Here is an 86757-nt window from a genome sequence, read left to right as displayed (position 1 = left end):
GAGCGCTGCGAGCAGGTCCGGGCCACCCTGCGGGCGTCCACCGAATCGAACTCCGCTGCGCTCCGTCCTGTGAAAAGAATTCTTGTTTTCCTTAACGTCATTGCCGGGCATCACCGGGCCGTGGACGTAGGTTCTGGGTGCCTGGGGACGCCGGGTATGGCTATCTTTTTTTCGCTGTTCGGATGGCCGGAAGGGAATGGCCGCCCGGCGTTCTCGACGACTCGACCGCTCATTGAGAGATGCGACGCGATCGCTGATTAAGGACACGACGGGGATGTCGTCCACCAGGTACTCCATATGTGACCGACGATCGAGGGGGAACGCTGTGCAAGACGTGTGGGTGGGTATCGATGCGGGCAAGACGCATCACCATGCCGTGGCGATCGATCATGAGGGACGAACACTGTTGTCACGGCGCGTGGTGAACGGGCAACCCGAATTGACCGACCTCATCGACGATGTCGTGACGCTGGCCGCCGGTGGGCCCATCACCTGGGCTGTGGACTTGAACAGCGGAGGCGCGGCACTTCTGATTGCGTTGCTCCGCGTGGGAGGTCAATCTCTGCTCTATATTCCGGGCCGGATCGTTCATCACGCTGCTGCGGGATACCGAGGTGACGGCAAGACCGATGCCAAGGACGCGGCGATCATCGCGGACCAGGCCCGGATGCGCCGAGACCTGCTCCCGATGCGGGCCGACGACGAAATCAGTGTCGAGCTGGCCCTTCTGACCTCACACAGAACTGATCTGATGCGCGATCGCACGCGCACGATCAACCGACTCAGAGCTCTTCTCAGCACTTACTTCCCTGCCCTCGAACGTGCTCTCGATCTGAGCAACGTAAAGGGCGCACTGATACTGCTGACGGGGTTCCAGACACCGGAGGGCATCCGTTCGCTCGGGGCCCCAGCATTGGAAGCGTGGCTACGAAACCGCAAGGCATACAACGCCACTGAACTTGCCAGGCGTGCCACCGAGGCCGCACTGTCACAAGTGGTGCGGGTGGCGGGCCAGTGTGTCACCGCAGCGGTTGTCGAAACGCTCGCTCACTCCGTGCTGGACCTCAACCGTCGGCTGGCCGAACTGGACAAACAGATCGAGGAGACGTTTCGGCGTCATCGCAGCGCCACCGTCATCGAATCGATGCCCGGGATGGGTCCGCTACTCGGCGCAGAATTCCTCGCAGCCACCGGCGGCGATGTGACAGCGTTCGGCACTGCAGACCGCCTCGCGGCGGTCGCCGGACTCGCGCCCGCGCCACGGGACTCGGGACGGGTCAGCGGCAACCTGCGCCGGCCACGCCGATACGACCGAAGGCTGCTGCGGGTGGCGTACCTGTCGGCGCAACTGAGTGTCCGATCCTGTCCGGCGTCGAAAGTCTTCTACGACCGCAAACGAGCCGAAGGCAAACGCCACACGCAGGCGGTGCTGGCTCTCGCGCGCAGGCGCTCGAACGTACTGTGGGCCATGCTCAGAGACGGAACGACGTACGACGACCGGTCAGGAGCGCCCCCGCACGCTGAAGCGGCCTGACCGCACTCCCGGCATGCTGAACGCCGCGAGGCCAGCAGCGGATCCGGCGATCACACCGAGAACGAGAAAGGCGTGGGCGTAGCTTCCGGTCCACTCGGCCAACACCGCGCCGCCCCACGGGCCGAACGCCATCGTGATCACGATGGGGGCGTTCATGATTCCGCCGAGGTGCCCGTAATGAACCGGACCCCAGCGGTCGGTGATCGCGGTTGCCTGCACGAGGGTGAAGATGCCCCGCGCCAATCCGGCCCCGACGGCGAGGAAGACGAGGGCGAGTGTGCTGGTGGCGAGCCCGAGCAGTGCGGTGGTCAGGGCGGTAGCGGCGATGACAGAGGCGGTGCGCCCCCGTGTGCCGGTGAGGCGTTGCAGCGGCAGGTAACCGAGCCGACCGAGAACCTGACCGGCGCCGCCGAGGCCGAGGGTCGTAGCGGCGAGGGTGGCGTCGACGCCGCGCTCGAGGAGCAGCGGGACGAGGTTGAACACCGCGGCGAACGATGCGAACGCCGCCACGGCCAGTGATGCGGTGAGGACGAGGAAGGGGCGGCTGCGGCTGATCGCGGACCTCGACTCCGGCGGCGCTGCATGGACGCCGGGGTGGGCAGGTGGCCACGATCCGCGTAGGCCGAATGCGTGCGAGGGAACCGTGACAACGAGCAGGAAGGCGGCGAGCACCACATAGGTGCTGCGCCAGTCGAACCGGCCCATCAATGCGGCCGTCACCGGCGCGAACACAGTGCTGGCGAGGCCGGCGGCGAGAGTGAGGATCATCAGGGCCCGCACTCGATCACCTCCCCACCATCGGGTCAGGGCGGCGAACGCCGGTGGGTAGAGCACTGCGCCCATCGCGACGCCGGCAACCACCCACCCGATGTAGAACACCGGCAGCGACGGTGCCGTGGCGATGACGACGACCGCAGGGACGGCGATGATCGAGCCAGTCGTCATCACCCATCGCGGGCCGTGGCGGTCCAGAACACGTCCGACAGGGATTCCGACCAGTGCCGCGACGAGTTGGCCGACGGTGAACGCCGCGACGATCGATGTCGTCGACCATCCGGTATCCGCCGAGATCGACGGTGCGAGAACGGGAAAGGCGTAATACAGGATGCCCCAGCTGGTGATCTCGGTGACGCACAACGCGCCGAGCACCCGTCGCCGACCGAGGTGCTGAGCCTCGGTCGGCGACGTGTCGGCGGTCGTGTCAGTCACGCATCGGTGCGCCGAGAGTGATCAACTCCGGGGCCGCCGGGACTCCGCAGCACCCACCGGTCGAGGGTGCTTCGGGGTCGTCGAACAATCCCGCGCCGCCGCACACACCCGTATCGGGCAGCGTCAGTTCCACTTTCCGGGCACCGTCGTGATCACCGGCGAGCTCGGCGGCGATGCTGCGGACCTGCTCGTACCCGGTCATTGCGAGGAACGTGGGTGCGCGGCCGTAGCTCTTCATCCCCACCAGATACAGACCCGGCTCGGGCTGAGTGAGCTCCTCGACGCCGTGCGGGGACACCGATCCGCACGAGTGCATGTTCGGATCTACCAGTTCCGCGACGAATCTCGGGGCCTGCAGGGTGGGGTCGAGGTCCAGGCGCACCTCGGACAGCCATGACAGGTCCGGCCGGAACCCGGTCAGCGCCAGGACACGGTCGACGTCCTCGATCCGTGCGCCGCTGTCACCGATGAGGGTGACCTGGTCACCCTGTGGCGCGACCTCTTCGGTGCGGAATCCGGACACCACGGTCAGGTATCCGTCGTCGACGGCCTTCTTCGCTCGCAGGCCCAGTGCGCCGCGGGCAGCGAGCTCGTCCGCCTCGCCGCCGCCGAACACCTCCGCGGTGACTCCGCGCCGCACCGCCCAGGTCAGCTTGGTTCCGGGGTGTCTGGCAGCGAGTTCGGCGAATCCGATGATCGCGGTCAGTGCGGAGTGTCCGCTACCGGCGATGACGATGTGCTTGCCCGCGTAGTCGGGCAGCACAGCCGGATCGAGGAGATCAGGGACGCGGTAGACGATCTTGTCTGCTGCGGCGCGTTCGCCGATGGCCGCAAGCCCCTCGCTGCCCAGCGGGTTCGGCGATCCCCATGTTCCGGAGGCGTCGACAACGGCGCGGGCGAGGATGCGTTCCTCGGTGCCGTCGCTGTGGCGGACGTGCACCGACAGTGGTTCGGTGTCGCGTCCGGCGTCGACGACGCGGTCGCGGCCACGACGTGCGACGCCGACGACCTCGCAGTCCGCTCGGACCGTATCGCCGAGGACGGCGGCGAGCGGGGCGAGGTACTGCTCGACCCACTCCTGGCCGGTGGCGTAGGTGTCACCGTCCGGTGCGATCCATCCGGTGGGCTCGAGGAGTCGAGCGGCGGCGGGGTCTACGACTTCGGACCACGGGGAGAACAGGCGCACGTGGTTCCACTGCGACACCGCCGCTCCTGCGGACGTGCCGCGCTCGAGCACGACGACGGCGGAGCCGGTTTCGGTGAGGTGCGCGGCGGCGGCGAGCCCGATGGGTCCTGCGCCGACCACGACGACGGGGTAATCGGTCATGAGATGTCAACCTTTCCTCGGTGGAGCTGAGATTTCAGAGCGTCGCGTTCGGCGGTGAGCCGGTGCTCGCGAACCCATGCTTGTGTCGCCATCTGCACTGCGTCCCAGGGTGATCCGAGAGGCGGGGTGTAGGACAGGTCGAACTCGCTCACGCCCTCGACGGTCATCCGATGGAACAGCGCGGCGGCGTAGGTGTCGACTCGTTTCGAGATCTCCGCGCTACGGCGTCCGACGAGCTGCGCTCCGAGCAGACGCCCGGTGTCGGCGTCACCGGTGATGCGGATCGAGATCGGTGTCGCACCCGGGTAGTACGCCTTGTGATCGTCCGGTGTCGACATCGTCGACACCGGCGAAAAGCCCGCACCGACCGCTTCGTGTTCGCGCAGACCGGTGCGGGCAGCGACCAGGTCGAACACCTTGACCACCTGGGTGCCCAGGCTCCCCGCGAAGGCAGCGTCGCCGCCGAGGGCGTTCTCGCCCGCGACGCGTCCCTGCTTGTGAGCAGTCGTGCCCAGCGGCAGCCAGGTCGTGCCGAGCAGGCGGTGGTGGGTGACGACGCAGTCCCCGGCCGCGAACACATCGGGCAGGTTGGTGCGCATCCCCTCGTCGACCACGATCGCACCCTTGACCCCGAGCTGCGCGCCGGCGTCAGCGGCGAGTGCGGTGTCGGGCCGCACCCCGACCACGACGAGGACGAGATCGACCGTGCGAGTGAAGGTCTGACCAGTGGAGCGGGCGGCCGCGACGGTGAGTGCACCGTCGGTGTCGGTGATGGCGGAGACCGTGGCGGCGGTGATGACCTCGACACCGTGCCGTTCGAGCTCGTCGTGAACCAACGCGCCGAGCTCCGGGTCGACGGTGGGGAGCACTTCGGGAAGGGATTCGATCTGGGTGACCGCGACGCCGCGGGTGGTCAACCCTTCGGCCATCTCGAGGCCGATGTATCCGGCTCCGATGATGATCGCGGTTTGCGGGTCGCGGGCGCGGATGGAGTCCATGACCTCGAACGTGTCACCCATCGAATGCAGCAGGTGTACGCCCTCTTTCGGTCCCAGTGCGTCCGGGCCGGTGAGCCCGGCGATTGGGGGTCGGGCGCTGACCGCGCCGGTCCCGACGATGAGGGCGTCGTAATCCAGGGACCGCGAACGCCCGGCGGCGTCCGTGACCGCTAGCGAATGTCCTAGGGCGTCGATGGCGGTGGCGCGGGTGTCGGTGAGGACGGTCATCCCGGTGGCGGCGAGGTCGTCGGCGGTGCGGTGCGCGAGGTTGGTCCAGTGCGTGACTTCGCCGGAGACGTAGTACGGGATGCCGCAGATGGAGAAGTTGGGGTAGGCGTCGGCCACGACGACAGTGACATCCGCGGTGGGATCGAGTTCGCGGGCGCGTAGCGCGGCGCTGATCCCGGCGTCGCTACCCCCGATGGCGACGATCCTGCGCCCGGTCATCGTGTTGCGTTCCCTTGTGCAGTGACACCGAGCCGCGAGGTGAGGTCGTCGACGCGGGCGGCGATGTCGTCGCGCACCAGCCGCATGCGCTCGATACCGTCGATGCCGCGTGTCGACGGTTCGTCGGTGTCCCAGTTCTCGAAGATCGGGCCGTCGACGACGTCGACCTCGGCTTCGCTGCCGAGGGTGATGACGTAATCCATCCGCGCCAGCAGTGCCGGGTCGATCGGCTTCGGCTGCTGGCCGGTCAGGTCCACTCCGACCTCGAGCAACGATTCCGCGGACAGCGTGTTCACGCTGCTACCGGGTTTCGTGCCGGCGGAGTGCACCTCGACCGTGCCACCTGCAGCTGCGCGCATAAGCCCGGCGGCCATCTGCGATTTGCCGCCGTTCTTGACGCAGACGAACAGGACGCTGGGAGTGCTCATCGGATCGACCCGGACCGGGAAGGAACGAGTTCGGCGATCAGGTCACGGACTAGTTCTTCGATGCGGTCACGGATGGGGCGGACGGCATCGATGCCTTTGCCCGCGGGGTCGGGCAACGCCCAGTCGCGGTAGCTCACGCCGGGAAAGACTGGGCACGCGTCACCACATCCCATGGTGATGACGACGTCGGAGGTTTCGACGGCGTCCGGGGTCAATATCTTCGGGGTCTGTGCGGAGATGTCGATACCCATCTCGGCCATAGCGGCGACTGCGGCAGCGTTGACGGTGTCGGCGGGAGCGCTCCCAGCGGACCGTACTTCGACGGCGTCACCGGCGAGGTGGGCCAGGAAACCGGCGGCCATCTGGGATCGGCCGGCGTTGTGGACACAAACGAACAGCACACTGGGTGTGTCGGACATAGAAGAACCCTCTCGTCGGTCTCGGTGTGGGTGTCAGGCGGGAACGGGCGTCGTCAGCTCGGTAAGCAGCTGGCGCACGCGCGTGTCGAGGTCGTCGCGGATGCGGCGCACCTCGTCCAGCGTTTGGCCGTCGGGATCGTCGAGTTCCCAGTCGAGGTAGCGCTTTCCGGGGTAGACGGCACATGCGTCGCCGCACCCCATCGACACCACCACGTCGGCGGCTGCGACGACGTCGTCGGTGAGCGGCTTGGGGAACTCGGCGCCGAGGTCGATGCCCATCTCGGTCATCGCCTCGATCACGGTGGGGTTGATCTCGTGCGTGGGTGCCGATCCGGCGGAGCGGACGTGCACCCGCCGTCCGCCGTGGTGTGCGAGCAGCGCAGCCGCCATCTGGGAGCGGCCGGCGTTGTGGACGCAGATGAACAGCACCTCCGGGACGTCTTTCGGTGCAGCGCCCTGTGATTGCGCCAACGCGGTGAGGCGGTCGGCCGCAAAACGGCCGGCCAGGGAGGTCAGGTGTGTGTGAATCTTCGCGGTGCGGCGCAAGGCCGTGTAGGACTCGAAGACGTACCGTTCGACGGTCTGCGGGGAGAACACGCCGGTGTATTTCGCCGACAGTTCCTCCGCGGTGCGGCTCAGAACGGCTTGGGGCATGAGCAATTCGGGTTGTGCGCGGTGCTCGGACATCAGGACTCCTTTGTCACTGTGGTCGCGGACGGGCTGGGGGTGAAGCGCTTGCGTAGAGCGAGTGAGACATAGACGAGGCCGACGAGCACGGGAACTTCGATCAGCGGGCCGACGACGCCGGCGAGCGCCTGTCCGGACGTGGCCCCGTACGTCGCGATCGCCACGGCGATCGCGAGCTCGAAGTTGTTGCCCGCAGCTGTGAAGGCCAGGGTGGTGGTGCGCTCGTAGCCGAGTCCCATCGCGGCGCCGAGGGCGTACCCGCCGCCCCACATGACCGCGAAATACACCAGGAGCGGCAACGCGATCCGAACCACGTCCAATGGCTGTGACGTGATCCGATCACCCTGCAGCGCAAAGAGAATGACGATCGTGAACAGCAGGCCGTACAGCGCCCACGGTGCGATACGGGGAATGAACTTGCTCTCGTACCACTCGCGGCCTTTGGCACGCTCGCCGAAGAAGCGGGAAGCGAACCCGGCGACGAGTGGGATGCCGAGGAATATCAGCACCGACTTCGCGATCTGCCACGGCGAGGCTTCGATGGTGGTCTGGTCCAGGCCCAGCCACCCCGGCAGGACAGAGAGGTAGAACCAGCCGAGGACCGCGAACATGAAGACCTGGAACACCGAGTTGATTGCCACCAGCACGGCGGCGGCTTCGCGGTCACCGCAGGCGAGGTCGTTCCAGATGATGACCATGGCGATGCATCGAGCCAGGCCGACAATGATGAGACCGGTGCGGTACTCGGGAAGATCGGGTAGGAACAGCCAGGCGAGGGCGAACATCAGCGCGGGGCCGAGGATCCAGTTCAGAACCAGGGACCCGATCAGCAGGCGCTTGTCGCCGGTGACCCTGTCCAGGCGGTCGTAGCGCACCTTCGCCAGCACCGGATACATCATGATCAGCAGTCCGATGGCGATCGGCAGCGAGACACCGTCCACCGAGATCGCGGAGAGGGCGTCGTTCATCCCGGGAATCAGCCGCCCGAGCAGCAGGCCGATGACCATGGCCACGCCGATCCACACCGGGAGGTAGCGGTCGAGGGTGGAGAGCTTGCCGACGACGGCTCCGTCGGTGTCGGTCGTGGTGCTCATGCGGTCACCAGCGTCGCATCGTCGTAACTGGGGTCGGCGGCACTCAGGACTGACGAGAGCTGTTGCAGTGCAGTAGGTATCACCCAGTAGTAGACCCACGTTCCGCGGCGTTCGCAGTCCAAGAGTCCCGCTTCGCGCAGCACCTTCAGGTGATGGGAGATGGTGGGCTGAGAAAGTTCGAATGCGGGGAGGATGTCGCAGACGCAGGCTTCACCGCCGTCGTGGCTGGCGACCATGCTCAACAGGCGCAGGCGGACCGGGTCTCCGAGGGCCTTGAACATGCGGGCGAGGTCACCGGCCCAATCGGCGGTCAATGCCTCGCGGGTGAGGGGTGAGCAGCACTCACCGGACGCGCTGGTGGGGATCGGATGGTCTTGGATCGACATCCGTCTATATTGATACTTCTCTATCCAGCCGTCAAGTGAACATTCGGTGACCGAGGTGCACACGGGTAGTCGTGCTCTCGGTGCTGCGCCACCTCCGGTGTCGTCCAATCGGAACGGCCTGCGGCCGTGCTTGACAAAACCTATTGAGATTCCCTTCTGGCCTTCCGATTTTGACCGGCGGTGACCTCCGCGCAACCGCCGGCGTCCGCTGCGCTCCCGGCCCCAAGGGGCTCCGGAAACTTTTCACAGACGCCTCCGGCTGAAAACTTTCCGGCCCGACCATTGCACTCCGGCCCCCTCATGCCGGTCCAACTCTCCTCTGCCAGAACGGCAAAAAAATTGGCGGGCCACCCGGTTCGTCACGTTGAGCAGGGGAGCGCGAGATGTCGAAGACCACCGCCCAGAAAGCCCACAGCAGCACCGACACCGACAACTACGGCGCAGTGGTCACCCACACCACCGCCACCATCGTCGGACGCCAGAAAGCCGTGGTCAACGTCCACGCCGCCGCCACCGACGACGCCCAGATGATCGTCACCTTCAACCGACTGATGATGACCTTCCGCTCCGCCGCCGCCGTCCACGCCTTCATCGCCGGACTCGCCGACGCCCGCACCCTCATCAGCCGCATCGACAACCAAGCACCCCAGCCCGGGGGACCAGGCGACGACTACGCCCGCTCCGCCATGTCCGTCGTCTGGATCGCGCCACCGGAAACCGCCGTCACCCCACGCGAGCAGTACGTCCCCGCCCGGCGACGCACCATGCACTGGGTCGAGGTCCACATGGGACCGGTCACCTGGCGCATCATCGACCGCCTCGGCTACGTCACCATGCTCGACGAGCTCCGAAACATCCACCGCATGGCCGTCGCGATCTTCACCGACGGCGACCAGTACCTCAGCGACCCGACCACACTCACCGACGCATTCGACGACGCCGAACGCGAACACCAGGAAGACATGGCCGCACCCTGGCGACGACGTTTGTAGCCACCACCCGATCCGGCCCCGGAACCCGACACGGATTCCGGGGCCGAGCTGTATCCATCCACAGGGAAAGTCTCTATCCCCAGATTCCGGAAAATGCCTGCGCATCGCGGACCTCGCTGGCGCTCGGTACGCGATGCTCGAAGAACCACGCACCACAGGCCGCCCGGCTCACCCACCCGAAGGAACACGAAACCGATGATCACCTGGACCGTCACCACCCGACCCGACGGCCGCCCCGAAACCATCACCACCGCAGGAGCAGAACCCAGCCTCGACGCAGCGAAACGAGCCGCCGCCGACGCCGTCCGCTACGCCCTCCTCGACGCACAAGCCCACGCCGACGCCAGCCCCACCAACACCCCACCGACCTACCTCGTCACCATCGACGGAGCCTGCGCCCTCATCGTCAGCCTCGGAGCCTGCCGACCCGCCAACTACACCGGAGTCCTCGACAACCTCGAACACTTCGACGGCACCGCCACCCACCTGCTCTACCTATAGACAGACCGCGGGGAGCAGACCTGAAAGCGTTGCGCGAGAACAACTCTGTCAGTACCCGCTGCGATACGCGGGCCATGCGAATAAGAACCGTCGACGGACCACCACTAGACGCCGAAATCGCTGTCATGGCCGCCCGCGCGCTCGCCTTGACGCAGCTGCAGAACGGCACCGGCGATCCACCGGTGCGAACCATGCCACAGTAGACCGGGCCGGATGCCCTCACGACTGCTGCCGAATAGTTCGACCGGTCAGATGCTGCCCGACCCGCACTTCGGAACGCCGGGCTGATTACCGACGAACGACGAATGCACGAACAACCGGCCCACATACCCGCTCGTGAGCTGAACATAGACCTTGAACCACCGCGGAGAACCGTTGTACGAAGCACCATCCCACCAGCAGGACATGTCCGAGACCTGATACGTCGACCCCGAACCGTCGTACGCCACCTGACCCATCAGGCACGACGACAAGCTCACGCAACTACGCGCGTTCGCGCCGACAGCGACATGAGCACCCGACGCCGCATTCGCCGCAGGTGCAACCGCCAACGCCGACATCGCCAACGCCGCGAACAGAACAACACCGACAACCGAACGACGCACCGCGGCACGTACCCGGGAAGTGAAAGAACGCATGGTCAACCAACTTTCTCGAGTGGAAAGAGGAACGGACCACCGCAGTATCACCCCGCAGAAGACGGCCCCGATGTCCTCCATTCGACGGACCGGAACAGCGCCGAAGCGGCGACGCCGCAACATAATTCGCCCTGTCGACCGGAAGTTCGGCCTGGGCGAGGGGTATTTACCGCTTCCGCCCGTCCGATCAGGCGAACCGACCCGAACGACCAAGAATGCTCCAGGCGCAACAGAGGGGCTCGAAATTGCCTGCGCAACCTCGAGCCCCTCCATGAATGCAGCCGTGCGGGGACTGGCCTAGCGTCGCTTTCGGCCCAACAGGACGAACCAGACGACACACGCGAGCGCGATAGCCGCAACCAACGGCCACCAGCCGGAATCGGGCCACCGATCGTTGACGATGCGCGCCGACAAGCCCAAAGCGACCAACAGCACAACGAACACGATTCGCTTCGGCTCTATTCTCCACGAGCTCTTTCGCTCGTCGACCTGATCGACCTTGTTCATTGGCTCTGGGCTCACCATGACACGAACCATCCTTCGCCTAGTCTCCGACAATCGACCCTACTGGCAGTTCGAGGCATCGACCGTCACAAAGCCTTCGTTGCCTTTGAAGATGTCCTTCTGGTAGCACGCGCCCGGGTCGAACCCTGCTGGGTCGTTCAGAGAACTGATCAAGGCCTGCACTGCACTCTTACCGCCGTAGGTGCACAGCACCGTCACAGCTGCCGCCGCGAGTGAACCCAAAGGCCCGGCTTTGGTTGCATCAGATCCACTCACTCCAAACACATCGTCAGCCACCGATACCCACCGAATAGCGGGACCGGACAATCCGCAACGTGAGGCCAAAAGCCAAGGACCACAAAGGGCTTCGTTCCGTCACGACCCAGACCCAAGGAAGGTTAGCGCGCCGAACAGTATCAGTGATTCGAAATCGATGTGAACGGTCGGTTTGCTTATTTTCAACTAGTTGGTGAGACCGCCCGGTGTATCGAATCGGACATTGCAGCCCTATTGGACGACCGTGAGCCACACGACTCAGCTAAGCGACCGGAACGCAGAGCTACCGCGACACCGAGCCCGGTTCAAGTGAACAGCAACTGAACACCCGCAGCGCGGCCGCACTCGACGCTGGGCCAGCCGCCGGAGCCTAGGTGAAATCGAGCATTCTCGAGTGGCGATCGGCAGCGGTGCACGGTGCTGTTCTACTCACTGTGGGTCTGAACGAAGGTGGTCGTAGAAACTGTGGTGGACGGTCGTCGACCGCGCGGCGCGGCAAGTGAAGGTTCAGGCGTTCTGCTGCGGTGGGTGACTGGCGATCGAGGGGTGATCGCGCGCGATGGGCCCCGTCTTGGCCGCCCCGCCTGGGGATCCGAGGTCATCGAAGAACAGTGCATTGATCGAGGTGTACTCCGCCCATTCGTTCGGGAGGTCGTCTTCGTAGAAAATCGCTTCGACCGGGCAGACCGGCTCGCAGGCACCGCAGTCGACACACTCGTCGGGGTGGATGTAGAGCATCCGTGGGCCTTCGTAGATGCAGTCGACCGGGCACTCTTCGATACACGCCTTGTCCATCACATCGATGCACGGCTCGGCGATGACGTAAGTCATGACCGCGTGTCCTCGGAATGGCTGAATTCGGTTGCCTGCGAGTCGGTCCGACCTTGAATATTGTTCTCGGAGAAGCGAGCTGGGACGAGACGGGGGATAATTCGGACGTAGACGACCATCCCGATCAACTCCACCAATGTCTGCGCCACCACAACCACGGCCGCAAGAGACAGCTGTGGTGGCAGCGCAAGCGCCAGCGGCAGAACGACCAACGAATTCCGGGTCGCACCGGAAAAAATCAACGCCCGGGTCGCGGGAACGTCCTGGCGCGTCACCCTGGCCGTCGCCCATCCGACAACCGCCATGACGACCAGGAATGCAACGAAGATCGGCACCGCGGCAATCAGCTGGGAGCCCTCGGAGCGGACCGCGTCGATCTGTGACGCCACGACGACCGCAAGAGTGGCCATCATGACCGGCACCATCGCCGCGGCCATCACATCCATGATCCGGGTGCCGATTCGGCGGCGACGCGCGAGCGCTTGCGTCAGGGCCGCCAACACCAGTGGAACAACGATCAGCAGCACGAACGCTTCGACGAACGGTGCAATGTCGATGATTTCCACCAACTCGGACCCGACGAACAACCACAGGTAGAGCGGCAGAAACGCGATCTGCAACAACATCAACAGCGGCGCACTCGCGAGCAACCGTTCCGATGCCGCGCCCGCCAACCCGCTGAAGACGATGACGTAGTCGATGCAGGGAGCCAACAACACCAACAGCACACCGACGAATACCGCCTGGTTGTCAGCGACGAACCGGGTCAAAGCGAACACGACGACCGGGACGAGCACGAAGTTCAGCACCACGACACTGAGCAAGAACTTCCCGTCGCGCAGCGATGCGCCGATGGCGGAGAACGGAACCGCGAGGAACGTGGCGTAAAGCAACACGATCAGTACCGGGTTGATGGCGATCTCGAACGCATGCGCCGACGACGGCGCACCCAAGCCGACAACGGCACCGATGAGCAGGGCCAGCAGGTAGAGCGGGATCTGGAACTTCTCCAGCCATGCCACCACCGAGGTGGTACTCGATGTGTTCACGAGGTGCCCACTGCAGTGTTCGCAGAGATCAGCCAGGTGCACTCCGGATTGCAGGGCGTCGGCGCGTCGGGTGTGTCCCCGAGCCGGGACAGAGCATCGGTCAAACTGTCCCGCAGCGCGGTCAATTGAGCGATCGATTCGTTGGCGTGCGCGATGTGCGATTCGATGGCGGGGCCGAGTTCGGCTTTGACTGCGGCGCAAGAGTCTTTCTCCCAAACACGAAGGAGAAGTTTGATCTCCGGCAGCGACAAGTTCAGGCTCTTGGCGGCGGTAATGAACGCCAAACGTTGCCGAGCGCGGTCGTCGTAGACGCGGTAGCCGTTCGCCGAACGGTCCGCCGGGAGCAGGCCCTCGCTTTCGTAGAACCGTAGCGTGGTCGCTGGGACGCCGGTCGCCGATGACAGCTGTGAAATGCGCAGAGCGGACATGCGCACGAGGATAAACCTTCGAGTCGGGTGGAAGGTCAAATGCTTGACCTTCCACCCAGTACTGGGTCTAACGTCGGGCCATGTACCCAGTGACGCCGCACCCGGACGCCCGGACACTCATCCGTCTCGCGGCTCTACGCCTCTCCGCGCGATGAAGGCCCCGTCGGCATGCACGCTCTCAACAGCCGACCAGCCAGAGCGTATCGAGCTGTGGGCATCGATCCTCGCCTCCGCTACCAGCCGCCGGCGCGTCGATGAAGGACTCGAATTCACCTTCCCGCCGGATGGGGCGTTCATCGGTCGCCTATCCGAAGCCATTGCCTCAGAGCTGGTCTGTTGTTCGTTTTTCGTGTTCTCGGTGACCTTCGATGCGACGCAAACGGTGATGGTCGTTCGTGCTCCGAGCCTCGGCGCTGAGGGTGGTGGATGAAATGTTCGGGATCGGCCGGGGCGGAACCGTCGACGCCTGCCAAATTGGGCATGCCCAGACGAAATGTGGCGGCCCCAGGATACGAGAAGGCCCGCGCGTTGGCTGCCTCGCTCGCTGGACGGCTCCCGGTGAACCTGCGACGTCAGTTTGCGACCGCTACGACGTTCGGGGAGGGCTCGAACCTTGAGGACTGGGCGAGATACGCGGTTGGGCTGAGAGCCATGCTTCTCGCACCAGACCGAGTTATCGCTGCGCTCGACAGGGCGACCGTTCGATACCTGTAAGCAGTCGGTCGTTGATCTGTGACGGTGATCTCGTCTAGCCGGCGGGGTGGTTGGGGCAGGTGCCTATCCCGAGCCATTTGGTAGAGCGCCGGTGGTGGGCACCGAGTTGACGATGAAGCTCGCGGAGGATTCTCCGCTGTGTTCGGTGCACGCAGCCATAGCGAAGATTGGTGCTGAAGTGGAGCGAACCCTCGCAAACGCACCGAGCAATATGCGCCCACGCCGCAAGCTCGGCTCTACGTATCGAAACTCCGACGCAGTATTACAAGTTGCTACGCAACGCGCCGCCGATGGCAGCGACGACGAATGCAAAAACGACTGACGCCACAATCACGCTGATGCGAAACACGCCCCCAGCGATGATTCCCGTTGCCCGCAAAGGAGCGAACCGCCAACCGGTCTCAGACTTCCCAGCTCGCCACAGCGCAGTTACGACGATCAAGCCGACGCCAACAAGTACGATCACAATCGTTCACTTCCTACTTCGAGCCAGATTCAACACCAGGCCAACGACATAGTTATTTCGCCGTAGCCATGTGCGGTGGGCGTGCGTTCCCATTGCGTTCTCGAACTACCGTTGTGGTTGCACTGAGTTAGGACCTCCGATGTGCGTGGGCGTGAAGCCTGCGGCGCTAAGTACGCTCATTTGTCACGCGATGCTGTGCCCGCCCTCTCTATCGGCCCCCCGCGTCTCCAAACACGAACGGCTCGGCAGTCGCAGTTGTTGAGGAACCGCGACGGCCTTCGAAATTTTTCTCGGTGCTACTCGATCCACCGGCGTCATCTTCTGCAGCCGGACGAACATTGGGCCTAGTGGTCGCACCTGGCACCATCGTCGATTTGACCAACCGCGTCGCCTCGGGCACTGAAAGATCCACCAAGGCCGCAATACTGGCGTATGTTTCACCGCGTGTCTTGAGCGCGGCAAGTGCTTCAGCGCGTCTCTCATACGCCGCGTCGAGTTTGGTTCGTGCGTCCCGCCGCAACCGGTCGATCCTTTTCGTCACATCCTCGTTGATCCTTTGTTCGTCGCGGGTGGCATCGAAATACGAAATCAAATCCTGCTCCTGATTCTTCAAACGCAACTGTGCGTCCGACAATCGCTGCGCATTCGCCCGCCGAGCCCGTTCCCGAGCGCTTACCGGTCCACCGTTCGAGGGAGTCATACTGGACAGGCTACCGCCAACATGCTGGCCGGCGAAAGGGTCATACGCGCCCACGGACGCCCTGATTGATCTGTCTTGCTACAACTTTCGTCCCTCATCGTCCATGCACGTTCTAATTCGTCCAAAATCTAGATACTATCGACTTCAGATTCCCGGTATCTCTTCGCGAAATGAAAAACCAAACGCCACACACCTCTTGCACTATTAGTGTCCATGGGCGGAATCTGCGTACTATCGCGACTATGCCGCGCGACTCAGAAGCTGAATTCGAGCGAGATCGGCCCGTGAGATCTCGTCGCGCACCGGCTCGTCGGCGGCGGTGCCCGCGATGATGACCGTGCACGCGCTGCACGCCGGCGACGGCTACACCTACCTCACCCGCGAGGTCGCCAGCGCCGACATCCGCCTCGAACGCGGCCAAGACCTCACCGACTACTACGCCGCCGAAGGCACCCAACCGGGCATCTGGGGAGGGCGAGCCTCGGCCGAACTCGGCGTGTCCGGGTACGTCCGCGAGGACCAGATGAAGGCACTGTTCGGCGAAGGCCTGCACCCCGAAGCCCAGGCGTTGATCGAGGCCGCCGTCCTCGACGGGACGAAGGCGAACGCCGCGATCGAGAGTGTGCGGCTGGGCCGTAAGTTCGCGAGCTTCCGCAACGAGGTGCCGCTTATGAAACGCATCCGCGCGGAGATCGACAACGACCGCGTCGCCGGAGGAAAGCCGCTCACTGCGGAGCATTGCCAGCAGATCCGGTACCGCGTCGGAGCCGACGAATTCCACCGCGAAGTCGGCCGATCACCGGCCAGCGAAGCAGAGCTCGTCCGCTACATCGCCTCGCAGCAACGCCGCGAACGCCAACCCGTCGCCGGCTACGACTGCGTGTTCACTCCACAGAAATCAGTGTCCGTTCTCTGGGGCCTGGGCGACGACGACACCCGCGTCGCGATCGAGCGCGCACATAGCGCCGCGGTCAGCGATGCCATCGGCTGGGTCGAGGACAACGCCTCCTACACCCGCGTCGGCAAAGCCGGTGTCGGACAGATCGAATCGACCGGCCTGATGTACACCCGGTTCGATCACCGCGACAACCGCAACGGTGACCCGAACCTGCACACCCACGTCGCGATCTCCACCAAAGTGCAAGGCGTCGACGGCAAATGGCGCAGCCTGGATGGCCGCGTGCTGCACAAGCTCGCCGTCGCCGCATCCGAGCGCTACAACTCCCTCATCGAGGAGTACGTCACCCGCGAGCTCGGCACCGTGTTCGCCGACCGACCCGGCACCGGAATCAACAAACGCGCCGTCCGCGAAATCGAGGGCATCCCCACCGCACTGCTCAGCGAGTTCTCCCGCCGCGACGCCATCGAATCACGCCTGGAAAAGCTCGTCGCCGACTACCGCAAGACCCACGGCAAAGACCCCTCGACCGCGATCCAGATGCGCCTCGCCGACCAAGCGACCCTGGAAACCCGCAACGAGAAAGCACCCCCGAAATCACTCGGTGCACAACGCGCGGAATGGCGCGAACGCGCGCTCGACGTCGTCGGCCGACGGGCCCTGAACTCCGCCTTGAAGACGAGCACCGGGAACACGATCACCGTCACCGATGCCGCCTCGATCGACCACCGCGAGATCGCCCGCACCGCCGTCGCACGTATCGCACAGCAACGCTCGAGCTGGAACCGCTGGCACATCCAAGCCGAAGTCCAACGACAACTACGGCCGCTGGTGTTCGCGACCGCGGCCGAGCGTGACGCGGTCGCCGAGAAGGTCACTGAAGCCGCTCTCGGCGGGGAGTCGATCCGGTTGACTCGCCAGGTCGACGCGACACCCAAGGCGTTGCAGCGCAGCGATGGTGCGTCGATCCTGACCGTGCACGGCAACGAGACCTACACCAGCGCAGCGATCCTCGCTGCCGAACACCGCCTCGTCGGTGCCGCCCACACCCCGACCGCGGTCATGGCACCCGGCAACGCCTACGTCGCCGCCCTTGCCGCGCACACCCAACGCAGAGGCTGGGATCTGGGCGCGGACAAGAAGGTACTCGTCGAGCATTTCTTGTTCTCGGGTGCCCTCCTGGCTGCCGGTGTCGGTCCGGCCGGGACCGGCAAGACCACCGCCATGCGCGTGGTCGTCGACGCGTGGCGCAGCACCGGATACGACGTGATCGCCCTCGGACCGTCCGCGAAAGCCGCCGGCGTCCTCGGTGACGAACTCGGTGTCACCGGCCGCACCATCGCCGACGTCCTCACCCGTTACCAGAACGAACTCGACACCGGCATCACCCCGGGGGCGATGATCCTCGTCGACGAAGCGGGCATGGCCTCGACACACGATCTAGACCGGCTGACCTATATCGCAGCCGAGCACGGAGCAGTGGTCCGACTACTCGGCGACCCGCAGCAGCTCGCCGCCGTCGACACGGGCGGTGCACTGCGGCTGGTCGCTCGATCGAGCGCGGCACCGGAACTGGTCGACGTCCACCGCTTCCGCGACAAAGAAGAAGCCGAGATCTCGCTGCGACTGCGCGACGGCGACACCTCCGTCGCCGCCTGGTACGCCGCGAAAGACCGCGTCCAGCACGGCATGGCCGACGACCTCGCCGAGAAAGTCTTCACCGCCTGGGCGAAGACCTCGGACACCGAGACGACGTCGCTGATGATCGCCAGCAGCAACCACGCCGTCCGCGATCTCAACGACCGGGCCCGCGCCGAACGCCTCGCGAAGGGACTGGTCAAGAAGGGCGGCAACGACCTGTCCGACGGACTGCGCGCCAGCGCCGGGGACCGCATCGTCACCCGCCGCAACGACACCAGCTTGCGGGTGACTGGAACACGCGGGGAACGGATCCGCAACGGCGATTTGTGGACGGTCAAGACTGCACACCGCGACGGATCGCTGACCGTGCGCCACCTCGAACACGGCGGGAGCATCCGCCTGCCGGCCGAGTACGTCACAGAGCACTGCGAGCTCGGTTACGCCGCCACTATCCACCGGTCGCAAGGTATGACCGTCGACCAGGTCCACGTCCTCGTCGACGACACCATGAACCGACAAGCCCTCTACGTCGCCCTCACCCGCGGCCGTGATGGAAACCAGCTGTACGTGCCCATCGACCGCATCGTCGACCCGCACCTGATCCACGTGCACCCGGACAAGAAGATCGCCGACGAAGTCGTGCGGACCATCATCGGCCGCGACGGCTCGGACGTCTCGGCGACCGAACAGCAACGCGACGCCGCCGTCGCACACCGCAAGCTCGACTACAACGTCGGCGGATACGAGTACGCGGGCGAACTCATCGACGCGCACCGCATCCAAGCGATCGTCCGCGAGAACATGGGGCCGGAACTGGCGAACACGATGATCGCCGAAGCCGAATGGGACACCTTCGTCCACCAGTACCGCCGCGCCGAGCAGCTCGGCCTCGACGCGGCCCCCACCCTCGCCGCCGCACGCTCGGAGCGCGAACTCGCCAGCGCCGACTCCGTCTCCGCCGTCATGCACTGGCGACTCGAAAAGCACATCGAGAACGGCGCAGAAGACATGCACGCCTGGGCGCAGAGCATCAAACCGACGCTGCGCACCCAGTTCGGCGAGCACGCCGAGACCATCCTCGGCGACGACGGGGCGTGGCCCGACCTCGCCGCGCACCTACGCAATGCCGAACGCGCCGGCAAAGACCCCCACGCCGCAATCGTGGAACTGCGCCGCGGTGTCACCGACCCCGACCCGAGCGCAGCGGATCTGCTCGACGACGCCGAACGACGCTGGCCCCTCGGCCGGGAAGCACGCGACCACAGTGCCCCGAGCTGGGTCCTGCCGCCGATGCAGTACCGCGAGGGAATCGACCCCGAACTCTTCGCCTGGAGCCGCCGCCGATACACCGAGATCGCCGAACGCACCCGCGAGCTCGGACAGCACGCCGTCGATGAGCAACCCGCCTGGACACGCCACCTCGGTGAGGTTCCCGACTCCGGTGGTGCCCGACTGCGCTGGCAGATCACCGCCGGACAAGTCGGGGCCTACCGAGAACAATTCGGCATCGACACCGACCGCACGCCCATCGGAGACCGACCCGAACACGGGGAAGCGGCCCGCGCGTGGGATCAGGTCAACGCCCGCATCAAGACAGTCACCGCACCCGCGTCGGTGACCGCACACGCAGGCCCCGGTCAGCAGTCGGCACCGACCCCGCAACCCGTGACGGCAGATCCGATCGTCGACACGGACCGGGCGCGACGAGAGTCCGCGGAGCAACGCGCGATAGAACAACGCCGCCTCGCCGAGCAACGTAAAGCCGAACGCCGCGAACAACTGCGCCAACAACAGGCCCGCCGATCCCGTCCGACCCACGGACCACGTATCTAAGCCAGCCGCACCTTCCGTTGCCAGTAGTGCCACCGAGCCAGAAGCATGAGCACGCCCCTGGCGTGGACCGGCCTGGCGCGCGCCGGTTACAGCGGTAGCGAAGCCACCTTGCTCTCAAACAGTGTTGTTCCGCCGGTGGGCAGCGAATAGGCTTGCAGGCAGTAGAGTCGCCATAACGCTTCCCAGAGGTCGCTCCGGGGGTCGAGATAGGTAACAGTCAGACCCAATCCGCTACAGCGTTCGTGCCCGATCATTTGTCCGTGCGAATGCCATTGCGCTGTGTCGGAAAGTCTGGAAGCGATGTCGTCAGCAGTGTCCCCGTCCCTGACCATCGCCGTCCGCAGCAACTCCGAGGCGATGACCGTCGATCGCTTAGAGGCTCGTGTGAGTTTCTCAAGAACGGCCGGATCTAATTTGTCGAGCATGAGCCGTGCGACTGGATCCTCGGGGTTGGCACGCAGAGCCTCGGCGTGCTGCTCGTACGCATCGATGTAGCTTCGGGCGGAGTGGATAGAACTACCGCCGTTTGTGTCCGGCAAAGTAACTTGAGGGTCGATGGGGCCGAGCTCGGAGGTATCGCTCATGACAATCTGGTCAGCACCGAGAGCGATCAGCGTTGCAGCACTTTTCGCATAGTCCGGAACGATGACACGGACGGTTCCTTTTCCTGCTTTCTTCCTGATCAGAGTGGTCAGCTTCTCGGCAGTATCGATGTCTCCGCCAGGAGAGTTCAGCAATAGATCTATATTGGTGCCGCCGTCGACGTTATGAAGTAGATCCACCACTGCTGTCGCGTACGAGCGCGAAATTTGACCGTGCTCGGCCACTATGCAGAGCAAAGTGTTCCCAGTTTGACTCTCGATGTCCCGGATCAACGTCTGCCGTGAATAGCGGGCGGAATTGATTGCTTCGAACAGCGGTGTTCTGCGCAACGCGGGACCGACAGACGTAGCCGGAGCAGTCGGTGATGGAGTGGCCGGTGATGGAGCGATAGGGCCAAACTTCAGCCGCTCGTTGGCGGGCGGTTCGTCGACGCGTGAAGTGCTTGGCTTGTCTGTCATACCCAGATGACCTTCCCTCGTCTGATCAAATAGTGGCATCGTCCCGATTTGCTCACTTCGTCAACGCTTGGCCGCAGTGTTAAAGGTTTCGCTGCGGACACGGTCCAGTGAGGTCTCACTCGACGATCGAGAGCGAGCATCACGCGATGCCCTGACCGACATGGGCAGTCGAAGACCAGCCACTGGTCGTGGTTGCCTTTGCGTACCAGCGCCGCCGATCGGCGAGGAAGATGCTCCGGTACATCGATCACCGAAGCGTATGGCGTCTTTTGTATCCGCAAGGAAGGGGCTAGGTGTGCGCGCAGGCTCTCCAGGCCGGCCCGGAGACTGGCTCGAAGCCTTTTCATACCGACCAGTTCATTCCGAGGAACATATCGCGGTCATAATCCAACTGCCGGTTGGGGTCACAATAGTGTCCGGTGGTGGGGGTTTGTGCGTTGGCGCGCACCCGCCGATCATGGACCAACAACAGCAGCTCTGATGGCGTGGGATTTTCGCCGTAACCGATCAGCCGCTCAAGAAATTCGGACACTGCCCAGGCCGCGGTCATTGTGGTAAACGGAACGAGCGCCGGTTCCACACCGGGCAAGGCGGGCGCATAACCCTCCTTCACCAGCTGACCCTGCTCTTCGGTGGTACGCACCTCAGCATCGGCCAGCGCCGTGTCAACGCGGCCGCGGCACAGCAGACATGCCGTCCCAGGATGCACGGTGGTTACCCGCCCGAAGATTCCCGAAATGATTTCGGCGGCATCGGAATCGAGCTTGATGCCACAGTCGATTACCGGAACAAGGTAGTAAAACGGTAGTCGTGACAGGCGTAGGCGCCCCGCGTTGTCGTCGGTGCATCCGAACGCCATGTCCACCTCTACGAGGCGACGCGCGATTGATTCTTGAGTGATCGACCCCACGACCGTTCGGACGTCGAGGTCTGGGGCGATGCGAGTGAGATGCTCGGCAAGAACGTCAACCTTGTATCTGCCAACGTCAGCAGGGGTCGATCCGTACACGCGGGTGGTGTTGCTACTGGAAAGCGTGTCGGGATCGATTAGCAGAATGTGACGCGCGCCGAGCCTTACAAGCTGCTCGGCCACAGCGGACCCCGTTCCTCCAGCACCGACGACAGCCAGGGTCAAATCGTTGATCACCTTCTGTACCTCGGTCCCCAGAGCGCGAATGTTGCGGTCGAAGAGATCCGGTAGCTCCTCGACGGTGGCGTGCCCGTCAGACCCCTTTGTGCGATCCTGACTGTCCTGTGCCACGATCCGACGAACCCGGGAACCAACGACGGATAGACGCTCCAGCGGGTTGACCGCACCGTCCTCGAATTCCAGGGCTCCGGTGAAGGAGAGGCGACCGTTTTGGTGCCCGATAACCAACCATCCGTAGACGGAGGGTGACGAACGGAGGGTGAAAACCGGTAGCAAATCGGCATTGACCTGGAGGTCGTGTTGGCTGGGGGAGACTCTCGCGCCGTCGCCGGGGTGGGTATGAACCCAGATTGCGACCGCGCCCTCCGTTTCCGCGGCTGCCAGGACCGGCATGTAACCCTCCGAGCCGATCTCAAGACTTCGGTCAGTCCTGACGTGGTAGGCGTGGTCGGGAACGGGATGGACCGAAATAATAACCATCTGCATCGAGGTTCCCTCGCCCTCGACCTGGGCGAGGAGAACCGCGGCCGACTCGACGGGTCCTTGCGCCATTTTTAGAAGAGCGTCGTGAACTGGGTCGGTCATACGTACGACCGATGTGGCCGATCCCGAATCGGCTACGCACTTGTCGTTATCTGTAGTCATGCCGCGGCCGTCGACAGCTCGCTGCGCAGCAGCCGGACGTAACTTTCGAGGCTGTCGATACCGGGTCTCCACGCGCCGGCGTCCAAGTGTCGCGACCAACGCTGCCACACCCTGCCGTCGAACGTTTCCTGGCATTCTGTCGCTGCGATAACGGTGCCTGCAGCTGTAGTGAGGTGAGGGATCAGCCACCACATGTCGGGAGGGGTGTCTGGGTAATTCGCGGACAACCGGAAGAGCACATTAGCTTTGTTAGTGCTCAGGCCTTGCGGCAGAGGGAAGTCGAGTAATTCCACGTTGCACATTCCCGAACCGTCGTCGAAAGTCCTGTAGGTGATACCGGAGTCGTTGAGAAACCGTGCATCGATCGTCGGCAACTTCATCGTTCGACCCCCGACTGAGCGGCACCTGGGTTGATACGGCCGGGGGCTGTGAAGAAGCGCATCTTGTCTGTGAGAGCGATGACGTCCTCGTCTTGTATCTTGCGGTCCCGAGCATCCGGCACATCCATCCATAGATCACGATCTGCTGCCACGTCCGGCGATGGGACCACCCTCAATTCGGCACCGGTCATTTTGCGAGCGTGAACCTCGTAGGCAGCGCGATCGATCGTGAGTGTGACAGCCGGTACTTCACTGTAGAAGTGCTCCCCACCGGTCAGCTCGAAACGCGCATCTTCGGCCAGCAATCGATCCTGGGCATCGTCGATGTCCAGCCAGATCTGCTTTTCCAGAGGGATGTCGGGATTCGGGATTCGGCGGATCTGCGCAGAGGTGATGGTGCCGGCTGGATGGCTGTACTGCGTCCCGTCGATGTGAACTGCAACTTGGTGCGGATTAGAAGGCTTGGTCATGACTTTCTCCTGAAGTTTGCTTTACCGGTGCGGTTTTGCACCGTGATACCACGGTATCACGGCATCGTAATATCAGCATGGCTAGCTAACTGTGGTGGCTGAGCGTAGTCTTGCGTCTATGTCGAACAAGGCCATGACCATCAGACTGTCCTCGGAGCAAGCCGAGATGCTTGAAACTGTTGCGAGCGTCTCGAATCAACCTGTCTCCGAGGTGATACGGGCAGCAATCGACAGTCACATAGGTGCCGTTGCGGGAGATGAGAATTTTCAGCAAGGCCTTCGTGAGCGCATCGAGCGCGCACAATCCCTGTTGCGGGAGTAGCCGCTCGACGAACAATCAGGTAGACCCTGTTGCTTTGTGCGCGAGCGTGAACGCAGCTGGAACGTGGTCTATTGCGGGTTGCAATGCTTTCGGTAGCGAGCTTCAATCGGCCACGAAGATTGTTATGGGCGGCGTCAGGCAAGGCTTCGGCATCACTGACTGGTCTCGGCCGTCTCGCGATCGGAGACTGACATGGTGTGTATGGATCCGCCCGGTGAGATCGACGTTGAATCCGTGTGCACGCGCTGTATGGGGTCGGCGCTGTACGAACGCGCCCGCGAAATTGCGGACCAGGCGGACCCGGACGACGAAGGAAACCCTCGGTGGAGTTCGTGCTCTTTCTGCGAGATAGCAATGGAGCCGTTGGGGGAGACCGTTGCCATCTCTTGGAGTAAGTACATGGAGCTGGTGTACGACGGTCTGTCCGTTGTCTTAACCACAGGCAGTGAACAAGGCAATCCGCCCAGCGACGGTGGTGACGGGCTGACCTGGCTCTCTGTCGAGGAAGTCGTCGGCTACTGCGACGGCGCAGTAGGGGACGGTGGATTTCTACTTCTGCGCGAGATCAAACATTCACTCGGTGCCGACGTTTGGACCTATCACGACTTCGGTTGGAGCAGGCTGCATTTGAAGCTTGGGTGGGAGCGGTTCAAGGACCACGCGCAAGACCGAGACCGGCAGGATAGCCCACTTGTCGTGTCGCCACAGAAGTTTCTTCGCAGGTTGGAACAAATCGTCACATTCATTGTCCCCGGAGCCATCACGGTGCTAGAGGAAGGCACGATGCTTTGGCGGTCTAGGCCACATGCACGTCGTGAACCTGATTTTCAGGTCACAGGCGCTGAATTAGGTTCGGCACCAGACCGTTTCGCTCGCGATAATCGGTTCAGTCCGGGCGGAGTGTCGATGTTCTACGGTTCGGAAGACCCTGAAACTACGTACGCCGAAATCCTTGGGTACACCGAGTGCCAGTACGCGACGGTCGGGGCGTTCCGTGCAATGAAGGACCTAACTATTCTCGATTTGAGTCAAGTTAATTACTACCCGAACATCTTCGATCCCAACGAACGAGACGACTACTACGATGCCGATTTCCTGCACGGCTTCGTGGATGAAATCGCACGTCCACTGCACGATGGCGAGGACTACCGGGCGACTCAGCTCGTTGTTTCCGAAGGCATCCGATCATTCTGTGTGGATCCTGTCGATGGCATCCGCTACCAGAGTGTGCAGAGCCCCGGCCGTTTCAACTACGTGCTCTTCCGGGGTAACCACGACTGCAGCGATGCAGGAAAAGACGACGGTGCAGTGTTGCACCTGGATCCGACGAGCCTTCAAATTGGTGTCAAACTCGCTACCAACGCTGACCGCTTGAATGGAGCCTGCGAGTAGCGCCTCGCCAGCCCCGACCGGCAGCTCTCGACCGCATAGGCGAGTAGCTAAGCTCCCGCCACCCGGCCCCACCTGCTGCATTTGGGTGTGTGTAGTTCCCATTTTCGTATGCCTCTACCTGCGGATTGCCCTAACGTGCCGTCAATCCTCGCCGCAGTGGCATCTGTTGTCTCAAGATCCCTACACGTGATTGTGTCAGGCGTCGTAGAGGTGTCCCCAAGCGCCGGCCGTGTCCGGGCGGGGAACACTCGGCCGGTGCCTGGGTTCAGCGGGTTCGCTTCCGAGCGGTGCGCGTGCCGTATCCGGGCGGGGTGTGCGGCAGCGCAGACCGCGGTGAACTCGGGAACCCGCAGTTCAGGGACGCGGATCGGTCATGGGAAGGGCACCCAGGCACCCATTGGGGCGTTGAAGGTCCATTCGATGCCCTCGAAGCTCACGGGGCTGTCGGGGTCGGCGGGGTCGAGCGGTTCTGCGAGGCCGGAGTCGATGGCCATGTCCATGTCGTCGGCGGGGATGGTGCCTACTTCCTCGGCCGCGGTGACGTCGACGACCGGTGCCGGTGGGGCAGGCGGGGCCGGCGATGGTTCGGGGCGGGCGTCGACGTCGGCGTCGACGAACTCCTCGATGCCGTCGAGCGTGGCCGACGGCAACGGGCGATGCGCGCACCGATCGTGGGTGCAACTGTCGAAGTCCGAGATGTCACGCATACGGGCCATGAGCGGCCGAAACCATTGGGTGTGCCAGGCGGTGAGGTCGTCCCGGTACTCGTCACCGCGATAGTAGGCATCGGTCCACGCCGCCATCAGGGCGCTCAGTTCCTCGACGACGGGATCGTGGCGATACCAGCACGGCGGAATCTTGGTGCCGAGCTCGTAGCGCTCCCGCAGCCACGTGGTCCAGTCGATCAGCTCCGACCACAGGGCCCGAGCCTGCTCGGCATCGAGGTACCGCCAGGTGAACCGCGACGGCACCAACTCTTCCTGCTCGCCGCCTGGCGCGGTCACGACAGTGTCGTCCCGTCACTGACCTTGTCGAGCACCACCGCGCCGGACCGGACCTCGGTACGAGGCGCGGTGCCCGATGCCACGATCTCGTCGAACACGTTCTGCGAGCGCATCACCGCGGCACGTGACGGGTTCTCGTCCCACACCGTCGGTAGGTGCACCAGGATCGGCGGCGCGGTCCGGTAGATCAGCAGGCCTTGATCGGGGTCCATCTGACGGATCTGGGCCGGCGACATCACCGGTACCTCCCGCAGCGTCGGCCCGGACTGGGCGTTCCCGGAGGGCTGCCACTCGTACCGGTCGCCGAGCATCTTCGAGATCGCGTGCAGCTCGTCGCCTTTGAGGCCGGGCAGGATCAGGCGGGCGGGGGAGTTGTCGGCGAACATCTTGCCGGCGACCGCGCCCCAGCGGAGCTTGTTCTGCTCTTCGTTGTGGGCGTAGGCGTGGATGGTGATACCCCGGCCGCCCGAGTCCGACATCAGATCCGGCAGGCCGGGGATCGGGGCGACGTTGTTGACTTCGTCGAGCTCGAATCGGATCGGGGGATCGAATCGGCCACCGGGCAGGGTCTGCGAATGCCGGTCGGCGAGGTAGTGCACTTCGCTGGCCAGGGCCGCGATGAACGGTGCCGCGGAGTTGTCCTTGCCCTTGGACACCAGATACAGCGTGTCCGTGCCGGATCGAATGAACTCGTCGATGTCGAACGACTCGCTCATCGGCACATCGACGGCCTTGAGCAGTGCGGGGGAGGCGAGCGGGGCGAGGAGTCTGCTGGCCGCGCCGATCATGTCGTCGGAGGAGTCCGATCCGGAGTCGAGGATCTGGCCGAGTTCGGCTTCCCAGCCGGGCATCGTCCGCATTAAGATCTCGCGTGGTTCGCGGCCTTTACGCGAGTTCACCCATACGCGCAGCGTGGCCAGGTCCGCGCCGCTGATCGCGGCCGCGTGCAGGTAGCAGCGCAGCAGCACGACGGCTTTGTCTTCCCAGTAGCCGCCGTTCTTGGTGTCTCCCATCGGCATTGCCGATACCAAGCTCTGGGCGCGGCGGATCGCCACGTCCGGGTCCTGGCATCCGGAGAGGATCGACCAGCGGATCGGGTCGGGCCATCCGGTGATGTTGTCCGGATCGAAGATCGACACCCTCCCGAGCGCGGCGCGGTGCTCGTACGTCGCCGAGATCAGGTCCACTTTCGTCGAGGTCACAAGCAGGGTGCCGGGTGCGTCCATGCAGCGCTGATACGCCACACGCCAGGTCTTACCCGAGCCGGTGACGCCTTCGACGAGCATGCAGTCGTTCTGCTTGATGTAGACGATCTTGTCGGGGTCGACCATGTTGCGGCCCAACGCGATAGCGACCTCGCTCGCGTCCAGCTTCGATGCCCGCGTGCCCTTCAACGACGAACGGGTGGCGACGGCGGCTTTGCGGACACTCTTCTCGTCGATACCTGCCCGGACGAGTTCACGTCGACCGGCGAATCCACGTTGGGCCTGACCGCGGTGGTGCTGCCAGTCGTCGATCTCGGAGCTGATCCACAGTGCGACAGCGGTATACAGCGCACCGAGCACGAGAATGCACACCCAGGTCACCCACGCCGGGCCCGGCTGCGCGGTCGCCGGCCACGCAGCCGCGGGGTCCGATGGGTTCGTGACCAACCCGCGGAAGATCGCGAACAACTCACCGAAGCTGGTGGGCATCGCGATCACCTTGCTCGAGACCAGCGAGGAGACCATGCCGCCGCCGGCGACAGCGAACACCACACCCACGATCAGAGCGGCACCGACCCAGACCTCGGCCGGGACGAACGGATCGCTGGGCCTGCGGGGAGGGGATTGCATCGCACTCATCGAACTGTCCTGTCGTCGGTGGAAGGGGCACGGCGGGAGTAGCTTTCGAGCACGTGCAGCTCGGCGGCCAGACCGACCGCGCAGTCCGCGTCGGCGATCGGGTCGAGGGCGGCGAGGTTGGCTCGTAGTTGCGTGATCCGGATGTACCGGGCCACCGCGGCGGCGTCGGTGTCGGAGATCGGGGCGGGATGGGTGATCTCGTACCGCCACTGGTCGGGGAGGTAGGTCACGGTGGCCGGGCTGCGTCGACCACTGCGCTCGGTGATCGAGCGGGCGAGGTCGTGCGCGAGGCGGTACGCGAGGTCCGGTGCCCACTGTCCGAGCAGCAGCGTCGAGTTCGGCAGCGGGTCGGGCCGGGTCGAGAGCACGCACACATCCACGCCGGCGCTGCCCTGCCACTGGATCGGCAGCGCGACCTCGTCGACGGCGGCACGCAGGTAGCACGGTGCCGGTGTCCGCGCTGTGCGGACGCCGGCGCTGTAGATCGGGATGGTGGCGAGTGCGCAGGTGATCTCGCCGGGGGTGCCGGACACACAGACCTCGTCGTGTCCGTCGACAGTGATGGTGACGGTGATGCCGGGGAGACCGGCGGCGAGGGAAGCGGCGTGGCTGACGGCGAATCGTGCTGCGGCGTAGGGGGATGCGAACCGGCCATCGCTGCTCGAGCGGGTGTCGTCGGCGTACCCGGCCGGGGCCGCGGAGCTCACCCGCACGTCGATGGTGCGGGCGGTGCGAGGACGCCGGATCGGATGCGGTGACGAGGATGGTGGTGAGGTGGTCATGCGGGCTTGACTCCTTTGACGGCGGCGTCGGTGTCGGTGAGGGCGATCTCCTGAGGGGAGCGGACGTGTTCCATCAGGATCGGGTCGGACGAGCCGATCTTGACCAGGCATTCGCCCTGGCCCAGGCCCATGATGATGTCGATCGACCCGGGTGGAAGGTGATACATCTCCGCGGTCTCGCGGGCGTCGTCGAAGCGTTCCTGCGCGAACAGGAACACGATTCCCGCCTCCTGCATGAGCGCCCGGGCGGGGGAGTCGTGGGACATGTCGGAGGGGTGGTGGAAGGCCGAGACGGTGGACAGACCCAGTCCGCGAGAGAGTTTCATGTTCGACCGGAACACCGCGCCGGTCGATCCTTCGGCGACGTGCCAGCCTTCCTCGACGATGAGGATGGTCTGCTTGGACACCGACGAGCGGGCCGCGAGCAGGTTCGCCAGCCAGGTGTTGATCACGGTCATCACCACCCGCAGCGCAGGTCCTTCGGTCGGCAACGCGGAGACGTCGAAGTGCGCGAAGGGGTGCTCGAGCGCGGCCCGGACCTCCGGGGAGGTTTCGGCGTCGACGAGGCCTTTGAGGTCCCGGTCGACCAGACGCAGCAGGGCCAGGCCGGGCTCGTAGCCCCATTCGAGCGAGCGCTCGGACCAGCGGTCACCGAAGTACGTGCCGTCGTCGGTGGACGGTTCGACGAGGCGGCGCGCGAGATCCTCGAGTACCGGTGCGCGACCGGTGGCGGCGGCGTCGGCGTTGACCAGCTCCAACGCTCGGCCGACGGCGCTCTTCTCCGGTGTGGTCAGCGGGCGTTCCATGGTGTCGGCGAGGACGGCGAGCACGAGGGCTTCCTGACCGGCCGGGGTGACACCGTCGAGGCCGCCGGCGTGCTCACCGCCGGTGGTGATCGCCGGGTCGAGCAGGTTCAGTCGCGCCCCGCCGCCACCGGTCTTGAACCGGACCGATTCCACGTCGAGGGTGCGGGCGAAGATGGAGTACTCGCCCTCGCTGCCCTGGCGTTTCTTGTCGATCACCACTACCTGCCGGCCGAAGATGATCTGCCGCCACAGAAACGCGGTCTTGATCATCGAGGACTTGCCCTTGCCGATGTCCCCGACGACGCAGACGTTGATGTTGGAGATGTCGGTGCCGTAGAGCTCGAAGGGATCGGTGATCACCAGATCCTGGGAGATCCGGTTCAGGCCGGTCACCGCTCCCTGGTGGCGGGCACTGCGGCGGCTGATGGCCAGGTTCAGTGCTTCGGACTGCCTGGTGGTGCTCCACGCGCCTTCGGAGCGGGGTTCGTACCAGCCGTAGCGGTCGAGGAGCGCGAACCGACGAGGTGGCTTACGGCGGGCGACCTTGGCGGGGATCGCCTCGAGGACCGCGGCGGAGTCGCCGAGCCGCCGTCGACGTGCCGAGCGGCTCGGTTCCTGGGTTGCGATCGGTCGGGTGGCGGGGCGATGGGTGGTGTGTTGCGGCATCGAAATCTCCTGGGCTACTTGGTGTAGCGCGTCACGGCGAGACCGCGAGCGAAGGGCAGGGTGGTGAACAGGGCGACGTCGTGTGTGTCGTCCTGCCAGGTGATGGTTTTGATGGCCGATTCGTCGGCGGCTTCCTCCACGCGCATGCAGGCCCGCTCGAGGTCGTCTTCGTCGCGGCCGGTGACCGCCACGGCGAGGGAGTAGATGGTGCCGTGATGGCCCGAGCCGGGCATCAGATCCAGGCGTCGACGCCCGGACGCGGTGGCCATCACTTCGGCCGAGCCGTCGCCGATGATGCCTTTGCGGAGGGCGCTTTCCTGCGAGGCGCGGTCCTGAGTGAAGTCCTGACTCGCCGCTTCCCGGGCGACGGCGTCGGGCACGAAATCGACGCGGACACTGACGGTTCGGATCGTCGGGGACGGCGGGTTCTCGTCGTCGCCGATGTCGGGGGCGACCCCGGTCAGCAGCGGCGCGAGCCACAACGGGCCCAGCGGAATGGGTTCGATGCTCGCCGGCGGGAGGAACCCGACACGGGTGTGCCAGCGTCCGGATACCACCACCGACTCGTGGCCACCGACATAGGAGGGCCAGCAGTTCGACCACCGCGCCCCTTGGTGACGATCGAGTGGGTTCGACGGGTCGACGAACGCGCGGATCAGCGCGCAGGTGCGCTGCTCACCGAGGACCTGGACACGGCCCATGCCGGCGGCGACGAGTTTGCTCACCGCGCGCATCGTCTCGTCGCGGATCACCTGGGCGACACCGCCTTCGAATCGGGCACCTTTCCCGCCTGCCGCTCGCGCGGCTTCGGCCTCGAAGTGGTCGGTCTGGGGGAATTTGAGCACCACGTACGCCCGGTGCTCTTCCGAGTGCGGCCGGATGGTGTCGATGAGGTCGCCGTAGGACTCCACCGGTGCCCGCAGACGCATGTCGCCGAGCTGTTCGACCTCCCGCTCGACCCAGTCCTCGTGCATGGTCAGATCCGCGGGAATGGAGCGGTGGATCAGTTGCACTCCGCGGATGAGCGAGGTCTTGCGGGCCATCGAGGCGCTGAACAGACCGAACTTCTCCGATGTCGTCGCCCAGGCCGCGTCGGTGCGCAGCCCCCCGGCCAGGCCCTGCACGGACAGTACGACCGTGTAGTAGGCCCGCTCGCCGGGGTTGGCGGTGCGGACGATGAACATCTCGTCCAGGCCGGTGCCGGCGACATCGAGCGGGGCCGTCCGCCCGAGCGGCACCGGGTACTCCCAGCCGGGGTCGAGATCGGCTACCCCGTAGGCGGGGTCGTCGGCGTTGCGGTAGACGTGCTCCCCGCGACGCATCCGCGCCCAGTTCCGCAACCGGTGCAACTGCCGCGCCGCCAGGGAGGTGTCCCCGAATTCGTATGTCGAGGCGAACACCCCGACGTAGAACACCGCCACGAGCCCGACGGTCATCGCGCCACCGCCCGCGGCGAGGTAGTACACGACGCCGATGATCAGAGCCGCGGTCCAGGTGATGAGCACCGGTGCCGAGATCCCGGTCATTCCGCGGCGCGCGATCTCACCGCCCAGGATGGAGGTTCTCTGCTCGCTGTCGTGCTCGACGGTCTCGGTCGACATCGCTTACCTGCCTTCGGCTTCGGACGGAGCGGACTCGGCACCGGATTTGGCTTTGTTCATCGCCGCCGCTGCGGACTGCGCGGCGATCGGCACCGCAGCTGCCCCGGCCGAGGCGACCGTCGCGGCCGATCCCGTCGCGAGCTTTCCGCCGAGTCGGCCGGCCATGCCCATCGTCGAGCGCTTCCGTGTCGACGCCCCGCCCTTGTCGGCGCCGCCGCTGTGGGCGGCCGCGGTGGTGTGGCCTGGGGTGGAATTGCTCGACGGGGTCGAATGCGTGGATCGGGTGGCCTTGTCGACGCCGTCGCCGGAGCGGGTCGAGCGCGGTGTGACGGTCGACCCGCCTCCGCCACCACCTCCGCCGCTGCGGCTGCGGAACAGGGCCGAGCTGCCCACGCCGCCGATGACACCACCGGCGACGGAGCCACCACCGCGGCCGAATCCTTCGGAGTCGGCTTTGGTCGGCAGGATCGGTGCCCATGCGAGCATTGCCCACGGTGCCAGGCCGACGACGACCATCGAGGCCCCGACGAGCACGAGAGCGCCGAGCGAGGTCAGATCTCCCGAGCCGCCGCCGCCCGAGAGCAGAGCGTTGTTGGCCCCGGCGAGCACGATCGCGATGAGCAGGAACAGCATCGGCTTGCTGAGCACGATGCCGACGAACGTGAACAGTGGCCGCAGCGCTTTGGTCCGCCACGTCGGGTGCACCCACATGCCGTAGCCGATTCCGGCGACGCACGCGGTCAGCGGAAGCCCGATCTGGTGCATGAGCAGACCCAGGTAGACCGACATCGCGCCGAGCAGCAGGATGCCGAAGAAGACCAGGCCGACGATCGAGCCGCCGACGACGGTGTCCTTGTTCAGCGTGCCCATCGTGGCGTAGGTGTTTTCCACCATCTCGGTGATCGTGGAGCCGCTGAAACTGGCGATGCCCTCGGTGAGCACTGTCGCGAACTCGATCACCAGTTGAGCCAGGGCCAGGGAGAACAGCATCATCACCACCCCGGCGGGCATGTAGCCGAAGACGTTGGCCACCAGCTCCGATGGTGAGCCCTTGTGCCGTGATCGCATGATCGCCAGCAGTACTGCCAGCGACATGACCATGATTCCCAGACCTGTCGATCCGGCGTAATAGGTCACGAACCACTGCTGGGTGGGATCGAAGTCGCCGGTCGAGGTGAGCCCCCGCAGTACGGCGTCGGTGAGTGAGAGTGCCCCGCTCTTGGTGGCGTTGACCCAGTCGTCGATGACGGTGGTCGGGTCGGTGACGAAGTCGACGACGTCGTTCGCTGCCCCCGAGATCCAGGAGAATGCCTGCAGGTAGGCCTTGCCGAGCTTGTACTGAGGGGTGGCCGCGATGACTTTGCCGAGAGTGTCCTCGAGGCGCTCGGTGAACGAGGTGTTCTTGTCGATCCAGTTCGCGGTGCCGGCGAACAATCGTCCGATCGACAGGTTCCAGTCCTGGCAGCGGCTGGCATCTGCCCGTTCGGCTTTCGAGCAATCGACGAAGAACGCGTGCATGCAGTACTGGTCGCCCGAACCCTGCGAGCACGGGTCCGACCAGGCGGCGTCGGGCACCTTGTCGGCACCGGGCAGCGCTTTGATCGCGGTCAGCGAGTCCGCGTCCGGGCTCTGCGCCCAGGCGAAGCCCCACGTGCCCCATTCCTTGGTGCCCCACCGGGCAAGGTCCTCGGCGCAGGTTCCCGTCGGTGGGTGAAAGCTGGTGTCCCCGGCCGGAAACACCGTCGGCAGAGCGTCGGCGGGTGGTTCGGTCCCGTCGGCGACGGCCTGACGGGTGATCTCGGCCGTGGCCTGGGCCTGCGGGTCGGAGCCGACCGCGCTCGCACCGCCGAGCATGACGGCTTTGTTCTCGTCCGATGCGGTCCAGTACAGGAGCCGGTTTTCGTTCGTGAGTGCTTGGGAGATATAGGTTCCCAGGTCGCCGCCGTGGTCTGCGCAGTTACCGGTGAACCAGGGCCCGCTCCGAAATTCCTCGGTGCCGCCGATGAATTTCTTGAGATCGTCCGGGAAGTGCGCGGGCAGCCTCGAGGCCGGTTGTTGGGCGGTGACCGCCCCCGGTGCGGGGGCGGGAACGGCGGAAGGCTGGGCGAGCGCAACAGCGGATGATCCGAACAGTGCCACCAGTGCGGCGGTGACCGCGATGAGAACGAGACGGCGAATCATGTTCTCTCCTAGTCGATGTAGAAGGTGTAGTACCCGGCGGTCAGTTGACCGCCGAGCGCGGAATCAGCGGCCGGGTAGGACGCGTCTTCCGGGCGCGGGCCCTGGCGGTAGGACCAGTCCTTGGCCTTCCAGTCCCCGTCCTGCCAGACCAACGAGATGTCGGTGGTCGCCCACAGAGTGCTCACGGCGACGGTGCCGGTGTTGTTGATGTCGGACTGGGTGGTGGTCATCGACCACACCGAGATCTGCGCGGCGTCGGCGGCGAACGAGGACACGTGCACCGCGGCCGGCAGGGTGTTCATCACGTCGCTGCTCTCGTCGCGGTTGCTGCCGAGTTCGATCTCGCGGGCCAGTTCGGCGCCGGGGTCGGCGGCGATCATCGTCGAGCGGACATCGTTCATGTCGATGCGGCCCTGGCTGGCCTGATCGAACGCCTGGAGCACGTTCACCGCGGCCGTCGATGCGCCTTGGGTGTCGCGGGTGTAGCCGCTGGGGACACCGTTGTTCACCGTCGTGGGTCCGTGTACTGCGCGGATGGCATCGGAGCCACCGCCGCCGGAGTTGTCGGAGCGGCCCGACAGACCGACCACGATCATCGAGACGACGGCAAGGATCGCCAGGGCGACGGCCCCGAGAATGATCCAGCGTTTGGACCCGGACGTGCTGTCGGTTCGGCGGTCACCGGAGACGGTGCCGGTGTTGGGGGAGCTGGGGGGTTCGGAACCGACGTTGCGGTAGTCGATGGCCATGATGGGTAGCTCGTTTCTGCGGACGGTGCCCGCGTCGGGGAGGAGGAAGAGCGGGGGTCAGAGCCGCGATCGGCTATGCGCCGGACCGCAGCCGGGATCGGCTATGCGCCGGGCTGGACGAGGAGCAGGACTGCGCCGACGATCGGCGAGACAGCGGCCACTCCGCCCAAGATGATGAGCGAGAGCTTGAGATCCTCGCCCGCTTCGCTCAGATCGCTGGACATGTTGCGCTTGCGGGCCTTCCTGGAGCTGAGGAACGAGGTCAGTACCCACAGGCCGGCGAGGGCGATGCTGGCTCCCCAGATCGCCGCGAGCAGGCGCTTCCACGTCTGGTTCAGAGCGGGCCCGAACAGGCCGATGTCCGGGTTGACCCCGTCGTACGGGTTGACCGCCTGTGCGGCGGCGACTCCGCCGGCCAGGACGGTGAGCGCGGCGGTGATAGCGAGGACGCCGAGTACGCGGCGCGCTCGGTGCGAAGTGCGGGAGGTGACGGATTCTGTGTCCATCGGGGGTTCCTTTCCGAAACGGGTTGTTCTGCAGTGCCAGTGGATGTACGAGGCGGGGCTATTTGTCTTGAATGCGGCTCACCTCCCAGCCGCCGGACCCGCGCCGCAGGATCATCGCGACGACCCTCTCGCTCACCGGTGCACCGTCGATGGTTTGGGTGACGCGGTAGGACCGGTAGGCCGTTGAATCGGTCTGCGGGGGAACGGGTTCGTCGTCGGCGACGAGGTCGGGGGTCAGGACCGCGCCGCCTGCGGCCCAGTCCAGCCACTGCGCACCGGGGCTCGATTGCGCTGTGGTGGAGGTGATCTCACGTGCGTACTCGGAGGTGAGCAGCGGTGCGGTGCGGGCGGCGGCGTCGTTGGGTCCGGTGTCGACGGCGGTGTTCCAGGTGAACCAGACCGTCAACGCCGCGGTGGCCACCGAGTCCGGATCCTGCCGGTCCACCCCTGCCGCGAGGTCGGGCAGCGCAGTCGCGGCCGGCGGCGGGGTCCGGGTGGGATCGCTGCCGCTCGGCGGGGGCGTACCCGGGGTCCACTGCTGCGCCGGGATCGACGGGGCATCGGCGCCGCCGGTCTCCTGGCCACCGCACGCGGTGACAACCGTTGCAGTGATGAGGATTACGGCGAACGCGGTGCGGGTGGTTCTCATCCGAATCTCCGTGCTGTCAGGCCGCTCGCGGGCGGGGTCCAATCCGATACCTTCACCACGTCGCCGGACTGCGGTGCCTCGACGACCTTGTTTCCGCCGAGCCAGATGAAGATGTGGCCCGAGTGGGGTTGGATGATGTCGCCGGGAGCGAGCTCACCGGGGGTGGCGATCACGCGGCCGCGGCTGTCGGCGATCTGCGCCGAGTCCTGGTGGGGGAGCACGATCGCGCCGCCGGAGGCTTGCGCGACGGCGTAGAGGACCAGTCCGGAGCAGTCGAAACCGACCTTGTCGAAGTCGCCGATCATGTCCGCACGGCCGCCGCCGTCGCTGACCCCGCGTGTGGGGCCGTTGCGGTCGCCTCCGCCCCAGGCGTAGGTGGTGCCGAGCCAGCGCATCGCGGCCGCGACGACGTTCTGACCGAACGGGCCACCGGGGACGATGCCCGGTGTGGCCTGGGGGACGGCGACGGAGAACGCCTCTGCTGCGCGGCGGGGAATCTTCGCGACGTAGTCGAGGGTTTCGGCGTTCTGGCACACCCGGCCCTGCGAGAGGGTCGCACCGGGACCGCAGTTGTACATCGACAGATACAGCTCGGTCAGGTCGCCGCTGACCTTGCCGGCGGCGAGCGAGTCCTTGGCGATGCCCGCCAGCTCGCAGTCGTAGGCGGCTTGGCTCATCACCGCATCGGCGATGCTCCGGGTGTCCTTGCGGCCGTCTCCGTCGCCGTCGACGCCTTTCGCCGCCCACGTGGCCGGCATGAACTGCGCCGGCCCGTCCGCGCCGGAGCTTGCGTTGTGGGCGTTGACGTCGAAGCCGCCCTCTTGTTCGAGCTGCGCGGCGACGACCGGGGCGGTGACCTCGGGGCACACGGTGCCGGCCTTGACGATCCACGGCTCGAAGTCCGCCGGCACCGACCCCGGTCGCAGTCCGGTCGATCCGGCCGGGACACCGCAACCGGGTTTGATCGCGGCGGCAAGTTTGACCGATCGACTCGATACGCCCTGCGCCGCGGCACCGGCGGTCGGGGTCACGGCGGAGGGGCCGGCCGGTCCCGCCGCGAGAACGTCCGCGGTGGCGGTCGGTGCGGTGGCACCGGCGGCGGCGAGCCAGGCAACGGGATCGACCGGGCTCGATCCGGATGCGAGGCGCGTGCCGGGCCAGACCTCGAAATGCAGGTGCGGCCCGGTGGATTGACCGGCGTTGCCGACGGCCCCGATCGGGTCACCGGCCTTGACGGTCTGGCCCGCGGTCACCCCGACGCCGTCGTCGTTCATGTGGCCGTAGACCGTCGAGAGCGACTGTCCGTCGACGGTGGTGTCGATGATGATCCAGTTGCCGAACCCGCTGGCGTGTTCGGCCTTGACGACCGTGCCGTCGGTGGCCGCGTAGATCGGGGTACCGATCGGGGCTGAATAGTCCTGGCCCTGGTGTCCCTCGGGCTCGCCGGTCACCGGATTGGTGCGGGCACCGAAACCGCTCGTCGCCTGATACGTGCCTTCACGCAGCGGCATCACCACTGTTCCCGAGTGCGGGGCCACCACGGCCGCGCCGGCCGGCAGGCACGTGCCTTCGTCGACCGGCGGTGTGCGATCGCCCGAGAGGACACCGAACATGCCGATCGCGGCGACGGCGAAGATCAGCAACAGGCTCAGTGCGCCGGCACTGCCCTTGCTGCCCTGCTGTGATGCTGCCATCGGTGCATGTCCTCACGAATCGAAAGAATGATCAGTGCCCGCCCGGACACCTGTGGTGGTACGCGTAGTTCGGTTGTGGTGCTCTAGTTTTCGGCTGCTCTGCGTCATGCCCGCCCGGCTGCAGAGCCTGCTCGGCGGCTGGTCAGCCCCCGACCTTCTGGGTGAAGAAGTCGATGAGCCATTGCAGGGCGCTGCGGCCGGTGGAGTCGACCGTGAAGTCGCCGTAGGACTGGTGCGCACCGGAGGCGAAGAACGTCGCCGCGTCGATACCCGCACCGACCAGCTCGGCCGCGTCCCCTGCACCCGGTGACGAGGCCAGTGAGACGAGACTGCCTGCCAGACCGGCGAAATCGCCGCTGGAGGCCTGTCGACCGATCGCTGCGGACTGTCCGGTGACCTGAGTCTGCGCGCCGAGCTGGTCGGCGCTCGTCTTGGAGGATCCGGTGAGCACTCCGACCGCGACCGAGGCGAGGTCGAGCCCGATGGGCAGCAGCTCGGCGGCGGCCGCGAGGTTGCCGGTTTCGAGGATCTTCCACGCGACTTCCTGAATCGCGCCGACATCGTTGGCCAGGCGGATCACGTCGACGTTGCCGAGCAAGCTCAGCACCAGGGAGGCGATCTGCGCCGATCCGCTGGGGTCGGGGATCATCGCCACCAACGCCGCGAGCGTGTGCAGGTCCACTCCCGCAGCCATTTTCACGATCGGCGCGAACTGGTTGTTCAGGTCTCCGGCGATCTTGTGCGATCCCGCGACGTCGAGAGCGGCGACCTTCTGCGGCAACGCGATCAGGTTGTCGACGATGCCTTGGTAGTCCAGGCTCGTGAAGCCGGTCGCGACGTTGACGACCTGGTTGACCACCGTCTTCGGCTTGAGCAACGAGAGCACCTGCGTTGCCGAGGTCAGCGCATCCGGGGACACGGACTGCAACGGTGCGACCTGCCCGGTGAGCGTTGCGGCCGTATCGGTCAGGCCGGCGGTGGTGCCGGTGCCGCCCAGCACCGACGAGGCGGTGTCGGCGATCGAGGTCGCGGTGCTCAGGACTGCGGGAATGTCGATCTGATCGAGTGCGTCGAGCACCGTGGACGTCTTCGCCTCCGGCGATCCTTCCGGTGCGGTGTCGAGAGTCGAACGGATGCCGGGGTTCGCGGCGATCACCGACTGCACGTCGGCGACCGGTTCGAGGGTGTTGAGCAGCGATGTCGCCGAGGCCCCGACGCTGGCGACCTGAGACTGCGTGCGGTTGGTTCCCACCGAGTCGGGCAGGGTGGCCACCCGCTCCCCGAGAGTCGATGCGGTGTTCGCGGCACCGGCCAGATCGACGCGGGAGAAGTCCGAGACCAGCGACGACGAGAAATCGCTGACCCCTCCCGACTGCGTCGGTGTCGTCCCGGGCTGTGTCCCGGCACCGGTGACGCCGCCCTGCGCGGACGTCGACGGCACTGCGGTACTCGACGCTGCTGCGCTTGATCCGGATCCGGTCTGTCCGCCGGTGGTGGCCGGGTCGACGGGCTTGTTCGCCAGCACCTTGCCCAGACCAGCGAGCAGACCGTCCTTGCCGGCGTTCGTCGAGCAGTACAGGTCCGTGGGATTGCAGAGCTGCTTGACCACCGGGGCGAGAGAGCCGAAGCCTTCCGGCCGGACCCCGCCGATGCCCTGGCCGTCGACCTTCGGCCCGACGACGGTGCCGCCCGCGGTGCCCTGGTGCGGATCGGCGACCAGACCGACACCGAGAATCCGGGCCGCGGGAACGACGCCGCGTCCGTTGCCGATCTCGGCGGCGATGTCGCCGGCGGCGTCCGCGCCCTGGGAGTAGCCCGAGAGCAGGAACTTCGACGTCGCGCACGCCGAGGTCAGGATGTTGTTGATGGCGCTCTTGCCGGTTTCCTTGCTGTCGGCGTAGGTGCGCCCTTTGTCGAACGCCGAGGCCGCGTACGCCGGGTAGTAGACCTCGATGTCGTTGCCGTACTTCTGCTTCAGTGCGTTGCCGACAGTGGCGAGCATCCCTACCGGGGTGGTCGGATTCGCCGCGGCGTTGGTCTCCCACGTACCGGGGGTCATGATCGCGACGTACTTCGCGCACGAGGTCGCCGCCGTCGCAGCCGGGGCAGCGTATGCGGGGACGGTGCCCGCGGCCAGGACCACCGCGGAGACGACGACGGTCAGCGCCGACAGTGTCCGGCGTCGTCGTCGCCGCGGGGTGGTGTGCGTTCTCTGGCCGGTCATCGTGTTTCTCCTCGTGTGCGTTCAGCGGGGGTGGGGACGGGTCAGGCTCCGCGACGGTCGCGGCTGCGCCGCTCCCACTGCGAAAGCTGTGGGGGTGGTGCGCTGTCGGGCTGGCGGTACACCGATTGCGGGGAGTACGGATCGGTGAACTGATAGGCCGCGCCGGCTCGTGCCGCGGCGACGTTGTCGGCGACCAGGGCGGTGACGTTGGTGTAGGCCTCGATCGTGGCGGGCGGGAGGTCCTTGTAGACGATCCGGTCACCGCGGGCGAGCGCTGATTCGTACGGGGCCTGAATGAAATTGCTTTCCTGGACACCGAGATTGCGCAGATCCTCGAAGACCGCCGACGCCAACTGCGGGTTGGAATCCGGTGTTGCACAGGTCACGACGATCGTCGACGCCAACAGGTGCCCGTAGCCACGGGCGATGATGCCCTCGAGCATCTGATAGACCTGCCGGGCGATGTCGAGGCGCAGCGGGAGCGGAACGACCAGGGCATCGGAATGCTGCACGGCCCACTGCCAGCTCTCGGCCAAGGGATTTGCGGCGGTGTCGATGACGATCAGGTCCCGGTGTCGGCGCAACACCGCCATCACCGCGGCGCATTCGTCCCACCCCAAGTTGCGCTCACGGTCGGCCGAATTGTCCGCAGCGAGAATGTCTTCCATCGTCGGCTGACGCCGCAGGAACGCAGTGAGCGACCCCGACACCGCCGACGAGGACGCCAGCTCGTGTGCATGATCGAGCAGGTCCCACACCGTGAGCTCCGGATCGGTGGTGCGGGCGGCGCGATCGCCGAGACTGCCGAGCGATTCGCTGGCGTCGAAGACCGTCACCCCGTGGCCACGGTGCTTACCGAACGTCGAACCGAGCATGACCGATGTCGGAGTTTTGCCCGCCCCGCCCTTGGGGTTGATGACAGAGACCACCGAGCACCCGGGAAGAGGCTGCTGCACAACGCGAATCGACTGACGCAGTCTGACTTCGGCAGATGCAGGCTTGGGCCTCAGGTGAGTTCCCAAGGCGGCATTGAGCCGTCCCCGCAGGCCTGCTTCGGCCGGCTCGGCGGTCGGGTCTTCCTCCTGGCGGTCGAACAGTCGCGCTCGGTAGAACGCTGTGGGGTCGACATCGGGTGTCTCGACCGCTGCCAGTGCGTCCTGCCCGACCCCGTACGGGTCCGGTGCGGTGTCGTCGGCCGGCTCTTCTGCAGGCTGTTCGTCCGGTTCGGATTCGGGTCGGCGAAGACGCTGAGCGCGGAGGTTGACGGTGTCCTCGGCTTCGTACCCCGCGACGGGGTTATCGACGTCCGGGCGCGGGTGCTGTTCGGCCATCAGCCGACCTCCGCTTGATCGTCGACGAGCAGATCGGAGAGCCGGATGGCCTGCCACGGACGGTGCCCGGGAACCTCGCACCACACGGTGGCCGGATTGTCGTCGTCGATCTCGAGGCGTTCGAGGTGCACTCCGTAGCGTGCGGCGAGAGCTGCGAGCCGCGCGCCGTCGAGGTGCGGGTTGGAGATATGCAGTATCAGCCGGATCGCGGGGGCGTTGAGCTCTTCGCGTAGCTTGCCGGCGAGAAAGGCTGCCTTGCCGGCCGCCGAGTCGTCGGCCGAGGTCTGATCGCCCTGCCGGAACACCGCGTCCTTGGCGTGAAATGTTCCGTACCAGGCTGTTTCGTCACCATCTCCGACCACTGCGAAGCTCCCGCGCTCATCGCCTGCGGCGTAGAGCTCGACCAGTGGTGCGGCCGACGCCGCAGAGGCGACCGCGTCGGTGACCTGCTCGGCTTCGTTGGCACGCAATCCGTCGTAGTCGAGGTCGAGCTGCTTGTAGAGCTCTCGTTTGATCTTCTGCCACATCGACCAGTCGGTCAGCCCCGATTTTTCGGCCCAGGCGCGGATCTCGCTCGCGGTCGACGCCTCGAGGGTCTCGCGTGCCTGTCGTACTGCGGTGGCGGCCTCGGCCCATTCGCTCGCTGCATCGCTCATGTCCTGGCGTTCCTTTCGTGGTGGCTGTTCGCCGCGGTGCTGCGGCGATCTCGCGCTGTGGCGGCGGTGGGTGATCACGCTTGCTCGATGGCGGCGATGACGTAGCGACCGTCGACCTGATCGGTGGTGATCCGCTGGCGGTACTGCGTCCCAGGCCCGTTCGGGCCACTCTCGGTCAGGGTGAGGGTGTAGGAACCGGTGCGTAGCGGGTCGATGTCGAGGCAGTAGGTGGTGCCGGCCGGGACGGTGGCGATACCTGCGTCGAGGTTGGCTTCGACGTTGAACGGGGCACTCGCCGGGGCATTCGGTGAGACCAGAGCGTGCGCGGCCGCACCCGAACGCTGGACGTAGTAGGCGTGCTCGAACGCCGCGATGACCCCGGGTCCGCTGTCCTGATCACCGGCCGGCATCGAGCAATCCGGCCCGGCCGCAACGGTTGTCGGCGCGACCGAGGAAGACGTTGCAATCGTGTCGGTGGCTGTCGTGTCCGGCTCCGAGTCGCCACCGCTGAACAACGCAGCGGCGGCGACAGCCACGCACACAACAGCCCCGATGGCCGCGACCGCGCGTCGGCGCGATCGCGGCACACGGGGCGAGCTCGACGGCACCCCTGATCGGGCGGGGCCGGTGGCACTGGCAATCGGAGATGTCGTCGAACGGCGCATCATCTGGGAAAGTCCTTCCTGGCTGGTCCAACTAGCTGGCTGTAGGGCGAATCAGGCGGGCGCGAACGCCGCCTGCAGGCCGCCGAAAGCGGCAGTGGCCTGTTCGACCAGAGGAGCTGCAGCCGACTGCACCGTCTCGAAGGTCTGAGCCACCTGCGGCTGTTCGAGGGCCTTCGAGGTGAAGCCCTGCACTGCCGAGGCCGCCGGTGCGGTCCACACCGACGCATCGCTGACGGCTTTGTCGACGATCGGAGCCGCGTTCTGAACGGCTGTGTCGGCCGCCGCGAGAAGCTGGCGGCCGTTCGGGTCGGCCGCGAGAGTGTCGCGAACCTGCCCGATGGGGCCGGGGAGATCGACTGTCGCGGCCGGCGGGATCGTCGGGGCGCTGTCGGCAGCCGGGGGAACCACCACAGGGGCGGGGGCCGGCTCTTCGATGATCTGCTGCTCGCCGCCGAGAACGGTGGCACCGAGAATGCCGCCGATGACAGCGCCTGTGCCGGTCAGGCCCAGCACGATCGGTGCCGACAGTGCTGCACCGACGCCTGCTCCGGCAAGTGCGGCTGCGCCGGGGATGAAGACCCAACCCACCGGTCCTCCCCAGACGACCGCACCGGTGCCGGTGGTAGCGGCGACTCCGAGTCCGCCGCCGATAGCAGCAGCGGTGCCGGTGATCACTGCGGCCGGGACCACCGATGCCGCGAGGCCGACAGCGCCGCCGGTGATGACACCGGTCGCGGTACCCGCTGCGATCCGGTCGGCGCGGGGCGCGTCGGCGAATCCGTTGTTGACGAGCCAGTTTCCGCCATCGGCTTGTATCGCCTGCAACGTGTTGTTGGTACGTGTGAGCAGGTTCTGGTCGACGATGTTGGTATCGACCGGCACCAACGTGCCGCCGGCGATGAAGGTTCCGGGCGGGGCCTCGATCGGGGCGATGACCTTGCGCTGCACCGTCGGGACCGGCGGCGGTGGCGGCGGAGTCGCCTGCAGCGCCGGGGGTGCTTCGCTCGGGGCAGCCTGCTGAGCGGGGGCTTGGTAGTAAGTGTTCTGGTAGTTCGAGGACTGCTGGTTACCGGCCAGGTAGTCGTCGTAGCTACGCGACGGGGTTTGCTGCACCTGTGGTGATGGCTGGTAGCCGTCCAAGTACTGGCGCGGTTTCGGAGCTAGCGGCGGCGGGGTGGCCGGTGCCGTCTGGGGTGTGCTCGTGACCCCCGGTTGTGATCCTCGAGGACTGGTCACTCCCGGCTGAGATGGTGCAGCCTGCGCGGGAGCGGCCTGCATGGTCAGGCCGGCGATCGTCACCGCGGCCACGGCGGGCAGCGATTTCATCACCCGCCCTCGCTTCTTGGATGAGCGGTGGTGTCCGGTGCCCTGTGATGCTGGCATTGGTGTCGATCCCTTTCTGGTGCGACCCGGTGATCGGGCCCTGCTGGTGAATGCGATTGCGAAGCAACCGTTCTGGCGACAATTGGTTATAGGTGGCGAGAGGGTTGAGAAGTGGATGGGTGCGTGCGATCCATAGGTTGTGGGCCAGTCACACGCACCCATCACGTGCTGGGGCCTCAGAGCCAGCCGAAGACCACCGGCCAGAACCAAGGCTGCTGGAAAATCCACATCGGGTATCGGAATCCTTTCTGTGCGAATGGGTGTGACTTCGAGGGGTGATGTCCCGGCGGGGCCGCCCAGCGCTGAACATGATGAGATGCGCTCGCTGCGCGACCCTCGCGCCGGTCCATCGGTCGAGCTGCAGGGCGTCGGGGGGCCTGTAGCTCACGAGTGGGACTATCAGCGAAATCCCACTCGAGTCGGGTTGCAGTCCGAACTGGCAGGTCTACGGCTTGCGGGTTGGCATGGACCGCTCATTGCACGATGTGGATGGACCCCATTCGGCTAGCAGGGCTCCGTCGTCACCGATGTATTGGTGGCGACCGGAATGCACGTGGTCGAGCGAGCATGCAAACAAGTCGCCGTGTGTCCGATTTACGACGATTGACGCGCAGAACTGTTTCTGTGAGAGAACATTTGGCACCATCGCATCCCGTGCGGCACTCACTTTGATTCGCCCCCGTAACCTCGGCGAAAGCAGCGATGTCGGGTGAGTGCAGCTGCCGTCGCACCTCGTCTGTGATGGCCCAACGCTGAGCTTCGACGTTGGTAATTGCTGGTCTCAGCCGTCGACGGCAACTGTGATGCGGCAAGGGCGAGCGACGCGAACATGTGGAACTCCCGACAGGAATGATCGGACGGATTCTGTGAACAGACCGACCTGATGTCCCGCGCTACAAGCAGTGCCGAGATAGACAAGCACCGAGGAATCCCTTTTGGGCGCGCATCAGGACTGTAGAACAGGTTCGGTACACCGCGCAATTGGTTCAGCGGCGCGGAACTCAGATATGACTGAAGCATGATTGCAACAATAGTGCGCAACGATAAAACGCACAATAGAACGCGGTCGTCGCCGATCGAGGAAAATGGGACTGTCTTGCAAGATCGACAGGGAGTTGGGGACAGTGCCGCGAAGCGGAGTTCGTGGATTTCGCGCCGACCGGTTGCGCGAGCTACGGGTGCGCGCGGGGTTCAGTGCCGACGACCTCGCGGCTAAAGTCGGCGCGACCAGGCAGGCGGTATCGACATGGGAGACGGGGCGCTCAACGCCTCCGCCTGCGACGCTTGGCCGAATTGCGAACGCACTGCACACGTCGGTCGCGGCGCTGGTTCCGATCCCGGAGTCTCAGCTGAAATTGTCCGACCTCAGGGTGCACGCCGCGCTGTCCCAGGGCGACGCGGCGCAGCTGCTCGGGTTGTCGACCACTGTTCTCGCCGACATCGAACGGGGGCGCAAGCCCGAGAGCGAGGAGCGCATCGAGTCGTTTGCCGGTACGTATGGGGTAACGCCTCAAACGGTCGCAGCTGCATGGAGTCGAACTCGCGAAGCCCGCACGACACGCGCAGAGTCCTTGTAAAACTACGCAACTATAAAACGCAGTCAGGTCCTAAGGGATTCCATCTCCCTGAGTCCGCAAAGGTCTCTGTGGATCCATAGGAATCCGCGAGATTATTTACTCCTCGCACAATTCGGTCAGAGTGACGAGTGCGGCCGTGGTGTGCTGATCGAGTGAAACTAAAACCGCGTCGATTGTCATCGGCTTCCAATTTCTGTCAATAGTTCTGAAGCGAAGCACGCCGTTGGCGCGTTCGCGTGCGAGTGTGTTCGACATTTGCTTCGCAATTGGTACGTCGTCCGGATGAATTGCAGGTACCGGTTCGTCAGGAAGGTTTTCCCAGCAGATATCCGGTGCGGGGTCAGAGTTGTACCAGCGCAACAGGTTGAGCGTTCTGAGGTTGACCAGTGCGCGGTACTCGCCCTCCTTGGTGGAAGCCTCCAGAACGCGATGCTCAAGAATTGTAGGTGGGGGAGCGATATTGATTTCCCCTGCGGGGCCGATGTCGTGGGTGATGCCCCTCAGGATGACTTCGGTGCCCGAAACCCCGTCTTCGGCAATCATCCGGCACGAGAAGTGCGCGGCCCGAAGTTCACCGTCGTCCCGCCTCACTGTCCAGACCGCTTGGTGAGTGGTGCCCGGCGCTGACTGCACGATCTTGGCCATTGCTTCGCTCTCGTCACGGTTGGTGACAAGTCGGGTGAACGCGCCCGCGAGTGCACGCTGGGTCTCGCGCTCGTCTTGCGGAACGCGGTAGAGATCGAGCAGGTCGTTGCTACCACTTGCCGTGCTCTTGGTGAGGTTGAACTGCCACGCCCCGGCGGCGTCTCGTGGTGGTGGAGTCTCGTCGCGCTGACCGAGCCACACCCACGCACCGTGCGTACGGCCGGCAAACGTTCGCAATGGTTCGGCCAGTACTCGCCTGTTGCCGTCTTTGGATAGCCGATCCACCATGGCTTCCGCAGAAAGTGCCTCCGCTACCGCGGCCCCTGCCTCTTTCCGGCTGGCGGAGCTGCGGAGAACGTTACGAGGAGGAACGAAGGATTTGGGTGAAGACCCAACTCCGATCACGGACGGCTCTGCGTCTCCGAACGTCTCGATGAGAATCCAGCTGTTCGACATGGTCGACCGACCCCCGCAGGTCTAGTTAGATGGTTGTCTGTGTTCGATGGCTTGTCAGTGCCTTCGCAATGCCTGGACCGCAGGCAGAATCTTGGTGTAGTGAGGGCCGAGTACGCGTGCGGTAATGTCCACGAGTCGGGCGTCCTGCCCGATTGTCACTTGCGGCTTGCCTTTCCACGCTCCTGCGATGATCTTTCGAGCAGCGTCTTCGGGTGCGGTTCGGGCTATACGGCTGTCGAAGAGCTCGGCAGTGCGGCCCTGGTCGACGCTTGGTGCCGACCGTGCTGTTCTGGCGATCGATGTCTTCAGCCCGCCGGGGATGACACATGTCGCGCGGGCGGTTCGTGATGCCAGCCGCAACTCCTGATTCAACGCCTCGGTGAAGCCTCGAACGGCAAATTTGGACGAGTTGTATGCCGAGTAACCTGGTGCGGACACAACCCCGAATGCAGATGAGACGTTTACAATTCGACCTCTGCGCGAGTTCAGAATGTCTGGCAGGAAGGCACGAGAACTATTCACCACACTCTCGAAGTTAGTTGCCATCACGAAATCGAAGTCAGCTGGGGGAGTATCGATGACGTCGCCGCTGTAAAGAACGCCTGCGACATTGAAGACAGCATCGATACCGCCGAGTGCATTGCGCGAAGATGCCGCCCACGAGTTGATCTCGGCCCGGTCGGCGACGTCGACATTGGCCGCGCTTGCGATCTCGGTTGTAGCGGCACATCGAGACTGTGTGTCCAGGAGTGCGTCGTAGTTGTTGTCCGCGAGAGCAAGTGACCAGTTCTGGCCCGCTAGCCGCAGTGCCACTTCACGGCCCACTCCCGAACCCGCGCCGGTAACCGCTGCTTTCCATGCCCCTGGCATCTGCCTGCGCCTCCCGCATCTCGCTACCCTCAGTAACTAGGTACCGTAACGAACAGATCGCGGCTGCGCTAGCAACCAGCTGGTCTGTGATCCCATTTGTACCGATCTGTCGTGATTTCTGGGTTGCGACTGTTGGTGAGCGAAATCGAAGCGCCCGGCCGCGCACCTTCGGTCAGCTAATGCACCGTCCGGTCGTGATCGCAGGGGAGGTCGCCACGCCTGAGGTAGCTGAGGTGAATCCCGACTTCCGCTGCGGATCGATCAGCAGGCCTCCATCGCAAACTCACTCGCGCCAACGGGACTGACTGCGGTGAGCGCAACAAGACCGTTCCCTGCACGGCTTCGTTGCACAACAGCACTGCGCGACGGACTGCCAGCGTCGCTGTGATGAGTGAGCCCTGAGCCAGTTCGATTCCACCGTAATCTCGTCGCATGGTGCTATCACCACTGCGTGGTAATCATAGTGGTGTCTTCGACCGTCGAACCGTGCCAACCGACGATTTCTCGGGAGGAGCAACCGATCACGAACGCTGCCGATGTTCCGGTGTAGTGAAGGCGGTGACCCATTGCCGACTCGCGCCCTCATACAATGTTTCCTTTACAAAGGATTGCAGCAGAGTCAAGACCGGGCCGCTCCAGTGACAATTCTCGGATTTGTCAACGAATCTGATTGGGAGATGAAGCTATCGGGTCAGGCATGGCTAAACGTCGCGGCGTGAGGAGCGGTGGAGTCGGTGGACCTGGCGTGGATTGCGATCGATACCAACAAATTTTACGATGTACGACCGAGGCGTGCACCTGAATCAGCAATTGAGTGTGCTACGGATATTTGCTCGGTAGTACTGGAACTCAGCATCGCTAATTACCGACCTCTCAACGATGAGGGGGTGTATCCCGGATTCGTTCAGCAGCAGAATTTTTAAGACCCAATCCAACGACATTGACACCGAAATAAGTAGCCTGTAATGACGATCACGATGTCGATTTCCCACGAATCTGCTTATCTGATGGGCCATTGTGTTTCGCGCAAAAGTTACAAGGTCCTGCCATGATTCATGTGGCGCAATGTCAGACTCTGAAAAATCCGAGATTATCCCTGGAGCTGTTGTAGCAGCTTTTGTCGCCAAACGGTTCATCCTGTCAGAAAAGGTCATTCTGCCGAAACCCGCCAAGCTGTCGGTCAGGCTTCGTTCGATGTCCGCGCGAGCGGCAGGCGTTCCTAGATCGTCAAACGCGCGAAGCCCTGCGGACCGGGCCGACCTGCGGATCGTCTTTCGCTGTCCCTCCGTCAAAACGAGCTGCTCGTTGGTGTCGCCGAAAAGACGGTTGTCCAGGCCTTCGGCTACAGCACACAGAACGAGTACATTGGCCTCAACCACATCATCTCGGCCAGCGATAACGGCATCACCCAAGTTTCCGATTTTCTGCCAGACGCTGAGCCAGTGAACCAATACTTCTACCGTAAGTGCCTCTAGAGGTATAAAAGTCCGCATTGGGCGGGACTCAGTGTCGCGTTCCTCGGTCAGCTTGACTGCTAGCAACGGCCCGTCTACATCGGCTGAGACGGAGATTGAGGAAACACGCGGTTCACGTCGGGTGCATAATTGCACCAAGCCTGCAATCGCGTTTGAAGCGCTCATTCTCAACTCAAGCAATGATCGGGGCGAGCTTGAGACGTACTCGAATAGCAGACGCCCGGCGGTGTCTTCGATGACGGTGAACGAAATACCCTCAGCAACAGCGTATTTACCTGACGAGTCAGCGGCCAGGTGGTCCCAACCCCCAGGGATGTCTACTGAGAAGCGAATCGAGTGAAATTGATGTTCCGGACCAGTCAGATGCGCACCGCGGACAGTCGTTTGTACTGTCGCGCGTTGCTGGGGCGACCGAGGTGGCCACAGCGGGGACGACATAATCCGTGTATCGAGGAGGGTGAGTGCGGTTCCGTCCTCTAGAGTCCCGTGAACTGTCACCGGCTCAAAGTCAGCGACGGCATCATCAGGATGGGGTGCGCGAATGGTGGTTGCGCTGGAGCCGGTTGTGTGCCGAAGCTGGGACCGGCCGGGTGTGATCTGCCCGTCGACGGTCAAGAGTGCTTCGGTGCCGTCGCGGTATTGCAAGCTGGCGCGTACCGAGTTTAACGAATCGCTGGCCAACCAGAAGGTCCCTCTGAGTGGCTGCGGGTCAGTGTCGTTGTCGCTCAAGGCGGCTCCTTGGATAGCGGGTGCAATGTCTGTCAGTGATGAGACTAGTCTCCGACTGTATCGACGGACTTATTGTGCGGTAGCTTTAACCCGTACTGGCGATGCCGGTGTCCGCTTCTCCTCCACCGAATCGAGAATGCCACGAGAAGAAAGGCTGTAAGCGCGAGTGCGCCGAAATATATAAACAGCACCAGGGGCCCACGTCCCCCTAGTGTGTCCGACGCAAGCGATACCAAATCCTTTGACCATTTACTCTGTCTTTCAAACGTTCGGATCGATTCGCTAATGCGAGGCATTAAAAACATAACTACTACGAGGAAACCGGACGATGTGATTGCGATCGAGCGTCGAGTCTGCATTCTGGAGTAGCGCGTAGAAACTATGCTCTCAAGAATTTTGACGCGGTCAAGTAATCTTTCATAAAGAGTGTCAGCAGAATTTGAGGAAAGTATTGCATTTATTATGTTCTCGTCATCCGGCCCGTTCAATAGATTTCTTCGATACTCTTGGAGGCCTACTGCCAGCATTCCCTGTGAGGCGAACAGTTTCTTGTCACGAACCGTGGCCGTAGATGTCTCGCGATCGACCTGCTGCAGCTGGCGAATTTGTCGAACGGCTGATTCGATCGGAATGAGTTGCATCAAGTCTTCCCGATAGTCCGGCTCATTCGCGGCCCAGTTTGCATAGATTGCGCTACCTGCAGATACCCAAAGCTCCCGGTCTGAGACCTTCAGTTTATTCGCGAGTAATTCTGACACTGTGTCTGCGTTTAGAGGTACAGCTGACGTCGCCCTGAGCGCAGTCAGCGCTAAATCGTGGCGATGTCTGTCCTTTGCGGCTTTGCCCTCGCACGCACACACCGGTGCCCCTATCGACAACATGGTGTAGGAGCTCCAATCGTTGCGCCCACCACTGCCAAAAACCGATCTTATCGCATCGCGATAGATCTCGAACACCGAGTGAAAAGTCAGCTGGGCTGTGTCGCTGGTGCTAAGGGCAATCCAGCCGACACCTTCGCGCATGAGATCATTCGATTTGGACCGTTGGACTCCGTTTGCGCTGCAATAGTGGTTGTAAATTGGCGCAGCAATGTTGACGGTGTCGATTCGGTTAAGATCGCTCACCATGCAGTTTCGCATTTCTTTAAGGTCCAGGGCGGTTGATACGGCAGACGCAAGAGTGAGAATGCAGACGCCGGACGTGTGGAGCAGTAGTGAGACTTCGATGACGTCTTGGCCGACTAGAAAGCTCGTGTATGGGACCTGTCTCATCTCGACCCGGATGTAAGGGATCTTGTCGAAATAGCGTGGAGCGTATCGATCACGTTCCGCGAGGTTGCGTATCGATGCCCACGCCTCAGATCGTGATTGACTCAGGCGCAGTTCCTCTTGCGATTTATCCAGTTTAACGCTCAAATCCTCAATTTCGCCTGTTGTCTTTGACGTTTCCTCGGTTGCGTTTCCTGATCTGAGCTTTTGAAAATATCCCGAAGATGCAACCTTGAGAGATAGCCAAAAATATCGGCGAAAAGTCGAAAGTGTAGACAAGTCTCCAGATTTGAGTGCGTGTTGCAAGGTCTTGATCGATTGAATATCACGTAAAATTATTTCCGTCTCGATATGGGACTTGCTGAATCTGACTTCATCCGAGATTGGTGATGCCGCGCTTTTGCCCAGGTTCTTTAAAAGAAGTTGATCGGCTAATTTTTCTATATTCAGACCAGGGCCGAGGTCGAACGAATACGAGTAATACACAGCCCGACCTCTTATCGCGATGTCGTGGGGTCTTCTTGCCGGTTTGACGAGAGAGGATATCTTCATCGGTTGATCGTAGTCGACTGCTGTCAAGCAGCTGGGTAAGTTGGGGAACTGGGGTGGGATGGTGCATGCGTTTTTCGCGAGTTGCTTGGCTTTGAATGTTCTGCACAGTCGCTGAGCAGTGTGCCGGGCTTCCCTGGCTTTGGTTAACATCTGATCTGCGAGGATCGTTCCTCACAATGGAAGGATGTTCCCGTGCTGAAAGCATTTCCCGCGGAGTTCCGCCGCAACGTCATCGGCGTCGCCCGTAAGGGCGAGGTCCTGTCACGTCAATGGCGGTCCGCGTTGATCTACTGGAGCTCTTGACGCGATGAGCGTGTACGCACCGCACTGTAGTCACTGAATCCACTAAAGATTGCCAGCATTCGACGAAGGGTTGTCAGGAGTGTCATTGTTGACCGAGCCGATTTGATTCCCCGGATGATCGGCACGTCTATAGTTATAACGAGCTCAAATCCTATCGAAAGAGTTCGCCGGTGGTTCCATGACCAGTTATCGCCCGCATCCAGATCGGCACGCAGGTTTATGCGTCCCCAGCCGTCTATGTAAAGGCCAGAGTGGTCGCTCACGCGGACGCCTGGCCCATCGACGTCCACGCCAACCTGACTGACCTGCAGTGTTGGCCTAAGCGCACCCCAATTCGCAGCATCCCACTCGGCGCTGGAGGACGTCCAGGACCATCGGTAGTTGTGGAGCATCACCCGGTCGTTTGCTGAGATGAAGAGACCCGCGTGGAAATTCCGCGGGCGCTGGCGACGGCTGTGGTGGCTGTGCCGACGCGGCACGAGCCGGCGTTGGCGTGAGCTGACCGGGCCGTTCTTCGTCGAAGCCCCGAGATGCAGCACTTATGAAACACAGGTAAGGGCCTCGGCCGGACCGATTCGGTCGTGTATAGGTTCTGCTCTACCCCGCTGGGGCTGTGTGAGTGGTCCACATCTGTCCGTCCCAGTATCGGAGACTTCCGTTGCGATCGGGGTTCGGGTACCACCCCGCGGGTACGTGCGGGGGAGGCGGTGGAATTGGGTTCGATGTGGCAGGGGGAGATGGAGTGGGTGCTACCAGTGCGTCGTCTATCGCTTGGCGTAATGCCAGCATGTCGCGGACGTGCCTGCGCTCCAGGGTTACGGCGTTCTCGCTTTCAGCCGTTCGTCGAGATGCCGATGTGAAGCGTGAATTCACCTCGATGCCACCTGGAATAGTGAATTCGATGTACCCTAGGACGAATGGTGTCGGCTTCTTGAATTGAATTGCTTGGATGGAAGACAGAGCGATTCGCTTCTCTCCGACCCCGACCGACAGTCTGGCCATCAACCCGCTTCGCTCGATGGTGACGTATCGACCGTCGAAGCGGACCACGCCGTTGAAGCCTGCTGCAGCGATCATCGGAACGGGCTCCTCTTTGTCCGCGGGCGACGGCTTCCAGCTTGTCGCCCTGTCCGTGGCTCAACAGACAATACCGACAGAGCCAGGTCGCTCCGGTACGATCCGATGTTTTCACGACGCGACCGAGCCGGGGCAGTCCCGACATCGCAACAGTGTGCGAGTTCGGCTTGCTCAACTGGACTTACACATAGGACAAGTTGGGGCGTCACGGAGGAATTATACAGGAATGAGCCTGTTTCCGCGTGAGTGGACAATGAAGAAGTGCGCTGGACAGACTAACTGAGCGGCTTGATTGAACTATGTTCTCCGTATGACCAACGGGGACTCGTTCACGGCATTTCCAATACGGATCGAGCAACGAATGCGGATGACAGGCATGGTCGTACGGCAGTCGACGCCTGGATTGACCGACCTAATCGGAGCTGTGGGTGTTGTGGATTCGACTGAGGAGCCGGTGGTGATGGTGGCGATGGAGTTACCTGAAGCGCGGTCGGCAGGTCGAAGCAAATCCGAACAGGAAATCGAGGACGTCGCGGCTTTTGTGCGCGATCACCTATCGGTACCAAATTTTGAGCGAATCAGTCCGGGGCCGCACAGGAACGAACCACCGGACTGCTTGGTGTCCATTCGCGGGCGCGAATTCGCTGTTGAGACGGCACAGTTGATGCTCCCGTCCAAGGCGAAGTATCCGAATGCGGTCGGGCGTTGGAAGCTTTTCGAGCAGCTTCGGGAGCACCTCTTTCGCGATTGTGGACGCTTGCAGCCACGCCTTCGTCAGCATCGAGGTTCCATGGTGTCGGTGTGGTTCAATTTGGATGGAGAAAACCGGCTGCCGCCTCGCGGTAACGAGATTGAACATATGATTGATCACCTGAAATCAGTGTCCCCTCCCTCCGGCGAAGTGCTCCGCCGACTTCATCGAGCGTCGGACACGATACCGGCGAATACTGTAATAAATCAGAACGCGGCCGGGAGTGTTGGCTGTACCTGGGCGGCCTTGCCTGTGGACTACCGATCGAGCCTGCGGGCGACCTTGGGATTCGACATTGGCTTGGCGTATCACGACTCCTTTACACGGTCCGACCTTCGGGCCGAGGTGAAGCGAGTCGTGCAGCAGCACGATGACACCAGATCTGACGTCTTGGTGCTGAGCGTGGGTGGGCTGACTCGCGAGGGCACGTTCTTTCCGTCGTCTGGCATGTTCGCGAATGCGCTCTTCGACGATCCGAACCCTCTGAACGGCTGGGCCCCGCGTCATGTGCCGGCGGTTGTTCTCCACGATCAGGAAAAGAATCGGTCGAGATGGTTACATGGTCGGGAGCCTTGGATGGGCCACTGATCAGAGCGACAATGCGAAGCGACTGCACGGGCTGCCGAGGACAAACAACCTCCAGTAGGTCTCAGTGTCACGAGAGTGTCACATGTCGGTACCTACGACGGTGGATTCGGATGGTCCCGCTTGGACGATTGACACAGGTCAGAGCCTCTGTGGTGGTTCCATGCGGACGTATTTGGTTGTCTCGCAACATACTTGTAAGCGAGCGGTCAACGGTTCAATCCCGTTAGGGGGCTCCGCACATGAAGGCCCCGACCACGTCACGTGGTCGGGGCCTTCGTCGTTGCGAGGTGCGTCGGCCCCTCTGCAGGTGACCCCAGTGCACGGTATCGATGCGTATCCGCAGGATTCCGCTGATTGCCGGTGGTCGTGTGCACTGGGGTCAGTAGAAAATTCTGCGTGCCGATGACTACCAGAGAACCATCGTCAGGAATCCGATTCCCAGGATGATGCCGAGGGCGCCGGCGCCGTAGGCGAGGGCCGCATCGGTGCGTGATGCGGGAGGTCCCGAGAGGATCGGACTGCGGTCGGCCCAGAGCGCGGCGCCGAGAGCGAGGATGCCGAGCGCGACTCCGAAACCTGGGGTCCAGAAGCACACGATCGACAGTGCGCCGATCATCAGCGCTGAGTCGGTGTTCTCGCGGCGGTCGAATGCCCGCCGGTTCCACCACCGCCGATCCTCCGGTCCGCCGGCGGTTCCCTCGGCATCGTTCCTGTCGGCCGTCAACGTCATTGCGTGTGCTCCTTCATGTGTCGCATGCTGCCCGATACGGTTCTCGCGCAGCATCATCGGCCGTCCTCGTGAGACGGCACCTGCCCCGAAAATTTTTCGAAAAATTGTGCACAACCATCTTGGCACTCAAGCGGCGAGAGTGCTAATTTCTGTATCGCACAGTCAAGAGCAGCCCGCTACAGGGGCGGGTGCATCTGGAGTTGATGGAGGTGGTTGCTGTGCTTCGCTTCGATCCGTTCCGTGACCTCGATTCCATTACCTCGGCCATGCTGGGGACGTCGAGCGGTTCCGATCGTGCGCCACGGTTCATGCCGATGGACCTGTACAAACTCGACGATCACTACGTTCTGTCGGCGGATCTTCCCGGGGTGGATCCGGGATCGATCGATGTGGATGTCGACCGCGGAACCCTCACGCTGACGGCGCATCGCACTGCACCCGATACTGATGGGGTGCAATGGATTTCCTCGGAACGTTTCGCCGGTACATATCGTCGCCAGCTCGCGCTGGGCGACGGCGTCGACTCCGAGCGCATTTCCGCGTCCTATGACAACGGAGTCCTGTCGGTGACGATCCCGCTGGCCGAGCGCGCCAAACCGCGGAAGGTCCAGATCAGCGCCGGCACCTCCGACGGTCAACGGTCGATCGAGACGCAGTCGACCTGACCGCCGCGGTCAGTCTGGTGTCGATATCCGTTGTGGCGCTTCACGTCCACGAAAGAACGGGGTGATGAACAAATGATCGATCCGGTGATGTGGCCCGATGGAGCCTGCGAGTGTGCGCCAGCAGATTTCGTCGAGCAGCGTATCGAAGTCCCGTTCGACGACGATGCGTATCCATCGACCCCTCGCTTCGAGGTTGTCGGGACGGAGTAGACCAGGCGGATGTGCCTGTGTCGGGGTGGCGCGGGGCGCTGCCGGTTTCTTGACAGCGCCCCGCGCCGCGGTACGTCCGTGTAGCGGGGTACCGGCAGCTCGGATGCCACGACTGCCGCGTACCCAAACCTGGCCCCCTGCGGTAACTCGAGCATCGGCGGCGCATTCGATTCCGGTTCCGGATGATCGTGTGGTCGAATCTGTTGGTGAAGGATTCTGTGGTCACTGATGCCAGTACGGCGGAGGGCGAGAGCCTCGCTGCCGCCGATGACGCAACTCGCGCGGCTGCCGCTCGCTTCGGGGCGGTGGTCGCTTCGATCGGTGACTCGATCCGCGACGACGACCATGTCCTCGAAACCCTCGACCGGCTCGTCGCAGCAGCGTGCGAGCACATCGGGGATGTCGACCACGCCAGTGTCACCATCGACGTCGACGGCCGAAGCTTCACAGCGTGCTCGACCGACGACTCGACGATGGCTATCGACCTCGAGCAGTACGACCTCGATTCCGGGCCGTGCCTGACCGCTGCTCGCACGCCGGAAACAGTGGTCGCGGACTGCGATGTGATCGACGAGCGATGGCCGAACTTCGGGCCGACCGCCCGCGCTGCAGGTGTGCATTCGATTGTCGCCGAACCTATCTCGTCGGCGCAGGTGACATTCGGTGCCGTCAACCTCTACAGCCGCACTGCCCATGCTTTCGACGATATCGATCGATCCCTGCTGGCGGCATTGACGGCCGCGATCGGATCCGCCGTCGGCGACTTCGCACGGATCGGCGCCGCCCAGGACACTGTGGACGGCCTGCGTACCGCTATGGAACATCGGGCCCCGATAGAGCAGGCAAAAGGGATCTTGATGGCTCTGCACCGCATCGGACCCGACCAGGCCTTCGACATCCTGTCCACTCGGTCTCAGAACACCAATCGCCGCCTTCGTTCGATCGCCGTCGAATTCGTCGCCGCCGTCAGTGAGGTCAGTGCAACGGTGACCGATACTCCGACGTAACCGACGCGCTTCGTCTCGGCCGGGGAGCTATCGTGATCGAGCTCTGAGATGTCCACTGCGACCGGCCGCAGTCCAGCATTGCTCGACGCGTAGACGCGTGATCCGATATGTGTTGACCGCAAAGCGTCACTGCTGTCGTCGTGGTGCGGTCCGAGAGAGGCTGATGCGAACGGGACGTCGAGGGGTGACTGCGAGGACGACGGGTACTGAAACGGGCATGATGCTGTGGACATCCATGAAGTAGTGGACATCGCAGAGGAATGTGCACTTGTGGTGACTGACGACGCGGATCCGTCACCGTTTCGCGCAGTTCTCACCTCGGCAGGGCGCACCCGAGTGCTGACTGTTCGGCGAGCTGCACATGTCCGCTGGGCCGGATCCGGCAACAGCCGCATCCACCGCGGCTGCCGACGCCGAGGGGGCTCTTGACAGAAAGTCGATCGGGCGCACACGCGGTCGGTTTCGAACGTGTGGAACGGGGTGCACTGGACTGCAATTGTGCGGCCGGGTTGCGGTTCTCTTGCTTGATTCTCATGTCATTCGTCGGCGTTCGGTCCGAAAGGTGCCGCTTGGTTCTTTTTGCGGCATGCTGACAACTCGAACATTGTTCACTCGACGAAGAGGATTGCGATGCGATCGATCAACCGGTTCCTGCTCGGTGCATGTGTCTGCGCCCCCGTGCTATTGGCCATTCCCGCGACCGCGTCGGCGACGGGAGCATCGGATGTAACCTACCAATTCGCGGTTGACGGGTCGACGGTGACCAACACGATCACCAACAATTCCGGCAGCACACTGACTTGCGCTACTTCGCTGGCTGCCGCACCAGGCGGCGTACTACCCCCGGTCTGGGAGATCGTCGGCAGCGGTCAAACGTTGTACTCGAACGACGACGCTGGACAGAGCGGAGTAAGCACGCAATCGGTCACCGGCATTCCCGCAGGCACGTACGTCGCGCTCGCCACATGCGCCACGGAGAACGTAGACCCCGCCACAGTCTGGGTTTCCGACTATCCCGGCCTCGCAGAGGTCCTGGCCACCACGCCGTGGGTCTCCTACACCGTGCAGCAGGCTTCCCCCATCGTGACGATCGGAGATCCGGCACCGACGGCACCGGATCTCGGTGCACTCCTCGGCAGCGGCAGCGCCGGCTGACGACCTCCGAGCGCTCATGCGGCCGTGAGGTGGCGGATCCCTCGTCGTGCGAAGTCCGTGGGAATCATTGGGCGCAGCAACCGATTACGCGTATCCGTCAGGTGGGCACGCGAGTGCGATGAAGTACGCGCAGCCGTATGACCCGCACAGTGCAGGTGGAGATGAGTTTCGTCTGCCTGTTCTACGGGGGCACCGCTGTCGGCGAGGGTTTGCCTGGGTGAGGTGGTGATCGAGCAGCACGGTCAGGTGTTGCTCGACGTCGTCGAGTGCTGTGAGCGATCGTCGTGCCACGATGCTCGGTGGTGTGCACGCCGACGGGACCATCGTCGGGCTAGATCTGGTCGCCGATATTTTCTTTGCGTCGTAGGGCATCATGAGGCGATGAGCGATCTCGAATACCTGGCCACATTGCTTGCTGGACTGGATGCGGAGATTGCGCGAGTCGCTGCTGCCGAGTCGGGCTCCGATGAACAGTCGTCTGCCATCGACGACGCGGCCGACGCGGTCCTGCGGTTACGTGCGAAGGTCAAGGCCGGTTACCCCGGCAAGAAGGCCTACTACCTCGCGGCGTCGACCGACCCGAATGGAATCCGGGTCGAGGGCATTTCTGCCCTGCAGGGCAAACGCGCCCACGAACTGGTCCGCGACGGTGGATGGATGCACGTGGATTCCAGCACGGTGCTCGATCTTCTCGACGACGACCAGATCAGTCGGTACCGCGCCGTCGCGGGACGCGGCGTGACGCAGACATTTCGAGACGCACGTGAATACCTCGCAGCAGCAACGGGTCTCGCCGGCAAATAGACTTCAGCAACGTAGATCTGGTCGTCTGCCGCGTTCTGCAGCGTCAGTTTTCGCGATGCGCGAGGATGTGTCGACGTAGGTAGGTCAGGTGCTCGATGATCGCGACCTCGCCTGCGTCGGCATCCTGGTTCTTGATGGCGCGCAGGATTGCTGCGTGCTGTCTGACGGTGTCTCTGCCGACTTCCGGGGAAAGGTCGAGGTAGTGCACCGGCTCGGTGGCGTGGTGCAGTGTGGCGACGAACGAGGCCAATACTCTGTTGCCGGACGCCTGGGCGATGTGCGTGTGGAACTGTCGGTCGAGGTCGGGAATCTCGGGATCGTCGACCGAGGCCGACTTCTGGCGTGCGACTATGTCCGACAGTCGAGCCAGGTCCTCGCTGCTGCGGTTCGCCGCAGCAAGCCGCACGGCGGGTACCTCGAGCTGTTGCCGGACGTCGGCGACCTCCTCGAAGCGGATGCTTCCCAGAGTCATGAGGTTGTCGACGGCTTCGGTCATGACCGTTCCCAGGGATCGGAAGTCGACGGACTGGACGAAGTTTCCGCCGCGAGCGCCGGGCACCTTGAGGATCAGGTGCTGCGAGGACAGGACTCGAAGTGCTTCTCTCAACGTAGTTCGGCTGACGTTGAACTGACGGGCCAGTTCGGCTTCGGGCGGCAGCATCTCGCCGCTCTTGAGGTCGCCCGACAGGATGGCCGATTTGATCGTCTCTTCGACCTGTTGGCGAGGCCGCAGGACTGCTTGCCCTATCGGCTTGCGTGCGACTTCACTTTCGATCGGCATCCGTCAGTTCCCCTTATGCCACCACGGTTAATGTTGGACGTTGGCATCCGTGACGCACGTTACCATCCATCGACCCCATCATTCGGCAGAAGTCCGTGCATCGGCGGAGAACGCAGTATCGCCAGGACGCTGTGGGACATCGTTCGGCACGTGTCGTCGATCGACAGGCCCTGTCCGAATCTGAAGTCCAAGTAGACGCGCTCGTCGAACACCGTGGCCCACAGCAACAGTGCCGTCGGCCGATTCTGGTCGGGGACGATCCCCAGTTCGATCAAGTTCGTCAACACTCGCTCGAACAATGCGTAGTGCTCCGCGATGGCACCGTCGCCTTCGTTGAGCCTCTCCAGGTAACCACGCGAAGACCTGACGACCGACGCAGGCCGTGCCCACGTCTCGTAGTACTCGACCACCCGTGCGCACACCGCGTAGTACAGGCGAAACCCGGCCGAATTCTCGGCCAACGCGTCCAATTCCACCAGCAGTCGTGACACGGCGCGCTCGTAGAACTGCCGTCGAATTTCGATCAACGCGTCGAAATGTCGATACACCGTCGCAGTACTCACCCCTGCCTCGCGAGCGAGGTCCGGCAGCGAGAAGTCCAGCCCTCGTTCCTCGATGAGGCGTCCTGCGGCGTCGAGAAGACGGTCCCGCGTTCGTTGTGTGTCGGCCCGAAGTTTCTTGTCCATGCACCCTCTCGGAGCTTGTGTGGCGTCGGACCTCTTGGTGGCGACCCGACGCTCGCGACCCGCAATGTACCGGTGATTCTCATGTCGGAGCATTCAGTCGGACGTATCGGTCCGAATCGGCCTACGAGATGACACGATGATCTCGTCTTCCGGCGAAACTCGTCGGGCAGGCCGCGAAAACCTGCGGTGGTGGTGTTGTACATATTCGTAAATGTTGGACCTTGCACAATCGGTCTCCTTACGTCTAACGTGACAGCCGTCACCGAATAGACGCCGTCGCGGCCACCTCACAGTGCGGCGAGGCAATCGGCCCCGGAAGGAAATCAATGAGCACCACTTCGCCACCGCCGAAGGCATCGATCACGAAAGTTGCCACGGCGAGTCTGGTCGGTACGACGATCGAGTTCTTCGACTTCTTCATCTTCGGCACGGCTGCCGCCCTCGTCTTCGGCAAACTGTTCTTTCCCGACCTCAGCCCGCTGGTCGGGACGCTGGCGTCGTTCGCGACCTTCGGCGTCGCCTTCGTGGCGCGCCCACTCGGTGCTCTGATCTTCGGACACTTCGGCGACAGGGTCGGGCGGAAGCAGATGCTGGTCACCAGCTTGCTGCTGATGGGCGCCGGTACCGTGGCCATCGGTGTGCTTCCCACATTCGATCAGGTGGGAATGTTGGCGCCGATCCTGCTGGTCCTGTGCCGTCTGCTTCAGGGCCTCGCCCTCGGCGGAGAATGGGGCGGTGCAGTCCTGATGGCAGTGGAACACGCACCCAAGGGCAAGCGCGGCTTCTACGCAAGCTGGCCGCAGGTCGGGGTCCCGCTCGGCTTGGTTCTGGCGACCGGCATGTTCTACTTCGTCCAGCAGCTTCCGGAGGAAGACCTGCTTTCCTGGGGATGGCGTGTTCCGTTCCTGCTCAGCTCGCTGCTGGTGCTGACCGGTCTCTACATCCGTCTGAAGATCGAAGACTCACCGGCGTTCAAGGAACTCAAGAACAGCAAGCAAGAAGAGCGTTACCCCGCCGCCGTCGTGTTCCAGCGTGCAGGAAAGGGCGTTTTCCTCGGAGCGCTTTCGATTGCCGCAGCGAACATTCCGTTCTACATGGCGACTGTCTTCGCGCTCACCTACGGAGCAGACGAGGGAGTGGGGCGCAACACCGTGCTCGGCGCAGTCTGCGTTGCCTCGTTCATTCAGATCTTCACGATTCCTTACGTCGGCACCCTCTGTGACCGCTTCGGCCGTCGCCCGATCATGATGGTCGGCGCCGCTGCGACGACGCTCATGGCATTCCCGTTCTTCTGGCTGCTGGACACGCACAACACGCTGGCGATCTTCTTCGCACTGTTCTTGGCGCTACCGATCTGCCATGCGCTCACCTACGGGCCGCAGGCGAGCTTTCTGCCCGAGATCTTTCCCACCCAGCTGCGCTACAGCGGCGCCGGTATCGCGTACACCATCGGTGGCCTGGCCTTCAGCGCTCCTGTCCCGTTCATTGCCGCGGCACTGCTGGATCACTTCGATGCAGCATGGCCACTGTCGATCTACATCGCCATCGGCGGTCTGCTCACCATCGTCGCCGTCGGACTGTCGCGAGAGTCCAAGAACGACGAAATCAACTGGGTGGAAACACCTGGTGACCACGACCGGGCCGGCTCGGCCAGGGCCGCGACGACCGACAGCGATGTCGCACGCAACGTGTGATCTTCGGAGCCCCAGTGCGCCACGTCGCCACCGGCGTGGCGCACGGCGTCGAACACGTTCGATACACGAAGGACAGATATGAACCTCGAGAACCAGGGCCCGTTGCATGGAGTGACCGTGGTCGACATGACCACTTCGTACGCCGGCCCGACGGCGTCGATGTACCTGGCGGACCTCGGTGCGTCCGTCATCAAAGTCGAGCGCCCAGGCCACGGTGACGATGCGCGGGGGTGGGGGCCGCCGTTCGTCGACGGGACCTCCGCCTGGTTCGCATCGGCCAACCGCAACAAGAAGTCGTTGGTACTCAACCTGCGGACCGAAGAAGGACGCGAAGTCCTCTTTCGTTTGCTCGACAACGCCGATGTCTTCCTGCAGAACATGAATCCTGCGAAACTGGAGCGCATGGGAATCGACGGAGAATCCCTGCGGGCACGCAACTCCAGGCTGATCTACTGTGCGATGTCAGGATTCGGGTTGACCGGTCCGGACAGTAGCTTGCCCGGTTATGATCTTGTTGCCCAGGCGCGTTCGGGATTGATGTCGGTGACCGGCGCAGCGGGTGGGAGCCCGCAGCGCGTGTCCACGGCACTGTCCGACGTCGTCACCGGAATGTGCGCATCCATTGCGATCAACGCGGCACTCGTGCGGCAGGCACGGACCGGTGAGGGCGAAACCATCGACGTGTCCTTGCTCGACACCGACCTTGCGTTGATGGCGCCGAGGATCGCCGCGTTCCACGCAGGTGAGCCCGAGCCTGCCCCGAGCGGTGGAACCGACTCGGTACTCGCCGTCTATCAGACGTTCGAGGCGTCGGATCGCACCATCGTCGTCGCGATCGGAAACGACTCGATGTGGCAGAGATTCTGCACGGCTCTGGGATTGACCGATCTCGCCGCCGATCCGTCGCTTGCCGACAACGCCGGGCGTCGTGCCGGACGCGCGAGAATCACCGAGCAGGCCGCGGCGAAGCTCCAGGGCCGGACCGCGGCGGAGTGGCTTCGAGTGTTCGGTGAGATCGACGTTCCGGCATCCCTGGTCCAGACGTTGTCGGAAGTGGTCAAGGATCCGCAGGTCGTTGCGCGCGGCTCACTGATGAACGTGCCGGACTCCGCGGACCAGCTGGTGACGGTGCACAGTCCATTTCGGCTTGCGACGGTCCCCCCGCGGAACGAGCGATTCCCCGATCTCGGTGAGCATTCGCGGGAGGTCCTCCTCGGGCTCGGTTACGAACCCGACGAGGTCGACGCCTTGATCGCCTCGGACGCGGTTGTCGCTGCATCCACAGCCAAGAAAGCACAGACCATCTCATGAGCGTTGTCACGACCGAGCGATCCGGCTCCGTCACCACATTGACCATCGACCGCCCGGAGGCCTTCAACGCTCTGAACGCGGACGTGATCGGTGCGCTACTGGCCTCCATGAGCGATGCCGCGGCCGATCGCTCGACGCGTGCCGTGATCGTGACGGGTTCGGGCAAAAAGGCATTCAGCGCCGGGGCCGATCTCAAAGAGCTTGCCGGCATGACGCCGGATACGGCGCGGCGGACGATGACCGACGGTCAGCGTGCGTTTCGTCTGATCGAGCAACTTCCGATACCGGTCATTGCCGCAGTGAACGGGCTCGCGCTCGGCGGTGGATTCGAGCTCGCCCTCACCGCGACCTTTCCCGTTCTGTCGACATCGGCATCGCTCGGGTTGCCCGAGTCCGGACTCGGACTCATACCGGGATACGGCGGTACGCAGCGGCTGCCTCGTGCGATCGGTGAACGCACCGCGGCGTACATGATGCTGACCGGTGCCCGCCTGAGCGCCGCGCGGGCGTTCGAGCTGGGGCTCACCCCGATACCGCCGACCAGTCCGGACGACCTTCTGCCCACTGCACTCGACCTGGCGGAGAAAATCGCTGCGCAAGGACCCGACGCAGTACGCAGCATCCTCTCCGCCGTCGGGGCGGGTCGTGACTCCACTCTCGACGCAGGCCTGGCCATCGAAACCGGTCTGGCCGCACTGGCCGTGGCCGGCGACGAGTCCACCGAAGGAATCAGCGCATTCCTCGAGCGCCGCCCGGCGCGGTTCGACAACCCGGAGGCATAGACGATGAGCATCGATCTACTGGCAATGGCCACCGATCCCAAAGCCTATGTTGCACTGCATGCACTGCTCGACGAGCCGGCTGCGGACATCTCACTGACAGTGCGTGAGCGCGACATCCGTGCACTCACTCGCGAGGTGGTATCGCGTGAGGTCGCGCCTCGCGCTGCGGAGTTGGACGCGACGCATACCTTCGCGCACGACAGTGTGCAGGCGCTCGCGGCGGCGGGGCTCTGCGGACTGATCTTTCCCGAACACCTCGGCGGCACCGGCGATACCAACGTCGCGTACGCCGTTGCGATGGAGGAGATCACTGCGGGATGCGCTGCGACCAGTCTCGTGTTCATGACGCAGATGCACGCGGCGTATCCGATTTTCATCGCCGGCTCGGAAGAGCTGCAGCAACAGTACATTCCGGGTCTGCTCGACGCGTCGGCCTACGGCTCGCTCGGTATCACCGAACCCGACGCAGGGTCCGATGTGGCCAGCATGACCACCACCGCGACTCCCACAGCCGAGGGGTGGTCGTTGACGGGACAGAAGACGTTCATCACCACCGGCGATCGAGCCGATGTGATCATCTGCTTCGCCACCGTCGACCGTGCCCGCAAGCGCGATGGCATCACCGCGTTCGTGGTCGAGGGCGGGTGGGACGGTGTGACGGGTGGACAGCCTTTCCACAAGATGGGAATGAACGGTTCGAGTACCGCAGAACTGTTCTTCGATCATGCCTCGATTCCGCGCCGCAACCTTCTCGGAGAAGAGGGCAAAGGGTGGTCGGTGGTGATGGGGTCGGTCGTCAAGAGTCGTATCAGTGCGGCTGCCCAGGGAGTCGGTATCGCACGGTCGGCCTACGCGCGAACGCTTGCATGCCTGAAAATGCTCTACGGCAACAAGATTCCCGACGAGCATGTCTTCGCTCTCGCAGATCTGCGCGGGAAGATCCTGCAGGGTCGGCTGCTGCTGCACTCCACTGCGCGTCTCGTCGACACCGACCCCGGTGTCACCCCGGGGCAGATCGGTGTGATGAAGCAGTCCTGCACGGACCTCGGATTCGAGGCATCGGTCGAGGCCGCTCGAATCCTCGGGCCATACGGGGACCTGGCACACATCGGCGTCGAGCGATGCCTACGCGACGCCAAGATCACCCAGATCTACGACGGCACCAACGAAATTCAACGTCTGCTGATCGGACGCGAAACAACACGCTCGCTGAAGGAGTTGTCATGACCACCACCCCGCTGGCAGGCAAAGTCGCCATCGTCACCGGAGCCGGCCGCGGTCTCGGTCGATCGATGGCCCACGCACTCGTCGACGCAGGAGCTTCGGTGTCGGTTGCCTCGCGGACCGTCAGCGAACTCGACAGCTTCGTCGACGGCGTCAAAGCCGAAGGTGGGCAGGCGCTTGCGTGCCCTACCGATATCACCGACGAGTCGTCCGTCGAACGTATGGTGGAAGCTACCGTCGAGACCTTCGGTAGGGTCGACATTCTGGTCAACAACTCGGGAATCGTGGCATCGACTCCGCTGATCGATCAGTCGGCCGACGAGTGGGATCGCGTCGTCGCCACCAACCTTCGCGGTACCTTCCTGGCAACACGAGCGGCCGGTCGGCATTTCGTGGCGCAGCGTTCCGGCAAGGTCGTCAACATCGCGTCCAACTTCGCACTGCAGGGCGTTGCCAACCACGGTGCGTACTCGGCGTCGAAAGCCGGGGTCATTGCCTTCACCCGTTCGATGGCGATCGAGTGGGCGCGCCATGATGTGCAGGTCAACGCCATTGCGCCCGGATATTTCGCGACCCCGCTCAACGCCGACATGCGGGAGGATCCTGATTCTCTGGCCCGCGTGGTTCGCGCGATTCCGGCCCGCCGGATGGGACAACCCGACGAACTACGGCCGTGGCTTCTCCTGCTTGCAGGTAGCGAATCGAGCTTCATGACCGGCGAAGTCATCGTCATCGACGGTGGCCAGAGCGTCCGATGACAGACCCAGGAGAAGCAATGAACAACGAGAGCAAGACCGTAGCTGTACTCGGCGCCGGAACCATGGGGTCGGGTATTGCGACCGTCATGGCGCGCGCGGGACACCGAACGATCCTCTTCGACATCGATTCCGCGAACTTGCAGCGCGGCATCGATACGGTGCACGGGTTCTTCGACAAGAGCATCGCGCTCGGAAAGCTCGACGCCGAGACCGGGCAGCGCGCCAAGGACAGGATCGTGGGAACCACCGACCTGAAAGACCTGGCGCCGTGCGAGGTGGTCGTGGAGGCCGTCTACGAGAGCCTGGAATTGAAGAAGGATCTCTTCGCCTCGCTCGACGACATCGTCTCGGAATCGACTCTGTTCCACACCAATACGTCGACACTGTCGGTCACCGGTATCGCCTCGGGGTCGAAGCATCAGGAACGAGTGGTCGGGACGCACTACTGCAACCCGGCGCCGCTGATGAAACTGGTCGAGGTCGCCGACGGACGCCACACGGCGACGTGGGCGCACAAGGCGACGATCGAGTTCATGGCGTCGCTGGGCAAGACCAGCGTGGTCACCCAGGATCGTCCGGGCTTCATCGTCAATCGGTTCTTGATTCCGTGGGAGAACTCGTGCATCAGAGCTCTCGACGCCGGTCTGGGAACCAAGGAATCCATCGATGCGGCCGTGCTCGGATCGCTCGGGCACCCGATGGGCCCGTTCCGTCTGCTCGACATCGTGGGAATGGACATTCATCAACAGGTCGCAACGAGGTTGTACGAGCAACTCCGTGACCCGAAGTTCTTCCCGCCCCCGATGGTCGAACGCATGGTCGCCGCAGGCGATCTCGGCCGTAAGACCGGACGTGGATTCTACGACTACGACGACACCCGACTTTTCGGATCCTGAGGAGCAGCAATGAGTGAGTCAACACCGGAATTTCCCACGATCGGCGTCCTCGGGTTCGGCACCATGGGGGCGGGAATCGCCCAGGTCTTCGCGGCATCCGGCCGCACGGTCATCGTTCTCGAGACCGATCGCGAGCGCATCGACGCCGGGTCGGCCTCGATCGCACAGTTTCTCGACGGAGGCATCGAACGCGGCAAGGCCACCGAATCCGAGAAGGACGCTGTTCTGGGGCGGATCGCCGGTACCACGTCGATCGCGGACCTGGCCGAAGTCGACCTGATCCTCGAATCGGTGAGCGAGAACCCCGACGTCAAGAAGGGGCTCCTCGCTTCGGTGGCGGACGTCGTCGGGCCCGCCGTTCCGATTCTGACCAACACCTCGGCATTGTCCGTGACCGACCTCGCTGCAGGCCTTGATAACCCGGAACGGGTCGCCGGATTGCACTTCTTCAACCCGGCGCCGGTGATGAAGACCGTCGAGGTCGTTCGGGCGCTGCAAACCGACGACGATCTGATCGACCGTCTGGTCGAGCTGGTGCACTCGCTGGAGAACAAGAGCCCAGTCGTCGTCAAGGACAGGCCGGGCTTCCTGGTCAATTCACTTCTGTTGCCGTACCTGAACGACGTCATCGGAGAATTCGACAACGAGTTGGCGACCGCGGAGGACATCGACGTCGCCCTCGAGCTCGGCCTCGGATACAAGACGGGCCCGCTGAAAATGCTCGACATCATCGGCCTCGACGTTCATCTGCACGCCACGCAGGCCGCCTACGACGCCACCCTGGACGAGCGGTTCGCGCCGCCGCCGCTGCTGCGGCAAATGGTGGCGGCGGGGCGCCTGGGCAACAAGAACGGCCACGGATTCCGAACCGACGACACGACCCCGAAGGGCCACTGACATGACATACGAAGACATCCTCACGACGGTCGACGGCCCGGTCCTGACGATCACCATCAATCGGCCCGAGGCGGGAAACAAGTTCCGTCATCAGACCTGCCTCGAACTGTTCGACGCAATGCAGAAGCTACGTCTGGACAGATCGTTGCGTGCGGCGGTCCTGACCGGAGCGGGGGAGAAGTTCTTCTGCATCGGTGGTGAGCACGATCCGGTCACCTCGCTGGATCAATCGCAGGTCTTGCCCATCATCGATGTCTACCAAGCCATCGACACCATCCCGAAGCCGATAATCGCCGCGGTCAACGGATTTGCAGTCGGCGGCGGCAACGTCCTGCACACGGTGTGCGACCTGACCATCGCCTCGTCCAATGCACTGTTCCGGCAGGTCGGACCGATGGTCGGCAGCTTCGACGCCGGCTACGGCAGCTGGTACCTCGAAGACACCATCGGCCGTAAACGTGCCAAGGAGATGTGGTATTTGAACAAGAAGTACACCGCCGATCAGGCGTTGGGAATGGGCTTGGTCAACGAGGTGGTGTCAGCGGAGGAACTGTCCTCCCGTGCCACCGAAGTTGCTCAGGAGATCGCGACGCGCAGCCCCCTCGCCATCGGCGGTATGAAGGGCGCGTTCTCGGCACGCCACAACGGCGTGTCCGGACAGGCCCGGATGGCTCACGATCAGCATCTGAGCCTGTACTTGCAGTCTCAGGAGGCACACGAGATGAGCGAAGCCTTCGGTGCTCGTCGTCAGCCCGACACCGAAAGATTCTGGTCGTGACCGTCAAGAGCAGTTGGTGGGGTACGGAACTGGGGCCCGACGAACTGGACCTTCAGACCATGCTCGATGCGTTCTCCCAGGCACATGACCTCGTCCTGCACGACGATACGACGACCGTTGCGAACCTGGTCGGTGAACTTGCCGCCCTCGGCGTCTGGACCCTGGGTACGGCCGAGAATGCCGGCGGAGGCGGGGCCGACCGCGTGACGACGTCCGTGGTGTTCGAGCGGCTCGGCCGCTCGTGGCCTGCGCTCGGATGGGCGTCGGTTCAAGCACACGCCGCTGTCGACGTGTTGGCGGGCGACGAACGATTCACCGACCTGTGCACCCGTGTCCACGAAGGATCCGCGGCGGTCGCAGTCGTCGACGAGATGTCGGTGCACGTGCGACTCGGACGCGACGGTGATGGGTTGTCCGGCAGTATCGCCCGGGTGGACGCTGCCCACGAGCACCCCTACGTGGTGGTTCTCGGGACGGAGGACACCGCGCTGGTGATCGAACCCACGGCTATCGACGCCGAGCCATTGCGCCGAACGGGTCTGGGTGGCGCCTTCACACGTGCGCTGGACATCGACGCGGGCGCGGGCGGGTGGCACGAGATCGCAGGCGCCGATGTGGCATCGGCTCGCTCTCGGCTGCGGTGGGGCGCGGCAACTGTCGCCGCCGGGTTGGCAGCGGGCGCAGCGCACGACGCGCTCGAGTACGCGACCGAGCGACGCCAGTTCGGAGACGCGCTGACTGCCATTCCGACTGTGCGGCAGTCGATTCTGGACCAGGCCGCGCACTCGGCGGTCTCTCTTCTCGCGGCGCACGGTGCGGACGGTGAGCTGGCGGTGCTGGCCGCGCTACGAGCTGCGTGTGACACTGCGATCGACGTGGCAGCCAAGGCGCTGCAGTCACACGGTGGGTACGGGTATCTGACCGAGTACAGCGCCGAACGCAGATTGCGTGACGCTGTATCTCTGCGGGCCGCAGCAGATTCGAGCGGCGCAGCTTTGTTCACAGCCAGAAGCCTGGTCGGACTCGCGCCGGTGGCCTCTGCACTACGAAAGGACGCGTGATGAGCGCGGATACGTTCTCGCCGATCGCAGACCTCCTCGACGGTCAATACACCCCGATCGACGAGGAAACAGCAGCGCAGTGGCGCGAGGCCGGGTGGTGGGAGAACCGGTCGATTCGATCACTGCTCACCGAGGCCGCATCTCGGTACCCGGACCGCGAGGCTCTCGTCGGACGCAGATCCGACGGTGACCGCGTCACCCGTTCGTACACAGAGTTCGACGCGAACGCCACCCACGCCGCCAGCGTCCTGTCTTCCCTCGGCGTCGGTGTCGGTGATGCAGTGGTACTGATGTTGCCGAACTGGGTCGAGTACGCGGAGTTGGTGTTCGGGATCAACGAGATCGGCGCCATCTACGCCGGCATTCCTGTCGCCTACGGAGAGCAGCAGGCCGCGGCGATCCTGCGACGCAGCAAAGCCCGAGTGCTTGTGATCCCGCGTCGGTGGCGCAGTACGGAGCATCTCGAGCTCTCCCGCGTTCTGCGTGAACAGATTCCGGCGCTCGAACACGTCGTGATCATCGACGACGACGCGAGCGATCTACGCGCGGGGGAGTCCCTCTGGTCGTCGTACGCGGACACTCCGACTCGGCGGTTCGCGGACCCGGAGCCCGGCCGGTTGTGCTACCTGGGGTTCACCTCGGGTACGACCGGAGAGCCCAAGGGCGCCATGCACAGTCACGACACGCTGATCTACTCGGCTCGTCGACAGGCCGAGCACGTCGGTGCCGACGTCTGGGGTGATCCGATGGTGCAACTGGTGGCATCGCCGGCCGGGCACCATACCGGATTCGAATGGGGCATCGTCCTGACGACGTTGCTGTGCGGAACCGCAGTGCACGTCGATCGCTGGGATCCGGTGTGGGGTGTTCAGGTCATCCGCGAGGAAGGCGTCACGAGCTTCTTCGGAGCCCCGACCTTCCTGCAGGACATGATGCGGACCAGCCTCGCGGGCGATCCGGACTGTCCGCTGAAGTGCATCGTGGTCGCAGGATCGTCGGTACCACGAAATCTACCCGCCCAGGCGCAGGCTGCACTGGGTGCCTACATCTGCCCGGCATGGGGGTTGACCGAGTGCAGCATCATGAGCTCGTGCACGCCCGATTCACCGTCCGAGATTCAGCGCACCGACGGGTCGCTGTTCGCCGGATCGGCGGTCAAGGTCGTCGATCCCGACGGTGTCGAGGTCGGAGCCGACGAGGTCGGGGATCTGTTGATGCGGGGACCGGGTGTCGTTTTCGGTTATTACGATCGCCGTGACGCGACCGAGGATTCGTACCTCCCGGGGCTGTGGTTTCGTACCGGTGATCGGGCGAGTGTGGACGGCAACGGTTGGTTGTCCCTGCGCGGCCGCACGAAGGACATCATCATCAGGGGCGGGGAGAACATCCCCGTGACCGACGTGGAATCGGCCATTTTCGATCACCCCGAGGTGCTGAACGTCGCGGTCATCGGCATTCCCGACGAGCGACTCGGTGAACGGGTGTGCGCAGTGATCGTCGTCAAGGACGGGTTCGCCGACTTCACCGTGGAGACCCTGTCGGCGTACCTCCTCGAACAGGGCATGTCCAAGCACTACCTGCCCGAACGCGTCGTCAGCATGCCCGAGTTGCCCATGACACCGAGCGGAAAGATCCAGAAGTTCAAGTTGCGGGAGATGGTTCTGTGACCGACACCGATCTGCCCCTCGACGGGGTGAAGGTGCTCGACCTGTCGACGCTGTTGCCCGGCCCGCTCGCGACGCTGTTTCTCGCCGAGGCAGGCGCCGACGTGGTCAAGTTGGAGCGACCCGGTCGCGGTGACGAAATGCGCTCGTACGAGCCGAAATTCGGTGACGCCAGTGCGAACTATGCTGTCCTCAATCGAGGTAAGCGCGCGTACGGTGTCGACTTCAAGGATCCCGCTCAACGGGACCGCGTCGTCGAGCTCGCTGCCGAAGCCGATGTGGTGATCGAGCAGTTCAGGCCAGGTGTCGCGGATCGCCTCGGCTTGGGTTTCGACGCGATCGAATCGGTCAATCCCCGCGTGATCTACTGTTCCATCACCGGATACGGGCCGACGGGCCCGCACGCTGCTCGGGCAGGACACGACCTCAACTATCTTGCGGAGACCGGACTGCTCGGGGTCGTCAGAGACTCGTCCGGATCACCTTCGCTGCCGGTCACGGTGCTGGCGGACATCGCTGCAGGTACGTACCCGGCGGTGGTGAACATCCTGCTCGCACTGCGCCAGGTCGACAAGACCGGCAAGGGCCGGCACATTCAGGTGTCGATGGCCCACAACCTGCAGGTCCTGAGCTACGGATACTTCGCAGCGCACCAGGCCGGCGGGTCCTGGCCACGACCCGGCGCCGAACAACTGACCGGCGGTAGCCCGCGCTACCACATCTACCCGACGAGTGACGGTCGGCATATCGCCTGTGCTGCACTGGAACAGAAGTTCTGGGATCGTCTGGTCGCCCTCGTGGGGCTCGACGAGAAATTCCACGACGACGCCGGAAACGAAGAAGCTGTCATCTCCGCCCTGACCGAAGTGTTCTCCCGGCACAGCGCGGTGCACTGGCGCGAGGTGCTCGACGGTGAAGACGTCTGTACCGTCGTGGTCGCCAGCTGGGACGAGGCGGTCGAGACGTCGCTGGTGGACGTCGATGCGCCCGAGCGGGTATCCCAACCGGGCGACCGGCAGGCGTCGTTCGCCACACTGCCGAGTCCGCTTGTCCCCGGGCTGCGCGGCGTCGGTGAGACGGTGCCGTATCCCGCTCTCCAGGAACTACCCGATGGACCACTCTGGGATTGAATCGGTCCGCCCTACACAAATCTTCGTTCGAGAACAGGATTGATTCATGCGTGCAGCACTTGTCAAGGAATTCGGCCCGCCGTCGACGCTCGTCGTGGAGGACGTGCCGGACCTGCAGCCCGGGCCAGGCGAAGTGGTGATCGAGATCGGTGCGGTCAGCATCAACTTCCCGGACATTCTGGTCGTAGAAGGCAGCTACCAGAACTTGCCTGATCGTCCGTTCAGCCCGGGTAAGGAGGCCGCGGGACGAGTCATCGCCGTCGGTGACGGGGTCACCCGGCTGTCGGTGGGCGAACGCGTACTGGCACTCGTCGAATACGGCGGTTACGCCGAACAGTTGAGGGTGTCGGCGGAGCTGGTGATGCCACTGCCCGACAGCATGAGCTACGAAGAAGCTGCAGCATTCGGGTTGGTGTATTCGACGGCGTACTTCGGACTGCTTCGACGCGGTCAGATGCGGCCGGGCGAGACCGTTCTCGTCACCGGTGCAGGCGGTGGGGTCGGGTCGGCCGGCGTACAGGTGGCGAAGGCGTGGGGTGCACGCGTGATCGCCCTCGCCCAGGACGAAGCCAAAGGCGAACTGGCCCGTCGACAGGGGGCCGACGTGGTCCTGACATCGACTCCGGAGACCCTTCGCGACGACCTTCTCGCCGCAACCGACGGTCGTGGCGTCGACGTCGTACTCGAAATGCTCGGTGGCGATTTCCTGACGCAGATCATTCGAGCAACCGCGTGGGAGGGTCGTATCGTCATCGTCGGCTTCGCGGCCGGTGGGCAGAACCCGATCAAACCGGGTCATGTCCTCGTCAAGAGCATCAGCATCATCGGTCTGCAGAGCAGTGACTACCGCGATCGCGATCCGGAACTGATGCGCTCGACGATGGCCGAGATGTTCGAGCGGTTCGACAAGGGAGAACTGAACGCGGCGGTCGACTCCACGTATTCGTTGGACAAGGTCGGGGACGCAATGCAATACGTCAAGGACGGGAAGGTCAAGGGGAAGGTCGTCGTGACGACCGGATTGGGATGACGTCGCTGTGGTTCGACGATCTGACCGTCGGGAGGTCATGGTCGAGTCCTTCGCGCACCGTCACCGAGGCCGACGTAGGGAACTTCGCCGGTCTCACCGGCGATCATTTCCCGCTGCACACGAGTGAGGAATACGCGAAGACGACGGCCTTCGGCACTCGCATTGCGCACGGCTTGCTGGGCCTGACGTTCGCTCATGGTTTGATGTGGGCCCGCACCGGCGAGCTCGACGAATCGGTGTTGGCATTGGTGGGGATCGGGGACTGGAGATTTCGAGGTCCGATCCATTTCGGAGACACGATCCGGGTGGAGTATCGAGTGTCGGGCCAGCGACCGGTCTCCGATCGGACGGACCGGGGGATCGTCGATTTCGCGGTCACCGTGCTCGACCAACACGGTGCAACCGTTCAGCAAGGAACGAAAACGCTTCTGATCGCCCGACGGTCGGCATGACCGGGTGGCGAAGCCGAGTACGCGTAGTCGACTCGGACAAAATACGATTCGGATCGGAGAACTGATGACCCTGCCTACGCACGTCGGAGTATTCGGCGGAGGCCGAATGGGCGCCGGAATAGCCCACGCCTTCCTCGTCGCGGGATCGAACGTGACTGTCATCGAGGCCGACTCGGCCGCGGGTGATGCTGCGCGCGAGCGTGTGCGGACCAGCGTTGCCACAGCAGCAGAACGTGGTTCGCTGCACTCGACTCGGGACGAAACGCTCGAGCGACTCACGATTGCGACCGAGGACTCCGCGCTCGCCGGGTGCACCCTGGTGGTCGAAGCAGTGCCGGAGATCGTCGAGCTCAAAGCGTCCGTGTTGGCTCGTGTGGAAGCGGCAGCACCCGACGCAGTTCTCGCTACCAACACCAGTTCGTTGTCCGTGGACGACCTCGCCGCGACGTTGACTCGGCCGGAACGATTCCTCGGACTGCACTTCTTCAATCCCGTTCCCGCCAGCCAACTGGTGGAGATCGTCGTCGGAGCGAAAACGGATGCCGACGTCGTCTCCGGTGCGCAGCTGTGGGTGGAGTCTCTGGACAAGACGGCGATCACCGTGACCGACTCGCCGGGGTTCGCGTCGTCACGGCTCGGGGTCGCGATCGCTCTGGAAGCTATCAGGATGCTCGAGGACGGAGTTGCGTCGGCGGAAGACATCGATACCGCAATGACTTTGGGGTACAAGCACCCGATGGGTCCGCTGAGGACCACCGACGTGGTCGGGCTCGACGTTCGGTTGGCGATCGCCGAACATCTGGCGGCCGAAGTGGGCGCACGGTTCGATCCACCGGCGCTGTTGCGCGAGAAAGTCGCCGCAGGACATCTGGGGCGAAAGACGGGACGAGGCTTCTACGAGTGGTGAGCTCTCGACGGAGGCTGCGCGCCTGATCGTTCGAGCCGGCGACCGGCTTCGCGCAGCGACTTCCGCAACCATGCGTGCGCGGGATCGTCGTGCATCGCCGGATGCCACCAGAACGCCTCGACGAGAGGGTTGACCTCCCATGGGCACGGCAGAATGCGAATGTCGGCGGCGTGGCGGAGTCTGTCGGCCAACCGCGCTTGTATCAGTGCGATGCGGTCGGTCCCGGCGATCAGAAAGGGAAGTGCAAGAAAGCTTTCGGTAACCGATCGGATGTCCGGTTCGATGCCGATCGTGCGGAGCTGCTGGACCGCTGGGGTGAATGCCGTCGCGTTGTTGTAGCTCACGATCCACGGCAGGCTTTTCAACTGCTCGAGCGTGACCGAAGCGCCCACGTGTGCATTGTCGCCGGAGACAATGCACACCCAAGTGTCCTCCCACAGCTTGTCGGCCGGAACATCGTGAATGAATCCGTGCGGCAACAATATTCCATCCACACTTCGTAGTGTTTCGGCGGCGTGAGAGACCGCGAATGCGTTGACCTCTCGGAACATCAACCGCACCCCAGGAGCCTGCGCGGCGATGACTCCGGACAGCGAGTCCGCGAAGATCGTCGTGGCGTAATCGCTCATCATGAGCGTGAACTCCCGCTCGGACGAACCGGGATCGAAACTGGGTGCCACGTCGAGTACTCGCTGCACCCCCAGAAGCGCCGGGGCAGTCTGCGTCGCGAGCAGTTCCGCCAGCGAGGTCAGCTCGTATCGGCTGCCGGTGCGACGGAGTAGGTCGTCGCCGAAGTGGCGGCGAAGCCGGGCAAGTGCGGCGGAGACCGACGGCTGAGTGACGCCCAGGCGGCGTGCGGCCCTGGTGACGTTCTTCTCCTGCAGGAGCGCGTCGAGGGTGACCAACATGTTCAGATCGAAGTCCCGCAGGTTGACTCGAGGCATTCCGCACTATAGCTCGTGCCTATTGCTGGCATCGTCGAATCGCTCTTTCCTATGTGATCGAGGTCATGCACAGTGGAGACATCGCCCCACACCACAGGCTGTGTCTCACCAAGCGACCTACCGGCCATCGAACGAGGCGTCGACAGAAGCCCGTCCAAATAGGAGAAGTTTCATGAGCAACCGGTTGATCACGCACTTGCGTCACGTCGACTTCGCGGTCCCCGACTACGAGGATCAGGTCGAGTTCTATCGCACCACCTGGGGCTTGACTCAGACCGAGTCGGACACGGGTATCTCGTTCTTCGCCGCAGAAGGTTCGCCCGAGCAGTATGTCGTCCGTCTGCGCAAGGACACCGAGAAGCGACTGGATCTGCTGGCATTCGGTGCCGCCAACGAGGCCGACGTCGACAAGCTCGCCGAGCAGCTCATCGCCAACGGCATCCGCATCGTGTCCGAACCGCAGGCGATGCAGACGCCAGGAGGCGGTTACGGCTTCCGATTCTTCGACATCGACGGTCGCGTGATCGAGGTGTCCTCCGACGTCGCTGCGCGCCGGCACCGGAAGGTCGAAGAGCGAGAAGCCATCCCGGTGCGACTGGCCCACGCGGTGATCAATTCGCCCGACCCGCTGCGCACCCGTGGCTTCTACGAGCAGCAACTCGGTTTCGACCTGTCGGACACGCTCGCTCACCCTCAGGCCGGCGAGATGATGTATTTCATGCGGTGCAACCCGTACCACCACAACTTGGCCATCACGCGAGCGCCGCACGTATCTCTGCACCACGCGTCGTTCGAGATGCGCGGACTGGAAGAGTGGATGCGCGGATCGGGCCGCGCAATGAGGGCCGGGACGGAGAAGGTGTGGGGACCGGGACGCCACATGGCCGGCGACAACGTGTTCATGTACTTCTTGGATCCCCACGGCAACGGTCACGAATACACCTACGGCGTCGAGACTTTGGACGAGGACACCTGGCATCCACATGTCTACGACATCAGCCAGCCCGAGAATCAAGACCAGTGGGGCACTGCGGACGAAATGGGCGAGCTGATCGCCAAGAAGCTGTTCAACACCCCTGACCCACTCTTCGTCGCGCCGCCGGTCTGATCTTCCGAGCGTCGACCGACACCCTGTGTCGAGTTCTTCCTATCGTCAGTGAATCTCACGTGCTGGACACCCGCCCGCAAACACGACGCGTGGGCCCGGCAGCCACGCAACGATGCGCGTCCGCGTGTCCTTCCCAGGAGAAAACCCATGTCCCGATCCATCAATCGTGTGCTCGTCGTCGGAGGCGGTACCGCCGGCTCCGTCGCAGCACTTGCCATGCGTCGCAATGGCATCGATGTCGTCCTGGCCGAACGCCAGAGCGCCTGGCCTACTCTCGGCCACGGCATCACCCTGCAGGGCAATGCGCTCATGGCGCTCGACCGGGTAGGAGTAGTCGACGACATCCTCGCGGCAGGCTATCCGTGGGATCACGTTCAGTTTCGTACCGCCGACGGGAACCTGATCAACGACATGCCCATGCCGCCGATGGGCGGCCCCGGCTTGCCTCCCGGCATGGGATCGATGCGGTTCCATCTGCAGCGGGTGCTCAGCACCGCCGTCGATGCATCCGGGGTGGACGTTCGAATGAATCTGTGCGTCCAAGGGATCGACGACGACAGCACGAGTGACGGTGTCACCGTGAGGTTCTCGGACGGTTCCGAAGACACCTTCGATCTCGTCGTCGGGGCCGACGGGATCCGCTCCACCGTACGCCGTTCGATCGGCATCGATGCGCAACCGCAGTCGGTCGGGATGTCCATCTTCAGGATGGAAGGTCCACGGCCCGCGGACATGACGTGCTCGCAGATCTTCTACGGCGGCCCGCGGTACAAGGCCGGTTTCACCCCGACCAGCCCGGAGCGCATGTACGCCTACATCATCGACGACGATCTGCCGCTGAGCGATTTCGGCACCGGCTCGTTGCCCGAGATCATGTCCGAACGGACCGAGGGTTACCACGGACTGTGGGACGACATCCGTGCGGACATGGGCCCCGACACGCTGGTCGACTACCGCACCCTCGAAGCGTTGCGCATCGACGGACCGTGGCACCGCGGCCGCGTCCTGCTCATCGGCGACGCCGCACATGCGTGCCCCCCGATGCTCGCACAAGGTGCAGCCATGGCGACCGAGGACGGAGCCGTGCTCGGTGAGCTCCTCGGCCAGGACCACGACGTGGAGACCCTCCTGGACTTGTTCATGCAACGCCGACAAGCCAGGGCCGAGATGGTGGTGGAGAACTCGGTACAACTCGCCCGGTGGGAACTCGAACCGGACACCCCCGGAGCTGACCCGGCAGCGCTCATGGGCGCGTCGATGGGCATTCTCGCACAACCGTTCTGACTCAATTTCGCTCGACACCCTTCAACAGAAAGAGATTCATCATGTCGTTCGTCTGCTCCGCAACCTGGACCGCTCAGCCCGGCCAGGAGAGCACCGTGCACGAAGCACTCGTCGAGCTCGCTCCGGCCTCCCGCAACGAGCCGGGTTGCCAGACGTACATCGTCCACCAGGATCCCGAGCAGCCCTCGATCTTCCGCATTTTCGAGGTGTACGACGACGAGGCCGCATTCAAGGCTCACGGTACGTACCCGCACTTCGAGACGTACGCACTCGGCAAGGCCATCCCGGCGCTGGCCAACCGCGAGCGCGCGTTCAGCACGGTCCTCGACGTCTGACCCGAGACGACGCCCATCCTCCCCAGCGCACCGTCGACATCACGTCGCGTCCTGCGGTAGTGCGCCCAACGAAGGTAGAACGGTCATGAAGTACGCCCGTGCACGACACGAGTCCGGAACACGAGTGGCAATCGTGGGGGTCTCACCGGACGGTGAGACCCCCGACCACCTCGAGTTGTTCCCCCTCGGCACAGACCTCCTCGACGTCGCAGTCCGACGCGCCGTTCCGGGTGCCGATGCGCCCCGCGTCGCGCTGACGGACGTGGAACTGCTCCCCCCGATTCACCCCGGGAGCTTCCGTGATTTCGTGGCCTTCGAGGAACACGTCCAAGGCGCGTCGTCGATGAGCCCCGACCCGGCCGCTGCGATGAACGCGTGGGCACAGGCACCGACATTTCTGTTCGGCAACCCCCACGCCATGATCGGCGCCGACGAGCCGGTGGTCCCCCCGTCCGACACCGACAGTCTCGACTTCGAACTCGAAGTCGGCGTGGTGATCGGGCGGGACGGACGTGACCTCACCGCCGACGAGGCACGAGAGTGCATCGCCGGCTATCTCGTGGTCAACGATTGGTCGGCTCGCGATATCCAACGTCGGGAGATGGCAGTCGGTCTCGGCCCTGCCAAGGGCAAGGATTTCGCGACGACGATCGGGCCGTGGCTGGTCACGCCCGACGAGATCGAGGGGTTCCGCATCGGTGATCGACACGATCTGCGCATGCAGGTGAAGGTCAACGACGCGGTCATCGGCGAGGATTCTCTTGCCCACATGGGGTGGTCCTTTCCCGAGCTCATAGCGCACGCATCTCGTGCCGCATGGGTACGCGCAGGGGACCTCGTCGCATCGGGAACCTGTGGGCGCGGCGCACTGTCGGAGTTCTGGGGGCGTAGCGGTGTTCAGGATCCTCCGCCCCTGCGCACCGGGGACGTCGTAACCATGACGGTCGACATCCTCGGCACCGTCTCGAACGAGGTGGTAGCAGCTCGCCCGGATCGGCAGCTGGTTACCCGTGCCGCCGACCTCGACGCACTCAAGGCAGCAAGGGAGGCCCGAGCATGAACGTCGCGACACCTGGTGCGGCAGGACGTATGGCAGGCAAAGTCGTCGTGGTGACCGGTGCTGCCCGCGGGCAGGGCGCAGCGGAGGCGCTTGCACTCGCAGCACAGGGAGCGAGAGTCGTCGCCACCGACATCACCCGCCCCGAGGAGCTCGATCCGCAGCAGTTCGGTGACCTCGGCGGCGCCATCGTCTACCGCCAGCTCGACGTCGGGGATCCCGCGGCATGGGCGGCGCTCGGCGCAGAATTGAGCCAGACGTACGGCGAGGTTCACGGATTGGTCAACAACGCCGGACTCACCCACCGCGCACGCTTGATGGACGTCGAAGTGGCGGACTGGGAACGCATGTTCCGGGTCAATACCACCGGCGCACTTCTCGGTATCCAGACAATGGCGCCGCTGATGAAGTCCGGGGCGTCCATCGTCACGATCGGAAGCGTCGCGGCTGTCACACCCCATTACACAGTCGCGTACACGGCGTCGAAATGGGCAGTACGGGGGCTGTCGAAAGTGGCAAGTCTCGAACTCGGGCCACGTGGTATTCGCGTCAACCTCGTTCACCCCGGTTACATCGAAACCCCGATGGTCGCGAACGCGCCCGCTACCTTCCGCCAGGCCAACATCGACAGCACGCCCCTGGGGAAAGTCGGCAGTGTGGACGACATGGCGAACCTCATCGTCTTTCTGTTGAGCGACGAATCGACCTACATCTCCGGTGCCGAGATCGCCGTGGACGGCGGATTCTCCAGCCAAGGCGGAGTGAAGTTCCTCTCCGACGCAGTCATGCCCCCAGCCGACGCAGTCATGCCCCCAGCCGACGCAGTCATGTCCCAGCCGACTCCCACCGAAGGATTTAAGTGACATGGGAACTCTGACCAGTATCGATCCAGCGACCGGTGATGTCCTGGGTACCTGGAACACCCACAGCGACAACGACATCCAGCGGAGCGTCGACGCTGCGCACGAGGCCTTCCAGGCTTGGCGCACCAGTGATCGGGAGCAGCGCACCGCGATGCTCGTCGCCGTTGCAGATCGCCTGACCGAGCGCCGCGAGGCCTTGGCTGCCCTGGCTACCTCCGAGATGGGAAAACCCACAGCCGAGGCACTGGCCGAGGTCGACAAGTGCGCGTGGACCGCGCGCTTCTACGCGGAGAATGCGTCCGACTTCCTCGCCGACCGCATCGTGGATTCGCCGGCAGCGCAGAGCTGGGTCAGCTACGAACCTCTCGGTGTCGTGTTGGCGGTCATGCCGTGGAACTTCCCGTTCTGGCAGGTCGTCCGCTTCGGCGCACCGGCAATCGCGGCAGGCAACGCAGCGCTCCTCAAACATGCCCCGTCCGTCACCGGATGCGCGCTGGCAATAGAAGAAATCTTCCACGACGCTGCGGAATCGGTGAACGCACCCCGATCGCTGTTCACCACCTTGCTCGTCGACGAGGCGCAGGTGGGTGCGGTGACCACCGCACTGATCAACGACCCCCACGTCGCCGCGGTCACCCTGACCGGTAGCGAACGAGCCGGGATCGCGGTCGCGACCGCGGCCGGGTCCGCACTGAAGAAGACCGTTCTCGAACTGGGCGGATCGGATCCGTTCGTGGTACTCGACGACGCTGATGTGGAGCGAGCAGTGGAGGGGGCGGTTCGGTCTCGGTTCCTCAACAGCGGCCAGAGTTGCCTTGCCGCAAAGCGGTTCATCGTCGCCGGGTCGATCGCCGAGGAATTCACGAGTCGTTTCACCGACGCCGTCGCAGCGCTCCGGGTAGGAGATCCCGCCGACCCGCAGACCCAGGTCGGACCGTTGGCGCGACTCGATCAGGTCACGGCGCTCGAAGGACTGGTCGAACGCTCGGTCTCCGGTGGCGCAAAGATCCTCACCGGCGGTGCACGTCGCCCCGGCCCAGGAGCATTCTTCGAGCCGACCGTCCTCGCCGACGTCACCACCGACATGCCGGCGTTCAGGGAGGAGACCTTCGGTCCGGTCGCAGCCGTGATTCGTGCCGTCGACGACGACCACGCCGCACGTCTGGCGGACGACAGCGCCTTCGGACTCGGTGCGAGCGTGTGGTCTGCCGACCTCGAACGAGCCCTGGCGGTCGGACGCCGAATCACCTCCGGCGCATTGTTCGTCAACGCCGTTGTGGCCTCGGACGCTCGCTTGCCCTTCGGCGGAACCAGACGGAGCGGCCACGGTCGAGAACTCTCCGAAGAAGGCATACGCGAATTCACCAACATCCGTACCACCTGGATCGGCGCCTGAGCGCACCAGAAGTAACCAATAGCGAAGGACAAGTACGTGTTCGAATACTTCCCCGGAAATTATGTGTGGAATCTCTCCGTCGTCGCCGCCCTCAACAGTGGCGGAACGATCGACGAGGTCGATCGTGCGTGCCGCCCCATCCGTGACGCCGCAACGCGAGGTGAGGACGCAGGCACCGAGGATTTCCTGCGAGCCTGGTCCACCCTCGTCGACCAGCTGACCACCGATGCGGACGCCGCCGAAGCCGCCGGCCGGCTTCGAACCGCCGGGCAGTTGTATTTCCGGTCCAGCAGCTACCTCTCGGTCGCCGAGCGCATGCTGTCGAACTCCAATCCCGACCGCATTCCGACCTACGAACGAATCCTGGACCTGACCGACAAGGCTCAGCGGTTGATCGATCCGGCCACCACCCGCGTCGAGATCCCCTACACCGCCGACGATGCGGCGCCGGGCGCGTTTCTGCCCGCGTACTTCACCAAAGCCGTACGAGCCGACGGCTCGCCCGCGCCCGTGGTCATCCAGTGGAACGGATTGGACTCGACCAAAGAGCATCAGTACACCTCGGGCTTCTGCCATGAACTGGCCGCGCGGGGTATTTCCACGCTCATGGTCGACACACCGGGGACGGGTGAAGCACTACGGCTGCAGGGACTGGTGGCGCGTCCCGACAGTGAAGTCTTCGCCAGTGCCTGCGTCGACTGGCTCGAAGAACGCGACGACGTGGACGTCGACCGGATCGGTCTCGTCGGATGGTCGCTCGGTGGTTACTACGCCCCCCGTGCGGCGGCATTCGAGAAGCGGTTGGCGCTCGTCGTCGCCTGGGGAGCGAACCACGACTGGGGCGCTGTGCAACGAAGCAGGCTCGAGCGCGAAGGCGAGCGGCCGGTTCCGCACTACTGGGAGCATGTCCTGTGGGTGTGGGGACACGACGATCTCGACACCTTCATCGAGTTCGCCGACCAGATCAACCTCGACGGTGTCGTGGAGAAGATCACCGTTCCGTTCCTGATCACTCACGGCGAGAACGATCGCCAGATTCCGCTGCGGTATGCGCACCGCTCGTACGAGCAGGCAATCAACAGCCCCAAGCGCGAACTACGGGTCTTCACTGCCGAGGAGGGCGGTGCCGAGCACGTCAGCCTCGACCATCTCCCACTCGCGTCGTCGTTCGTCGCCGACTGGATCGACGAGACGTTCACCGCGGTGGACAAGTCATGAGCGTCTCGCTGGACGACTGGACACTCGATCCGGCCGACATCACCTTGACCGGATCGGGCCTGTCCCGACCGGAATGCGTACTCGCCGAACCGTCCGGGGATCTATGGATTGCGGACCTGTCGGGCGGCGTACTGCACATCGACGCCGACGGCCGTCAAGAACTCATCGGCCCCCTCGACGGCGGCGGACCGTTCGCGCCGGAGGTGAACCCGAACATCGACGGAAATCAGGGCTTTTCCCTGCCGAACGGGTTGTGTTTCGACCCCGACGGAAATTTCGTGATCGCCAACTTCGGGACCAACGTGATCGAACACCTCACGCGGGACGGCCATTACACGCTCATCGCCGACTCGGTCCGCTGGCCGGACGGGCGCACGACTCCCATCGGGAAGGCCAACTTTCCGGCGTTCGATTCCGAGGGGCGGCTGTGGTTCTCGGTGACCTCGTCGACGGACACCTGGAGTCGGCGACCGGCCCCTCTCGCGTCGGACGGATACATCGCGGTGATCGACGACTGGAAACCGGGTCGACCAGGATCGGCCCGGGTGGTCGCCGACGGTCTGTGTGGGACCAACGAGATGCGGTTCTCCCCCGACGGTACCGAGTTGTTCGTCGCAGAAACGGGCGCCGATCACATGACCCGCTATCGGGTCGGGCCCGATGCGACACTGACCGACCGTGAGGTCTACGGACCCGATCGACTCGGCGGTGGTCCGGACGGATTCGCGTTCGACGCAGACGGAAATCTGTGGACGACACTGATCGGCGCCGACCGTCTCGTCGCAATCACCCCTCAGGGGCGCGTTGTCACCATCTGGCAGGACGGCGACAACGCGTCGGACGATCTCGAAGACAACGGGATCGGGACCACACTCGCCGCCAAGCCCGGTGACGGTCTGGCCCCGCGCATGGCAAGCATCACCTTCGGCGGGCCCGACCTGCGTACCGTGTACATCGGCTCACTCAACGGAACGTCGTTGCCCACGTTCAGATCGCCGATCGCCGGTGCACCGCTGGCGCATTGGAGTTCGACAAAGCAACCGACGACAGGAAGGGAACTGTAAGAATGGACCTCACTGCACAGATTCGCGCTGTGGTGCTGTCGAAGTTCGTCACCCGTGTGATCAAAGCGCCCAAGCTCGATCTGACCACTCGCCCGGTGGGCAAGCCGGAAGAACTGATGGTGCCGACGCGTCACGGCGAGATTCGCTGTTTCGTCACCCGGCCTGCGTCGGATGCCCCCTTGTCCGCGAACACAGTTGCGCCTCCCGTGCACATCAACATCCACGGTGGCGCATTCCTGATCGGCAACCCTCGTCAGGACGACCAGATCGTCCGAGCCGTCGCAGGTGACGTGGGCGCCGTGGTCGTCAACATCGACTACACGACAAGTCCTCGACAGCGGTTCCCCCGTGCTCACGAAGAATGCTTCGATGTGTTCGAATGGGTACGTCGCGAGGGCAGTCGCATGGGGTGGGACACCGAGCGCATGTCCATCGGCGGCGGAAGCGCCGGCGCGAACCTCTCGCTCGGGGTGATCGAACTCCTCCGTCGAGCAGGCAAACCGACCGTGCGTACAGCGGTCCTGACAGTCCCACTCGTGGACTCCACTGTTCCACCGGAGTACTTCGCCTCTCTACCCGGGAAGCATTTCGTCAGCGAAGCATTGATCCGAACGATCAACGTGAGTTACTTCGCCGACGCTTCGAGCCGATCGGACACTCTCGCCTCGCCGCTTCTGCTGGACGCCGAAGAGCTCGCTGCGCTTCCGCCTCTGCTCGTCCTGGCCGCCGAGGACGACTCACTGCGGTCGCAAGCCGAGAGTTTCGTCGTCAAGGCGCACGCTGCGGGGGCCGATGTGACACAACAGATCGTCCCTGGAGTCGATCACGACTTCCCTGTCATGGCCTCGACAGCGAACGACACTGCTCAACGTAGTGCGGGGAAGTCCATCGTCGAACACCTACTGCACTGGCTGGCCTGACTCGAGACACGCTGCCTTCGATTCAGTTCCCCAACACGATGCCTTCTCGACGAGGATCGGCGCCGCCGGTCCAGCCGTCGTCGGTGCGCTGGAGCGCGCTGAGCCCACTGGATTGGTCCGCTGTGGACACTTGATGTCCCCATTGTTCGAGTTGGCGGACGACGGGGTCGTCAGGTCCGGACACATTGGGGTGCTCACCGCCGTAATTGGTGGCAGGGGAGTTCGCGGCCCCGAAATCCACCATGGAGACGGCCTGTTGGGGGTTCATCCCCCAATCCAGCACGCCGACAAGTGTCTTGACCACGAACTGGATGATCACTGATCCGCCGGGCGAACCCGCGACCAGTGCGAGGTCGCCGCGGCTACCGTCGTCGGTTCGATCGAAGACGAGCGTCGGCGCCATCGAGCTACGTGGGCGCTTACCTGGCTCGACTCGGTTGGCCAACGGCGTGCCGTCGGGCGACACAGGCTCGGCGGAGAAGTCCGTCAACTGATTGTTCAGCAGGAAGCCGTCGACCATGTGGAACGAGCCGAACGCGGACTCGACGGTCGTCGTCATGGATGCGGCGTTTCCGTAGCTGTCGACGACGGAGATGTGGCTGGTCCCGTGCTCCTGGTCGGTGGACGACGCGAACTGCACGGGGCCGAAGTCGCCGTGCTCGGCCTTGCCCATGCTGCGCGCAGGATCGATGAGAGCCGCACGCCCGGAAAGGTACTCGGGATCGAGAAGGGCGTCGGGTGAACCACCGGGAAGCGGTACGAAATCCGGATCGGCGACGTAGAAGTCGCGGTCTGCGTAGGCGAGTCGTTCCGCTTCGGAGATCAGATGTACGCCCTCGGCCGTCGGGACACCGCCGTCGGCATCCATGTCGGTGGGCGCGTACTGGCCGAGATCGAAGTTGGACAGAATCCCCATCGTCGACGCGACGGCTATCCCACCGGACGACGGCCCGGGCATTCCGCAGATGTCGTGGTCTCGGTATTCGGTGCAGACGGCGGTTCTGGTCTTCGGCTCGTAGGCGGCCAGGTCCTCCAGGGTCAGTGATCCCGGTGTGCGGCCGGCGGAGGTGTCCGCGGTGGCGTCGACGATCGCTTGCGCGATGTCGCCGGTGTAGAAGGCGTCGGCGCCGCCTGTTGCGATGGCGGACAACGTCTTCGACATCCCGGGATTGGTCAGTACCGTTCCCTCGGCCTTCGGGGACGCGTCCGGGTTCAGGAAGTACTCTTTCGACGACGGGTCGAGCGCGAGCTTCGGCGCGGAATCGGCAATGGACTGTGCCATTCGCGGACTGATCTCGAAGCCGTTGTCCGCGAGCGCGACTGCCGGATCGAAGAGCTCCGCCCAGTCCTGCTTTCCGTGGTCGGCGTGGGCTTGCTCGAGCATACGCATGACGCCCGGCACGCCGATCGATCTGCCGCTGGACCGTGCGTCGGGCTGGGGCACCGTCCTGTTCACGTCGTCGATGTACCGCAAGTAGTCACCGGTTGCTGCCG

General features: G+C 64.0%; 83 protein-coding genes (1 of these 83 running past the window's edge). 37 read left to right on the top strand and 46 right to left on the bottom strand.

Annotated features, from left to right (window positions below; all coding sequences use genetic code 11):
- Window positions 1–285, bottom strand: a 285-nt coding sequence (locus CH293_RS28390; RefSeq protein WP_217900738.1) for a hypothetical protein, incomplete at its 3' end; no start/stop codon positions are given.
- Here CH293_RS28390 and CH293_RS05895 point away from each other — a divergent pair.
- The gene (locus CH293_RS05895; protein ID WP_052058727.1) at window positions 275–1534 is read left to right on the top strand and encodes an IS110 family transposase; all 1260 of its coding nucleotides are present in this window, start codon (window positions 275–277) and stop codon (window positions 1532–1534) included. The genes CH293_RS28390 and CH293_RS05895 overlap by 11 nt on opposite strands.
- On the opposite strand, the gene CH293_RS05890 is transcribed toward CH293_RS05895, so the two are convergent.
- Genes CH293_RS05890 through CH293_RS05855 form a run of 8 tightly spaced genes read right to left on the bottom strand, consistent with a single transcriptional unit; the run spans window position 1502 to window position 8529 of the window.
- A complete protein-coding gene (locus CH293_RS05890; protein ID WP_052058726.1) occupies window positions 1502–2743 on the bottom strand; it encodes an MFS transporter in 1242 nt (413 codons plus the stop codon). The two genes, CH293_RS05895 and CH293_RS05890, sit on opposite strands and share 33 nt — an antisense overlap.
- The gene (locus tag CH293_RS05885) at window positions 2736–4070 is read right to left on the bottom strand and encodes an NAD(P)-binding domain-containing protein (protein WP_037154299.1); all 1335 of its coding nucleotides are present in this window, start codon (window positions 4068–4070) and stop codon (window positions 2736–2738) included. Before CH293_RS05885 ends, CH293_RS05890 begins: the two co-directional genes overlap by 8 nt.
- Window positions 4067–5515: an FAD-dependent oxidoreductase gene (locus CH293_RS05880; RefSeq protein WP_052058725.1), complete on the bottom strand. Its 1449-nt coding sequence runs from the start codon at window positions 5513–5515 to the stop codon at window positions 4067–4069. The genes CH293_RS05885 and CH293_RS05880 overlap by 4 nt, the downstream gene beginning before the upstream one ends.
- Entirely contained in the window at window positions 5512–5943 is a 432-nt protein-coding gene (locus tag CH293_RS05875) for a low molecular weight phosphatase family protein (protein ID WP_037154297.1), read from the bottom strand. Before CH293_RS05875 ends, CH293_RS05880 begins: the two co-directional genes overlap by 4 nt.
- On the bottom strand, window positions 5940–6362 hold the full coding sequence (locus CH293_RS05870) for an arsenate reductase ArsC (protein WP_037154295.1): 423 nt from the start codon (window positions 6360–6362) through the stop codon (window positions 5940–5942). Before CH293_RS05870 ends, CH293_RS05875 begins: the two co-directional genes overlap by 4 nt.
- Before the next feature lie 33 nt (window positions 6363–6395).
- Window positions 6396–7049, bottom strand: coding sequence for an arsenate reductase ArsC (locus CH293_RS05865; RefSeq protein ID WP_037154293.1), 654 nt, complete (start codon window positions 7047–7049; stop codon window positions 6396–6398).
- Window positions 7049–8143, bottom strand: coding sequence for an ACR3 family arsenite efflux transporter (gene arsB / locus CH293_RS05860; RefSeq protein ID WP_037154290.1), 1095 nt, complete (start codon window positions 8141–8143; stop codon window positions 7049–7051). Before arsB ends, CH293_RS05865 begins: the two co-directional genes overlap by 1 nt.
- Complete coding sequence (locus tag CH293_RS05855) at window positions 8140–8529, bottom strand: helix-turn-helix transcriptional regulator (RefSeq protein WP_037154287.1); 390 nt, start codon at window positions 8527–8529, stop codon at window positions 8140–8142. Before CH293_RS05855 ends, arsB begins: the two co-directional genes overlap by 4 nt.
- A 383-nt stretch (window positions 8530–8912) precedes the next feature.
- On the opposite strand from CH293_RS05855, the gene CH293_RS05850 reads away from it, so the two are divergent.
- Together CH293_RS05850 and CH293_RS28740 are read left to right on the top strand one after the other, a co-directional pair.
- A complete protein-coding gene (locus CH293_RS05850) occupies window positions 8913–9521 on the top strand; it encodes a hypothetical protein (RefSeq protein WP_094719630.1) in 609 nt (202 codons plus the stop codon).
- Window positions 9522–9716: 195 nt separating this feature from the next.
- Window positions 9717–10022 (top strand): hypothetical protein, encoded by a 306-nt coding sequence (locus CH293_RS28740; RefSeq protein WP_037154279.1) that lies wholly within the window; start codon window positions 9717–9719, stop codon window positions 10020–10022.
- A 248-nt stretch (window positions 10023–10270) separates the two neighbouring features.
- Here the strand turns inward: CH293_RS28740 and CH293_RS05840 are convergent, their stop codons facing one another.
- The 6 genes from CH293_RS05840 to CH293_RS05815 all read right to left on the bottom strand — a co-directional run bounded on the left by CH293_RS05840 (window position 10271) and on the right by CH293_RS05815 (window position 13748).
- Window positions 10271–10660: a hypothetical protein gene (locus CH293_RS05840; protein ID WP_207309291.1), complete on the bottom strand. Its 390-nt coding sequence runs from the start codon at window positions 10658–10660 to the stop codon at window positions 10271–10273.
- Between the two features lie 297 nt (window positions 10661–10957).
- Window positions 10958–11167, bottom strand: coding sequence for a hypothetical protein (locus CH293_RS05835; RefSeq protein ID WP_094719629.1), 210 nt, complete (start codon window positions 11165–11167; stop codon window positions 10958–10960).
- Between the two features lie 57 nt (window positions 11168–11224).
- Window positions 11225–11440, bottom strand: coding sequence for a hypothetical protein (locus tag CH293_RS05830; RefSeq protein ID WP_037154274.1), 216 nt, complete (start codon window positions 11438–11440; stop codon window positions 11225–11227).
- Between the two features lie 507 nt (window positions 11441–11947).
- Window positions 11948–12271, bottom strand: a complete 324-nt coding sequence (gene fdxA / locus CH293_RS05825) for a ferredoxin (RefSeq protein ID WP_037154271.1) — start codon at window positions 12269–12271, stop codon at window positions 11948–11950.
- Window positions 12268–13296, bottom strand: a complete 1029-nt coding sequence (locus CH293_RS05820; RefSeq protein ID WP_037154466.1) for an arsenic resistance protein — start codon at window positions 13294–13296, stop codon at window positions 12268–12270. Before CH293_RS05820 ends, fdxA begins: the two co-directional genes overlap by 4 nt.
- Window positions 13297–13316: 20 nt before the next feature.
- Window positions 13317–13748 carry a MerR family transcriptional regulator gene (locus CH293_RS05815; protein WP_094719628.1) on the bottom strand — a complete coding sequence of 144 codons (432 nt, stop codon included), beginning with the start codon at window positions 13746–13748 and terminating at the stop codon, window positions 13317–13319.
- A 151-nt stretch (window positions 13749–13899) separates the two neighbouring features.
- Between CH293_RS05815 and CH293_RS05810 the strand changes: the two genes are divergently transcribed.
- Together CH293_RS05810 and CH293_RS27830 are read left to right on the top strand one after the other, a co-directional pair.
- On the top strand, window positions 13900–14178 hold the full coding sequence (locus tag CH293_RS05810) for a hypothetical protein (RefSeq protein ID WP_037154262.1): 279 nt from the start codon (window positions 13900–13902) through the stop codon (window positions 14176–14178).
- 378 nt (window positions 14179–14556) lie between these two features.
- A complete protein-coding gene (locus CH293_RS27830) occupies window positions 14557–14784 on the top strand; it encodes a hypothetical protein (protein ID WP_141217141.1) in 228 nt (75 codons plus the stop codon).
- Window positions 14785–15136: 352 nt separating this feature from the next.
- Here CH293_RS27830 and CH293_RS05795 read toward each other — a convergent pair whose 3' ends face one another.
- Window positions 15137–15628 carry a hypothetical protein gene (locus CH293_RS05795; RefSeq protein WP_176459921.1) on the bottom strand — a complete coding sequence of 164 codons (492 nt, stop codon included), beginning with the start codon at window positions 15626–15628 and terminating at the stop codon, window positions 15137–15139.
- Between the two features lie 328 nt (window positions 15629–15956).
- Between CH293_RS05795 and mobF the strand changes: the two genes are divergently transcribed.
- Entirely contained in the window at window positions 15957–20000 is a 4044-nt protein-coding gene (mobF, locus tag CH293_RS05790) for a MobF family relaxase (RefSeq protein ID WP_037154255.1), read from the top strand.
- An 86-nt stretch (window positions 20001–20086) separates the two neighbouring features.
- On the opposite strand, the gene CH293_RS05785 is transcribed toward mobF, so the two are convergent.
- The 5 genes from CH293_RS05785 to CH293_RS05770 all read right to left on the bottom strand — a co-directional run bounded on the left by CH293_RS05785 (window position 20087) and on the right by CH293_RS05770 (window position 23706).
- The gene (locus CH293_RS05785) at window positions 20087–21061 is read right to left on the bottom strand and encodes an ATP-dependent Clp protease proteolytic subunit (protein WP_165430179.1); all 975 of its coding nucleotides are present in this window, start codon (window positions 21059–21061) and stop codon (window positions 20087–20089) included.
- Window positions 21058–21201 (bottom strand): DUF6527 family protein, encoded by a 144-nt coding sequence (locus CH293_RS28765; RefSeq protein WP_369597558.1) that lies wholly within the window; start codon window positions 21199–21201, stop codon window positions 21058–21060. Before CH293_RS28765 ends, CH293_RS05785 begins: the two co-directional genes overlap by 4 nt.
- A gap of 203 nt (window positions 21202–21404) precedes the next feature.
- Window positions 21405–22796 carry a ThiF family adenylyltransferase gene (locus CH293_RS05780; protein WP_052058723.1) on the bottom strand — a complete coding sequence of 464 codons (1392 nt, stop codon included), beginning with the start codon at window positions 22794–22796 and terminating at the stop codon, window positions 21405–21407.
- A gap of 56 nt (window positions 22797–22852) precedes the next feature.
- Window positions 22853–23236: an E2/UBC family protein gene (locus CH293_RS05775; RefSeq protein WP_052058722.1), complete on the bottom strand. Its 384-nt coding sequence runs from the start codon at window positions 23234–23236 to the stop codon at window positions 22853–22855.
- Window positions 23233–23706 carry a multiubiquitin domain-containing protein gene (locus tag CH293_RS05770; protein ID WP_037154250.1) on the bottom strand — a complete coding sequence of 158 codons (474 nt, stop codon included), beginning with the start codon at window positions 23704–23706 and terminating at the stop codon, window positions 23233–23235. Before CH293_RS05770 ends, CH293_RS05775 begins: the two co-directional genes overlap by 4 nt.
- A 118-nt stretch (window positions 23707–23824) precedes the next feature.
- Here CH293_RS05770 and CH293_RS05765 point away from each other — a divergent pair, with 118 nt between their 5' ends.
- Complete coding sequence (locus tag CH293_RS05765; RefSeq protein ID WP_141217140.1) at window positions 23825–24028, top strand: hypothetical protein; 204 nt, start codon at window positions 23825–23827, stop codon at window positions 24026–24028.
- 201 nt (window positions 24029–24229) lie between these two features.
- Window positions 24230–25420 carry an RES family NAD+ phosphorylase gene (locus tag CH293_RS05760; protein ID WP_165430180.1) on the top strand — a complete coding sequence of 397 codons (1191 nt, stop codon included), beginning with the start codon at window positions 24230–24232 and terminating at the stop codon, window positions 25418–25420.
- Between the two features lie 371 nt (window positions 25421–25791).
- Here CH293_RS05760 and CH293_RS05755 read toward each other — a convergent pair whose 3' ends face one another.
- From CH293_RS05755 to CH293_RS05685, 15 genes are all read right to left on the bottom strand, one after another.
- Window positions 25792–26424, bottom strand: a complete 633-nt coding sequence (locus CH293_RS05755; RefSeq protein ID WP_094719626.1) for a DUF4913 domain-containing protein — start codon at window positions 26422–26424, stop codon at window positions 25792–25794.
- Window positions 26421–28268: a type IV secretory system conjugative DNA transfer family protein gene (locus CH293_RS05750; RefSeq protein WP_037154239.1), complete on the bottom strand. Its 1848-nt coding sequence runs from the start codon at window positions 28266–28268 to the stop codon at window positions 26421–26423. The genes CH293_RS05755 and CH293_RS05750 overlap by 4 nt, the downstream gene beginning before the upstream one ends.
- Entirely contained in the window at window positions 28265–29050 is a 786-nt protein-coding gene (locus CH293_RS05745) for a hypothetical protein (protein ID WP_037154236.1), read from the bottom strand. Before CH293_RS05745 ends, CH293_RS05750 begins: the two co-directional genes overlap by 4 nt.
- On the bottom strand, window positions 29047–30522 hold the full coding sequence (locus tag CH293_RS05740; protein WP_037154234.1) for an ATP/GTP-binding protein: 1476 nt from the start codon (window positions 30520–30522) through the stop codon (window positions 29047–29049). The genes CH293_RS05745 and CH293_RS05740 overlap by 4 nt, the downstream gene beginning before the upstream one ends.
- 14 nt (window positions 30523–30536) lie before the next feature.
- Entirely contained in the window at window positions 30537–32123 is a 1587-nt protein-coding gene (locus CH293_RS05735) for an SCO6880 family protein (RefSeq protein WP_052058721.1), read from the bottom strand.
- A gap of 3 nt (window positions 32124–32126) precedes the next feature.
- A complete protein-coding gene (locus CH293_RS05730) occupies window positions 32127–34304 on the bottom strand; it encodes a hypothetical protein (protein ID WP_094719625.1) in 2178 nt (725 codons plus the stop codon).
- Window positions 34305–34312: 8 nt separating this feature from the next.
- Complete coding sequence (locus tag CH293_RS05725) at window positions 34313–35053, bottom strand: hypothetical protein (RefSeq protein ID WP_037154228.1); 741 nt, start codon at window positions 35051–35053, stop codon at window positions 34313–34315.
- 101 nt (window positions 35054–35154) lie between these two features.
- Window positions 35155–35559 carry a hypothetical protein gene (locus tag CH293_RS05720; RefSeq protein ID WP_037154227.1) on the bottom strand — a complete coding sequence of 135 codons (405 nt, stop codon included), beginning with the start codon at window positions 35557–35559 and terminating at the stop codon, window positions 35155–35157.
- 58 nt (window positions 35560–35617) lie between these two features.
- The gene (locus CH293_RS05715; RefSeq protein WP_037154224.1) at window positions 35618–36208 is read right to left on the bottom strand and encodes a hypothetical protein; all 591 of its coding nucleotides are present in this window, start codon (window positions 36206–36208) and stop codon (window positions 35618–35620) included.
- Window positions 36205–37902 carry a peptidoglycan DD-metalloendopeptidase family protein gene (locus tag CH293_RS05710; protein ID WP_037154222.1) on the bottom strand — a complete coding sequence of 566 codons (1698 nt, stop codon included), beginning with the start codon at window positions 37900–37902 and terminating at the stop codon, window positions 36205–36207. Before CH293_RS05710 ends, CH293_RS05715 begins: the two co-directional genes overlap by 4 nt.
- A 142-nt stretch (window positions 37903–38044) precedes the next feature.
- Window positions 38045–40126, bottom strand: a complete 2082-nt coding sequence (locus tag CH293_RS05705) for a cutinase family protein (protein ID WP_094684187.1) — start codon at window positions 40124–40126, stop codon at window positions 38045–38047.
- A gap of 41 nt (window positions 40127–40167) precedes the next feature.
- Complete coding sequence (locus CH293_RS05700) at window positions 40168–41457, bottom strand: ParA family protein (protein ID WP_094684186.1); 1290 nt, start codon at window positions 41455–41457, stop codon at window positions 40168–40170.
- Window positions 41457–42113 (bottom strand): hypothetical protein, encoded by a 657-nt coding sequence (locus tag CH293_RS05695; protein WP_037154451.1) that lies wholly within the window; start codon window positions 42111–42113, stop codon window positions 41457–41459. The genes CH293_RS05700 and CH293_RS05695 overlap by 1 nt, the downstream gene beginning before the upstream one ends.
- A 74-nt stretch (window positions 42114–42187) precedes the next feature.
- A complete protein-coding gene (locus tag CH293_RS05690; RefSeq protein ID WP_242640289.1) occupies window positions 42188–42781 on the bottom strand; it encodes a hypothetical protein in 594 nt (197 codons plus the stop codon).
- A 48-nt stretch (window positions 42782–42829) separates the two neighbouring features.
- Window positions 42830–44161: a hypothetical protein gene (locus CH293_RS05685; RefSeq protein WP_242640290.1), complete on the bottom strand. Its 1332-nt coding sequence runs from the start codon at window positions 44159–44161 to the stop codon at window positions 42830–42832.
- Between the two features lie 1124 nt (window positions 44162–45285).
- On the opposite strand from CH293_RS05685, the gene CH293_RS05680 reads away from it, so the two are divergent.
- On the top strand, window positions 45286–45738 hold the full coding sequence (locus CH293_RS05680) for a helix-turn-helix transcriptional regulator (RefSeq protein ID WP_037154212.1): 453 nt from the start codon (window positions 45286–45288) through the stop codon (window positions 45736–45738).
- A 96-nt stretch (window positions 45739–45834) separates the two neighbouring features.
- Here CH293_RS05680 and CH293_RS05675 read toward each other — a convergent pair whose 3' ends face one another.
- The 5 genes from CH293_RS05675 to CH293_RS28760 form a co-directional block, all read right to left on the bottom strand.
- The gene (locus CH293_RS05675; protein WP_037154209.1) at window positions 45835–46839 is read right to left on the bottom strand and encodes a GAF domain-containing protein; all 1005 of its coding nucleotides are present in this window, start codon (window positions 46837–46839) and stop codon (window positions 45835–45837) included.
- 54 nt (window positions 46840–46893) lie between these two features.
- Window positions 46894–47709: an SDR family oxidoreductase gene (locus CH293_RS05670; RefSeq protein ID WP_094628099.1), complete on the bottom strand. Its 816-nt coding sequence runs from the start codon at window positions 47707–47709 to the stop codon at window positions 46894–46896.
- An 803-nt stretch (window positions 47710–48512) separates the two neighbouring features.
- On the bottom strand, window positions 48513–49913 hold the full coding sequence (locus CH293_RS27825) for a hypothetical protein (RefSeq protein WP_141217139.1): 1401 nt from the start codon (window positions 49911–49913) through the stop codon (window positions 48513–48515).
- Window positions 49914–49957: 44 nt separating this feature from the next.
- Window positions 49958–51733: a hypothetical protein gene (locus CH293_RS05655; protein ID WP_141217138.1), complete on the bottom strand. Its 1776-nt coding sequence runs from the start codon at window positions 51731–51733 to the stop codon at window positions 49958–49960.
- Between the two features lie 900 nt (window positions 51734–52633).
- Complete coding sequence (locus tag CH293_RS28760) at window positions 52634–53113, bottom strand: DUF4429 domain-containing protein (RefSeq protein ID WP_052058719.1); 480 nt, start codon at window positions 53111–53113, stop codon at window positions 52634–52636.
- Between the two features lie 310 nt (window positions 53114–53423).
- On the opposite strand from CH293_RS28760, the gene CH293_RS05645 reads away from it, so the two are divergent.
- Window positions 53424–54452, top strand: coding sequence for a hypothetical protein (locus tag CH293_RS05645; RefSeq protein WP_037154200.1), 1029 nt, complete (start codon window positions 53424–53426; stop codon window positions 54450–54452).
- 406 nt (window positions 54453–54858) lie between these two features.
- On the opposite strand, the gene CH293_RS05640 is transcribed toward CH293_RS05645, so the two are convergent.
- Window positions 54859–55182, bottom strand: coding sequence for a hypothetical protein (locus CH293_RS05640; protein WP_255122708.1), 324 nt, complete (start codon window positions 55180–55182; stop codon window positions 54859–54861).
- Between the two features lie 218 nt (window positions 55183–55400).
- Between CH293_RS05640 and CH293_RS05635 the strand changes: the two genes are divergently transcribed.
- The 4 genes from CH293_RS05635 (at window position 55401) to CH293_RS05610 (ending at window position 59023) form a co-directional block, all read left to right on the top strand.
- Entirely contained in the window at window positions 55401–55847 is a 447-nt protein-coding gene (locus tag CH293_RS05635; protein WP_176459920.1) for an Hsp20/alpha crystallin family protein, read from the top strand.
- 428 nt (window positions 55848–56275) lie between these two features.
- Window positions 56276–57064, top strand: a complete 789-nt coding sequence (locus CH293_RS05630; RefSeq protein ID WP_255122707.1) for an ANTAR domain-containing response regulator — start codon at window positions 56276–56278, stop codon at window positions 57062–57064.
- A gap of 630 nt (window positions 57065–57694) precedes the next feature.
- Entirely contained in the window at window positions 57695–58219 is a 525-nt protein-coding gene (locus tag CH293_RS05620) for a hypothetical protein (protein WP_094719619.1), read from the top strand.
- Window positions 58220–58600: 381 nt separating this feature from the next.
- Window positions 58601–59023 carry a phosphate acetyltransferase gene (locus tag CH293_RS05610; protein WP_094719617.1) on the top strand — a complete coding sequence of 141 codons (423 nt, stop codon included), beginning with the start codon at window positions 58601–58603 and terminating at the stop codon, window positions 59021–59023.
- A 43-nt stretch (window positions 59024–59066) separates the two neighbouring features.
- Here the strand turns inward: CH293_RS05610 and CH293_RS05605 are convergent, their stop codons facing one another.
- Window positions 59067–59804 carry a FadR/GntR family transcriptional regulator gene (locus CH293_RS05605; RefSeq protein WP_037108285.1) on the bottom strand — a complete coding sequence of 246 codons (738 nt, stop codon included), beginning with the start codon at window positions 59802–59804 and terminating at the stop codon, window positions 59067–59069.
- 59 nt (window positions 59805–59863) lie between these two features.
- Entirely contained in the window at window positions 59864–60490 is a 627-nt protein-coding gene (locus tag CH293_RS05600) for a TetR/AcrR family transcriptional regulator (protein ID WP_176459919.1), read from the bottom strand.
- Window positions 60491–60816: 326 nt separating this feature from the next.
- Here CH293_RS05600 and CH293_RS05595 point away from each other — a divergent pair, with 326 nt between their 5' ends.
- From CH293_RS05595 to CH293_RS05530, 14 genes are all read left to right on the top strand, one after another.
- Window positions 60817–62184 carry an MFS transporter gene (locus tag CH293_RS05595; RefSeq protein ID WP_094719615.1) on the top strand — a complete coding sequence of 456 codons (1368 nt, stop codon included), beginning with the start codon at window positions 60817–60819 and terminating at the stop codon, window positions 62182–62184.
- A 78-nt stretch (window positions 62185–62262) separates the two neighbouring features.
- Window positions 62263–63495: a CaiB/BaiF CoA-transferase family protein gene (locus tag CH293_RS05590; protein WP_094719614.1), complete on the top strand. Its 1233-nt coding sequence runs from the start codon at window positions 62263–62265 to the stop codon at window positions 63493–63495.
- Window positions 63492–64277, top strand: coding sequence for an enoyl-CoA hydratase/isomerase family protein (locus CH293_RS05585; protein WP_094719613.1), 786 nt, complete (start codon window positions 63492–63494; stop codon window positions 64275–64277). The genes CH293_RS05590 and CH293_RS05585 overlap by 4 nt, the downstream gene beginning before the upstream one ends.
- Window positions 64278–64280: 3 nt before the next feature.
- Window positions 64281–65504, top strand: coding sequence for an acyl-CoA dehydrogenase family protein (locus tag CH293_RS05580; protein WP_094719612.1), 1224 nt, complete (start codon window positions 64281–64283; stop codon window positions 65502–65504).
- A complete protein-coding gene (locus CH293_RS05575; RefSeq protein ID WP_037108270.1) occupies window positions 65501–66259 on the top strand; it encodes an SDR family NAD(P)-dependent oxidoreductase in 759 nt (252 codons plus the stop codon). Before CH293_RS05580 ends, CH293_RS05575 begins: the two co-directional genes overlap by 4 nt.
- Window positions 66260–66276: 17 nt before the next feature.
- Window positions 66277–67155 (top strand): 3-hydroxyacyl-CoA dehydrogenase family protein, encoded by an 879-nt coding sequence (locus CH293_RS05570; RefSeq protein WP_094719611.1) that lies wholly within the window; start codon window positions 66277–66279, stop codon window positions 67153–67155.
- A gap of 9 nt (window positions 67156–67164) precedes the next feature.
- Window positions 67165–68052, top strand: a complete 888-nt coding sequence (locus CH293_RS05565) for a 3-hydroxyacyl-CoA dehydrogenase family protein (protein WP_037108267.1) — start codon at window positions 67165–67167, stop codon at window positions 68050–68052.
- A gap of 1 nt (window position 68053) precedes the next feature.
- Window positions 68054–68830, top strand: coding sequence for an enoyl-CoA hydratase-related protein (locus CH293_RS05560; RefSeq protein WP_094719610.1), 777 nt, complete (start codon window positions 68054–68056; stop codon window positions 68828–68830).
- Window positions 68827–69891, top strand: a complete 1065-nt coding sequence (locus tag CH293_RS05555; protein WP_037108262.1) for an acyl-CoA dehydrogenase family protein — start codon at window positions 68827–68829, stop codon at window positions 69889–69891. Before CH293_RS05560 ends, CH293_RS05555 begins: the two co-directional genes overlap by 4 nt.
- Complete coding sequence (locus CH293_RS05550) at window positions 69891–71558, top strand: AMP-binding protein (protein WP_094719609.1); 1668 nt, start codon at window positions 69891–69893, stop codon at window positions 71556–71558. Before CH293_RS05555 ends, CH293_RS05550 begins: the two co-directional genes overlap by 1 nt.
- Window positions 71555–72685 carry a CaiB/BaiF CoA-transferase family protein gene (locus CH293_RS05545; protein ID WP_094719608.1) on the top strand — a complete coding sequence of 377 codons (1131 nt, stop codon included), beginning with the start codon at window positions 71555–71557 and terminating at the stop codon, window positions 72683–72685. Before CH293_RS05550 ends, CH293_RS05545 begins: the two co-directional genes overlap by 4 nt.
- Before the next feature lie 46 nt (window positions 72686–72731).
- Entirely contained in the window at window positions 72732–73715 is a 984-nt protein-coding gene (locus tag CH293_RS05540) for an NADPH:quinone oxidoreductase family protein (RefSeq protein WP_094719607.1), read from the top strand.
- On the top strand, window positions 73712–74167 hold the full coding sequence (locus CH293_RS05535; protein ID WP_094719606.1) for a MaoC/PaaZ C-terminal domain-containing protein: 456 nt from the start codon (window positions 73712–73714) through the stop codon (window positions 74165–74167). The genes CH293_RS05540 and CH293_RS05535 overlap by 4 nt, the downstream gene beginning before the upstream one ends.
- A gap of 64 nt (window positions 74168–74231) precedes the next feature.
- Complete coding sequence (locus CH293_RS05530; protein WP_094719605.1) at window positions 74232–75074, top strand: 3-hydroxyacyl-CoA dehydrogenase family protein; 843 nt, start codon at window positions 74232–74234, stop codon at window positions 75072–75074.
- Here CH293_RS05530 and CH293_RS05525 read toward each other — a convergent pair.
- Entirely contained in the window at window positions 75062–76018 is a 957-nt protein-coding gene (locus CH293_RS05525; protein WP_037108246.1) for a LysR family transcriptional regulator, read from the bottom strand. The genes CH293_RS05530 and CH293_RS05525 overlap by 13 nt on opposite strands.
- A gap of 172 nt (window positions 76019–76190) precedes the next feature.
- On the opposite strand from CH293_RS05525, the gene CH293_RS05520 reads away from it, so the two are divergent.
- From CH293_RS05520 to CH293_RS05480, 9 genes are all read left to right on the top strand, one after another.
- Window positions 76191–77126, top strand: coding sequence for a VOC family protein (locus CH293_RS05520; protein ID WP_037108244.1), 936 nt, complete (start codon window positions 76191–76193; stop codon window positions 77124–77126).
- Window positions 77127–77273: 147 nt separating this feature from the next.
- Window positions 77274–78410 carry an FAD-dependent monooxygenase gene (locus CH293_RS05515; protein WP_094719604.1) on the top strand — a complete coding sequence of 379 codons (1137 nt, stop codon included), beginning with the start codon at window positions 77274–77276 and terminating at the stop codon, window positions 78408–78410.
- 41 nt (window positions 78411–78451) lie between these two features.
- Window positions 78452–78745, top strand: a complete 294-nt coding sequence (locus CH293_RS05510; RefSeq protein ID WP_094719603.1) for a putative quinol monooxygenase — start codon at window positions 78452–78454, stop codon at window positions 78743–78745.
- An 85-nt stretch (window positions 78746–78830) separates the two neighbouring features.
- Complete coding sequence (locus tag CH293_RS05505) at window positions 78831–79805, top strand: fumarylacetoacetate hydrolase family protein (protein WP_080732921.1); 975 nt, start codon at window positions 78831–78833, stop codon at window positions 79803–79805.
- Window positions 79802–80665, top strand: a complete 864-nt coding sequence (locus tag CH293_RS05500) for an SDR family NAD(P)-dependent oxidoreductase (RefSeq protein WP_094719602.1) — start codon at window positions 79802–79804, stop codon at window positions 80663–80665. Before CH293_RS05505 ends, CH293_RS05500 begins: the two co-directional genes overlap by 4 nt.
- Window position 80666: 1 nt before the next feature.
- Window positions 80667–82061 carry an NAD-dependent succinate-semialdehyde dehydrogenase gene (locus tag CH293_RS05495; RefSeq protein WP_176459918.1) on the top strand — a complete coding sequence of 465 codons (1395 nt, stop codon included), beginning with the start codon at window positions 80667–80669 and terminating at the stop codon, window positions 82059–82061.
- A 36-nt stretch (window positions 82062–82097) separates the two neighbouring features.
- Complete coding sequence (locus CH293_RS05490; protein ID WP_037108236.1) at window positions 82098–83279, top strand: S9 family peptidase; 1182 nt, start codon at window positions 82098–82100, stop codon at window positions 83277–83279.
- Complete coding sequence (locus tag CH293_RS05485; protein ID WP_037108233.1) at window positions 83276–84343, top strand: SMP-30/gluconolactonase/LRE family protein; 1068 nt, start codon at window positions 83276–83278, stop codon at window positions 84341–84343. The genes CH293_RS05490 and CH293_RS05485 overlap by 4 nt, the downstream gene beginning before the upstream one ends.
- A gap of 2 nt (window positions 84344–84345) precedes the next feature.
- Window positions 84346–85263, top strand: coding sequence for an alpha/beta hydrolase fold domain-containing protein (locus tag CH293_RS05480; protein WP_094719601.1), 918 nt, complete (start codon window positions 84346–84348; stop codon window positions 85261–85263).
- A 22-nt stretch (window positions 85264–85285) separates the two neighbouring features.
- Here CH293_RS05480 and ggt read toward each other — a convergent pair whose 3' ends face one another.
- A protein-coding gene (gene ggt, locus CH293_RS05475) for a gamma-glutamyltransferase (RefSeq protein ID WP_094719600.1) crosses the window boundary here: on the bottom strand, window positions 85286–86757 show its 3' portion. It continues 457 nt past the right edge of the window; the window shows 1472 of its 1929 coding nt (coding positions 458–1929); its start codon lies off the right edge, out of view; it ends in the stop codon at window positions 85286–85288.

This window comes from Rhodococcus sp. 14-2470-1b (genome assembly GCF_002259415.1).
GTDB lineage: Bacteria > Actinomycetota > Actinomycetes > Mycobacteriales > Mycobacteriaceae > Rhodococcoides.
The sequence above is the reverse complement of the archived record's forward strand: the minus strand, read 5'-3'. Positions and strand labels throughout refer to the sequence as shown.

Bases quoted from the DNA above. Each gene is read 5' to 3' on its own strand.
- CH293_RS05795 (WP_176459921.1), bottom strand. From the start codon at position 15,628: ATGACTCCCTCGAACGGTGGACCGGTAAGCGCTCGGGAACGGGCTCGG.
- CH293_RS05785 (WP_165430179.1), bottom strand. From the start codon at position 21,061: ATGACAGACAAGCCAAGCACTTCACGCGTCGACGAACCGCCCGCCAAC.
- CH293_RS05670 (WP_094628099.1), bottom strand. From the start codon at position 47,709: ATGCCAGGGGCATGGAAAGCAGCGGTTACCGGCGCGGGTTCGGGAGTG.
- arsB (WP_037154290.1), bottom strand. From the start codon at position 8,143: ATGAGCACCACGACCGACACCGACGGAGCCGTCGTCGGCAAGCTCTCC.
- CH293_RS05565 (WP_037108267.1), top strand. From the start codon at position 67,165: ATGAGTGAGTCAACACCGGAATTTCCCACGATCGGCGTCCTCGGGTTC.
- CH293_RS05550 (WP_094719609.1), top strand. From the start codon at position 69,891: ATGAGCGCGGATACGTTCTCGCCGATCGCAGACCTCCTCGACGGTCAA.
- CH293_RS05500 (WP_094719602.1), top strand. From the start codon at position 79,802: ATGAACGTCGCGACACCTGGTGCGGCAGGACGTATGGCAGGCAAAGTC.
- CH293_RS05895 (WP_052058727.1), top strand. From the start codon at position 275: ATGTCGTCCACCAGGTACTCCATATGTGACCGACGATCGAGGGGGAAC.
- CH293_RS05750 (WP_037154239.1), bottom strand. From the start codon at position 28,268: ATGAGTGCGATGCAATCCCCTCCCCGCAGGCCCAGCGATCCGTTCGTC.
- CH293_RS05745 (WP_037154236.1), bottom strand. From the start codon at position 29,050: ATGACCACCTCACCACCATCCTCGTCACCGCATCCGATCCGGCGTCCT.
- CH293_RS28765 (WP_369597558.1), bottom strand. From the start codon at position 21,201: ATGCTCGCTCTCGATCGTCGAGTGAGACCTCACTGGACCGTGTCCGCA.
- CH293_RS05695 (WP_037154451.1), bottom strand. From the start codon at position 42,113: ATGAGCGATGCAGCGAGCGAATGGGCCGAGGCCGCCACCGCAGTACGA.
- CH293_RS05810 (WP_037154262.1), top strand. From the start codon at position 13,900: ATGAAGGCCCCGTCGGCATGCACGCTCTCAACAGCCGACCAGCCAGAG.
- CH293_RS05600 (WP_176459919.1), bottom strand. From the start codon at position 60,490: ATGGACAAGAAACTTCGGGCCGACACACAACGAACGCGGGACCGTCTT.
- CH293_RS05870 (WP_037154295.1), bottom strand. From the start codon at position 6,362: ATGTCCGACACACCCAGTGTGCTGTTCGTTTGTGTCCACAACGCCGGC.
- CH293_RS05480 (WP_094719601.1), top strand. From the start codon at position 84,346: ATGGACCTCACTGCACAGATTCGCGCTGTGGTGCTGTCGAAGTTCGTC.
- CH293_RS05850 (WP_094719630.1), top strand. From the start codon at position 8,913: ATGTCGAAGACCACCGCCCAGAAAGCCCACAGCAGCACCGACACCGAC.
- CH293_RS05570 (WP_094719611.1), top strand. From the start codon at position 66,277: ATGAACAACGAGAGCAAGACCGTAGCTGTACTCGGCGCCGGAACCATG.
- CH293_RS05715 (WP_037154224.1), bottom strand. From the start codon at position 36,208: ATGAGAACCACCCGCACCGCGTTCGCCGTAATCCTCATCACTGCAACG.
- CH293_RS05535 (WP_094719606.1), top strand. From the start codon at position 73,712: ATGACGTCGCTGTGGTTCGACGATCTGACCGTCGGGAGGTCATGGTCG.
- CH293_RS05770 (WP_037154250.1), bottom strand. From the start codon at position 23,706: ATGACCAAGCCTTCTAATCCGCACCAAGTTGCAGTTCACATCGACGGG.
- CH293_RS05735 (WP_052058721.1), bottom strand. From the start codon at position 32,123: ATGTCGACCGAGACCGTCGAGCACGACAGCGAGCAGAGAACCTCCATC.
- CH293_RS05840 (WP_207309291.1), bottom strand. From the start codon at position 10,660: ATGCGTTCTTTCACTTCCCGGGTACGTGCCGCGGTGCGTCGTTCGGTT.
- CH293_RS05540 (WP_094719607.1), top strand. From the start codon at position 72,732: ATGCGTGCAGCACTTGTCAAGGAATTCGGCCCGCCGTCGACGCTCGTC.
- CH293_RS05690 (WP_242640289.1), bottom strand. From the start codon at position 42,781: ATGATGCGCCGTTCGACGACATCTCCGATTGCCAGTGCCACCGGCCCC.
- CH293_RS05510 (WP_094719603.1), top strand. From the start codon at position 78,452: ATGTCGTTCGTCTGCTCCGCAACCTGGACCGCTCAGCCCGGCCAGGAG.
- CH293_RS05700 (WP_094684186.1), bottom strand. From the start codon at position 41,457: ATGGCCGAACAGCACCCGCGCCCGGACGTCGATAACCCCGTCGCGGGG.
- CH293_RS05885 (WP_037154299.1), bottom strand. From the start codon at position 4,070: ATGACCGATTACCCCGTCGTCGTGGTCGGCGCAGGACCCATCGGGCTC.
- CH293_RS05645 (WP_037154200.1), top strand. From the start codon at position 53,424: ATGACCAACGGGGACTCGTTCACGGCATTTCCAATACGGATCGAGCAA.
- CH293_RS05880 (WP_052058725.1), bottom strand. From the start codon at position 5,515: ATGACCGGGCGCAGGATCGTCGCCATCGGGGGTAGCGACGCCGGGATC.
- CH293_RS05865 (WP_037154293.1), bottom strand. From the start codon at position 7,049: ATGTCCGAGCACCGCGCACAACCCGAATTGCTCATGCCCCAAGCCGTT.
- CH293_RS05675 (WP_037154209.1), bottom strand. From the start codon at position 46,839: ATGTCGAACAGCTGGATTCTCATCGAGACGTTCGGAGACGCAGAGCCG.
- CH293_RS28740 (WP_037154279.1), top strand. From the start codon at position 9,717: ATGATCACCTGGACCGTCACCACCCGACCCGACGGCCGCCCCGAAACC.
- CH293_RS05530 (WP_094719605.1), top strand. From the start codon at position 74,232: ATGACCCTGCCTACGCACGTCGGAGTATTCGGCGGAGGCCGAATGGGC.
- CH293_RS05605 (WP_037108285.1), bottom strand. From the start codon at position 59,804: ATGCCGATCGAAAGTGAAGTCGCACGCAAGCCGATAGGGCAAGCAGTC.
- CH293_RS05775 (WP_052058722.1), bottom strand. From the start codon at position 23,236: ATGAAGTTGCCGACGATCGATGCACGGTTTCTCAACGACTCCGGTATC.
- CH293_RS05495 (WP_176459918.1), top strand. From the start codon at position 80,667: ATGGGAACTCTGACCAGTATCGATCCAGCGACCGGTGATGTCCTGGGT.
- CH293_RS05525 (WP_037108246.1), bottom strand. From the start codon at position 76,018: ATGCCTCGAGTCAACCTGCGGGACTTCGATCTGAACATGTTGGTCACC.
- CH293_RS05575 (WP_037108270.1), top strand. From the start codon at position 65,501: ATGACCACCACCCCGCTGGCAGGCAAAGTCGCCATCGTCACCGGAGCC.
- CH293_RS28760 (WP_052058719.1), bottom strand. From the start codon at position 53,113: ATGATCGCTGCAGCAGGCTTCAACGGCGTGGTCCGCTTCGACGGTCGA.
- CH293_RS05485 (WP_037108233.1), top strand. From the start codon at position 83,276: ATGAGCGTCTCGCTGGACGACTGGACACTCGATCCGGCCGACATCACC.
- CH293_RS05685 (WP_242640290.1), bottom strand. From the start codon at position 44,161: ATGCCAGCATCACAGGGCACCGGACACCACCGCTCATCCAAGAAGCGA.
- CH293_RS05815 (WP_094719628.1), bottom strand. From the start codon at position 13,748: ATGTCCGCTCTGCGCATTTCACAGCTGTCATCGGCGACCGGCGTCCCA.
- CH293_RS05725 (WP_037154228.1), bottom strand. From the start codon at position 35,053: ATGGCCATCGACTACCGCAACGTCGGTTCCGAACCCCCCAGCTCCCCC.
- CH293_RS05620 (WP_094719619.1), top strand. From the start codon at position 57,695: ATGCGATCGATCAACCGGTTCCTGCTCGGTGCATGTGTCTGCGCCCCC.
- CH293_RS05595 (WP_094719615.1), top strand. From the start codon at position 60,817: ATGAGCACCACTTCGCCACCGCCGAAGGCATCGATCACGAAAGTTGCC.
- CH293_RS05740 (WP_037154234.1), bottom strand. From the start codon at position 30,522: ATGCCGCAACACACCACCCATCGCCCCGCCACCCGACCGATCGCAACC.
- CH293_RS05855 (WP_037154287.1), bottom strand. From the start codon at position 8,529: ATGTCGATCCAAGACCATCCGATCCCCACCAGCGCGTCCGGTGAGTGC.
- CH293_RS05835 (WP_094719629.1), bottom strand. From the start codon at position 11,167: ATGAACAAGGTCGATCAGGTCGACGAGCGAAAGAGCTCGTGGAGAATA.
- CH293_RS05760 (WP_165430180.1), top strand. From the start codon at position 24,230: ATGGATCCGCCCGGTGAGATCGACGTTGAATCCGTGTGCACGCGCTGT.
- CH293_RS05655 (WP_141217138.1), bottom strand. From the start codon at position 51,733: ATGAAGATATCCTCTCTCGTCAAACCGGCAAGAAGACCCCACGACATC.
- mobF (WP_037154255.1), top strand. From the start codon at position 15,957: ATGATGACCGTGCACGCGCTGCACGCCGGCGACGGCTACACCTACCTC.
- CH293_RS05710 (WP_037154222.1), bottom strand. From the start codon at position 37,902: ATGGCAGCATCACAGCAGGGCAGCAAGGGCAGTGCCGGCGCACTGAGC.
- CH293_RS05705 (WP_094684187.1), bottom strand. From the start codon at position 40,126: ATGACCGGCCAGAGAACGCACACCACCCCGCGGCGACGACGACGCCGG.
- CH293_RS05515 (WP_094719604.1), top strand. From the start codon at position 77,274: ATGTCCCGATCCATCAATCGTGTGCTCGTCGTCGGAGGCGGTACCGCC.
- CH293_RS05580 (WP_094719612.1), top strand. From the start codon at position 64,281: ATGAGCATCGATCTACTGGCAATGGCCACCGATCCCAAAGCCTATGTT.
- CH293_RS05780 (WP_052058723.1), bottom strand. From the start codon at position 22,796: ATGACCGACCCAGTTCACGACGCTCTTCTAAAAATGGCGCAAGGACCC.
- CH293_RS05590 (WP_094719614.1), top strand. From the start codon at position 62,263: ATGAACCTCGAGAACCAGGGCCCGTTGCATGGAGTGACCGTGGTCGAC.
- CH293_RS05560 (WP_094719610.1), top strand. From the start codon at position 68,054: ATGACATACGAAGACATCCTCACGACGGTCGACGGCCCGGTCCTGACG.
- CH293_RS05520 (WP_037108244.1), top strand. From the start codon at position 76,191: ATGAGCAACCGGTTGATCACGCACTTGCGTCACGTCGACTTCGCGGTC.
- CH293_RS05640 (WP_255122708.1), bottom strand. From the start codon at position 55,182: ATGACGTTGACGGCCGACAGGAACGATGCCGAGGGAACCGCCGGCGGA.
- CH293_RS05720 (WP_037154227.1), bottom strand. From the start codon at position 35,559: ATGGACACAGAATCCGTCACCTCCCGCACTTCGCACCGAGCGCGCCGC.
- CH293_RS05765 (WP_141217140.1), top strand. From the start codon at position 23,825: ATGTCGAACAAGGCCATGACCATCAGACTGTCCTCGGAGCAAGCCGAG.
- CH293_RS05610 (WP_094719617.1), top strand. From the start codon at position 58,601: ATGAGCGATCTCGAATACCTGGCCACATTGCTTGCTGGACTGGATGCG.
- CH293_RS05585 (WP_094719613.1), top strand. From the start codon at position 63,492: ATGAGCGTTGTCACGACCGAGCGATCCGGCTCCGTCACCACATTGACC.
- fdxA (WP_037154271.1), bottom strand. From the start codon at position 12,271: ATGACTTACGTCATCGCCGAGCCGTGCATCGATGTGATGGACAAGGCG.
- CH293_RS05730 (WP_094719625.1), bottom strand. From the start codon at position 34,304: ATGATTCGCCGTCTCGTTCTCATCGCGGTCACCGCCGCACTGGTGGCA.
- CH293_RS05875 (WP_037154297.1), bottom strand. From the start codon at position 5,943: ATGAGCACTCCCAGCGTCCTGTTCGTCTGCGTCAAGAACGGCGGCAAA.
- CH293_RS05505 (WP_080732921.1), top strand. From the start codon at position 78,831: ATGAAGTACGCCCGTGCACGACACGAGTCCGGAACACGAGTGGCAATC.